The following is a 112,492-nucleotide window of genomic DNA, read 5'->3' on the forward strand; positions in this document are numbered from 1 at the left end:
CTTCGGCCAAACGAACCGCGATCCGCATCGCCGCCCGTGCGCTACGCTGTACGCGGACGCCGTCCAGAATATGCACGTGTCCATTCTCGATCACGAACTCGACCTGCATTTCCTCGCGCAGCTTGGCGCGCATAAAGGCTGCGTGGGCCTTGAGTTCGGCAAATGCCTTTGGGGCGACCTCTTCCAGTGATTTCCCGCGCGGGTCCTTTTCCAGATACAGCGCTGCCACATCCGCACCCAGCGCATCGCGGCCTTGGCTTTGACTGAGATAACGACCGGTGATTTGCGGCAACCCAGTTGCAGGATCAATCAGTTGCAACACACCCGAGCCGCACTCACCCTGCCCCACGCCGGGGATCATTTCCTGAATGACCAAGCCCAACCCCGCATCCGCCGGCGCCCCCTTGGCCTGTCGCAGCAACCGGGCCGAGGTTCCATCCCACGCCCGCGCCATCGATCGTAGGACGGCAATCAGCTGCTCGCCCCGGTCTTGGGGGAATGCCTCGTCCGTTTCATCCTCATAAGCGCGCAAGGATTGGCTCAGCCCTTCGCTGCCATCCGCGCTGATATCGTCGAAAACATCCGCGTCCAAACGGGCCACATGAATTGCGTAGCTTTGAACAAAGCGCAGGTACAGCGCGGCGGCGGCCTCGGCGCCCATCGAATCCGACAGGTCAACGTAGCGCGCGTCGTTCATACCGATATTCAAAATCGCACCGGGGCCACCCCAATCGGGGTCTTCAGAGCTGGGCCGGACGCACAGCAACGCCGTCTGTTCAAACTGCTCCAGAACTGCGGCGATATCCGGTACCTGCCCTTCGGCAATCCGATGTACCGCGTCAAAGGACAGCGCCACCGTTCGCGGCACCGGAAGGTCCAAACGGACTAGACGTTGCAGACATTTCGCTCGCCCGCCGTGTGTATTGGCGGCCACGGGCGCTTCGGTCGTTATCAGAGTGGTATGCGGATTATTCTGCACTGCAGCACCTTTTGGTTTCACCGCAGCATAAGCCCTTGCACCAATGGCGCAAGGGCGTTCTGGATTAACCTTCGATCTTGCTGAGGTCCGCCACGCTGGAACAAACCTGACGGATTTGGCTCAACAGGTTCAGACGGTTGCGGCGCAAAATGTCGTTGTCCGTATTCACCTGAACCTCGTCAAAAAACGCATCGACCGGACCGCGCAGCGCCGCCATAGTGGTCATCGCCTTGGGGAAATCCTCTGACTTCAGCGCCGTCTCGATCTTGCCCTGCGCCTGATCCAAGGCGGCGAACAAGGCCCTTTCGCTGTCCGTCTCAGCGAATTTCACGTCCGCGCCATAGGAGTATTCGACGCCATCCTTCTCCTCGGCCTGCGTCAGAATGTTGTTGGCGCGCTTGAAGCCCTGCACAAGGTTCTCGCCATCTTCGGTCGCAATCACCGCATTCAGCGCACGGGCGCGTTTGACCAGCAGGTTCAGGTCATCATTGCCGTCCATTGCGATACAGGCGTCGATGATGTCGTGACGGATACCCTCGTCGCGCAGGAAGACTTTGAGGCGGTCGTGGAAGAAGGAGAGGATGGACGACGACGCGTTGCTAATCTTCTTCGAGATTCCTTGAAGGATGGAACCATCACTCACATCCGGTTCAAATGGATTATCGGCGCTTTCAGGAATTTGCCCAATCACTGATTTGAACGCCGCCTGAAATACCCCGTACTTAGCGATCTCCTGAAGCGTACTTTCAAGTGTGAATAGGTCTTGTTCATCGCCGGATACCCGAAGACCCTCAAGTTCATATGACAGCAATTGGCGGTCTACGACACCGTGAATCGGCAAACGCAGATCATTCTCCAAGACCAACCGAATAACCCCCAACGCCGCACGGCGCAGGGCAAACGGATCTTTCGACCCGGTCGGCTTCTCATCAATCGCCCAGAACCCGGTCAGCGTGTCCAGCTTGTCGGCCAGTGCCACGGCCACCGACAGCGGCGCGGTCGGCACGTCATCTGACGGACCAAGCGGTGAGTAATGCTCCTGCGCAACTGCGGCCACGGTGGCGTCTTCGCCTGCGGCTTCAATATAATACCGCCCCATAAGCCCCTGGAGTTCGGGGAATTCATAAACCATTTCCGAGTTCAGATCAGCCTTGGCCAGACGCGCGGCTTTCTCGGCCTGATCCGCATCCGCGCCCGTCACCGGGGACAGTTCGCGAGCCAATGCCGCGATGCGGTCGATCCGCTCGGCCTGTGTGCCCAGCTTGTTGTGGAAGGTCACATTCTCCAGCGCGCGGGTCCATTGGGCAATGTCCGATTTGGCGACGCGCAGGTCGTTTTCCCAGAAGAACTTGGCATCCGCCAGACGGGCCGACAGCACCTTTTGGTTCCCCGCCAGAATGGTCGCGCCATTGTCGGCGGTTTCGCGGTTGGCGACGGTAATGAACCGCTCGATCCGACCGGTCTTTGGATTGCGGACCGAGAAGAATTTCTGATGCTCTTTCATCGAGGTCTGTAGCACCTCAGGAGGCAGTTCCAAAAACTCTTCGTCAATCTGCCCCATCAGCACTACGGGCCATTCGACCAGACCGGCAACCTCAGCCAGCAGGCCCTTGTCATCGACCACTTCCAGACCGGCAGCAAAGGCCATGTTCTGGGCGTCGTTCCAGATATGTTCAGCGCGGTCAGAGGGGTTCAGCACCACAAAGGCGCGTTTCAGTTTGGCAGCATAGTCATCGAACGACGTGACCGCGAAGCGATCTGGCGCCATAAAGCGGTGACCCGCAGTGGTGTCGCCCGCTTTGATCCCTTCGACCTCAAGCGGCACGACTTGCGCGCCAGCCTCATCGGACAGAATGCACAAGATTGAGTGCAACGGGCGCACCCAGCGCAGCGAACCGCCGCCCCAGCGCATAGACTTGGGCCAGGGAAAGTTTCGAATGGTGGTTTCAAGCACCTCGGCCACAATCTCGGCCGCGGGGCGTCCGGCTTTTTCGATAGTCGCGAAATAGACCGCGCCTTTGGGTGTATCGCGTTCTTCCAACTGATCGCGGGTCAGGCCCGCACCACGCAGGAAGCCTTCGATGGCTTTGTCCGGTGCGCCGACTTTCGGCCCTTTGCGCTCTTCGCGGATCGTTGGGCTCTCAGTCAGAAGACCTTCGATCGCCAGCGTCAGGCGACGCGGCGTGGTCAGGGCGGCAGCCCCGGCATAGGTCAGACCGGCCTCAACCAAACCGTCGGTCATCCGTTTTTTCAGGTCCTCACCGGCGCGGGTCTGCATGCGGGCGGGGATTTCCTCGGAAAACAGTTCGATCAGCAGGTCGGGCATTTTCGGTCCTTAGAAATTAACGATCGTCTGAATGACGATGGCATTGGCGATATCCACAAAGAAGGCGGATACAAGGGGCAGCACGATAAAGGCAATAGGCGACGGGCCATATCGCTTGGTAACTGCGGTCATATTGGCGATAGCGGTCGGGGTCGCGCCCAGTGCAAAACCGCCAAACCCCGCAGACAGTACGGCGGCGCGGTAGTTGCCGCCCATCACCGGAAACAGAACCCAGATCACGAACGCCACGGCAAACAGGGTCTGCGCACCCATGATAACGACGATGGCCAACCCCAGTTCGGCAATGGTCCAAAGCTGCAGGCTCATCAGCGACATGGCCAGAAACGCGCCCAGCGAAAACTCGGATATCAGCGCCAGCGAGGGGGTCCGGGACACCGGCGGCGCGTTGGGGGCCAGAGCTGCGCGAACATTGGCAATGACGATCCCCATGATCAGGCAGGGCACGAACAAGGGCAGTTTCAACCCGGTAGCCGCGATTGCCTCGCTCAAAAAATAGCCGAAGATGATCGCCAGATTCAGATAAAGCAACACGCGCATGATGGTCAGGTGGTCGATCATGGTCTCGGCCTCAGTGGCATCATCCGGCAGCCCAACTGTGTGTTCTTCGTCCGGGCGTTCCGGGGTCAACTTCTTGCCTTCGACCAAAAGACGGGCAATCGGCCCGCCCACCAGCGCAGCCAACACAAGGCCAAGCGTCGCCACGGCCACGCCGAGTTCAGTCGCGCCCTCAAGCCCGGTGACTGCACCAACCTCGGGGGCCCACGCGATGGCGGTACCATGCCCGCCAATCAGAGACGCAGAGCCAAAGAGAACCCCAGCTTGGGCCGGGTAACCAAAGGCAACCGCTCCGGCGGCACCGACGGCATTCTGGGCAACGATTGTCACCAACGTCAGAATGAGCAGCAGGAACAAAGGCTTGCCGCCGGAAATCAAATCGGCAAGCCGCGCATTCAACCCAATTCCGGCAAAGAACACGATCAGCAGAAAATCCCGCGAGGCAAGGTCGAACGTCAGCTCAAGCCCTGCCACGACATACAGAATCAGCAATACAAGAGACGCCAGCAACCCGCCGGTGACAGGCTCAGGGATATTGAATTGACGCAGCGGAGCGACCCGAGAGTTGATCTCGGCCCCTATCAGATAGACCGCAATGCCAAGCGTGGCGGTCAGAAAATTGGGAATGTGAAGCATTTCCTCGACTTCGGGCATCTCAGTCCCCCGGCCGTGGCGGGCATTCCTCGCCCACAACCGTTCCATCATAGGCTTTTTCACCGCAATTGTTCAGCGCGTGCCAGACATAGCCTTTGCCATCTGCCGTCACGGCCACAATGCGGTCCACGCCATAGTGTATGTTCTTGGCCCCCATAAAAGCTTGCGCCTGTCCAGACTTCAGAGCCTCGGCAATGGCAACCGCGTCGTAGCAGTCAAACCAGCCCGGCGCGGTCAGCGGTTCGGGGTTTTCGACCGGCTGAAAAGCCGCAAGTTCATCGCTCGTCATCTCGGTCTCAAAACACGCCCGGTATCGGATCGGAGAGCTGTCCGCATCAATCGCGTGAAACGCCGTGTACGGGATCGGCTGGGGTTCCTCTGCCCCCTCGACAAGCAATTCCACGTCCTTCCCTGGCTGGGGCGCGACGTCATAGTAGAACCCGTACACCTGAAGGTAATACATGCCCACCCCGGCCAAAGCCGCAGAAACAATAAGGATGATTGCAAGCAGTTTTCCGGTCATCTTCTCAACATCCCGATCACGCGGCCTCTTTCAACTTGGCGGAAAATAGGCCAGTTTCCAAACTGATACAGGTCGGAACGAGGCTATTCGAATGGACATGACCCTTGCCGTTGGGTTCTTCGGCGCGCTGTTTGCGATTATGAACCCGATCACCAACCTGCCCGTTTTCCTGAGCGTCACCGACGGCCTGACGCCCGCTGATCAGCGCAAAGTCGCGGCGAAAACAGCCACGTATTGCCTGATCCTGGGCGGAGCCTTCGCAGCTATCGGCAACCAGACGCTTGGCCTGTTTGGGATCAGTGTCGACGATCTGCGTGTCGCGGGTGGTCTGGTCGTTCTTATGATTGGCCTGAACATGCTGAACGGCAACGAAAGCACCTCGCACCACGGAACCAAGGGGGAAAAGCAAGCCTACCCCGAACCCGCGACGGTGGCGTTTTACCCGCTGGCCTTCCCCATTCTGGTCGGGCCCGGCACGATCACAACGTTGATCCTGTACGCTCACCATATTTCCAAGCCCATGGACGCCATCATCTATGCGGGCGTGTTTCTGGTGGTTCTGTTTTTGTTGTTCATCACCTTCTGGAACGCTTCGGCCCTGGCCAAACGCCTGTCCGACAACGCGCGCGTAATCATGAGCCGTTTCATGGGCATGATCCTGTCGGCCATCGCGATCAGCATGATCGCGGATGGCCTGAAAGTGCTGTTGCCGGGATTGGCCTGAGCGCGCCATCAGGCCTCGAACCCGGCTGCCCCGGTCTGTACAAACGCATCGGCACATTGCTTGGCCAGCGCCCGCACGCGACCAATATAGGCCTGCCGTTCCGTGACCGAGATCACCCCCCGTGCGTCCAATAAGTTGAACATGTGGCTGGCCTTGATGCACTGATCATAGGCCGGGTGCGCCATGATAATACGCTTGCCGGTTTTTGGGTCGTCATGCTCCTGCGCCAGAATGGCGGCGCATTCGGCCTCGGCCTCTTCAAAATGACGCAGCAGAACTTCGGTGTTGGCCACGTCAAAGTTCCAGCGGGCGTATTCCTCTTCGGTCTGTTTGAAGATGTCGCCATAGGTCAGCGGGCTGGGTGATTGCGGATCGTTAAAGGGCATGTCCATCACGTGATCAATGCCCAGCACATACATTGCCAGACGTTCCAGACCATAGGTCAGTTCACCCGAAACGGGTGTGCAGTCATGGCCGCCGACTTGCTGAAAATAGGTGAACTGGCTGACTTCCATGCCGTCACACCAGACCTCCCAACCCAGACCCCAGGCGCCCAGTGTGGGGCTTTCCCAGTCATCTTCAACAAAGCGAATGTCATGCAGGTCCATGTCGATACCGATGGCCTGAAGGCTACCCAGATACAGCTCTTGCAGATCCGGCGGACTGGGTTTGATCAGCACCTGATACTGGTAATAGTGCTGCAACCGGTTGGGGTTTTCACCGTATCGCCCATCGGTTGGACGGCGCGAGGGTTGCACATAGGCCGCCGCCCACGGTTTTGACCCCAAAGCGCGCAGCGTGGTGGCCGGGTGGAACGTACCTGCGCCAACCTCCATGTCATAGGGCTGCAGGATCGCGCAGCCTTTCGAGGCCCAATAGGTCTGAAGTCGCAGGATAATTTCCTGAAAAGAACGTGGTGCGCTGGACGGTTCGGTCATGACATTCCCTTTGGGCACGTCTGCGCCCGGTTCCGGTCGGTTTTGTCCTTCCTATGCAAGGGGCCAAGGGGCGTCAACGGGCCAATCGGGTTGGGCTGTCACTGCACCGCCACACTGGAAATTCCCCGTATTCCAGGCATGGCTTTCTGCGGTTCAATTCGCGTAGTCTGCCGCAAAGCTAAAACACTGCGAACACGGGCAGACAATGACACGCATATTCACTGTAATTTTGTTTCTATTTTCTATCGGCGCAGGCGCCGTATCAGCGCAACAGGACGCTGGCGTCTGGGTTCAGGTCGAGGCGCGCCCTTCGCTGCGCGAGGCACAAGAGCGCGCGCAGGCTTATTCAAGCCTCTTGCCGGACGTAAACGGGTTTCGCCTGAACTCTGGCTGGTATGCCATTGTTATCGGGCCTTATTTGCGCAGTGACGCTGAACAGGTACTGGACGTTTACCGGGCCGAAAGGCAGATACCGGCTGACAGTTACATAGCCTTCACCAGCTCTCTGGGTCAGCAGTTCTGGCCAGTCGGTGCGAATATCCTGAACCGGGGCGTGGTGACACCGCCCGTCGAAAACACTCCACAACCGGAAGCGACCGTTTCGGGGTTGTCGGCTGAGCCCGCAGATGAAACCCGCTCGCAAGCCCTACAGTCCGAACGCCTGCTCACTGCGCAAGAGCGTCGGGATTTGCAGACAGCCTTGCAGGCCGCAGGGTTTTACAACGCCACTATCGACGGCGCGTTTGGTCAAGGCACGCGCCGATCGATGGGTGACTGGCAACGATTCAACGGTTTTGAAGCCACCGGCGTTCTGACCACAGCGCAGCGCAAGTCGCTGATGGATGACTATAACGCGCCGCTGATCAGCGTCGGCATGGCGCGATATTCGGACCCGCAGGCCGGTATTGATCTCGACCTGCCGTTGGATGTTCTTGCCTTTGACCGCTATGAGGCCCCGTTCGCGCATTTCAAAGGCACCACCGACCTGGATGCCAAAGCGCTGCTGATCAGTCAGAAAGGCGACAAGGCGACCCTACGCGCGCTCTACGAGGTCATGCAATCGCTAGAGATCGTCCCACTGGACGGCCCCCGACAATTGCGCGGTGATCGCTTTACACTGGAAGGTAGCGGGAACGGGGTTGTCTCGTACACCCAAGCCGCGCTGAAGGACGGCCAGATCAAAGGCTTCACGCTGGTCTGGCCCGAAGGGGATGAAGCCCGCCGGGCACGGGTTCTGGCCGCGCTCAAGGCCAGCTTCACCACAAACAGCGCCGTTCTAGACGCAGGGGCCGGTGCAAATGCCGAGCAACGGATCGATCTTGTTTCCGGCCTGCAAATCCGCAAGCCGCGCCTGTCCCGGTCCGGCTTTTTCACCGATGCTAGCGGTACAATCCTGACGGTATCCGAGGCCACCGACAGCTGCACACGGATCACCCTGAACGACGATCAGGAAGTTCAGGTCGCCTGGGCCGATGCTGATTTGGGCGTGGCCGTTCTGCGGCCCCGGAACAACCTTGCGCCGATCAGCGTCGCGGAATTCGGCACCGATCAACCGCGCATCCAATCCGAGGTCGCAGTGTCGGGCTTTTCGTATCAGGGCGCACTGGGAGCGCCGACGCTGACCTATGGCCAGATCACTGACGTGCGCGGCCTGAACGGAGAAGACGGAGTGAAACGTCTGGCGATGGCCGCCCAGCCGGGCGATGCTGGCGGACCTGTTTTCGATGACGCCGGTCAGGTTGTCGGCATGTTGCTACCCACTCCGTCCGATGGGCGCACCCTACCCGCCTCGGTCAGTCTGGCAGCCACGGCTGAGCGGTTGAACGCGGCGCTTGAACAGGCAGGCGTCTCGGGCCAACCGGGTCAATCGACTGCCGAGATCTCACCCAACGAACTTAGCCGCAGAGCCAATGGAATGACTGTTCTGGTGCATTGTTGGGATTAATTTGATCCCCAAAAGTGGAACGCCGCCCCTTTGGGCGGCGTTTTTTTTTGTTTACACGATATCAGGCGTTACGCGGATCAGGGTTGGAACCGGCGCGTCAAAGGCCGCGCGCACTGCAGTCTGCATCTCTGCCAAACTGGTAGGCGCGGCAGACAGGGCCCCGAAAGCCTCAGCCAGTTTGCAGAAATCCGGGTTGTGGGCGATCACCGCGTTCGGAGCGATCTGACCTCGGACCATACTGTCCTCGATCTCTTTCAGCTTGCCGTTGTCCCATAGGATAATGGGCAGTGAAAGACCCAGCTCGACCGCTACACCAAGTTCCATCATCGTATAGTGGAACCCGTAATCCCCGGCGATCACGGCTGTTGGTTTGCCCCGACGCGCAACCGCACCGCCAATACCAGCGGGCAAGCCATATCCCAGCGTGCCAAAGCCGGTCGGGTGATGCCAGTGATAGGGATAGGCCATATCCCAGACCTCTTTCCCGGCATAGGCGATTTGGGTCATGTCGGAATAGATCATCGTATCCGCTGGCATGGCATCGCGCAGAGCATCAAGCACCGGAACGATCCCCGGCCGCTCGGCATCGACCTCGGCGCGCCAGCGTCTGCGTGCGTCGGTGATTTCTTCCGGCGTCCAACCCGTTGCAGGTTTCACCTTGTCAATCGCACCCCATAAGGCATGCGCAAAACTTTCCCCATCAGCCTGCAGCTTGACGCCCGCACGATGGTGATCGGACAGAACTCTGGGATCAAGATCGACCCGCACCAGATGAGCGCTGTGCCCCAGGTTGTCGCGCCACAGATCGACCTCGCCCAGTTCGGTACCTACGGCGACCACAAGGTCAGCGGACCCAATCACCTCGGCGCTTCCGGGGCGCGTCAGCATGGCACCAAAGTCCAACGCATAGCCCTGCCCGGCCATCCCACGCCCAGCAAAAGTTGTGAAGCAGGCCGCTCCCAGTTCCGTCAATATCTGCCGCCACAGATTAGACCGCGCGCCACCGCCCAAAATGAACAACGGCCTGCGCGCGATATTCAACAAAGACATGACCGGAGCAATATCGGGTGGCAAAACCTTGGTTCGCAACGCCGGTTGATTGGGAAACGGCGCGGGGTCGGCATCGGCCTCAAGCTGGGCAATCGGCACCTGAATATGTTTGGGGCGCGGTCGGGACAGTTCGAACTCTTCAAAAGCACGCTCGACCAGACCATAGGCGGTCTGTGCGGAATTGGCCTGCCGCGACCAGTCAGTCACGGTTTCAGCCGCCCCAAGCTGATCCTTCATCTGATGCAATTGCCCATGCACCGCCTGCGTTTCATCAAGACAAGAAGACATCACCAGCAGGGGCACCGAATCCGTATAGGCCTGCCCCATCGGTGTCATGATATTGCACAGCCCCGGCCCGGTGATCACATAGGCGACGCCCGGCTTGCCGGTCGCGCGGGCATAGCCATCGGCCATGAACCCGGCCCCCTGTTCATGCCGGGCCAACACATGTGTGATGCCAGCTTCTTCGATGCCGCGATACATTTCCTGATTGTGAACACCCGGAATGCCAAAAATCACGTCAACGCCCCGATCTTTCAACATATGCGAAATCTGGGCCCCCAAGGGTCTTTTCATTAGTTTCTCCAGAATTGGACGGTGAACAACGCGTAGACGGCCAGCAGTTCCAGCCGTCCGACCAACATGCCGATGGACAACAACCATTTGGCGGTGTCATTCAGCCCGGCGAAATTTCCTGCCGGACCGATCTGGCTGCCCAGTCCCGGCCCCACATTGGCCAGTGCGGTCGCAGCCCCCGAAACCGAAGTGATGAAGTCCAACCCCGTCAGCGCCAACGCCCAGGCCAGCACACCCAGCGACAGCACGAAGAACATGAAAAAACTCATCACCGAAGTCAGGACATCCGTCCCGATCGTGCGCCCGCCATATCGCGGGGCAAAAACGCCATGCGGTGACCGGATACGGCGAATTTGCGTTTTGATCGACGCAAACAGCAGCTGATACCGGAAAATCTTGATCGAACAGGCGGTCGAGCCCGCGCATCCGCCGATCAGACCGATCAAAAAGAACAGCATGACCGGGAAACTGCCCCACGTCATGTAATCAACGCTGGCATAACCCGTACCCGAAATGATCGAGGTGATGTTGAACAGCGATTCCCGGAACGCCTGTTCCCAATGATGTGGAAAGACTACGGTTAGGAACACCGCCATGACCACGACCAGCACCAGGATTGTCGCCAGGAATGTCTGTATCTGGCTGTCCTGCCACAGTGAGTTCGTGTTGCCATTGGCGAATTGAACATAGCGCACGAAAGGCAGCGCCGCGAGGATCATAAAGACCGCAGCCGCATACTCGGTCGGCCCCGAGAAACTGCCGAAGGACGTGTCGTAGTTCGAGAACCCTCCGGTCGCGATGGTTGTCATCGCATGCACCACGGCATCGAAAAACCCCATCCCCAAGCCGGCGTAGACAAGCGCGCAGACAAAGGTCAAAAAGACATAGATCAGGGATATCTGCCCAGCGATCTCTTGCGCGCGCGGCAGGATTTTCCCCATGGTTTCAAACCCTTCCGAACGGAAGATCTGCATCCCCCCCACGCGAAGTTCGGGCAGGAACACCATGGCGACTACAATAATCCCAATGCCGCCCAGCCATTGCAGCAATCCGCGCCACAACAGCAAACCCTGTGGCAGATTATCAAGCCCGGAAATGACAGTCGAACCAGTAGTGGTCAGCCCCGACATTGCCTCAAAATAAGCATCGACAAAGCGCAGCTCGGTCTCGCCGAATAAAAACGGGATTGCGCCGAAAAAGGGCAGCGCCACCCAAACGCCGGTGGTCAGCAAAAAGGTCTGACGGATCGTCAGACCTTCGCCCACTCCGTTCGAACAACTGATGGACAGGATAACGCCCGTCAGCATGGTGATGACGCCGCTTCCCAGAAAAACAGGCCATTCGCCCCGGCCTTCGATGAAATCCGCAAGCATGGGAAGCATCATGGTCGCCCCAAGAATGGCGACCAACAGGCCAATCACATATCCAACCGGGCGCATATCCGTCATGAGGCGCAGCGTTGGCGCGCCTGCACGACTGTGTCAAGCGGATGTCCCGTTTACTCGTCGGTTTTGCTGACGGGTGTGGGCATTGCGGGCGGTTTTGAAGGCGCGCGCGTCCGGTTCTGAGGTGCCGCAGACTTGGCTGTATTCGCCAGGGGCGCCACAGGTTTCGCCTCGGCTTTGGGGGCCACAGGCTTGGCAGCAGGTGCAGCCGTTGGTTTTGCCGTGACCGATTTCGCCGCCTGCACTTTGGGCGCGGCTGGCTTGGCTGTGGCCTTGGGTGCCGCAGGTTTCGCTACTGCCTTTGGAGCCACGCGTTTTGCGGCAGGTTTGGGTGCGGCGGGCTTTGCCTCGGGCTTGACGGCCGCAGGTTTAGGCGCTGCAACCTTGGCCACTGCTGGCTGGGAGGCCGCATTTGCCACAACCGGTTCAGATGATTCGGCTTTTGGGTTCGCTGCCGTCTTGGCCCGAACGCGCGGCTTGGACTTTGGTGCGGCGGTCGTTTTGACCTTGGCTACAGGCTTGGCAGCTGCCACCTTGGATTTGAATTCCGGTTTCTTTTTGGCAGGTGCAGGAACCGACGAAGACGCGTGCAGAGCATGCACTGGAACGAAAGGCAACTCCATGGCCGAATTCGCCAAAATCTGCATGATCTTCAGTTGGTTGCTGACTGCATAACCGGCCAGTCGAATGGCCGCCGCCTGAAACTCAAGCGGTTGGGTAATCGGATTCATTAGTCATTTCTCCTGTAAAAACGAAGCAACCTTCCAAGAAAAGAACCGCTCTGCCCCACCCCGGTATTAGGGGCGAGTGACCAAGGCCTGAAATCCCCGGACATCGCACGTCGCGGCTTCCTTTTCAGAGTGGCCCGAAAGCTGACACGCCCTCACACCATGGCTGCGTTCACGGATAGTTTAACGCGAAACACACTGCGCGTGCAGAAATATTGCTGCAATGCGGCAATATTTCGCCCATTGGATCAAAATGAGACAACAGGATGCTCTTGTCGAGCTACCCGATGTGAAACAGGGTCGAGAACAAGCGTGGATCCAAGCTGGCGGAAACAAAGGTTGACCCTTCGGTCAGCACCGACACTGCATCGTGGCTGTGCAGGCTTTCCTGATGGCTGGCCACAACACGGAAATCACCGACATGATGATCGGCCAGAAGCTCGGCACAGAACAAGCGCGCGGCGTCTTCGACAAAGATTGGGTTGGCGGCATTCAGCTCGGCAAAGGCCTGTTCGTCCTCGCGTTTGACCATCACTTGCGTTTCGGTCGGTACGGCGCGGCGGCACAGGGCAATCAGATCTTCGAACCACAGGCAATCTGCTTTGCAATCAACAACAACGGAAATCCGCGCAACAGAACGCTGGGAATGCGGTGTCGCCAATTGCCCCCGTGTGGACCGCGCATGTTCGCTCAGCTCAAGCGAACATGGGCAGGTGGATGAATAGACATAGTCCAGATGGATGATCTTCTGACGTACGCCGTTTTGTTCGACCAGTTCCAACGCGATGTCGTAATACTGATACCCTTGCAACCCCGATCGCAGGCTTTCCACCCGGTCCGGGTAGGAAAACCGCATCTGGATACGTGCATCGAAACTGTCCAGATCGGTCATATAATCGTCCAGCGCAGCCTCCATGACCTCAAAACTGAACGTACGCTCGGCATGTTTGTAGAACGAGCGCATGATGCGGGACATGTTGATGCCCTTCTTTTCGGCATCAAGGCTGACCGTTCCGGTGACCGAGGTTTCAAGCGTGAGATCCTCACCATGTTTACGGTGGAACCGAATCGGCAAACGGAAATTAGAAATGCCCACATGCTGAATTTGTTGCATGGCCCCGCGGATCAGGCTGGACGGTCCGTTTTGAAGGTCCGGCAACGATGCCCGATAGGCCGCGTCAACTGTGAAGTCTTCGGCATATTCTCGCGACAGCGAAGGATAATTCACCGGAACCAGTCCAGGCACGAGGCGCGCAATTGCAGGATCAAGCTGGCTGATCTCAGCTTCACTCGCGGACTCGGCCCATTTGCGCAGCGTTCTAAGCGCGGCGGCGGCGTCTTCATTGTCAGGTGCGTCTTCAATGGTGCGGGGGTACACATTCATCGAACGGGGTTCCTCGGTTGGTCGCCGGACTATATACAGGTTCGACGCTTTTTCCAGTTTAACCGTATACGCATCAAAGTACGGCCCGGATGAAAATCCGCAAACATCGCGGGAGTTACGCCGCGTTTACGCAGTTTCACCCAAGGCATAACAGGATATAGAGCGTAGTTAGCGCTGAGAAACGTCCAAAGCGCGCTTAATATCGGCAAGCAGGTCGCCCGCATCCTCCAGACCGATGGACAGGCGGATCAGGCCGGGAGTAATGCCCAACTCGTCTTTCTGCTCATCGCTCAGCCGTTGGTGGGTCGTGGTCGCCGGATGGGTCGCAATCGACTTGGCGTCGCCCAGGTTGTTCGAAATCACCGGAATCTTCATCGCGTTGAGGAACGCAAACGCAGCCTCCTTTCCGCCCTTGATATCCAGCGACAGAACGGTGCCGCCCTTACCGCCCAACTGTGATTGAACCAGCGCATTCTGCGGATGCGTCTTTAGCCCCGGATACAATGTGCGTTCCAACGCGGCGTGACCCTCCAGTGCCTCAGCCACGATCTGGGCCGTCTCAGCCTGAGCATTGACACGCAGGGTCATCGTTTCCAGACCTTTCAGCATGATCCAGGCGTTAAACGGGCTCAGCGCCCCACCGGTGTGCTTCAGATAAGGCTCAACGGTGCCGCGGATGAAGTCCTTGGTGCCGATGATTACGCCGCCCAGCGCACGCCCCTGCCCGTCGATATGTTTGGTCGCCGAATAGATCACAACATCCGCGCCCTGCTCGATCGCACGCGAAAACACTGGGGTCGAGAACACATTGTCCACGACCACCATCGCACCAACCGCATGGGCCAGTTCGGCGACGGCCGAGATGTCGATCACCTCAAGCGTCGGGTTCGACATGGATTCAAAGAACACAGCCTTTGTGTCGAGCCGGATCGCCGCTTTCCATTCGTCCAGATTGGTGCCGTCTACGAAAGTTACATCTACACCAAACCGGGTCAGGATGTTCTCGACAATATACAAGCATGAGCCGAACAGCGCCTTAGCCGAAACGATGTGGTCGCCTGCCTTCAGCATCGAGGTCAGCGCGCCATTGACAGCCGCCATGCCCGAAGCTGTGGCGAAAGCATCCTCGCCCCCCTCAAGCGCCGCGATACGCTGCTCGAACATCGACACGGTGGGGTTGCCATAGCGGGCATAGATGAACTCATCCGGGCCACATTCCAGAAAACGGGCCTCGGCCTGTTCGGCATTCTCATAGACGAACCCCTGGGTCAGAAAGATCGCCTCGCTAACCTCATTGTATTGGCTGCGACGGATGCCGCCATGGACGGCTTGGGTGCGTTTGTTCCAGCTTTCGCTCATGTCATTCCTCTCGACCTTTGCCCGGCAAAGGCATCAAAAAAACCCCAGACGCGGTCAAGCGAAAGGGGCCTTTCATCCTGACCTTTTAGCGGCGTTGTTTAGCGTGGCCCGCAATCCGGTAACAAATCGCCACGTAGCTCTGCGAGAGGCAATACGCTTCGGGCGGTTTGCCGTCAAGCCCGGCGTTCCCCCGGTCACGGTTGCGTAATCGGCCCTTGCCGCCCCGTCAGAAACCCGCATGATCCTTTCAACAAAAGGAGGGCACATGGCGGACCCGATTGATCTGTATTTTTGGCCTACCCCCAACGGGTGGAAGGTATCCATCGCGTTAGAAGAGATGGAGTTGCCCTATTCCACGCATCTGATCAACATCGGCAAGGGCGATCAGTTCGACCCCGAGTTCCTGAAGATTTCGCCCAACAACCGTATGCCTGCAATCTTTGACCCTGACGGGCCCGACCGCGCGCCGGTTTCCGTGTTCGAAAGCGGGGCAATCCTGATGTATCTGGCTCGCAAGACCGGGCGGTTTTATGGCAATACCGAGCGTGACCGGATAGCAGTCGAAGAATGGCTGATGTGGCAGATGGGCGGCGTTGGCCCAATGGCCGGTCAGGCGCATCACTTCCTGAAATACGCACCCTACATGGACCCACCGCAGGACCTGCCCTATGCCAAAGACCGCTACCGAACCGAGGTCGGGCGTTTATACGGCGTGCTGGATCGACGGCTGGCCGACAACGAATATGTCGCGGGCGACTTCTATTCCATTGCCGACATGTCAATCTGGGGCTGGGCCAGCCTATGGGAAGGCCAGCAGCAGGTGTTAGAGGACAAGCCGCACTTTACCCGCTGGCTGGAGACGGTCAGTGCCCGTCCCGGCGTCCAAGCCGGTCGCGCACTGCATGCCGAATTGCGTACAGATAATCGTGACAAGCAGTCGCAAGAGACCTTGTTTAAGCGATAAATCAAATCGATCCAGTTTTAGCTGTGAGCCCAGTTCGACCGATGCTGCAATGCGCATAGATGTCTGGTCATAGATTTTGCAAGGATGATGTTGATTGAGCGTTTTGCATGGTTGGATCTTAGGCAGTCCTGGATTTGTTCATTTTCGGGTGTTGTCGACCTAATAAACAGGAATAGAAAGCATAGCGAATCCGGCGAAATTGGGGGTAACGCAATCCCACGCGGTACAAGCGAAAGGCTTCAATCATTGATTTCTCTAACAATAAAAAATGCCCCCAGACTTGGGGGCGAGAGTTATAGAGGAGCGATTACAAGGGATGCCTTATTGTGGATTCACAACCAAAGCACCGGAATTCATGGCGTCGATCAGTTTGTTAACTTCATCGACAACGTCCACCGGGATGTCTGGGTGGAACGACCCGATCCGCATGGCCAGTTCATTGCCCATATCCGCCCGGTAGAGCGCACCTTCCAGTTTGCCAGCAGCTGCCAGTTCCAGGTAGGACCGCATGTTGCCTCGGACATCTAGAATAGCGGACTGTAGTATTTCCGGCCATTCGTTGATCGCATCACGATAGATGCCGATGCCATAGACGCCTTTTTCCTGAACAGCCTGCATGGAGCCCAGCGTCGCGCTGTCCATTGTCGGCCAGACGACATCGGCGCCTTGGGAAATTTGGTTCAAAGCAGCTTCTTTGCCCTTGGCGATGTCATCCCAGTCGCCGGTCCAGGTAACCAAAACTCTGATGTCCGGATTGGCCGCTTTGGCCCCCGCTTCATATCCAGCAACCGTGTCGGTCGTGAATTTGAACTGTTGCGCCGCGATGATGCCGATGGTGCCTGTGTCTGACATGGAGCCCGCGACGTAGCCCATTAGATAAGCGATTTGGCTGAAATAGAAATCCGCGTTGGCAATGTTGTCTTTTGTGCCCAGTCCGTTGTTCACCATGAACATGGTTTCCGGGAAGCGTGCTGCGACACGTTCCACTGCGTCCTGGAACTCTCCGCCGTGACCGATCACAAGGTCATACCCTCGGCGTGCGTAGTCGCTCAGGACTTCGATTTGTTCCGGCTGATGCACGCTTTCGGAAAAAGCGGCTTCAAAGCCAAGCACTTCACCTGCCTTGGTGAGACCTTCGAATCCGGCTTGGTTCCAGCCATTATCAGAAATCGATCCGGGCATAACGATCGCGGCGCGTTCGATCCCGTCAGCGACCGCAGGCCCGGCCAACATCAGTGCCGCAAGCCCCGCCAATAGTTTGGACTTTAATTGCATTGTTGTTCTCCCATATTGGATATGTGTTGTCAGGGTGACGGGAGGATCGCGACGTGAAAAACGATGGTTTCTCACGTCACGGCTGAGATTTATCGATGCTCCCGGTCGTAGGGGAGTCCAACGCTTGCAGGTGCGCTGGCCTTGGCGCCGAGGACCACAAGTGCGATGAGCGATGCGAGGTAAGGCAAGATCAGAAAGAGCTGATAGGGAACCTCTGGCGAGGTGAATTGCAGTTTGAATTGCACCGCATCACAGAAGCCGAAGAAAAGTGCCGCGCAGATCGCGCCGATGGGCGACCAACGTCCTAAGATGATTGCCGCAAGCGCAATGAAGCCTTTGCCCGCGCTCATGCCTTCCGCAAACACATAGACTTGCGATAAGACCAGATGCACCCCAGCAAGTGCCGCGAGGGCACCGCTGACTGCAATTGCGAGATATTGCATGCGAAAGACAGGAACCCCAGCCAAGTCCGCGGCCTTCGGGTTTTCGCCAACGGCGCGAAGGTCCAGACCTTTGTGGGATTTCATCAGCCAGAACCAGGCGGCTATTGCCAATCCGATCAAAAGGTAGAACAGCGGATCCTGGGCAAACAGGGACGGGCCAACTACGGGAAGATCTGACAAGTAGGGAATATCGATCTGCGAGAACCCGTTTACCCGCGCCCCTCCGGCCTGAGCTCCAAATATCTGACGAGACAGAAAAGCTGTGAGTCCGGCCAGCAGCAGGTTGAGCGCGATACCGCCAACCAGCTGGTTGATGCGCAGCCGGATCGACATATACCCAAGCAGCAGGCCTGAGATCAGGCCGCAAATGATCCCGCATCCGAGCCCGATCATGGCGGAGCCCGTTGCGAAAGAACCAGCAGCGGCGCCAAGCGCACCGGCGAGGATCTGACCTTCGAGGCCGATGTTGTACAGCCCGCCACGTTCCGCAATCACCCCGCCAAGGGCAGCAAAGGCAATTGGCGTACCCAATCGGGCGGTTCCGGCAAGGACGTCGCCCAGCAAAACAAGATCAATCATAGCCTATGCCTCTTTCTTTTGGCGTTGTGGTTGGCGGCGCAGCCGCAGGTTTTTTGCCAGGGGTTTCAGAACGGATGTTGACTTGGTTCGCGGTGTCACGAGGGCGGCGGCGACCAAAACCACAACAAGCCCCTCGACCACTTCGATGACGGAACTGTCGACCCCGACGGCACGTTGCATCGTTCCCGCGCCGGCAGAAAGTCCGGCAAGGAACAGCGCGGTCAACGGCGCGACAATTGGGTTAAGAGCCGCAAGGAAGGCGACGACAATTCCGTCATAGCCGTAGCCATCGCTAAACAGGTGGAACAGGCGGTACTTCAACCCAATCACCTCGATTGCGCCGGCCATGCCTGCAAGGCTGCCGCCAATCAACATGGCGCGTATGATGGTCTTTTTCTGGTCCACACCGGCATAGGCCGCAGCGCGGGCATTACGCCCCACTAGGTCCAAGTGGAAGCCCGATGGCGTGAAGCGCAGCCAGAAATACAAGATAACCGTCATGGCCAGCCCAAATACAAAGCCCACATGGGTATCAGATCGCGGCATCAGAATAGGCAGGCGATAGGCTTCTGAGACTTCCTCCGAATAAGGATATGGCGCGCCTTCGGCCAATAGCGGCCCGGCCACGGCATAGCTGACGATGTGGATCGCAATGAAGTTCATCAGCAGTGTGACAATGACCTCATTCGTGCCCCGATAGGCTTTGAGATACGCAGGAATTGCCGCCCAAAACGCCCCACCGGCGGCGGCAGCGATAAATATCAGCGGCACGCCCAATAGACCGGGCAGATCGGGGATCGCCAAAGCAAAGACGGCGCCGAACAACCCACCAATATAGATCTGCCCCTCGCCACCGATGTTGAACACACCGGCGCGCATCGGAATAATCACGGCCAGCCCCGCCAGAAGCATAGGTGAGGCTTTGACCAGCGTATTGGAGAAGCCCCAGTAATTTAGGAAAGATTCCAGAAACAGAACCTTATAGGCCTCAAACGGGTTGTGCCCGTCGAGCAGGATCAGCACGCCGCCAACGCTGAGCGCTAACAGTAAGGCAATCGCAATCCGGCGTTGCATGGTAAATCTGTTCATTGTACTTCCTCCGGCGCCGCGGTCATCAAGAGCCCGATGTCTTGAAGAGTTGTGTTTTCTGGATCGACAACACCCGTGATCCGACCAAAGGCCATCACGGCGACGCGGTCAGAGATGTCGAGCACATGTTCAAGTTCAGTGGAGATATAGAGAACCCCCACGCCGCTTTGGGCGACGGCGCGGATCTGGTTCTGAACAAATTCCGTTGCGCCGACATCAAGCCCTTTAGTCGGCTGTACGACGACCAAAAGATTGCGTGCCCGGGCCACTTCACGGGCCAAAACGATTTTTTGTTGATTGCCACCGGATAAAGCCGAGGCGTTCAATTTTGGGTCAGGGGGCCTAATGTCAAAGGCCGCGACCACGTTGCTTGCGATCTCGTGCATCGCGCGCCGGGAAATCAGACCGCCAGACATGAACCTGTCTTCGCCAATGGATCGAAATGCCATATTTTCTTCGACACTGAGCGACAGGACCAAGCCTTCGGCATGGCGGTCCTCGGGCACGAAGCCTATGCCGTCTGCAATGCGCGAAGCGATGGAGGCGCTTGATATCTCCGTGCCATTAAGGTGGATGGCGCCGCTGGTTTGCCTTTTGAGGCCAGTGATCACCTCGCTCAACTCCGTCTGGCCATTGCCGTCAATCCCGGCGATTCCAAGAATTTCACCAGCCTTCACGGAGAGGGTCAGATCCTGCAGGATTTCGGCCCCGCCTGGATCGATCAGGCAGACATCAGAGACAACCAGAGCGTCCGGTGCTGAGCTGGTGTCATTGCGCGCCTTTTTGGCCTTGAGCGTCTCGACCGTTTCGCCGGTCGGCTTGTCTCCCATCATAAGCGCTGACATCTGGGCCATGGGCGTGGTCGCAACCGGAAGAACTCCCTCGACACGCCCATGGCGCATTATCATGACGCGATCGGCAATTTCGCGGATTTCATCGAGCTTGTGGCTGATGAAAAAGACAAGGCAGCCGTTGGCGACCAACTTGCGCACTCCTTTGAGAAATGGCGCGACTTCGGTCGGGGCAAGAACGCTGGTGGGTTCATCCAGGATCAGGATCGATACATCGCGAAACAGCGCCTTAAGGATTTCCACCCTTTGCTTCATGCCCACAGGCATTTCCGTGACACGGATGTCGAAATCGACGTTAAAGTCAAAGTCGCTGCAAAGCTGCCGAATGCGCGCCCGCGCTTCGGCACCCCGCTTTGTGCTGGGCAAGCCGATCAGAATGTTCTCTTCGGCGTTCATCGCGCCGACCAGGCTGAAATGCTGGTGGATCATGCCGATCCCATGCTCAATAGCTTTTGCTGGGCTGGTCACCGAAACAGGTGTTCCGCCCAGTTTGATTTCGCCGTTATCGGGCTGATACAGGCCGATCAAAACGCTTGCGAACGTGGTTTTACCTGCTCCGTTCTCGCCCAAAATCGCAATGCACTCGCCCTTCGAGGCCAGCAGATTGACATTGTGCAATGCACGAACGGCGCCAAACGACTTGTCGATGCCAGTGACTTTCAAAAATGGATCCAAGACAACCTCCCAACTTTCACGCAAATTCAAGAGAGAATGCCCTATCTTCTCAAATTAGATGTTTTCACCTCACAGCTGAGAATTTCGCCCACATGTGAGCCGGCAATCGGGTTAGAGTGGAGCGACGAATTAGCATCGCATCAGGAGAGCAAAGCCGCGCGTCATGGCGAAGATACCGTCGTTGAAAAGTATTCAGGCCTTCGAAGCGGCCTGCCGGCATCTGAGTTTCAAGGATGCCGCCGATGAACTATGCGTCACTCCGACTGCCATTTCTCATCAGATCAAATCGCTGGAGGATCAACTTGGGGTGCCCCTGTTTCACCGGCTTACCCGCGCCTTGAAACTGACGGAGGATGGGGCCAACTACGCGCCCCACATCATTGAAGCCTTCAAGAACATTGAAGCCGCCTCTCTCGCGCTGGAGGAAGACGACCTTGCGGGCACATTGACAATCTCAACAACCGGGTCTTTTGCCGCCAATTGGCTTAGCCCGCGGCTGCGAGGCTTTTACGAGAAATACCCGGATATCTCGGTAAGGGTTCTGTCTAGTGATCAACTGGTGGATTTCAAATCCAGCGATGTGGATGTGGCTATTCGGTATGGCTTTGGCGATTATCCTGACAGCAATGTGGCTTGGGTCTTGAATGACTGGGTGGCCCCTGTCTGTAGCGTGGAAAAGGCGAAGTCACTGGGTTCCCCCGAAGATCTTCTGAAGTCTCGTCTGATCGAATACCAATGGAGCGGGTTTTCTGATGCGGATCCGAGTTGGGAGCGATGGATGGACGCGGCTGGCTTGCAAACTAGTGACGTCGAGCCCTATGTCACCTATTCCGAGGAACACATCTGCTTGCTGACGGCAAGCGATGGTCATGGTGTGGCCTTGGTCAGCCTTTTGGCCGCCGCGCGTTTTCTGGAACGCAATATGCTGGTCGCCCCCTTTGACGCGGCATTGAAGAACAAGAGCTATTTTCTCGTCTGCCCGGAAACTTACGCCAATCGTGCACGCGTTCGTGTGTTCCGGGAATGGCTATTGGACCAAGCAGATGAGTTTCGCGACAGCGTCGTCGGTCAAAGGTTTTTTGAAGAATAGCGCGTCTGCAACGATCTAATCCGTCGCTTGAATTTTTGTCATTTCTAAATTGCCGAGAAGCATGCGTTTCTGAACCCCTAATCAGGAGTTCTTGCGCATGCATAGTTTTGACCCTTCCCAACCCGATGGTTTCAATCAAACTCTGGACAGCACGGTCTCTGCCGACGGCGTCCCGGTCATTGCAGAACGGTATACAGTGCCAGCACGTCGCGGCGTCGCGGTGCGTTTGACAGCCGAACAAACTTTGACCATCACCAATCCGACCGGCTGGCAAGTCTGCGATTTCTGGGCGTTCAATGCGGCAGAGCTGCATGAATATTTGTCCATGCCGCATGTGCATACGGATCTTCTGTCTGTTTTCCCAAAGATCGGTGACAGGTTGGTCAGCAATCTGCGCAATCCTCTTCTGACGCTGACCCAAGACACATCGCCGGGTGTTCATGACACAACGATCGCCGCTTGCGATGCCAACCGGTACAAGCAAATGGGCGTCACCGATTACCACGACAATTGCGCCGACAACTTGAGGCAGGCCTTGCTTGCTATCGGGAAAAAAGCACCGCATGTGCCAGCTCCGTTCAATCTGTGGATGAACGTACCAGTTCACCCAGATGGCAGCCTTGCCTGGGCTGCGCCAGTGTCAAAGCCGGGGGACAGCATGACCTTCAAAGCTGAGATGCCAGTCTACGCCGTTATGTCGGCCTGCCCGCAAGATATCACTCCAGTCAACGGGGACGAAGGCAAGCCGAGCGCACTGGAATTTGTTGTTCATGACGGCTGATGGCGGCGACATATTTTCTGCCCGCTGGATCATCGAAGATGCCTTTCACAGTCACGACGACTTCGCGCTTTATGTTCTAGACGGCAGAATAGGTGGATTGGCGCCTCTGGCCGTATTGAAGTCACGTTATCCCAGCGCAAGGGTGCACTTGGACACAAACACGGCGATCCTGCCCGGGTTTGTGAATGCGCATCACCATTGCTATGGGGTGAACCTGATAAACCAAGGGATACGGGATGACCTGTTAGAGCCTTGGATTTTCGCCTCCGCTGGCGCAGCCGACGTTGCGCCGCGCCTCGCCACCGAATACGCGGCAATGCGCTTGCTGAAGAATGGGGTAACGGCTGTTGTGGATGCCTGCACCGCGGGTCAGACAGCGGCCATTGCCGAAGCGAAGATATGGGACAAAATCGCCGTATATAACGGGCTTGGCCTGTCTTGCGCCATCGCGCCGGGCGAGAGATGGCACAACCAGCTTGTACATCCATATGGGCAAAGCCAGTCGTTTCTGACTACCTTGCCCGAGGTTCTGCGATGCAAACTGCAGCGCCAGCACGTTGCGCGCGCACGTATTGAACCGCAAAGTTTTGTGCGGCTTCTGTCCCGGATGCATGGCGAATACGCGGCTTCAGAATGCGCTGATGTGTGGTTTGGTCCCACGGCACCGCATTGGACGGGCCGAGAGACCCTGCGCAACATCGCCAGGAAGATTCGCGAAAGTGGCCAGCGCATTCACACCCATGCCGAGGAGTCTCGACTGCAACACCTGTCGGCTACAGCCTGGAGTTTTCAGGGTGCCATTGCAGAATTGGGCAAAGTTGGCCTGCTCACTGACGGCTTGTCTTTGGTGCATATGGTCTGGGCGGACGAAAAAGATCTGGCGCGAGTGGCCGAGGTGCGGGCGCATATCGTGTGTAATCCCAGCTCCAATTTGCGGCTGCGTTCCGGCATTGCACCCGCGCCATTGATGAAGCGGATGGGCATCAACCTCGCACTGGGGATGGATGGGACCAGCCTGGCAGGTGATGACGACATGTTCGCCGAAATGCGTCTGGCGCAAAGCCTTTATTGGTCAAGTGATCGGGCGAACCCTAGCCTGACCGCGAAGGATGTTTTCGACATGGCCACTATGGGTGGCGCGCGTTTGATGGGAATGGATCACAGCATCGGAAGCCTGTCCGTCGGCAAGCGCGCCGACTTTGTGATCCTGCGCCTGGACCGTCTTGAAGGTCCCTGGTTGGACCCCGGCATTGATCCGGTTGAGCTGTTGGTCAGCTCGGCAAAATCTACGGATATCCAGAGCGTCTTCACCGGCGGACAACTGGCCGTTTCGCACGGCGAGACCAAAAAGTGCGACGAAAAGATAATTCTTCAAAACATCACCGACGGCATGCAGCGCGCCGCGGATCAAAGGCTGAGCGCTAGTGAATATGCCGCCGTCAAATCCGCATTGCAGCGCTGGTATGACGATTGGCTGACGAACAACGCCCAGCAATTGTGACAGAGGAGCAAGACCATGCAGAAGAAAATAATCTGGCCAAACGGCGCGCGATGCGCCTGTGCGATCACCTTTGATATCGATGCGGACAGCCTGATCCATATCGCAAGGCCGGTCGATGGGCATGATCGCCTCTATCCGATCTCCATGGGGCGCTACGGGCCGACGGTTGCCATCCCTCGGATTCTAGAAACCTACAAACGTCTCGGGCTGAAACAGTCCTTCTTCGCCCCCGGATGGGTCGTGGAGCAATATCCAGATGCAATGCAAGCCATCCTGAAAGATGGTCATGAAATCGGCCATCATGGCTATTTGCACGAAGACCCGACAAACCACAGCGCGTCTGAACAAGCCTATTGGTTCGAACGCGCGCTGGAGTCGCATAAGCGGGTTCTGGGCAATGTTCCAAAAGGCTATCGCGCACCGGTTTACAATGTGACGCAAGCCGTCATCGACCTGCTGAACAAGCATGAATTCGACTATGACAGTTCGCTGATGGCGGATGATGTGCCATACCTCATGCGATCAGGCGGCCGGACTTTGGTCGAACTTCCATCGCATTGGGGGACCGACGACTGGCCGCAATTCGCCCACTATGAGGAAATTGGTTACATGATGCCCGTCGCCGGGCCACGCGCCGGGCTGACCCCATTTTGGGAGGAATTCGAAGCCCAATACGAAGAAGGTGGCTTCTGGATTGGCATCTGGCATCCCTTCCTGACCGGGCGTTTGGCGCGGTGGCGGCAGGTGGAAGACTGGATGGATTCTGTCTTGAACAGGGGTGACGTCTGGTTCGCTACTCTCGGAGAGATCGCACAGCACGTGCGCATGCAATATGAGGCAGACCGGCAAAGCGTACGGGTTGAAGAACTGCCTTATTATCAGACTCCGGTTCTGACGGCATGAATATCCTTCAACGGACGCGCGACTTTCTGGATTCGCTCGACGCGCATCGCGAGATATTCCTTAGCGTTGCGCCAGATAGACTGTTGCAGGATGCCCGATCCGCCGCCGCGCGGCAGGCCGAAGGAAGGCTGCTTGGCCCGTTGGACGGCCAGTTTCTTGCGGTCAAGGCCAATATCGACGTGCAAACGTTCCGAAGCCATGCGGGATCCTTGGCCATCGATCCTCAACCAGCAGACAATGACGCCCCGATCGTCGCCAGGCTCCGTTCTGCGGGCGCGATCGTCTTAGGCCATGTGAACATGTCAGAGTTCGCCTTCTCGGGGCTCGGAGTTAATCCGCATTTCGGCACCCCTCTGAATGTGTTGGACAGCACAATGGTGCCTGGAGGGTCCTCGAGCGGATCGGCGTCAGCCGTTGCCATGGGCTTGGCCGACATCGCATTGGGCACAGATACCTCCGGCTCCGTGCGCATTCCGGCCGCCTGTCAGGGCCTGGTGGGGTTTCGCCCAACTATGGACCGCTATGAAAGCGCCGGGATTTTACCTCTGGCGCCTTCTATGGATACGCCAGGCTCACTCGCTTTAAACGTCAGTCAGATTTGCGCTGTGGATCGCGCTTTGTCGGATTGCAAAGAAACCGGGCACGCCCGCCGTCAAATTCTGTGCCTGAGGGAAGATGCCCTGGTGGGATTCACCCCGGAAATCAAGGCTATGTACGAACAGGCTCAGCAGCATTTGTCCGAGCATGGCATCGAATTGGAAAGAGTTGATATCCGAAGTTTCACTCGTGTCACGGAGGTCTTCCAAACCTGCGGAACGCTGGTGAGTGCCGAAGCCTTTCGTCTTCTGCCAAGTTTGGTCGGAGACCAGCAGGCCAGACTGGACCCAAATGTGCAGGATCGGCTTGCTCAGGCGGCTTCAATACTTGGCAAAGATCTGCAGGCATTGCTCGAAATCCGGCGGGCCCTCATCCCGGACTTTGGCAGGGAACTGGCAGGGAAGATGCTGCTTTACCCGACATTGCCGTCGTACCCGCCGTCTGTTCAGGCCGTGACCCTCGATAAAGGGGTCTTTGCACGGGAAAACGCCCTTATCCTGTCGGTATCGATGAAAGCTGCTTTCCTCAATGCGCCAACAATTTCCATTCCATTTGGAGAACGGAGACCGGGGGTCAGCCTATCCTTGAGCGGCGGCGCAAACAGGGACGCGGATGTACTTGCGACGGCGTCTTATCTGGAGAAGATTTTTTCAGCGATTAGAGATGGCTGAGGTCATTTCACTCCATTCAGAATTCTCTTCATTTGTACCTGCGCGTCACTGGCTTCACCTTTGAATGGTCCATTGCAAACTGACTAGGTGACAAGATGACCACAATCCTGAGAATTGACGCCAGCGTGCGCCACACCGACAACCCTGTTGCGGCCTATAACTCCATTTCCCGCGCTTTGGCGGACAGTTTCGTGGAAGAGTGGAAAACGGTTGATCCCGACGTTGAAATTATTGTGCGTGACGTCGGAATGACCCCGCCAGATTTCATTTCCAACGATTGGATCGCGTCCGTCTTTACAGCAGAAGAGGAACGTACTCCTGAACAGAGCGCTTTGGTCAGTTTGTCTGACACGCTGATTGACGAGCTCGACCGCTCCGACATCCTGCTGATTTCGACGCCCATGTACAACTACGGCATGCCCGCAGCGCTGAAGGCTTGGTTTGATCAGATCATCCGGATCAACAAGACGTTTACGTTTGATTTGGCGCGCGGCGACTTCCCTCTGGAACCGATCATGTCCGGCAAAACCCTGGTGCTGCTGACATCGGCTGGCGAATTCGGCTTTGAGGACGGTGGGATTCGCAATGACTCGGGTCACCTTTCTGCGCATATCAGCACATTGCGCAAGTACCTGGGCGCAGAACGCATGTTCGAAGCTGCGGCCGAGTATCAGGAATTCGCTGATGAGCGTCACAAAGCTTCGGTCGCCTCAGCTCAGGCCCAAGCACGCCACATTGCGCGTGAGCTTGCCTGAACGTTAGCCAGTTTATGGAAAGGAGAACCTGTTGAAATGAACAGGTTCTACATTTCCAACTTGTCACAACTCAAGGTGTGTGAGGCAGGTGGTTGTGTCTTGCGCTTACTTGAGTGGCTCAAGTCGCTAAAGATACGAAACGACAGCGAATGTAGTAGTAAACCTTCATTTCGGATTGGCAGACAGTTTTAACCAATTTCTTGATTCAACATCCCCGCATTCGAACTCTTGGTTCTAAAGGGGACTTTGCTACGCTGCGTTCGAACGGCAGATTTGTCCGCATTGCAGACCTATCCCCCGCCCGCACCATCACATCCAGCTCCGCGAGATATCCTCAACATCTCTGCGTTCAAATTGGGCACCAAATGCGCACAGCATTTCGACATGCGCTGTGGCAACAAGGGAAAGCCAGCACAGAGCAATTTGTTCAAGCGATGAGAAATCCCTGCTATACTCTGGCTTTGAATAGGAAAAGGATTTTCAAAGCCTAGACTGGTCCACGCCTCGACACCTGCTTTGAGGCTGGTCAGGCGACCATCGGTCGGGCCGGAAAATGAACGAGTTGTTTTATGCGAGTTTTAACCCCTCTGTTTATTTTATGCGCAGGAATGGCGAGTGCCGCGCCAGATTGCGAGGAGCCTGCGCAGGCTCAACCGCATGAACTGGTGGCCTATGACCTGTCCGCTGAATTGGACGTCCTGTTGGAGGAAGACGCCGTCGCAGCCCCCGCCAAGCGCGAACTGACTGTATCACCCAGACCGCGACTGCGACCCTGCAAATTCCGTCAGATCGAGGTTGGCCGCGAACGGATGCGCGATCGCGGTGCGGTGTGTGGTGACTGGACCATTCTCGGCGAGAGCCGAAAACCCTTTAGAGGAAAGTACAGGGGATGCGGCATTGCCGATCCCGTGCGTATCCGCGTGGTGTCTGATGTCTTTCTCAGCCAATTGGCGCTGATGGATTGCGAAACCGCCATCACGCTCAAGACTTGGCTGGAGAACACGGCCAAACCGACCTTTGCGGATCAGGGTGGCGGTTTGAAAGGAATTCGTCTGGCCGGCCATTATGCGTGCAAGACACAGAACAATCAGCCGCGCGCGCGAATGTCGGAACACGCCCGCGGTCGCGCGATTGATATCTCATCTTTCGTACTCTTGGATGGCACTGTGATCACGGTACGCGACGGGTGGACAGCTGAAGATACAAGCGACGCCATGCGTGAGCTTCATGCAGGTGCTTGCGGTCTGTTCGGCACAGTTCTGGGTCCGGACGCCGACCGCTATCACAAAGGGCATTTCCATTTTGACACAGCGCGCCGCCGCAGCGGATCTGTTTGTCGCTAGAGGCCTAACCCTCCCCCCGTACCAATACATCCAGCATTGATGAGATATCCTCGATCTCTTCCGCGATCACATGGGTCACCGAATGCGCCCGCTGCATCCGGCCCGTGACCCGCAACAGGCGCCCGGAAATCACCGCGCGGCGGAATTGTTCGTAGATTTTCCGCCAGACGACCACGTTCACGATACCGGTCTCATCCTCAAGCGTGACAAAGATCACCCCCTTGGCTGTCCCCGGTCTCTGCCGCAGAATCACCAGCCCGGCGACAGCCACGCGCGCGCCTTCGGGCGGGTCGTCCAGCCGGTTGGCTGGCAAACAGGTCGGCGGGCGCGGCCAGTTCCGGTTTGAAACCGCAGGATGAACAGGGGCAACAAGCATGAGAACAAAAATAGAACAAACTGCAGGAAAGTCCAGACACGGCGTGTTGAGTCGCAAATGGTACTGGAAAGACCTAAACGCCTTCACTAAGGAAGAATTCGAAAACCGAAAAAGGAAGACGCACGCAATGGCAAAGATCACCTATGTCGAGCATGGCGGTACCGAACATACAGTCGAGGTCGCCAACGGGCTGACAGTCATGGAAGGGGCCCGCGACAACAACATCCCCGGCATCGAGGCCGACTGCGGCGGCGCGTGCGCCTGCTCGACCTGCCACGTCTACATCCACCCCGACTGGGTCGAGAAAGTCCCAGGCAAGGATGACATGGAAGAAGACATGCTGGATTTTGCCTATGAGCCCGACCCGACCCGTTCGCGCCTGACCTGCCAGATCAAGGTCACGGATGAGTTGGACGGTCTGGTGGTACAGATGCCCGAAAAGCAGATCTGATGCTTTCCAAAGCGCCGCGTCTGCCCGCCTGTCTGTGGCAACATCGGGCACGCGGCGCGGTGCTGGCGTTGAGTGTGTGGCTGGCGGAGATGGGACCAGCAGCTGCAGACACCATCACAAGCGCCCGCTTCACTGAGCCAACGACGCGCTATGCCCACGGCGTACTGGGCGACGACATCGAATATGGCGCGCTTGAACTCAAAGTTTCGAATACGTCAACTAAAACGCTCTTCATCCAGCCGGTATACAAACGCTCGGTTCTGACCATCAAGTTGCCGCTTGATCGCGTCTTTGAAGACCTCAGTCCCCGTCTAGTCGATATCAATCTAGATGGATCAAACGAAGTGATCGTCGTGGAGTCCAACGTCCATGCCGGTGCACAACTCGCAATCTATGATGCACGCGGAGAAAAGATCGCAGCCACGCCCCACATTGGGACCCGCTTTCGCTGGCTCGCTCCAATTGGCGCTGCAGATCTGGATGGTGACGGGCTAGTCGAGATTGCTTACATCGACCGCCCGCATCTAGCCAAAACCCTGCGCATTTGGCGATTTCAGAACAGCGCACTGACCGAGATCGCAACCCTACCCGGTCTGACCAATCACCAGATTGGAGAGGACTTCATCACCGGTGGCATTCGCAAATGCGGAGGAAACCGTGAAATTATTGTGGTCAACGCTGACTGGAGCAGCATTGTCAGCGTCAACTACGATGATGGCTGGAAAAAACGGGAACTGCTGCCCTTTACCCCATCCGCAATGAAAGGGGCACTGACCTGTCCAAAATAGAACCGACCGCAGCCCGCGCCAGCGGGCTGCCCGGCCCAAGGCCTTTGGCGGTGCATCTTTGATGCAGCGTCAGGACGCGGGAGCGTTTTGGATCAGAGCGCCCGCCAGCCAATGTCGCGGCGGAAAAACCCATCGGGCCAGTCAATCCCGTCGACCGCCGCATAGGCCCGGTCCCGTGCCTCTTGCAATGTGCCTCCACGGGCAGTGACATTCAGTACGCGACCGCCAGAGGCCACGATCTGACCCTCCGAAGCCTTTGTTCCGGCGTGGAACACCATATTCCCGCTATCCTCGGGAAGGCCCACCAGACCATTGATCACACTGCCCTTTTCGTACGCACCCGGATATCCATTCGCCGCCATCACCACGGTCAGGGCATGATCATCCGCCCAGTTTACCCGCGCCTCGGCCAACCGGCCCTCGGCAGCGGCATGCATCAGATCCATCGCCTGCGCACCGAGGCGCATCATAAGAACCTGACACTCGGGATCACCAAAGCGCACATTGTATTCTACCAACCGAGGCTGACCGTCCTTGATCATCAGACCGGCATAAAGGACGCCCTGAAACGGCATACCACGACGCTTCATTTCGGCCACGGTGGGCTTGATAATCTCTTCCATCGCGCGTTCTTCGATCTCAGCACTCAAAACCGGTGCCGGTGAATAGGCGCCCATACCGCCAGTATTCAGTCCGGTATCACCCTCGCCCACGCGCTTGTGGTCTTGTGCGGTGCCGACGGACAGGATGTTCTCGCCATCGCACAGCACGAACAGTGACGCCTCTTCTCCATCCATGAACTCTTCGATGACAACCTCGGCCCCTGCCCCGCCAAAAGCACCGCCGAACATGTCGTCGATGGCGTCCAGAGCGGTTTGGTCATCCATCGCCACGATCACGCCCTTGCCTGCGGCCAATCCGTCAGCCTTGACGACAATCGGAGCCCCTTGTTCGCGAATATAGGCTTTGGCTGGTTCAGCCTCGGTAAACCGCGCATAGGCTGCGGTCGGTGCGCCCGACGCATCGCAGATTTCCTTGGTAAAACTTTTCGACGCCTCCAACTGGGCTGCGGCCGCAGAAGGTCCAAAAACCAGCACGCCTGCTTCGCGCAGGCGATCCGCCACGCCGGCAGCCAAGGGTGCCTCGGGGCCTACAATCACGAAGTCAATCGCGTTTTCCTCAGCAAAACTAACGACGTCCCCACCGTTCTCAATATCCAGCGCGGCACAATCCGCGATCAGCGCGATCCCGGCATTTCCCGGCGCCACGATCAGACGGTCACATTTAGGGTTCTGCATCACCGCCCAAGCCAGGCTGTGTTCCCGCCCACCACTGCCGAGAATGAGGATATTCATGAATGCACTCCGATCTGCTTGGCCTCGCCTTGCGCGCGTTCTAAGCTGGCCGGGCATTTGACACAAGGCGCTGAAATGTCCGACCTGCTTGACGACCCCATTCCCGGCCAAAACACCCCTGAATACACTGTCTCGGACATCTCGGGCGAGGTGAAACGCACGCTAGAAGGCACGTTCGGTCGAATCCGTGTGCGCGGCGAGGTCGGGCGCGTGTTCAAGGCGCGCTCGGGTCATCTCTATTACGACATCAAGGATGACCGGAATGTGCTGGCCTGCACCACATGGAAAGGCCAGATCTCGGGCTTGTCCGTTGTCCCCGAAGAAGGGTTGGAGGTTGTGGTCACCGGTCGACTGACCGCATTTGGCGCGCAGTCGAAATACAACTTGAACGTCGATGAGGTCGCCGTTGCCGGACAAGGCGCGCTGATGGCGTTGCTGGAGAAACGCAAGAAACAGCTTGAGGCCGAAGGGCTGTTTGCCCCCGAGCGTAAAAAACCGCTGCCCTATCTGCCACAGGTCATCGGTGTTGTGACCTCTCCCTCAGGGGCGGTGATCCGGGACATACTGCACCGCCTGCGGGATCGGTTCCCGCGTAAGGTTCTGATCTGGCCAGTCGCCGTGCAGGGGTCGAACTGTGCCCCCGAAGTTGCAAATGCGATCAACGGGTTCAACAAACTAACACCCGGCGGGGCTCTACCGCGCCCCGACCTGATCATCGTCGCCCGAGGCGGCGGATCGATCGAAGATCTGTGGGGATTTAATGAGGAAATCGTGGCGCGCGCCGCTGCGGGATCAGATATCCCGCTGATCTCGGCCGTGGGGCACGAGACGGACACGACGCTGATTGACTACGTCTCAGACCGTCGCGCGCCCACCCCGACCGCCGCCGCCGAACTGGCCGTACCTGTACGGATAGAGCTGCTGGCCTGGACCGGCGAACAAGGCGCACGTCTGTCGCGTGCCGCAACCGATGCGGTCCAACGTCGGTCGCAGCGCCTGCGCGACCTATCGCGTGCGCTACCGCGACCGGACAGCCTGTTGAATACCCCGCGCCAACGGCTTGATTTGATTGCAGATCGCCTGACCCCGGCGCTTGAGCGCGGTGTGCAGAACCGCCGCCTACAAGTGGTTAAACTTTCCGCCCATTTGCGCCCTTCGACCTTGCGCAATCTTGTTTCAAGCCGACAAGAAGCCGTGCGAAGTCTGTCGTCACGCCTGTCCTTGCGTCCCATTCAGCGTGAAATCGAGATACAGCGCCAGTCCATCACCCGGTTGGCCGAGCGTATGAACGCCGCCCAAACAACGCGCCTGGACCGGATGCGACAAAAGCTGGACGCCACCGACCGCCTACGCGAAACGCTCAGCTACAAGGCAACATTGCAACGGGGTTATGCCGTGGTCCGCGCCGAGGATCAGGTTGTCACGACAAAAGCTCAGGCTGCAAAGCATGGCTCACTTGAGATAGAATTCGCCGATGGCGTGCTGACCACCGGTCAAACAGCTGCCCCACGATCAGCTACGAAAAAAACGCCCAAAAAAGACGCGCCAGATCAGGGTTCATTGTTCTGAACCGATCTCAGACACCAACATCCGGCCCATAGCAGATCATCTCTTCGTCGACATCCTCGGCCTCATAAAGCTCGGTTTCTTCCGGGTCGCCTTCGAATTGCGCGATCAGACCACCCCCTGATCGGGTGAACACCCAGCATTGTGGGTCCAGACGGTCTTCGTAGATGAAACAGATCTGGGCATCCTTTTCGTACCAGACGCCATGCTTGCAATCGCCATCCAGAAACGACCAGATGACGCGGCGATTGGGCAAGTACCGTTCGACGCCATATACCTGCCCCTGAAAACCGTAGAACAGGGTTTTCCCCCGCGTGTAGTCGTCAAAATCCGCACCCGACAGGGCTGATTGAGCCGTCGCTGAATACGCGGGCAGCAGAAGAAGAATCACAAGATATCTGAGCATAGCCACATTGTGTCAGAAGCAATTGTCCGGCGCCAATCACCATTTCCGCAGGATCCCTGCCTCAACGTCACGGTTGAGGTGAATCAACAACCCGTCACAAGCTACTGAAAACGGAGAGGTATCTATGACAACTGTACTGTTCTGGCTCGCGGCTGCTTGTGCTTTGGCCTACCTACCGCTGTCGCCGCGTCCGGCCAGCACATTGCGATCCGTGTTGAAAACTGCATCCGTCGCACTGCTGGCCGTGACTGCCTTGTTGGGTGCAGGTCCGCTTCTTCTGGTGGTCGCGCTCTTATTGTGCGCCATTGGCGACGCGCTGTTGTCGCGCGAAACTGACAGCACTTTCATGTCCGGGATTGGGGCCTTTGCCGCAGGTCACCTTGCATATATCGCCCTGTTTCTCACTCATCCTTCAAGCAATCTTGCCCTGATTTTCGACCAGCCTGGATATTTCTGGTCCCTTATCATTCTAGGCATTGTCGCCGCCACCCTGTTGGCCCCACGGGCCGGGAACCTCAAAGGCCCTGTTCTGGGCTATATTCCGATCATTCTGGGGATGGGCGTCGCCGTACTGACCCTGCCCGAAACCGGCGCCCTGAGATGGGCCTTGCCTGCAGCTCTGGCCTTCATTGCCTCGGATCTTATCTTGGCAACCGAGAAGTTCCTGCTGCCCAAGGGCCACCCCGCCCTGAAGATCACGCCTTATCTGGTCTGGCCACTTTATTGGGGTGCTCAGGCGGGTCTGCTGATTGCGTTCCTCTGACCCTTTGCAACTGCCGCAAATCCGCATTAGGTGAGGGGAACACCTGCGGAGACCAAAAATGGCGTTTTTCTCAAAGCTCATGGACAAGTTGTTCAAATCCTCGTCCCGCCTCGAACAGGGGCTTGAGGCCATTGTTGAAGATGGGGGCGAGGAAACAGTCGCACCCGACCCGATCATCCCGGACCCCGAGCCGCAGCCGGAACCCGTACCGGAAGTTCCCCAACCAGTCCCAGAGGTGCCCGAACCTACGCCAGCGCCGCAACCGGTTGAGGTACCCGAGCCCGCGCCTGTTGATCCGACACCTGCCCCCCCGCCCCCCGAGGCGACACCTTCCAAAGGCGTGTTGGGTCGATTGTTCGGTCGCAGCGAGGCCAAAACCGCCGTGCGCCGTACGCTGGACGACGACATGCTGGAACAGCTCGAAGAGCTGCTGATCGCCTCGGATATGGGCGTAGATACTGCCTTACGTGTCACCGCCAACATGGCCGAAGGGCGCTTTGGCCGCAAACTCTCGACCCAGGAAATCAAACAGCTTTTGGCGCAGGAAGTGGCCCGCGTAATGGAGCCAGTCGCCAAACCCCTGCCCATCTATGCCAAACGTCCGCAAGTGGTGCTGGTCGTCGGCGTGAACGGCTCAGGTAAAACCACAACGATCGGCAAACTGGCCAGCCAGTTCAAAGCTGCCGGCAAAAAGGTCGTGATCGCTGCGGGAGATACCTTCCGCGCTGCCGCTGTCGAACAGCTGCAAGTCTGGGGCGAACGCGCGGGCGTGCCCGTCCTGACCGCCCCTGAAGGGTCCGATCCGGCCAGCCTTGCCTTCGACGCGCTCACCAAGGCGCAAGAGGACGGAGCCGACCTGCTGATGATCGACACCGCCGGTCGGCTGCAAAACCGCGCCGACCTGATGGAAGAACTGGCCAAGATCGTCCGTGTTATCCGTAAGAAAGACGAAACCGCACCGCACAACACATTGCTGGTGCTGGACGCCACCACCGGTCAGAACGCGCTGAGCCAGGTGGAAACTTTCCGCAATCTAGCCGATGTCTCGGGCCTGGTGATGACCAAACTGGACGGCACGGCCAAGGGCGGCGTTCTGGTCGCACTGGCTGACAAGTTCGGCCTGCCCATTCACGCCATCGGCGTCGGAGAGCAGATTGATGACCTCGCTGCTTTCGACCCCGAAGAATTCGCCGCCGCGCTCACTGGTCTGGATCAGTCCTGAACCGCAGCTTTATCTGGCCTCAAATACCTTCCGGGGGTCTGGGGATGGAAAATCCCCGCCCCCTCCCAGCGAAATGATCTGACACTTGAGCGACTGGCTGATCTCTCTCGAAGGCACGGAAGCAGGCCATCAACTCGCCCTGGGGCTTGCTTTGATGGCCGCCTTTCTGCACGCAGTGTTCGGCGCCCTGCAAAAAGGCCGCCACGATCCATGGCTATCACGCGGTGCGATCGACGCTAGCTATTGCCTGATGGCCGCCCCGTTCGCTTTTTTTGTAGTACCGTGGCCAGAACCCTACATGTGGCCAATCTTTGCCACCGTCTGGCTGATCCATGTCGCCTACAAAGTTCTGCAGGCGATGGCCTATACCAAGGGCTCTTACACTGTCGTCTATCCGGTTGTCCGCGGCACAGGCCCCCTGTTCACCGTCATCGGTGCCTACCTGCTGTTCGGAGAAACCTTCACCGGTACCCAGTGGTTCGGCGTGGCTGTCCTGCTGGCTGGTATCTTTGGATTGGCCGCCTATAACTTTCGGTTTCTCGAAACCAACCGCGACACGCTGGGCATAGCGCTGGTATTGGCCGTTTCGACCGGCTTGTTCGTGGCGCTTTACACCACCTATGACGCCTATGGCATCCGCGCCACTGCCGATCCGTTCACCTTTCTGGCCTGGTTCTTCATGATCGACGGTGCGACCATGCCGATCTATGCCTTTCTGAGATGGCGCGCGATGATCAATCGGCCTACCATTGGGCCTTTGATGCTGCGCGGCCTTGCAGGCGGCATTATCGCCCCAATGTCTTTCGGAGCCATCATGCTGGCCACAAGGCTCGACAAGGTCGGCGAAGCGGCAGTCCTACGTGAAACCTCAACCGTCTTTGCGGCCCTGATCGGATGGCTGGTGTTGAAGGAAACCGTGGGGCCACGGCGGATTGCACTGATGGCATTGATTGCACTCGGCGCCGTAATAGTTGAAATGGGCGGGTAAGCAGCAGGAAACCACTATGTCAGGCAAAAAAGAGATCAACCCGTTTCTGAAACAAGTGCTGGAGCTTGGGCCTCCACTGGCTTTTTTCTTCATCTACCTACGCCTGCGCGACGACAGCTTCCTGATCGGCGGCATCGAGTATTCCGGTTTTATCATTGCCACCATCCTTTTCGTGCCGCTGATGCTGGGCGCGATGGGGGTTCTTTGGTTCCTGACCGGTAAGCTCAGCCGGATACAGATTTTCACCGCATTCATGGTCATCTTCTTTGGCGGCCTGACCGCCTGGTTCAATGACGAGCGGTTTTTCAAAATGAAAACCACGCTGGTCTACGGCTTCTTTTCAATCATGCTTGGCATCGGTCTGCTGCAAGGCAAATCCTACCTCGCCTATGTCCTGGACGAGATGCTGCCGATGCGCCACGAGGGTTGGATGATCCTGACCCGGCGACTCTGCGGTTGTTTCGCGGTTCTGGCGGTGGCCAACGAATTTGTCTGGCGGACGATGTCCACCGACCTTTGGGTCAAGATCGAAACATTCGGCTTTCCCATAGCGCTGATGGTGTTTCTGATGCTGCAATTCAATCTGCTGCAAAGCTATATGGATGACCCCGACCACCAGTAGATGAACCGGTTGGGAAGGCGTTCGCCTCATACGTTTGCGATGGTTTGTCGGCCGATGCCGACAAAAACCTTGGCTTAACGCCGAACCTGTGGAAAGTTGTGTCACCACCAAAACACTCACAGCCGGAGAATCTGGAACTCATGACGGCTTTCCCAGACAGCGGCTTCCTGTCCGAGGCATCCGACGGGTTGAAAGCCATGCTTTCCGCCCAGGCGACTGAAATCGCACTGGAACGTGGTGACGTCCTGTTTGAACAGGGTGACGAAGGTGACGCATTGTACGCCATTCTCGAAGGTACGCTTGAGGTGTCCTTTCTGGCCATGAGCGGCCGCAAGCTGTCGCTGACCCTTATGCGCCCTGGTGAGGTGTTCGGAGAGATTGCACTGTTCGACAGCGGCCCTCGCACAGCCACCATCGCCGCGGCAGAATCCTCGCGCATTCTGCGTGTCCGGCAGGGGGATGTGATGGAGCAAATTCGCCAGCACCCCGATCTGGCGGTTGACTTGATCCGATTGGCCGGTCTGCGCATGCGGTGGATGGGGTCGCAGCTGAATGAGCAGGTGTTCCTGCCGATGCCAATCCGGTTGGCCCGCAAGCTGTTACACCTGTCCGGACTTCAGGATGACCCATCGACCCGGATCACCCTGTCGCAAAGCGAACTTGCCGAATTCGTTGGCGCCACGCGCGAGGCGGTGTCCAAGACGATCTCGACCTGGAAACGCGACAACGTGGTCGAAGCTTCGCGTGGCGGGTTGATGATTCAGGATTTCCAAGCCCTGCGCGAACTGGCAGAATCCGACCTGATCTGATCCCTGTGACCTGCTTCACAGACCTTTTACAACATCAAGACTAATCTCTTAGTTGTTACCGTAGGAGGTCAGAGAATCATCCCCGATATCTGTCCACTGACCTCTCCCTGTATCAGAGCCATGCGCCTCCCCGGCGTGTGGCTCACCTTTTTTCCACCCCCCAAAAACGCAAAAAAGCCGGAGCGATAACCCCGGCCTTTTGGGTTATTTTGGTGTCAGTTACTCGCCCAGGCTCAGCGCCACAAAGCGCGGTTCACCGCCACGGCGCACCAGCAACAACAACGACTTGCGGCCTGCCTCACGCGCTTCTTCCATGCGGGCCTCGAGATCTTCAATAGAGCTGACCTTCTGCTGACCGGCTTCGGTAATCAGATCACCGGCGCGCAGCCCCTTGGAAAAAGCTTCGGACGCTTCGTCCACCGCAGTCACAACCAGCCCTTCTGCCTCCGCATCCAAATCAAGATCGGTGCGCAACGTATCCGTCAGGGGTGAAATCGTCAGGCCCAGAATATCGGCGTTTTCCTCAGGCGCGGCATCTGGTGTTTCCTCTTCCTCGCTATCCGCGCGTTCCGCTTCCTCTCGACGGCCCAGCGTGACCAGAACGGTCTGAGTGCCCCCGTCGCGATGCACCACAACACGAACCGACTTGCCAACCGTAGTCTCGCCCACCTGACGCACCAGACCGCGCGTATCTTCGACCTCGACCCCGTCAAAGCTGAGGATAACATCACCTGCAAGCAGGCCCGCATCTTTGGCCGGACCGTCCGGTACATCGCTGATCAGCGCGCCGCCGGGTTTGTCCAGCCCCATCGCCTCGGCCATGTCCTCGGTCACGTCTTGAATGCGCACGCCCAGCCAGCCACGGCGGGTTTCACCGAATTCGCGCAGTTGGTCGACGACCTTAACGACCACGTTGGACGCCATCGAGAACCCGATCCCGATGGAGCCGCCATTGGGCGACAGGATCGCGGTGTTCACGCCGATCACCTCGCCGTTCATATTAAACAGCGGCCCGCCCGAGTTCCCCCGGTTAATGGCTGCGTCCGTCTGAATATAGTCGTCATAAGAACCGCTCAGCGCCCGGTTGCGGGCCGAAACGATACCAGCCGAAACAGAAAAGCCCTGCCCCAGCGGGTTACCCATGGCAATCACCCAATCCCCCACACGCGCAATGTCGCTGTCACCGAATTGCACATATTGTAGCGGGCCCGAAGCTTCGACCTTGAGCAGCGCGATGTCTGTTTTTTCATCTGTGCCAATCACCTTGGCGGGCAGCTCTTTCTTGGGCTGGCCGTCGCCTGGAAAGAATTCCACAAGGATTTCATCAGCTTCCGCAATGACGTGGTTGTTGGTGACGATATAACCGTCCTCGGAAATCACAAAACCCGATCCCAGCGCATTGCTGCGGCGTGGGCGGTCGCCCTCTTCACCATCTCGGTCCTGAAACTCGCGAAAGAAATCCTCGAACGGAGAGCCTTCGGGCACGATCCCTTGCGGGCCAGTTTGCCCTTCGATCAGGGTCGATGTGGTGATGTTCACCACTGCCGGGCTGATCTTTTCGGCCAGCGGCGCCAGGCTTTCGCTCCGCGCCTGCGCGGCGACGGATTGGGCCAGAACAAGCAACATCCCCGCAAAGGCCAACCACATCAGCCGCATGAAACCAACACTGTCGTCCCTTTGGACGGAAATACTGCGCGCTTGTGCCTGCACTTGGGAACTCCTTGTCGAACAACGTCATAAGGGTGCCGCATAGCAACCCCTCTTGGAAACCAATGTAGTCAGTTTACCCAAGCCCGCAACTCGGGATCGCGGGGAATTCACCGGCAATTGAAATCAACGTGTCAAAACCCGAGCTGAAATGCACCCCACAACAACACCAGACCGCTGACAACACATAGCAGACCGGCCAGACGACGGGCCTGTTCAGGCAGTGACCGAAGCGCCTCAAGCATACGTTCAATAAGCGAAGGGGCCAGCGCATAGGCCAGCCCCTCGACAATCAGTACCAGCCCGAAGGCCAGAAGGATCAGGCCCATTACCGACCAGCCTGCCCGGTGGGTGACTTCAGGTAATTGAAGAACTCGGAGTCCGGGCTCAGAACCATCGAACTGTTGCTACCGCCCAACGCATTTTCATAGGCCGACAAAGAGCGGTAGAATTCAAAGAACTCAGGGTCCGCGCCGTAAGCTTCGGCAAAGATCGCGTTACGTTCGGCATCTGCTTCACCGCGGATGATCTCGGCCTCACGACGAGCATCCGACACCAGTTCAACCACAGTACGATCCGCCTGGGCGCGCACTCGCTGGGCCGCCTCGTTACCACGGGCGCGTTCATCGGTCGCCTCGCGTTCACGCTCGGCCTTCATCCGGTCAAAGGTGGCCTCAAGGTTGGCTTGCGGCAGGTCAGTTGCTTTCAAGCGCACGTCGATGACGTTAACGCCCAGCGCCTGCGCTTCGGCAATCGCGCTATTGCGGATGCGCAGCATCAAGGCGGCACGGTCGGAACTCAGGATATCGCGGGACGAAACCGAACCCAGCACTTCGCGGGTTTCGGCGCGCAAGATGCGATCCAGACGATCCTCGGCGACCGGGATACCGCCAACACCGACGGCCTGACGGAAGCGGTTCAGATCGGAAATCCGGTAACGTGCAAACGCATCAACAACCAAACGACGGTCATCCAGTGGCGTTACTTCAAGCGGCTGCACGTCGATCGATAGGATACGGTCGTCATAGCGTACAACTTCCTGAATCAGCGGAATCTTGAACGCCAAACCGGGCTCTTCCTTAACAGCAACGACGCGGCCAAATTGCAGAACCAGCGCACGTTCACGTTCGTCCACGATGAAAATCGAGGACAGGCCGATTACACCCAGGATCACAACCAAAATGAGGATTATAGGTGACTTACGCATCAGTTGCTCTCCTCAGTCTGATTGCGGCGCAGCTCATTGAGCGGAAGATAAGGCACCACGCCCTGCCCCGACCCTGTCGAGTTCTCGTCGAGGATGATTTTATCCACGTCGCCCAGAACCTGCTCCATGCGCTCCAGATACAGACGCTTGCGCGTCACGTCGGGTGCCTTGGAGTACTCTTCCAGAACCGCGCTAAAGCGGCTGGCCTCACCCTGCGCGCCATTGATCTGCTGGGCGCGATAGGCTTCGGCCTCTTCCAGAACCTGTGCGGCTTCACCTCGCGCCTCGGCCAAAACGCGGTTGGCATAGGCATCCGCAACGTTCTGCAGGCGGTCACGTTCTTGCGCCGCCGCCTGAACATCACGGAACGCTGCGATCACGTCCTGTGGAGGGTCAGCCTTGTCAAAGTTCACGCGGACAATGTTCACACCAGAATCGTAGCTGTCCATTGTCAGCTGAATCAATTCCTGCAACCGGTCTGCGATAATGCCCCGGTCCCTGTTCAGAATCGGTGCCAACTCGCTTTGTGCGATGATCTCGCGCATCGCCGATTCAGAAACGGCCCGAATCGTCTGACGCGGATCGCGCAGGTTAAACAGATATTTAGCCGGATCGTTGATGTTCCAGACAACCTGATAGTCGATGTCGACCACATTTTCGTCGCCAGTCAGCATCAGACCATCGTCACTGCCGCGCGCACCGCCCATGTCTTCATTCTGTTCACGGGTTACCGGGATCACCTCGGCGGTCACAAACGGCCAAGGCGCAAAGTTCAGACCCGGATTCCCAACGGCCGAAAATTCACCCAAGAACAACTCAACCGACTGTTCTTCCGGTTTGACCGTGTAGAAGCTTGCAGCTCCCCACAGACCCGCGGCAACCAGCAAACCAATCACCACCGTGCCTTTGGTGAAAACCGGACCACCGCCGCCCGCTCCCTGACCGCCGCCACGGCCACCGCCGCCGCGACCGCCCATCAGAACGCGCAGCTGCTCTTGGCCTTTTTTCATCAGCTCATCGATCTCGGGGATCTGCGGGCCGTCGCCTTCGGGAGGCTTGCGTCCGTCCCCATTATTACCCCGATTTCCTCCGCCTCCAGAAGAGCCTCCGCCCCCCCAGGGGCCACCGCTGTTGCCCGCCATATGTATCTGTTCCTTCGTGTTGGACCGTGTGATCACGGTGTCCCTTGTAACTTGTGTGCGCGCGCTTGCAAATCAAGCAGTGCGAACAGGTTGCCGCATTGTCACCAGTTCTTCGGCCATAACCGGGTGAACGGCAACCGTGCGGTCGAAATCTTCCTTGGTTGCACCCATTTTAACGGCGATTCCTGCCAGCTGGATCATCTCGCCCGCGCCCGGTGCCACGATATGGCAACCCAACACCTTGCGGGTCGCCTGACTGACGATCAGCTTCATCAGCACCCGCTGCGTTCCACCCGCAAACGCCTTTTGCATCGGCTTGAACGAGGTTGCATATACCTCGACCGGTTCTTGCGCGGCAGCGTCTTCCTCGCTCAATCCCACGGTACCGAACTCCGGTTGGGTGAAGATCGCGGTCGGGATCAGCTCGTGATCGACCGGCGTCGGGTTGCCTTTGAACACTGTTTCGACAAAAGCCATGCCCTCGCGGATCGCAACCGGTGTCAAATTCACCCGATCTGTCACATCCCCAATTGCAAAGATCGAAGGCACGCCCGTCTGGCTGTATTCGTCCACAACGATCTCGCCCTTACGACCCCGTTCAACGCCCACTGCCTCAAGCCCTAGGTTGTCGGCATTGGGCGCACGACCAGTGGCGTACATGACAACATCGAATTGATCCTCGGTGCCGTCGGTGGCTTTGACGCGAATTTGGTCACCTTCCTTGGTCATCTCCAACACATTGGTGCCCAGACGTACATCAATACCGTTCTGGCGCATTTCCTCGCAGATCAGGCCGCGTGCTTCCTCATCAAAGCCGCGCAGAATTTGCGCGCCGCGGTAGAACTGAGTGGTCTTCACACCCATCCCGTTCATGATCCCTGCGAACTCGCTGGCGATGTAGCCGCCACCGACGATCAAGATGGATTGAGGCAATTTCTCAAGATGGAAGATTTCGTTTGAGGTGATGGCCAGATCCGAGCCCGGAAACTCGGGCACGACCGGACGACCGCCGGTGGCGATCAGGATGTGCTTGGCCGTCTTACGCGTGCCATCGGCCAGCTCAACCGTATGCGCATCAACCACATGGGCACGCTGATCAAAGCTTTCGACACCGTTGTTTTTCAGGATATTGCGATAAACACCTTCAAGCCGATCCAGTTCCGCGACCAGCTTGTCGTGGAACGTGTTCCAATCAAGCCCGCCGGGTTTAACATCCCAACCATAGGCTTGCGCGTCCTGCATTGTCCCTGAGAACTCACTGGCAAAGACCATCAGCTTTTTCGGAACACAGCCTCGGATGACACAGGTCCCGCCATAACGATCCTCTTCGGCCAGCGCCACCTTGGCACCATTCTCACCAGCAGCCACACGCGCTGCGCGAACCCCGCCCGAGCCGCCTCCGATGACGAACAGATCATAATCAAAGCTCATTTACCGTGCCTCTTTCAGTTTTCAGCAAGCGCCATCAAAGCGACGCCACGGGTGTATCTTATTGCTCACCACAGTCCAGACCGTTCTGGTGAGACAGTTGATCTTGCCAGGACGCAAAAAAAATCGGCCAGTAATGCTCAACCGTCCTTACGAACCGCTCAGATATGGGTTTCGCCATAGATTGCAACTGGAGGGGCATGCTCTCGAATGTGCCGTCCGGTTTTTGGAAACTGACTTCGCCGAATTGTAATGCCGAAAGCTCTGACATTCGTCAGTCAGCCAAATCCGAGAACAGGTTCTCACCACTGTCCACCAATTCGTCCAGCTCGGTGGTACCCGCGTTGATGTCGCGCAGTTCGACCCGGCCGTCCCCGTGGCCAATCACGACCTTGTCACAGATGTCGATGAACAACCCGTTCTCGACCACACCTGGCACCTGATTAAGCACCAGCGCCAACTGGCGCGCGTTGCCGATGCGCTGCAGGTGCAAATCCAAAACGTGGTTGCCTTCATCTGTCACAAAAGGGGCTTCACCATCCATCCGAAGCATGGCCGAAGTGCCCAGAACATCCATCGTGTCCAGCACCTCTTGGATCAAAGTGCGGGTGGTTTGCCAACCAAAGGGGATCACCTCGACCGGCAAAGGGAAGGCGCCCAGGGTTTCGACCTCTTTGCCGGCATCGGCGATGACGACCATCTGGTCGCTGGCCGTGGCGACGATCTTCTCCTGCAGATGCGCGCCACCGCCACCTTTGATCAGGTTCAGTTCGCCATCGAATTCATCCGCGCCATCAATGGTCAGATCCAGCCACCCCGCCTGATCCAACGAGACCACTTCGATCCCGACTTCGCAGGCCAGTTGCGCGGTGCGGATCGACGTCGGAACACCCTTGATCCGCAGCCCTTCTTTTTTGACCCGCTCACCGATGCGACGCACCATCCAAGCGGCTGTTGACCCTGTCCCCAGACCAACACGCATTCCGTCTTGCACCATGTCAGCAGCGCGACGAGCGGCGACATATTTGGCGTTATCGATGGGTGACAGATCACGGGTCATGGCAGCGTTTCCCTTTATTACTGCCAGACTTATACGAAATGCGGCAACCAACCGCGAGTGCCAAATCGCCGCCATCACGCGTAAACATGCGTGGAAAATACGCGTTTCCGAAGGGAAACGTCGCAATCGAGGCTTCCGGCATTCGCCCCGCAAGTTACATAGGGGCCATGACCGCGCCCTATCGCCTTCATTATGCCCCCGACAACGCCTCGCTGGTGATCAGACTGGTGTTGGAAGAGATGGGCCTTCCTTTTGAGACCGTATTGGTGGACCGCCGCCGGAACGAACAGGACAGCGCGGCCTATCGGGCCTTGAACCCGAATGGATTGATCCCGGTGCTGGACACCCCGCAAGGACCGATCTTTGAAACGGCAGCCATTTTGTTGTGGCTGGCGGATACGCACAAGCAACTGGCCCCTGCCCCCAACAGCCCGGATCGGGTGGCGTTTCTGAAATGGTTGTTTTTTGCGTCCAACACGCTGCACGCCGATCTGCGCATTCTTTTCTATGCTGAAAAGTACATCGACCCCGCGCAGGCCGAGACCCTGCGTGAAGGCATCCGCCCGCGCCTGCGCCAACATTTGCGTGTACTGGATGCCGAAGCCCAGAAAGCGCCGGATTGGCTGCAGGCCGACACCCCATCGGTTTTAAGCTTTTATCTGGCGTGCCAAATGCGTTGGATGGCGCTGTACCCCGCCAGCGCGGATCGCAGCTGGTTTCAGCTTAGGGACACGCCCCATCTGCAGGACATCCTGACGCGGCTCGAATCCCGCCCTGCGACCCAGGCCGCCATCGCGGCCGAAGGGTTGGGGGTTACGCCGTTCACCTCACCACGTTACGCTACACCTGAAGAAGGCTCAGCTACCTGATATGTTTCTATCTGTCTTCGATATGTTCAAAGTGGGCATCGGCCCGTCTTCGTCTCATACCATGGGGCCGATGGTGGCCGCCGCGCGTTTTCTGGACATGATGCGCGCGTCCCCGTTCGAATTTGCGGGGCTGCGCGGATCGCTGCACGGCTCGCTGGCTTTTACTGGGGTCGGTCACGCCACCGACCGTGCCACCATTCTGGGACTGGCCGGGTTTGTGCCCGACACCTACGACAACGATAAGGCTGAGGCCGCGCTGGCCGAAATTTCCCAGACGAACTCGGTGACGCCCGAAGGGTTGCCGACGCTTCAGTTCAACCCAAAGACCGACCTGATCTTTGACTATGACAACAACCTGCCCGGCCACGCCAATGGCATGATCCTGATGGCCACCGACGCACAAGGCGATGTGATCCTGCGGCAGGTTTACTACTCGGTCGGCGGTGGCTTTGTCCTGACCGAAGAGGAACTGGCCGAAGGCAAGGCAACCGACGAGGGCGACCCAGTCCCGTTCCCGTTCAAATCCGCCGCCGAAATGCTTGAGATGGCAAAGACCAGCGGCAAAAGCATCGCTCAGATGAAGCGCGATAATGAAATCGCGCGCGGCTGTGCCGACAGCTTCGCCAAGGGCACTGCGCGTCTGTGGGAAGTTATGAACAATTGCATCGAGCGCGGCCTGAATACTGACGGCATTTTGCCCGGTGGCCTGAACGTGCGACGCCGCGCCAAGGGCATTCACGATGCCCTTCTGGCCGAACGAGGCATGAACCTGAATGCGCCGCACACCATCAATGACTGGATGAGCGTCTATGCGATGGCGGTGAACGAGGAAAACGCCGCCGGTGGGCAGGTCGTGACCGCCCCGACCAATGGCGCGGCAGGTACGATGCCTTCGGTCCTGCGCTATTACCTTGATCACGTGCCCGGCGCGTCGGAAAGCCATATCGAAGATTTCCTTCTGACCGCTGCCGCCATTGGCGGGCTGGTGAAATATAACGCCTCGATCTCTGGCGCCGAAGCAGGTTGTCAGGCCGAGGTTGGAAGTGCGTCAGCCATGGCTGCCGCAGGCCTGTGCGCCGTCATGGGCGGCACACCGGAGCAGGTTGAAAACGCAGCTGAAATCGCGCTGGAGCATCATCTGGGCATGACCTGTGACCCGGTTGCCGGGTTGGTGCAAGTTCCATGCATCGAACGCAATGGGCTGGCTGCAATCAAAGCCGTTTCAGCGGCCTCTCTGGCATTGCGCGGTGATGGAAAACACTTTGTTCCGCTCGATTCCGTGATCGAGACCATGCGCCAGACCGGCCATGATATGCACGAGAAATACAAGGAAACGTCACTGGGCGGCCTGGCGGTGAACGTACCCAACTGCTGATGCCGCAATAAGGGGGATATCATGCGGGGACATTGTCTGTGCGGCACCATCCGGTACGAGGTTACGCCTCCGGTCCTGTCCTGCGTTACCTGCCATTGCGACAGTTGCAGACGGCAATGCGCCGCGCCGATGACCACCTATTTCGGCGTGCGCGACGGCCAGTGGCGCTGGACCGGGGACGAGCCGAAAACCTTTGCCTCGTCGCCCGGTGTCACCCGCAGTTTCTGCCCCAATTGCGGCACTCCGATATCATTCCGATCACAAGCCATGTCGGACGTGCTGCATCTGTACGTGGCAACACTGGAAGACCCAAACCAGTTGGAGCCAACGTTGCACGTGGCGCATGAGGAAAAGCTGAACTGGCTGAAACTGGGTGACGGCCTGCCCACTTGCATCGGTCCAGATTATACCAAGGTTCAACCCCTGCCCTAGACGCTTCCCACCGGACCCCAAACCCCGTAGCGTCGCCCTTATGACACAGGATCGTCCGGTCTTTGGCATCATCCTGATGCTTGGCTTTTGCATCATCGCGCCGATGGGCGACGCGATGGCAAAGCTGTTGGCCGAAACCACACCTGTCGGCATGCTTGTCTTTGTCCGCTTCGCCGTTCAGGCGCTGGTGTTGGTCCCACTGGCCGTATTGACTGGGCGATCCCTGCGCATGCGTGGCCGTATCCTGTGGCTGACATTTATTCGCACGGTTCTGCATATCCTCGCCCTTTCAGCCATGTTCAGCTCATTGCTTTTCCTGCCGCTGGCCGACGCGATCGCCATCGTCTTTGTCATGCCGTTCATCATGTTGATCCTGGGCAAATACATACTGAAAGAAACCGTTGGCCCACGCCGCCTGATAGCCTGCGCCGTTGGCTTTGTTGGGACCTTGCTGGTCATTCAGCCCAGCTTTGTACAAGTGGGGGCCGCAGCCCTGCTACCGCTTGTGGTAGCTTTGCTCTTTTCCCTGTTCATGCTGGTGACGCGCCAGATCGCCAAAGAAACAGACCCAATCACCCTACAAGCGGCATCGGGCATGATGGCTATAATCCTAATGCTGCCAGTTCTGTTGGCCGGAACAATCGGCGGCAGTTGGGCCGTATCGCTGATCTTACCTCACCCGGACATTCACCTTTTGCTGATCGCAATCGGGCTGCTGGGAACCGTCGCGCATCTGTTGATGACATGGTCGCTGCGCTTTGCGCCGTCGGCTACGCTGGCCCCGATGCAATATCTGGAAATTCCAATGGCCACCCTATTCGGCTGGCTCGTCTTTCACGACCTGCCCAACGGGGTTGCGGCCATCGGCATAGCCATCACCATCGCCGCGGGCCTTTACGTTATTCTGCACGAGCGGGCCAACGCCCGGTCTGCTCCGACAGAAACGCCTGCATGATCTGATCCAAGGCGTTGCGCGGAACCATGACCAAAAGGCCGGGCCTGTCCACCTCCAGTTCTACATCAGCCAACGCGCGATTGGAGGTCCCGACGCGGCCGCTCGGCTCTAACACCAGATCATCAATCGGCCATTCCAATCCACGGCTGCGCCCCGTTACCCTCTGAAACGGAAACAGCGAAACCACATCGCCGGGTGAAAGGTCAAAAGCGATCCGCGGTGGGGCGTGGAACACGACTTCATGCTCCCCTAGCAAAATGCACGGACGATCCTGAAGTCGGATCAACGCGCTCAGCACCGCCAATTGGTGATCCAGCCGCCCGCCCAGAAACCCAACCCCTAGCACTAGCGGCGCCTCGACACTGCGCAGGGTCTTGTCGAAATCCGTGCTGTCCTGCTCGCGGATCGGAAACAATCGCTCTTCCGGAATCCGGTCGCGATAGCCGCTGCTCAGCGAATCAAAATCACCGATAACCGCATCCGGCATCCGCCCCGAATCCATCAGCGGGATCGCTCCGCCATCTGCGGCAACAACGGTATTGACGCGAATCAGCGCCAAATTTAGGTCATCTGGACCGATTTCTCCGCCTCCGACCACCGCGATTGGCTCCTCAGACCGTACAATCGACTGATTTTTTTTAAGATTGATCATTTTTCCCGGATTTGGACACATTGAGACCACAAAATGGTAGGTTCATGCAGAGAGTTTCGAGCCATAGGTGTGCCCTCTATTGGGTGGGTGGCTCTTGTAGTTTGTAGAGGACGTGCGTCTGATGGTACAGAATAACAAGGTTTTGACCGTTTCTTATGGAACCTTCTCGTGCACTTTGGAAGGCTTTGATGATTCCTTTGAAACGATGAAAGCGATTGCCGAATACTTCCGTGATCTCGCGGCTGATGATCGCTACTTTGGTTCTGAACCCCCACAGCCTGACACCGAAATGCTGACACGGATCGCGCAGCGTGACGCATCCCGCAGGGTCGAAGCCAGTCAGAACGACTCTGGCCTGCTGATCCGCGCAACCGAAGAAAACGCCCCATCCCCCCAATCCGCCGCCAGCGCTCAGGGTTTGAATGTTATCGACACGCCGCCCTCTTCTCAGCCCGTTTTTTCTGACGCGGAAACCGTAGAAGATGCCCCGGCGCCTGCCGCTGACAGTATTGCCGCCAAGTTGCAGCGCATCCGGGCCGTTGTCTCTCACTCCGAAGAAAACTCGGTCATCTACACGGAAGACGAAGACACGACCTTGATGAAAAGCGCCGCTCCGTCTGATGCAGTGGCTGCGGCCTTCGCAGCTGGTTCGCTTGACCCCGCTGATCTGGACGACACTGAAGAGGCCAGCGCGCACGTCGAAACGCAAGACGAAGCACCGGAAACAGAAGAAGCCGAGGCTGAGATGCCTCAGATCGAAGAATACGAAGCACCTGCACTGGAAGTCGAAGCCGAGGATCTGGATTCAGAGGTGTTGGACGCGACATCGGAAGACCAGACCGAAGCGGAAGAGGAGGACACATCCGACGTGCTGTTCTCGGACCTTGAAGACATTGCGAATAGCGGTTCTGAAGAGGAGGCCAACATTCTCGACGACGCCGGTGTAGAAGAAGACGTCGTCGAAGCCACCGATGAAGGTGTGTTGACGGAAGAGGATGAAGTCGACCTGCTGGAAGAGATTTCAAGCGTGGAAGCTGTACTGGCAAAACGCTCGGCCAATACAGACACTGAAACGTCAGATCTGGATCGGGACGTATCGCGCCTGATGGATAAGGCCGGCGAACAGTTGAACGACCCGGACACCAGCGATCAGCGCGAGGCCTACACGCATCTGCGGGCGGCCGTCGCCGCAACCGAAGCTGAACGTGGCGAAGGTAAGGCCACAGCACAGGACAGTGAGGAACAGGGCTATCGTGGAGATCTTTCCTCGGTCGTCAGCCCGCGCCGCCCGGAAATTCAGGTCACCAGCATGCGCCCCATCAGTGACGATGCAGCCCCTCTTAAGCTGGTCGCTGAACAGCGCATCGACAATCAAACCGTAGACGCCGGACCAGTTACCCCTCGCCGCGTCAAATCCGAAACTGAAGCCGAAGACGAAACACCTGAGGAAGGTGGCTTTGCTCTGTTCGCGCAGGAACAGGGCGCGCAGTCCCTCCCTGACTTGCTTGAGGCTGCCGCCGCGTACCTGTCGTTCATCGAAGGTCAGGAGCAGTTTTCGCGCCCGCAGTTGATGAACAAAATCCGTTCGCTCAAGCAAAATGACTTCAACCGCGAAGAAAGCCTGCGGTCCTTCGGTCAGTTGCTGCGCGATGGAAAGATTGAAAAAGCGGGCGGCGGGCGTTTCGCGGCCTCGACCCAGATCGGGTTCCGCCCGGATGACGAGCGCGCCGCGGGATAATTCCCCAAACCAGTACAATAGAAAAAGGGCCAGAGGTTACTCTGGCCCTTTTCTCATCATCACCTGAATTGCCGGTGATCAATCCGAGTTTTGCTCTGGGTCTTCTTTGCCAACACCTTTGAAGACAAATTTGAACGGCAGCGCCCACACGATGCCCAAACCAACATAGACCAGCAGTTCCAACCAGATGGGCGGACGGTCGAGCCAGTTCACCACCGTCACAACCGCCACGATATAAATGGGAAGCCCAATCAACAGCAGCACCAGCGACCAGCGCCGCCGGGCCTTGTAGCTCAGACCGGATTTGCCGTGATCGCTCATCAGTCGGCAAACGGGTCGGTCACCAGAATGGTGTCGTCCCGCTCCGGACTGGTAGACAGAAGGGCCACGGGACACTCGATCAGCTCTTCAACGCGACGTACGTATTTGATCGCGTTGGCAGGCAGATCGGCCCAGCTGCGTGCGCCTTCGGTGGATTCACTCCACCCCGGCATTTCTTCGTAGATGGGTTTGCAGCGCGCTTGTTGATCAGCTGCTGTGGGCAGATAGTCCAGACGCTCGCCATCCAGCTCGTATCCCACGCAGATTTTCAGCGTCTCAAACCCGTCCAGCACGTCCAGCTTGGTCAGCGAGATACCGTTTACACCACTTGTCGCGCAGGTTTGCCGCACCAAGCAGGCATCGAACCAGCCACAGCGACGTTTGCGGCCTGTGGTTGTGCCGAATTCGTGTCCACGTTCACCAAGGCGTTGACCGTCCGCGTCATCCAATTCGGTCGGGAACGGTCCTTCACCCACGCGGGTCGTATAGGCTTTGACGATACCGAGAACGAAATCAATCGACCCTGGACCGATACCCACACCAGTCGCCGCCTGCCCCGCGATCACATTGGACGAGGTCACAAACGGATAGGTGCCGAAATCAATATCCAGCAGCGCGCCTTGCGCCCCTTCAAAAAGGATACGCTTACCAGCCTTGCGCTTTTCGTTCAGCACCTTCCAGACCGGAGCGGCAAACGGAAGAATTTGCGGCGCGATCTCTTTCAATTGGGCGATCAGCGCGTCCCGGTCAACGGGCTCGATCCCAAGCCCCTTGCGCAGCGGGTCGTGGTGTTGCAGTGCACGATCCACGCGCGCCTCAAGCGTGGCTTCATCAGCAAGATCGGCAACACGAACAGAGCGACGGCCCACTTTGTCCTCATACGCCGGACCAATTCCGCGACCGGTCGTCCCGATCTTGGTGCCCTTGCTGGCAGCTTCTTCGCGCGCACGGTCCAGCTCGCCATGGATAGGCAGGATCAGCGGCGTATTCTCGGCAATCATCAGAGTCTCGGGCGAGATATCGACACCTTGCGCCCGAATGGTTCCGATTTCCTTGATCAGGTGCCACGGGTCCAACACAACACCATTGCCAATGACACTCAGCTTGCCGCCCCGCACGACGCCTGAAGGCAACGCATGCAGCTTGTAAACTTCACCATCAATGACCAGCGTATGACCGGCATTATGCCCGCCTTGAAAACGCGCGATCACGTCTGCCCGTTCGCTGAGCCAGTCGACGATCTTGCCTTTTCCTTCGTCGCCCCACTGGGCGCCGACAACAACCACATTGGCCATATCCGGTCCTTTTGCGCTGAATTATCAAACTCGGCTCATATAGCGGGGTCAAAGCGGCAGGGAAACCGGTAATTCGCCGCAGTTCAGAACCGCGCAATGTGCGGTGCCTCCGGCGGGGATAGTTTCGGCCAGATGAAGTATGGCTCCCCTGTTCATCCGGCCTCAAATATCTTGGAGGAGTCGCCCAGAACAGGCGGCGGGGGCAGCGCCCCTCCTATTCGCCTGCCGCCAAATGCACCGGTTGACCGTGTGGCGTCGTCAAATAAGCCTCTTCCCAAGCATTTCTCATGCGTTGAATGTCACCTGGTAACGTCGAACCTTGTTCGACCAACAATTGCTCCAAGTTCTCCAGCCACGCGTGAAAATAATCATTCCCGCCATCCAGTTCCTTGTCCAACCCGTGCAATTTCAAAGTATGCGAAAATCGATCGGCCCAATCTGACCACTCGAATTGTCCAGCTTCGTTCAATGCAACTGTCAGGGCGAAGACCTGCGCATGCCAGGGTTCGGCAAAAACCGGCTCTGGTGCGGAATGGGTGGTACAGGTGCTCATACGGGCTCCAGATAGCTTTGCCACAAGTCCAGAACGACCTCGTCTTTGGGATGCTCCGGGTCAGCCCACAACTCGGACGCGGCAAATGCCACCGCATAAAGGGGTTCTGGCGCCTCGCCCAAACCATGTGCATTTGAATCTGGCAACACATGCGTACCGTGCAGCCGCAAAATTCGGCCATTTGCACCCGATGCATAGATTGGCAGTCGCGTATGGCCGCCACTCACTAGACGATTGGCTGCCGGATCCACAGTTCGGACATTCTGCCCGACTTCAAACTGTATCGGCACGTCCGAAGCCCGGTCTGCTGGCCCGCCTTTGGCCAAGGCTCCCGAGACGGTCCCGGCTTTCAGAACACGGGCTGCCAACGGGTGTGGGTCGTCGGTGCCTGCGCCCGACAAATCATCCAAGGTCAGCACCCCCTTTTCGACCAGCAGGTCGGCCAGACCGGATATCCACTTTTCATAGTAAGAGAACCGTGCGTAGTCCTTGGGCGACAACCTTTCGCGCGCGTGGCGCGAGACGTCAATATTCCATTGCCCCAGAAACCCGACCGCCAGCGTCACGGCCAAGGCGCGACCATGCCAGTCCTCGGCAAAGACCGGGGCGCTTTCGGCCTCGGGCGTGACCGGACCGTCCCCAAACCGACCACCCATATCGTGAACACGGGTCATGACGGCACCTTAGGCAGGCCCGTGCCAATCATGCTGTCACGGGTAACAAGCGCAGCAAGGTCCTCTTCTCCCAGCCCTTCTGTGCCTTCCGGGCGCATGGGAAGCACGAGGTAGCGAATCTCTGCGGTCGAATCCCATACCCGCACGGATGATTCTGGCGTCAATTCGACACCGAATTCGGCCAAGACCTTGCGCGGCTCACGTACCGCTCGAGCGCGGTAGGCGTCGGACTTGTACCAACCCGGTGGAATACCCAGCAAAGGCCACGGGTAGCAGCTGCATAGGGTACAAACGACCATGTTGTGCTGTTCCGGCGTATTCTCGACCACTACGATATGTTCGCCCTGCCGCCCGTAAAACCCAAGATCAGCGACAACAGACGTCGCGTCTGCAAGCAGGGCTTGCTTGAACGCAGAATCGCCCCACGCCTTGGCGACAACGCGCGCGCCGTTCTGTGGACCGATCTTGTTTTGATACGTGTCGATAATCTCATCCAGCGCCGCCGGGTCGATCAGACCCTTACGGGTCAGAATCGTCTCAAGCGCTTTAACTCGAAGCGCGGGATCGGGCGGCAACAGGGCGTGCGGGTGGTCGTGATCGTCATGAGGCATGGCCGCAGCCTGCGTTACGTATCATCTGCCTGTCCAGTCCCTTTGCTGTGATCTGGAATATCACCGTTCGTGATGCCAACTCATCCCTTGCCCCCGAAGGCAAACTTGCATAAGTACCACGCGATACACGCCACGCTGTACAGGAACACCATGGAAAACGTCGTTCTCATCATCCACCTCCTCTTGGCCCTGGGCCTGATTGCCGTTGTTCTGATGCAGCGGTCCGAAGGCGGTGGCCTTGGTATGGGCGGTGGTGGCGGTGGCGCCATGACAGGTCGCGCGGCAGCGACCGCTTTGGGCAAGGTGACCTGGATTCTGGCATCCTGCTTTATCGTGACCTCGATCACGCTGACCATTTTGGCGGCTCAGAAGTCTTCGGGCAGCTCGGTTATCGACCGTTTGGGCGTTCCGGCACCTGCGGCAACCGAAGAAAGCACCCCGGCGGTTCCGTCGGCGGATGATCTGCTGCCACCGGCGCAGGGCGACAACGCACCTCTGATTCCTCAGGCCAACTGATCCACAAAACCTAGAAATCTGAAAGAGAGCTGCAACAGCATCTTGCGGTTCTCTTGCGCTATTGGCGCGAATCCTTTATACGTGAAGTCCCGTGATGCAGCGGTTTTTCGGAACCGTCGGGCAGCTGATTTTGACGTCTCACGGGAGCAGCCGAAAAACATGGCGCGTTTTATTTTCATCACTGGTGGTGTGGTTTCGTCCTTGGGCAAAGGGCTGGCTTCGGCGGCTCTGGGTGCCCTGTTGCAGGCCCGGGGATACTCGGTGCGTTTGCGCAAGTTGGACCCCTATCTGAACGTCGACCCCGGCACGATGTCGCCCTTCGAACATGGCGAAGTATTCGTCACTGATGACGGGGCTGAGACTGATCTGGACCTGGGCCACTATGAGCGTTTCACTGGCGTGGCGGCCCGCAAAACCGACTCGGTCAGCTCGGGCCGGATTTATTCCAACGTGCTGGAAAAAGAACGTCGCGGCGACTACCTTGGCAAGACCATTCAGGTGATCCCGCACGTCACTAACGAGATCAAGGATTTCATCGCTATCGGCGAGGATGAAGTTGATTTCATGCTGTGTGAAATCGGTGGCACCGTCGGCGATATCGAGGGCCTGCCCTTTTTTGAAGCCATCCGTCAGTTTAGCCAGGACAAGCCCCGTGGTCAGTGCCTGTTCATGCACCTGACCTTGCTGCCCTACATCAAGGCGTCTGGCGAGTTGAAAACCAAACCGACGCAACACTCGGTCAAAGAGCTGCGCTCGATCGGTTTGGCACCCGATATTCTGGTCTGCCGGTCCGAGGGCCCGATCCCGACCAAGGAACGCGAAAAGCTGGCGTTGTTCTGCAACGTGCGCCCCGACAGCGTAATTGCGGCGCAGGACCTTTCCACCATTTACGACGCCCCGCTGGCTTATCACCGCGAAGGTTTGGATCAGGCCGTACTGGACGCGTTCCAGATCAGCCCGGCCCCTAAACCCGATCTGACCAAGTGGGAAGACGTCAGCGACCGCATCCACAACGCCGAGGGCGAAGTTAAGGTGGCCATTGTGGGCAAATACACTCAGCTCGAAGACGCCTATAAGTCGATTGCCGAGGCGCTGACCCACGGCGGCATGGCCAACCGAGTCAAGGTCAAGGTCGAATGGGTGGATGCCGAAGTTTTCGATACAGAAGACGCCGCCCCCCATCTGGAAGGCTTCCACGCGATCCTCGTGCCGGGTGGGTTTGGTGAACGCGGTACCGAAGGCAAAATCAAAGCGGCGCAATATGCGCGCGAACACAAAGTGCCGTATCTGGGCATCTGTCTGGGCATGCAGATGGCCGTGATCGAGGCTGCGCGAAATGCGGCGGGGATCACCGAAGCCGGGTCCGAGGAATTCGACCACGAGGCCGGGAAAAAGCGTTTCGAGCCGGTAGTTTATCACCTGAAAGAATGGGTGCAGGGCAATCACAAAGTCGAACGTAAAGTCGGCGACGATAAAGGCGGCACCATGCGTTTGGGCGCCTATGACGCGGTACTAGCCGAGGGCTCGAAAGTGGCCGAGGTGTACGGTGGCACCAATATCGAAGAACGCCACCGCCATCGTTACGAAGTGGACATCAAATACCGCGAAAAGCTGGAAAAGGCGGGCCTGAACTTTTCGGGCATGTCACCGGACGGACGTTTGCCCGAGATCGTTGAATGGTCAGATCACCCTTGGTTCATCGGCGTGCAATATCACCCCGAACTGAAATCCAAACCGTTTGACCCCCACCCCTTGTTCCGCGACTTTGTGCGCGCAGCCAAGGACAGTTCGCGGCTGGTTTGACCTCGGACAAATCACTGTATTGTGTTGGTCGGCGCGAAACATCTTTACGCGCCGACTATTTGCACGGTTAACTGCCGCCATAGCAGCGACAGGAGACCGGCATGACCAACCAGATTACCCAAGCAGAAGAATTCGCCGCCCTACACAAAAAGGGCGAGCCGGTCATCCTGTACAATATCTGGGATCCGGGCAGCGCCGGGGCTGTCCGCGATGCAGGCGCCAAGGCAATTGCGACTGGCAGCGCGCCGGTTGCGATGGCGCAAGGGTTCGGGGACGGGCAGAAAATCTCACTGGATTCTGCCCTGGACAATGCACGCCGGATCGTTGCCGCGGTGGACCTTCCCGTGACGCTGGATTTCGAAGGCGCATATGCTGAGGATGTGCTAAGCGTCGCCGCCAATGTTCGACTTGCGCTGCAGACCGGTGTCATCGGCTTTAACTTTGAAGACCAAATCGTTGGCACCAGCGACCTCTACGACATCGAAACGCAGGAAGCACGCGTCCAGGCAATGCGCGAAGGCTGCGATGCTGCCGGCATCCCGGCCTTCATCAATGCCCGCACAGATATCTTCCTGAAAGCCAAGCCCGACACTCATGATAATTCGATGCTGGACGATGCGATCGCACGGGCCAAGGCCTATGCCGATGCCGGGGCCAGCGGGTTCTTTGCGCCGGGTCTCAAAGACGAAGGGCTGATCGCTCGGCTCTGCGAATCGACCGAGTTGCCCGTCAACATTATTGCCCTTCCCGGCACCCCCGATACGGCCACTCTGGCGTCACTGGGCGTGGCGCGGGTCAGCTATGGCCCTGTCCCCTATCGGCAGATGCTGGGCTGGCTGCAAGAGCAGGCAAAACAGGCGCTTCAGGCGGGTTGATCCATCCGCAGGTGGATCGCGCTCAGCGTGTTCCTGCCAAATCCGACAGTCTTGCGACCATTCTGCCTATGACGGGTGGTCTGTGCTTGGCGGCCCACAAAATATGGAATAACCTGAGCGCATGTTGAAGAAGTTCTTTCAGGCTTTTCGCCCACCGCAGCACGATAAACTGCCCGACCCGGATGCCGAGCTGGCTCTGGGTGCGCTTATGGTGCGTGTGGCGCAGGCGGATCGTGACTATAAGCTTGAGGAAATCAGCCTGATCGACCGCATCCTTGCGCGGCTCTATCAACACAATGCGATCGAAGCTGCCAAGGTTCGCGCGACCTGCGAAAAGCTGCACGCCGCCGCACCTGAGACGGACACCTTCGGCAAGCTAATCCGCGAAACCACCGACCTTCACGAACGCCTTGCCGCGTTGGACGCCCTGTGGGAGGTCGTTCTGGCCGATGGCGATACAGACGAAGGTGAGATTAAGATCGTGGAAGAGGCACGCATCGCCATGGGCCTTAGCTTCAATGACAGCCAGACCGCCCGCGAGCGTGTTCAAAGAAGCTTGGAAGAGCATTAAGCCCCATCTATATCTAACCCATGTTTAGTGATTTCCTGTCCCGGCTGACACAGCCCGCCCCCGACCCGCTTGCCGATGATGATGCCCGTCTGGCCTTGACGGCCCTGCTGGTGCGCATCGCCAGGTCCGACAACGACTATGCCGATACCGAGATGGCCCGAATCGACAAGATTTCAGCCGAACGTTATGGCCTGTCCCCGTTCGAGGCCGCCGCCCTGCGCGCCCGCGCCGAAGACCTAGAGTCTGAGGCCCCCGACACGGTCCGTTTTACCCGCGCGATCAAAGAGGCCGTGGCCTATGACGACCGTCTGGCCGTGGTGCAGGCGATGTGGTCCGTCGCTTTGGCCGACGGACAGCGCTCGGGCGAAGAGGATTCGCTGTTGCGGCTGGTGGTCAGCCTACTGGGCGTCAGTGACGTAGATTCCGCCCTGGCACGTCAAAAGGCCGCCAAGTCGTGATCGCGATGCTGGGCATGTATGACATGCCCGCATTACAGCCTGCGAATGATCGGTTATGGACGTCGATTCGCGATCACTTGGGCTTTGGCCCGGATCAGCTAACGCGAGACACCGATTTCTGGGATGTCTGGCAACACCCCGACCTGACCTTTGCGCAGACCTGCGGCATGCCTTACCGCACCCGCCTACATGGCAACGTACAGCTGGTCGGCACTCCGGACTATGGGCTTGAGGGGTGCCCGCCAGGTTATTATCGCTCCGTTTTTGTGGCCCGAAAAAATGACCCGCGCGATCTGCACGGACTTTCGAACGGCACGTTTGCCTATAACGAGGGCCTGTCACAATCGGGTTGGGCTGCGCCAATGGTTCATCTAGAGGCGCTCAACCTGTGCCCCAAAACCATACTTGAAACTGGTGGGCATGCGCGTTCTGCCAACGCTGTGTCCGATGGACAGGCTGATTACGCGGCGTTGGATGCATTGACCTGGGAATTGCTCAAGACGCATTCCGACCTTGACGCGTCCCTACGCGAGGTTGGAACGACGCCACCGACGCCCGCCCTGCCCTATATCACGGCCATCGGGCAGGATGCACCAGGTATCGCCCGCGCTGTTCGCGCAGCAATTGACGACCTGAACCCACAAGATCGCGACCTGCTGCATCTTCGCGGCCTGATAACCATCCCTGCCGAGAACTATTTGTCAGTCCCCAATCCGGTCCGGGATTAAGCCATCTGACCCAATCGGTGATCATTTTGGTCAGTACGTTTGGTCAATTTGACGGTTTCAGCACCCGATGATGTCAATTGCGCATTGCATTGCCCCGATTTTTGCGCCCTATTACCGCACCAACACCGACAACACATGGGCCACCCGTGACAGATTCCACTCCCGTTATCGAAATCAAAAACCTCCACAAAAGTTTCGGCCATCTCGAGGTGCTGAAAGGGGTCGATATTACGGCAAGACGCGGGGATGTGGTTTCGCTTATCGGATCGTCCGGGTCAGGCAAATCCACACTGTTACGCTGCTGTAACCTTTTGGAAGACAGCCAGCAGGGCGAGATTCTGTTCAAGGGTGAACCCGTACGCTGGGCCGGTGACCTTCACCATCGCCGCCCCGCCGACCCAAAACAGGTGATGCGCATCCGCACCAACCTGTCGATGGTGTTTCAACAGTTTAACCTGTGGGCCCATATGACCATCCTGCAAAACGTGATGGAGGCCCCGGTAACCGTTCTGGGCCGCAACCCGAAAGAGGTCGAGGATAGCGCCCGAAAATACCTGACGAAGGTTGGCATTGGCGATAAGTGCGATGTCTACCCAGCGCAGCTTTCGGGCGGTCAGCAACAACGCGCAGCCATCGCCCGCGGCCTGTGTATGGAGCCCGAGGCGCTGTTGTTCGACGAACCCACTTCGGCACTGGACCCGGAACTGGAACAGGAAGTGATCAAGGTGATCAAGGATTTGGCCGCCGAAGGGCGCACCATGATCATCGTGACCCACGACATGAAAATGGCGGCCGACATCTCAAGCCACGTCGTATTCCTGCATCAGGGCCTGATCGAAGAAGAGGGCCTGCCAGAAGATATCTTTACGTCCCCCGAATCCGAACGGCTTCGGGGCTTTCTATCCGCCACTCAGGCGGCTTAACTTCAGGACAGAAAACAAAACTGGGGAGTATCCAATGAAAAAACTGATTCTGACTACTGCAGCACTGGCGCTTGGCGCTGGTATGGCCATGGCAGACACCATCCGCCTGGGCACCGAGGGTGCCTATGCACCGTGGAATTTCGTCAATGACGCAGGCGAGATCGACGGGTTCGAGCGTGAGCTGGGCGATGAGCTGTGCAAGCGTGCCGACCTGGAATGCGAATGGGTCAAGAACGATTGGGATTCGATCATTCCGAACCTAGTGTCGGGCAACTACGATGCGATCATCGCGGGTATGTCGATCACTGATGAGCGTGACGAAGTCATCGACTTCACCCACAACTACACGCCGCCGGATCCGTCGGCCTATATCGCCATGTCCGATGGCGTTGATCTGGCAGGCGGCGTGATCGCGGCGCAGACCGGTACCATTCAGGCCGGTTACGTTGCTGATTCCGGCGCAACTCTGGTTGAGTTCGCAAGCCCGGAAGAAACCATTGCCGCCGTACGCGGTGGTGAAGCGGACGCAGTTCTGGCAGACAAATCCTTCCTGGTGCCTTTCACCGAAGATGGCTCGGGTCTAGTCTTTGTTGGCGACGAAGTTCCGCTGGGCGGTGGCGTCGGCATGGGTATCCGTGAATCCGACGGTGAGTTGAAAGAAAAGTTCAACACCGCCATCCAGTCCATGAAGGACGACGGCAGCCTGAACGAGCTGATCACCAAGTGGGAAGTGTCCTCGACCTTCTGATCTTACATTCAGCGGCGCGCCTGATCTTTGGGCGCGCCGCCCATGCGCCCTTGCCAGTCAAAGAGGCCCGCCATTTTCTCGTTCTGCACTGATCCCGAAACACTCGGCACGTTCCGCTGGTTCTCGTGTTATCTGACCAACGGTGTGCATTGGGTATTCTACCTGTCCTTCTTCAAGGTCTTGCTGTTGCTGGCCATTACGGCGCCGGTCGCGCTGGGTTTTGGGTTTTTGGGCGCTATGGCGGCTCGGTCGCATTTCTTGCCGCTCAGCCTGCTGGGCAAAGGTTATATCGCCGTCGTGCGCGGTGTGCCGGATATTGCCTTCTTCATGTTCTTCGTGATCGCACTGGATCAGGCGTTCGAATGGACTCGTCATCAAATATTGTGCCCGGAATGGACTGATCCGATCCGGCAGGGCAATGACTTTATCGTCTGTCAGGCCGCCAAGCTGCCGCTTGGCACTGCCCCCGAATGGGTACACGAAACTTACGGCTTCTTTCTGGCCGTCATCACATTCTCAATCGTTTTCGGCGCCTTTGCCGCCAACGTACTATTTGGCGGTATGCGCGCTGTCCCACGTGCTCAGCTGGAAACGGCCGAGGCCTATGGCATGACCCGCCGCCAGACTTTTTGGCGTATTCTCGTGCCACAAATGTGGGTATACGCCCTGCCCGGCCTGTCAAACCTGTGGATGGTACTGATCAAGGCTACACCGCTGCTGTTCCTGCTGGGCATCGAAGACATCGTTTATTGGGCGCGCGAGCTGGGTGGGTACAAGAACCCGAAATTCACCCAATACCCGCATGGCGACTGGCGCATGTGGTACTTCCTAGCCCTTCTGGTGTTCTACCTGGGCATGACCCGAGTCTCGGAAATCGGTCTTGAACGGCTGATGCGCCGCCTGTCCCACGGTCAGGCGACCTCGGGCGGAGAGCTGCTGCGCAAGGAGACCACCGCATGAGCTGCTTGCAAACGATCCAGGATTACGGCCTGCGCTCGATCGGGATTGGCGAACGTCTGTTGCCACGAAACGATTTTACCCTGTGCGAACAGTTTACCCTGATCGGCTCGGGCATGATCTGGAACATCTATTTCGGGATCATGGCGCTGGTGACCGGGTTCTTTCTGGCCACCGCGCTTGCCATGGGCAAGGCTTCCACGAATAAGTGGCTGCGCAAACCGGCAGAGTGGTTCATCTTCTTGTTCCGAGGCTCACCGCTGTTTATCCAGTTCTTCTTCGCCTATTTCTTCTTCCTGTCGCTGAAGCAGAGCTATCCGTTCCTCGACGCGCTCACCTCGGCCTGGCTTGGCGCGCTGATCGTGCTGTTCTTCAACACCGCCGCTTATTCCGGCGAGATCTTCTATGGCGCGCTGCGGTCGATCCCCAAGGGTGATATCGAGGCTGCTGATGCCTATGGCATGACGGGCTGGGCACGGTTCCGCCGCATCGTGTGGCCAACCATGCTGCGGCTGGCCTGGCCTGCCTATACGAACGAGGCGATCTTCCTGTTCCATGCCACTACGCTGGTGTTCTTCTCGGCCTTCCCGGTCTGGCAGCAACGTGGCGATGCGCTGTACTACGCGGGCTATTTTGCGGACAAAACATTCAACCCGTTCATCCCCTACCCGATTCTGGCCTTCTACTTTATCCTGCTGACCCTCGTGGTCATCTGGAGCTTTGGTCGCGTGAATAAGCACTTGAACCGACATTTGCCCGCAGAAAAGCGGAGCAAAATGAAGCTGAAACTGAACCTGGCGCGCTAATCACAGGCGCGCCAGCCGTCAAAACTGCCAACAACTACAGCAAAAACAGTCACTGCTCCAAGCAGCACATTTTGCACGTTTTTTTCAGACTATATTGAGGGAGATGGTACCGCCTCCCTGGCTTGAACAGGGGACCTCTGGATCCACAATCCAGCGCTCTAACCAACTGAGCTAAGGCGGCACTCGTGAGGGGCGATGTACCGAACGCGTCCAAGGAATGCAAGAGGATTAAAGCCGAATTTTCCAGCTTTGTTCGACAAGATCGACACCAAAGGAATGCACTGGCTTACTGTCCAGCAACTGCCATCCATTCGCACGATACAGCGTACAGGCCGCCCTGTGGCTTTCGTGGGTCCAAAGCCGCATTTCCGCGTACCCTGCATTACGCGCATAGCCCATGCATGTGTCCAGCATGCGCTTTCCCAACCCCCTCCCCCGTGCTTCGGGCAGCAACAGAAAGAGCCGTAGTTTTGCAGTTTGTTCGTCCAATGCGACGCAGAATATGCTGCCAAGTCTTTGGCCGTCGCTTTCCGCTATCCAGCCGCGTTCACACGTCGGATCATGGCTGGCCACAAAATCCTCCAGAATGCTCTGCACCAAAGCGCCGAACGAGGAATCAAACCCCTCGTCGCGCGCATAATACCGGCCGTGCTGCTCTACTAGCCAGGGTGCATCAGTGGCGCGAAAGGGTCTGATCTGAATATTCTCCATACCTCATCAGACCGCAAAGGCAGCTTGATTCTCAACCCTTTGCGCGTTAGCACGAACGCCTAGTCCCGGAGGCGAACATGGGCATCAATACCGAACGCGACATTCAGGCAAACCTGCAGATCGGGCCCACTGATCACGGCATGGTGCGGCTATTCATCGAGGCAGACAACATCGAAATCCCAATGGATTTCGATCCCGAAGAGGCCGAGGAAATCGCGGATGAAATTCGCGCTGCTGCTCAGGCCGCCCGCGCTGTCCAAAGCTAATCGCTTAAATCCTGGGATCACGTAGCGCTTGCAACCTGCGCGCCGCGTCCGTTGCGAATTTCTGGATCATCTTCTTGCGCCGCGCCGGTGCAACCTTGTCTTCCGGCGCCATGCGCACAATCTCGGCGTCATAAGCGTCGGCGATGATCAGACCGGTTTCCGCAGGAAGCAGATCGGTTGGAAAGTCGATATCGACGGCCCAGAAGAATCGATCACACCACTCCAGATAGCCCTGCCATTTGGAATCGGACTGATAATCAGCTCGGCTGGATTTGCATTCGATCACCCAAAGTTCACCCTTTGGGCCCAGCCCCATTACATCGACACGCAACCCGCGCATCGGCACGAATTCTTCAACTGAAACAAAACCATGCGCCGATAAATGGCGCGCCACGCCGCGGGCTAGCTTTTGTCCGGGTTGCAGATCGAGTGTCATTTTAGAAATGTGAACAATTCGTGAACAAAAATCAAGAACCACTTCAGGCTTGACACGATACCATTTGGTACTGCATTAAATATGATACCAAAAGGTATTACGAATGGTGAAGCACATGCAGCCTCAAACCCAAAACGCATTTCGTGCGCTGGCCGACCCTACCCGCAGGGACATCGTTCAGATGCTCGCCGCGCAGGACATGACCATCGCTCAATTGACCGAACGGTTCGACATGACCCGCGCCGCCGTCAAAAAGCATCTGACTGTCTTGTCGGATGGCGGTCTGATCTCGGTCGAGACACGCGGGCGGGAACGTATCAACCGACTGGAACCAATGGGGATGGCCCCTGTTCTCGACTGGTTCAGCTATTTCGACCAGTTCTGGGACGACCGCCTGAACAAACTGAAAGAAGCCATTGAAAGGAAAGACACATGACACATACCGTTCTGCAAAAAACGATCTTTCTACGGGCCGAGCCCACAACCGTCTGGGCCTATTTGACGGACCCGGACCGTCTGGCCGAATGGTTTCACAAACCCGAACGCCCGCTGGCCGCCGGACAAAAGCTTGAGATGTTCGGAACAACCAGTGGTGATCTGTTGATCTGGGGAGAAGTGCGCGTTGCGCGCCCACCGGAATACCTGGAATACACATTCACCGTCAAACCCATGGGGGACGCCGTCAGCGTGGTGAAATGGACGCTCGAACCCGTTTCGGGCGGTACACGGCTTGCGTTGCAACACGAAGGGCTGCCTCAGAGTGCCGAAGCCTTTGGTCTGATCCTGTCGCTCGATAGCGGCTGGGATGAGCATTTCGTCAAAATGCGCACCGCCCTGCACGAAACAGTCGATGCCTGACCCCTTGTGCAAACCCGCCGCAACCCCTACTTAGGCGCGTGGCGGGTTCTGCCCTTCTTGTGATAGGTAGCATTCTGGTGGCCTTAAGCAATTCCGAGGGGGCTGGCTCTGTTCAGGTCCTGGCCTGATTACCTGGCGCCCACCTGTACATACAGGTCCTCGGGAATCACACCGCACGGTTGACTGGCGGTCCCGCCACATTTTTCTGAACAAAATTACTTCGGCGCAGGCGCGTTCTGTTGAACTGCAACAGGTTCAAAGCTGTGTACGACGGGTGAGCCACGACGCGGACCACCCGGTTTCTCTGCCAAGCTCATGATGGAATAGGCAAATTGAACACCTGCGAAGACAATGCCGTTCATGAACCAGATCATGAACAGCGCTATCAGACCGATATCCGATCCGCTGATCAAACCGCGCAAATTGGCCACGTTAAGCGCCAACAGCACCCCGACAAAGATGGCCGAGATGACAAATCCCCAGATAACCTGAGTGATGTACAATCGGATCAGTTTGGGCATGGCGGACCTCATTGCGCTTGTACAGGTAGTTTAGCGCGTGTCGGACCATGGTAAAGGCGTCAGAACGCCTCGGGCTGGGCCTCGCGCGCCATGTGATCCAGTACGGCGTTGACGAATTTTGGCTCTTTGCCTTCCGGGAAAAAGGCACGGGCTACATCGACGAACTCGGTAATGACGACTTTGGGCGGAGTGTCGCCCTGAGTCAGCTCCGCCCCGGCGGCACGGAACGTGGCGCGCAAGGTCGGGTCGATGCGCGCAATGGGCCATTTGGCGACCAACGCGCGGTCGGTCATTTGGTCAATGGGTGCCTGATAGTTCACGGCGTCCTCGACCAGTTTGCGGAACACGCGGATATCGCCGTCCAACATCTCTTCGCCCTCATAGACAGCGCCGAACCGGTGATCCAGAAACTCATTCACAACCTGTTCGGTCGTCTGACCCGACTGCTCCATCTGGAACAGAGCCTGCACGGCATAAAGCCGGGCGGCGGATTTCATCAGGCGTTTCTGGTTGGCCGGTTTCGGCGCATCTGTCTGGGTCATGCTGTCGTGGGTCCGTTGCTGTCGCCCGCCACAAGGATGGACTCGGACGGGGGCTTGAAGCCAACGCCCTTTTGTGAGGCGCCCCACTTACGGCTGAGCGCGATCAGATGCAAGGCCGCAGCGGCAGCCCCGCCACCTTTATTCATCTTTTCTGGATTTGCGCGGACTTCGGCCTGATCGTCATTTTCCACCGTCAGAATACCATTGCCGATGAGCAGACCTTGCAAACCCATCAGTTGGATGGCGCGACTGGAGTCATTGCACACCGTTTCATAATGCGTGGTCTCGCCACGAATGACGCAGCCCAGCGCGACGTAACCGTCGAAATTGCACTGACGGTCCGCCATAGCAATGGCGGTCGGGATTTCCAACGCGCCGGGTACTTCGACCACGTCACAAGTACCACCAGCCGCTTCGATCTCGGCTTTTGCACCGGCTACCAGATTGTCGGCGATGGCGCGATAAAACGGGGCGACCACAATCAGCAGTTTCGCCGGTTTGTCGAAGGTCGGTGTCGGCAGAACGCCGTGTTTGTCTTGTTCAGCCACGATCAGTCATCCTTAAGGATTGAGCGGGTGCCGACGATGGACAGGCCAAAAGCGTCGAGCCCCAGATATACGGTTTCCGGCGAATCTGTCAGCAGTACCAGCTCTTGGATACCCATCTTGGACAGGATCTGCGCGCCCAGGCCGGTTTGCTTGATGGTGCGCGGGCCTTCGTCCTCGACCGCGTAAAGCGAGTTGCGCGGCTGACGGAACAGGCACACCACGCCGCGGCCCTCTTCGGCGATCTTTTCCATTGCCCGCGGCAGTTCGCGAGAGGATTTCGGGCCCAGACCCAGAATATCGGGTGCTTCGTGCAGGGCGTGTGTGCGGGTCAGCACCGGGTCGGGTGTGGTGATGTCACCTTTGATCATGACGACATGTTCGATGCCGTGGGTCTGATCGGTGAAAATACGCAGCTCCCACTCTCCGCCATATTCCGAGGTAACAGTCTCACGCGATGTTTCGACCACCAGATTGTCATTGCGAGACCGATACGCAATCAGGTCGCTGATCGTGCCGATCTTCATGTCATGTTCTTTGGCGAATTCGACCAGATCAGGCAGACGCGCCATGGTGCCGTCAGCCTTCATGATCTCACAGATCACGCCCGAAGGGTTCAGCCCAGCCAGACGCGAGATATCCACGGCGGCCTCGGTGTGGCCCGCACGGACCAGCACCCCGCCGCGCTTGGCGCGCAGGGGAAAGATGTGGCCGGGGGTGGCGATATGCGCCATCGTGTTCTGTTCGTTAATCGCAGTGGCGACCGTCAATGCCCTGTCAGCGGCGGAAATGCCGGTCGACACGCCCTCACGCGCTTCAATCGAAACGGTGAATGCAGTTTCGTGTCGGGATGAGTTGTTCACCGCCATCATCGGCAGTTCAAGGGCGTCCACCCGTTCGGCCGTCATCGGCAGGCAGATCAGCCCGCGCCCATGTGTGGCCATAAAGTTGATCGCGTCGGCATCGGCAAACTCGGCGGGGATCACCAGATCGCCTTCGTTTTCACGATCCTCGTGGTCGACCAGAATATACATCCGGCCCTTGCGCGCCTCGTCGATGATGTCTTCGATCGGGCTGATCGCGTCGCGCAGCTGGGCTTCGACGGGTCCTGGGGTTTCAAAGCTCATGAGGCAGCCTTTCACAGAGCATGTTTGACCCGGTGGATAGACTACCAGACGGTCAAAGGCCAGAGCACTTGCGGCACCAGGCAATCCCGGCGCGACGTAGTTTCAGGACATTTCGGCCAGGCGCGCGACGTAGCGGGCCAGTGTGTCGATCTCAAGGTTCACCTTGTCACCAACCCCTACATCACCCCAGGTTGTGACTTCCTTGGTGTGGGGGATGAAATTGATACCGAAATCACAATCATCCACATCGTTGACGGTCAGCGAGGTTCCATTCAATGCAACCGAACCTTTTGGCGCGATAAACCGGGCCAGTTCTTTGGGTGCGCGCAGGGTCACGCGCGTGCTGTCGCCTTCGTCCTGCACGGCGACCACCTCGGCCACACCGTCCACGTGACCTGAAACGATATGACCGCCCAGCTCATCCCCGACTTTCAGGGCGCGTTCCAGATTGACGCGCTTACCGACCTGCCAACTGTCCAGATTGGTTTTCGAAACTGTCTCAGCGCTGATCTGCACCTCATACCAATCATCGCCCAGCGCGATCACGGTCAGGCACACGCCATCACTGGCGATCGAGGCGCCGATATCAATTCCTGCCGTGTCGTAATCCGTTTTGATCCGGGCCCGCAGATCGCCTTGCTGATCCAGCTCGGTGACGGTGCCGATATCGGTGACGATCCCTGTAAACATTCTGCTAACCCTCAGCTCTTAACCTGATCCAGTGTTCCAAGCCGAGGTAAGCGCAAGCGGCGTGACGGGCAAGCCCCACCTTGCCGGGAAAGGTTGAAACAGGCATAATTTCCTGAACAAAAAGCAAGAGCAGTAGTGATGTCACCCGAAGCCAAAGGCCTGAACCGCCGTGTTTTCCTGTTTTTGCAGGGACCGCATGGCCCGTTTTTCAACGGGCTCGGGCGTATGCTGCGCTCTACGGGGGCCGAGGTTTGGCGCGTAGGGTTCAACGCCGGGGATCAGGCGTTCTGGTTTGACAAGGCCTCGTACATCCCATTCCTCGACACGCCCGAGCTTTGGCCAGACAGGTTGTCTGAGTTGATCGCAGATCGCGAAATCACGGATATTGTCCTGTACGGCGACACGCGCCCAATTCACGCCAGCGCCGTTAAGATTGCTCAAGCCAACGGCGTCACGGTTCACGTGTTTGAGGAAGGTTACCTACGCCCCTGGTGGGTAACGTATGAGCGGTTCGGCTCAAACGGAAACTCACGCCTGATGTCTTTGGGCGTCGATCAGATGCGACATGCACTGAATCAGTCGACAGCGCAGACACCACCGCCACCTTCGCATTGGGGGGATATGCGGCAGCACATCTTTTATGGGGCGCTCTATCATTGGTTTGTATTGTTTCGGAACCGACGTTATCGAAACTTCCGGCGGCATCGCGACCTACCTGTATCAAAGGAATTTAGCTTGTATTTCAAGCGGCTGGCACTGATGCCGTTTCACCGGCTTCAGCGCCGCTGGGCCACAGCGCGCGTTCTGGGGAGCAGTCACCCTTACCATCTGGCGCTGCTGCAACTGGGGCATGACAGCTCGGTTCAATCCCATTCGGACTATTCCTGCATGTCCGACTTTCTTGCGGATGTAATCCGTGGTTTTGCCAACGGCGCGCCCGCGCATCATCGGTTGGTGGTGAAAGAACATCCGCTGGAAAACCACCGCGAACCACTTCGCCACCGTGTGTATGCGCTGGCTCAAGCGCATGGAATTGCGGATCGCGTGCATTATGTGCCCGGCGGCAAGCTCGCCAAGCTTCTGGATGGTGCGAGTTCTGCCGTGACGATCAATTCTACTGCCGGGCAGCAGGTTTTGTGGCGTGGCATCCCGCTGCGCATCTTTGGCAAATCGGTCTATGACAAACCCGAATTCGTATCGCGCCAACCATTGGCGGCGTTCTTTGCCGGCCCGATGCCCCCGGATCAGGATGCCTATCAGACCTATCGCCGGTTTTTGTTGAAAACGAGTCAGGTGCCCGGAGGATTCTATTCCCGCCGGGGCCGCAGGCAGCTTTTGCGTGGCGTGGCGGATATGATGCTGAACGCCGCAGACCCCTATCAATCCGTCCTGTCCCACAAAGAGGCGCAGACGCCACAGTTAAAGCTTGTTGAGTAAAACTGGCCGGTTGGCGCTAGAAGTTATCGCGCGAACCGGGTAGCCTGCGCCCAACAAAAGACCATAACAAAAACGACCGAGGATTACCGGCAGTGCAGCGCTTTCCAATCCGATGGATACGGGGGATATCCCTTGTGACCGCAATTGGCCTGTTGGCCGGGTGTCAACTTCCGAAATCAGGGCCCAACAAGTCCGAAATTTTGGCGGGCTCCACGGAAAAAGGCGGCAATGCTTTTGTGGTCGAAGTTGATGACCGCGTCGCAAAGGCCACTTCGGCCATCCCTCAATACGGGTTTTCGTCCTCTTTTCGCAGTGCGCAACGCCTGGCGGCAGACACTGTTCGCCCCGGTGACGTCCTTGGCTTGACGGTTTGGGAAAACGTCGATGACGGCTTGCTGTCCGGTGAAATAAGCTCCTCCACTATCCTAGAACAGATACAGGTCGACAGCGACGGTTTCATCTTTGTGCCGTATGCCGGACGCATCCGGGCCTCGGGCAACACGCCCGAGCAACTGCGCCAACTGATCACCAGCGAATTGCAGGAACAAACACCTGATCCGCAAGTCGAAGTGCGCCGTGTCGCAGGGGATGGCGCAACCGTTTCGCTTAGCGGGGAAATCGGGGCAGCGGGCATTTATCCAATAGAGCGGCCAAGCCGTACCCTGTCCGGAATGCTGTCGCGGGCCGGCGGCGTTGCCGTGGGTTCGGACATCGCGCTGGTGACGCTGATCCGCGGAAATGACCGCGGGACGGTGTGGTATGACGATCTGGTGCGCAATCCCCAGTTGGACGTCGCGCTGCGCGGCGGAGACCGCATTCTGGTCGAAGCTGACAGCCGGTCCTACATCGCGCTTGGGGCCACTGGACAGTCGCGCGTGGCGTTCGACACACAAGACCTTTCGGCCCTTGAAGCTCTGGCGCAGGTGGGCGGCTTGCAATCCCTGTCCTCGGACCCGACCGGTATTTTCGTGCTACGTAAGGAACGGCAGGACATCGCGCGCAACGTCATGGGACGTCAGGATTTGCAGGGCGATCAGCGCATGATCTATCTGTTGAACTTGACCGCGCCCAATGGATTGTTCGTCGCTCGGGACTTCGTCATCCGTGACGACGACACGATCTATGTGACCGAAGCCCCATATGCGCAGTGGAGCAAATCGATCTCTTTGATCGCCGGTGGACTGACACCGGTTGCAAACGTCGCCACGCTGACGGGCGGCTGATGCAACTTGACCCAACAGCCGGGGCACAACGGACCCGGTTGCTTGTCTATAACGGTGGTTTCCTGACCCAACGCCGCATACGTCGCATCCTACACCTCAAGGGTTACGACATCCGGCTGGGTCTTCCCCGCGACGGAGACGTAGTGGGTGTTTGGGGCAACAGCCCAACTGCGCATCGCGGCTTTAGCATCGCGACCCGACACAACGCACCGATTCTGCGTGTCGAAGACGCCTTTTTGCGCTCGTTACATCCAGGGCGGACGGGTGAGCCGCCGCTGGGCCTGCTGCTTGATCGGTCGGGGGTTCATTTCGATCCTGCGCAGCCTTCGGATCTTGAAACCCTACTGGCCACGCATCCGCTGGACGATACCGCCCTGCTGAATCGGGCCCGGTATGGGACCGAAAGGATGCGCGAATTGCACCTCAGCAAGTATTCTGCCGTCGATCCCACCCTGCCCCCACCTGAACCAGGTTATGTTCTAGTGGTCGATCAGGCGCGAGATGATGCCTCGGTCACGGCCAGCGAGGGTGATGACGCACGCTTCCGCGAGATGCTGGTCATGGCACAAGAGGAAAACCCCGGTGCCCGTGTCCTGATCAAGACACATCCCGAAACCGCTGCCGGATATCGCAGCGGGTATTACTCGGATCAAGATATGACCGACCGGGTTTCGTTTGTAACCGAGCCCATCAGCCCATGGACTCTGCTAGAGGGTGCGGTCGGCGTCTACACCCTGTCATCGCAGTTGGGCTTTGAGGCTATAATGGCTGGCCACAAGCCGCGTGTCTTTGGCCAGCCCTTCTATGCCGGATGGGGGCTGACACAGGATGAGGTCTATTTCCCTCGCCGCCAGCGCAACCTGACCCGGGCACAGTTATTTGCCGCAGCAATGATCCTCTATCCTACATGGTACGACCCATACCGGGATCAGCTGTGCGAGTTGGAAACTGTGCTGGACACGCTCGAGGCGCAAACGAGGGCGTGGCGTCAGGATCATAAGGGGTGGACAGCCTCCGGCATGCGGCTGTGGAAGCGCAAACACCTGCAAGAGATGTTCGGTCGCGAAAAGAAGATTCGCTTCACTCCGACCCCGCCCGAAACACCCGACTGCCCGCATATGGTTTGGGCCAACCACGCCCGCGATGCGGAAGGCGCGATCAGGATCGAGGACGGTTTTCTGAGGTCCCGCGGGCTTGGCGCCAATCTGGTGCCGCCCCTGTCTTTGGCAACGGACGATCTGGGCATCTACTACGACCCGACACATCCAAGCCGGTTGGAGGAATTGATCACCGCACGTGAAACCCTGCGCCCGGATCAGGAATTGCGGGCCGAACGGTTGGTGGCGCAGATCGTTTCGGGCCAACTCAGCAAATACAATACCGGCGGAGCGCCCCCGGAACTGCCCGAAGGGCATCGCATTCTGGTTCCGGGTCAGGTCGAGGATGATGCCTCAATCCTGCTTGGCACTACGACTGTCCGCACAAACACCGACTTGCTGAGGGCCGCGCGTGAGGCAAACCCAAATGCGATCCTGATCTATAAGCCGCATCCTGATGTCGAGGCCGGACTGCGCGAAGGGTCGATTGGCGACGAAAGTCTCGCCGACGTGATCGCCACAGACACTGATCCAGCCGCGCTGCTGGCCCAAACACAAGAAGTCTGGACGATGACCTCTTTGCTTGGGTTCGAGGCCCTGTTGCGCGGGGTCCGTGTGACCACGCTTGGGGCCCCGTTTTATGCTGGGTGGGGGTTGACGAACGATCTGGGAACGGTACCGGCGCGACGTGGCGCAAGACCGTCCATCTTGGGTTTGGTTCATGCCGCGTTGATCGATTATCCACGATACCTCGATCCGCTTACCAGTTTGCCCTGCCCTGTCGAAGTCGCATTGCAACGCCTGACAGAGGGCAATGAACGAAAGAGCAGTATATCTCTGCGCTTGTTATCGAAACTGCAAGGCGCGCTTGCCACGCACACTCGCCTATGGCGTCGCCGCTAACGCAGCGCCCTCGCCCAGCGATGCAAAACATCCGGCCCGATGGCGCGGGTTTCGATCAGGTCAAACCGGGGGGCCGCGTCCAACTTATCCAGCCCCATTGATCCAATGGCGGGCAAGCCTTCGGCACCAATTGTCAGCCCCGCGCTAAAGCCCACCAGCTCATCCACCAGATCATCGGCCAGCAAGGACGCCGCAAGCGCCGACCCACCTTCGCAGAAAACGCGCGTCAACCCGGCCTGCCCAAGTTGTTGTAACAGGTCAGCGGCATCTATGTGATGTTCCTGCAGCGCACAGGGTATCAGACGTGCGCCCAGCCCCTCCCACGCGCGGGCCCGATCGGCATCAGGGGACGGACCATGGCATAGCCAAACCGGTATCTCAGCAGCCGTACGTGCCAATTGCCCCATCAGCGGAATATCCATGTGGCGTGACACTACCACTCGTACCGGCTGCGCCTCGATCCCCAGATCGCGAACAGTCAGAGACGGATCATCAGCCCTCGCTGTCCCTGCTCCGACTATCACCGCATCATGACGCGCGCGCATCGCGTGGACCGCCCGCCGCGCTTTCGGTCCCGTAATCCACTTGCTGTGACCGGTCGACGTCGCAATGCGCCCGTCAAAACTGCTGGCCAGTTTGAGCGTCACAAACGGGCGCCCCTGTTCCGTCTTCAGGAAAAACCCCGCGTGATCACGTGCAGCTTGTTCAGCCAAAACACCGGTGGTGACCTCAATCCCAGCCTCGCGCAACATGGCAAACCCCTGCCCTGCGACGCGCGGATCGCTATCCTCAATCGCGGAAACCACCCGCGACACACCTGCCTTGATCAGCGCCTCGGCGCATGGCGGTGTTTGACCGTGATGAGAACAAGGTTCCAGTGAGACATACGCAGTTGCGCCTCGCGCGGCCTCGCCCGCTTGGGCCAACGCCTGGGTTTCACCATGCGGTCGACCACCAGGTTGGGTCCAGCCACGCCCGACGATCCGACCGGCGCGCACGATAACACACCCTACCGCAGGGTTGGGCCAACACGTGCCCTGACCGCGCTGCCCCAATGACAAGGCCAGCGCCATATATCGCTTATCTGTTTCGCTCACTCGTCCGTCGAAGGCTGCGGCGGGCGCAGTTCGTGGACAAACTCCTCGAAGTCATCGGCCGCCTGGAAATTCTTGTATACACTCGCAAAGCGAACATAAGCCACGGTGTCGATCCGCGCCAGAGCTTCCATAACGATCTCTCCGATCTTGCTGGACGGGATATCGGTTTCACCCATGCTTTCCAGACGGCGGACAATGCCCGAAATCATCTGGTCGATCCGGTCAGGATCAATGGGGCGTTTCTGCATCGAAATGCGGATCGAACGTTCCAGCTTATCCCGGTCGAAATCCTCTCGTTTTCCGTTGGTTTTGATCACCACCAGATCGCGCAATTGTACACGTTCATATGTGGTAAAACGCCCCCCACAAGCGGGACAAAACCGACGTCTGCGGATCGCGACGTGATCCTCTGCCGGGCGTGAATCTTTGACCTGAGTGTCGATATTACCGCAAAACGGGCAGCGCATTCGCCCTCTCCTCGTCCCTTGTTCCGCTTCTTATTGTAAGCGCAGTGGCTTAGTTATCCACAACTATAGGGCAGCCGCTAGGATTTGGGTAGTCGGAAATTTTAACCGCTAGATCATGAATCTACGCGAAATGCGCCGCAACCTTTCGGTGATGCGGCGCAGTTCGATGTTCAAACAGATATATACCCTGCCAAGTGCCCAGAACGGGTTGTCCGGACACCACAGGAATCGACAGGGAAACCGGCAAAAGCGCGGCTTTGATATGGGCTGGCATATCATCGGGACCTTCATAGGTGTGCCGCAGATACGCCATCGACGGGTGATCCGACGGCGGCACCAGCCGATCGAAGAACGCACGCAAATCCGCCTGCACTTCGGGGTCCGCGTTTTCCTGAATGACCAGCGAACAAGAGGTGTGCCGCACGAACAGTGTCAGCAACCCATCCCCCCCGACTGAGTTCAGCCAGTCACGCACATCCGGAGTGAACTCATAAAGTCCGGGACCCCGCGCTGAAATTAAAAACTCGGTCTTCATTAGGTGGACAGGCCTGTATTAGTCAAAGATTGGCCGAGCAGTACACCGGCCATTGGCGGCCGAAACTGACATACTGAAACCCGGCTGAAACCCCGCCGAGAAAACACCACTGCTTTGCTGCTGAACGGTCTCCGGTGCCGTAAGCGAAAACTGCACGGCTGTTCTGCGCCCCGTGGCTTCACTTGGACCATAACCGCGTTTGACATAAATCCGCTGTTGCCAGCTGGCGCCCAGTGTTCTGCGTGCAAAATCTGAAGCGGCACACCAATACCCGTCTATATCGGTCCGTCCGCGCGGGATCACCTCAAAGACTGTGTTGCTAAGCGCTACGGTCTGATAGCCAAACCGAGCGAACGTCGCCGATGCCGGCGTGGTCAACACCAACGCCGCGAATACCGCGTAAGTCATAACCTTTTTCATAATCACACTCTTTCCTGTTTCGAGGTAGGTATTGACCTAGTGTACTCTAAATTCAAACAAAGCCGGTTCACGATGAATTCAATCCGGGTCCATCTGTACGTGAACAAGTTTCAACCAGCCGCTATACCGGATCAATACCCCAAGGCCCGGCACTTTGGCCGAGACATCAAAGCAAAAATCCCCTGTTTCGCTCTGCCATTCTACGGTTGATGAGCGTGGCAGCAAAAATGCCGGGCAACGAAGACCCAAAATGCTCAGGCCCCGGATGTGGATCAACAGGTGTTCAGCTTCGACCTCGGGTTCCAGCCACAGCGTCAGCCAGCCCAGCTTTTCACGAACGCAATCTGCGCCGTGATCAAATGTCAGGAGGGATCGAGTCGTGTGGCCATCAAAATCACGTACCCACTGCCATGTGTCATCGTCACGGTCTATCCGAACTTGCACCGGTATGTCGTTGGCGCTTCGAGGAAACCGTCCGAGGTGCAAAGCAAGCCTGATCAGCCACCCTCGTCCCTCGACAATATCGCACCGTCCCGCGTAGTGACCTGTATTGGAATGCAACTGCTGAAGGGCCAAGGGCACTTCTACCCCGGCAGGAAGGGATTGCAAAAACGGATCGGGTTCCACTCAAAATCCCTCGGGCAAAAAACGGGATCGCAGTGCGGCATCCGGGATCATACAGGTCGGATTGCGTCCGAATATCTTGTACCTGTTACGTGCAATGGCATGATACAGCGGCTCTTTGATCCAACTGGGCAGGAACCTACAAAAAGACAAGATCGGCCAAATCCCCGGCAGCGCGCCCATCGCCGCGGCGAAGGCATCCAGACGTTGATGTACATTGCCGTTCACGATCACCAGGTTGGTTTCAAAATCCTGCATGGGCAATCCAAGCTCTTGGTACAGCCTTTGCCCTAGCGGCGATTGCGCCGTTGCGAATTTAAAACGCTGCGCTTTATCCCTCATCGTCATGAATTGAAAAAAACCTGAACACAGAACACATTCCCCATCAAAAACAATGGCATCCTGAGCATCCACCAATTCTGAGACGGCAAAGTTTGGCATATCTGTTGCGCCCGTTAGCTTTCCTACCCGCACCCTTTCACCATGGTCCGGACCGGGCAATGCGACATGAGGCCGTCTGCTTCAAACGCGTGAATGTGCCGGGGAGCCACCGGTTTTGGTGGTTTTTTATCCAGGGCTCTGACCTCATCCCCACAAGGTGCTAACCCGACAACGGACGGGAAATACAAAATGTCTGACCTTGGGTCTTGTGTTTGCCGGCCAAAACCATTCGAATTCCAGACATTGAAGCAATACATGGGATCGACAAACGCCCAATACGCAACAACGGCATTAAACCCGATTGAAAACACGGTGGAACAGCCATGGAAGTTGATATCGCCCGCATTCAGTTATTGACCAAAGCGCTTGATCAACGAACAAACGGCGCCGAAGCATCTGACCGTATACTGGAAAAGTGTAAACTCTCACGGGATAGAATTGCAGCGCCGACCACAACGTGCAGCGCCCATCAAGAAGCCCTGTTTGCACGCTATGCCTGCGATACCGTCGGAGATATTACCTTTGCCGCGCAGACCGGGTTGCAGTTTTCTTCGTCCTCTAGCCTGACGGCGTATATCAGTAAGTATTCGCGCGACCTGCGGCAGGTGATCGAGAACACCTCGCGCTTTCATATGTTCATCGACCCGGCCATAGCCTTTGCACTGCGCCTTGCCGGAAACTTTGCCACTATTGAGGCCGAATGGAAGGATGCCAGTTTTGCTCGGTATCACCGCCGGACCGAATTCCTCATGTTCGCCGGATTGGCCCGCATGCGCACCCTGACGCAATCGAATTTCCGTCCCATTGAGATACGGTTTCAGCACGAGGTTGGGAGAAACAGCGATAAATTTCAAATACTTGCAGGGTTTCCCGTTGTTTTCGGTGCAGAGAGACTGGAAATCGTCTTTGCCGTATCCTCGTTGGATTTGCCGGTTCCGACCTACGATTCAAACCTGCGCTTGCATCTTCTGGAATATGGTGAACGTGTCCTGGCAGAGCGACGCTCGCCCAAGCAAAAACTGCGCGCACAGGTCGAAGGGCTGATTACCCGCTCGCTGCCCGGCACTGTCATTCACGCCGATGAGGCCGCCGCAAATCTTGGGATGAGTCCGCGTACCTTCACGCGGCGGCTCAAGGACGAAGGGGCAACCTATCGCGATATCGTTGACGATCTTAGATGCGATCTGGCGCAAACCTTTATCACCAACGGCATGGCGCTGTCCGAGATTGCCTATTCGTTGGGCTACGCCGATCAACCGGCCTTTTCGACCGCTTTCAAACGCTGGACCGGTCAGGCCCCCAGCACTTTCCGCAGTCGTCTGGATTAATCGGATGCGCTATATGGCAAGTGGCCGGGGGTCATCAGCCGCAAAGCCTCACCCCGGCCTGTCCCATGAGTGGACAATGCGGATATAAATAGGTGCAGGGGTCTTGCCTTGTGACTTCCCGCCAATTTGATCTTTCCAATGGACAATGTGAAAGCGCGTGGGGTGAAAGAAAAAAGGCGCCACTCTCGGGGCGCCTTGGTTTTATTGATCCAGGAAAGACCGCAGTTTTCGCGACCGGCTGGGATGTTTCAGCTTGCGCAATGCTTTCGCTTCGATCTGACGGATACGTTCGCGGGTCACACTGAACTGTTGACCGACCTCTTCCAGCGTATGGTCGGTGTTCATGCCGATGCCAAAACGCATCCGCAGCACCCGCTCTTCGCGCGGGGTGAGCGAGGCAAGAACCCGTGTCGTCGTTTCCTTGAGGTTTTCCTGAATGGCGCTGTCCAGCGGCAGCACGGCATTCTTGTCCTCGATGAAATCGCCCAGTTGGCTGTCTTCTTCGTCGCCAATCGGCGTCTCAAGGCTGATCGGCTCTTTGGCGATCTTCATCACCTTGCGAACCTTTTCCAGCGGCATTTGCAGCTTTTCAGCCAGTTCTTCTGGCGTCGGCTCGCGCCCGATCTCGTGCAGCATCTGACGGCCGGTCCGAACCAGCTTGTTGATCGTCTCGATCATGTGGACCGGAATACGGATTGTACGGGCCTGATCCGCAATTGAGCGCGTGATCGCCTGACGAATCCACCAGGTCGCATAGGTCGAGAACTTATAGCCGCGGCGGTATTCGAACTTGTCTACCGCCTTCATCAGGCCGATGTTACCTTCCTGAATAAGATCAAGGAATTGCAGGCCGCGGTTCGTGTACTTTTTGGCAATCGAAATCACCAGACGCAGGTTTGCCTCGACCATTTCCTTCTTGGCCTGCCGCGCCTCTTTTTCACCCTTCTGAACTTGCTGCACGATGCGGCGGAATTCGGGGATATCCAGACCGACATATTGCCCGACCTGAGCCATATCGTTGCGCAGTTCCTCGACTTTGGCAGTCGAGCGTTCGATGAACATCTGCCAACCCCGACCGGGTTTTTCAGCCATCTCGGCCAGCCAGTTCGGGTCCAGTTCACGGCCACGATAAGCGTCGATAAACTCGCGACGATTGATACGGGCTTGGTCCGCCAGCTTCACCATCGCGCTGTCCAGCGACATGATACGACGGTTGATACCGTAAAGCTGGTCGATCAGCGCTTCGATACGGTTGTTGTGCAGGTGAAGACCGTTCACCAGTTCAACAATCTCGGCCCGTAGCTTTTGATAGGTCTCTTCGTCCTTGGCGCTGAACGTGCCATCTTCGTTCAGCGTGGCCGAAATCCGGCTGTCCTGCATTTCCGAAAGCATCGCGAAATCGGTCGAGATTCGCTCCAGCGTGGTCAGCACCTGATCTTTCAGGGCCGCTTCCATCGCGGCCAGAGACATGTTGGCCTGATCATCTTCGTCATCATCGTCATCATTGGCGATCGGATTGCCATCCGCGTCCAGTTCCGGTCCGCTGTCCTTGGCTGGCTTTGCCGCCTGTACGGCTGACGTGTCGACGACCGGTTCTTCGACATCGCCGTCTTCGTCCAACTGGTTGCCAAATGTGGCCTCCAGGTCAATGACGTCACGCAGCAGAATGTCTTCGGACAACAATTCGTCGTGCCAGATGGTAATCGCCTGGAAGGTCAGCGGGCTTTCGCACAGACCGGCGATCATGGTGTTGCGACCGGCCTCGATCCGCTTGGCGATCGCAATCTCGCCCTCACGGCTTAGCAGTTCGACGCTGCCCATCTCGCGCAGATACATGCGCACGGGGTCGTCAGTGCGGTCCAGCTTTTCCGTTGCAGCACCGGACAACGCAACCTCACGGTTGCTTTCCGTGGTGGTCAGTTCGGTCGAGCCTTTGTTCTCTTCCTCTTCGGCCTCTTCATCTTCGATGATGTTGATGCCCATTTCGGACAGCATCGACATAACGTCTTCGATCTGTTCCGAGCTGACCTGGTCAGGCGGCAGCACCTGATTGAGCTGGTCGTAGGTGATGTAACCTTTCTCGCGGGCCTCGGCGATCATCTTCTTGACGTTGGCCTGGCTCATGTCCAACGAGATTTCCTGTTCCTGCTCGTCGGATTTGCGGTCTTCGTTCGTATCCTTGGCGGCCATTCAATGCTCCTGCAGGGATGGGTGATTCGTTTCAACCGAATCATTAGCGCGTAGAAGTGATTCGGCCACCCGTTTACCTGTTTTTCTTTTCCAGTGCCTTACGAAAACACCACTTCACCGGCGTTTCCGTTCAAAATTGATGCCCGACATGATTGCCTTGAACGCATCTTTCTCGTCGCGGTTGATCCGCGCGCCATTGTCGGCGATGTCGAAAACGGCCCTGTCCTCGTTCTGGCTGCGGCTTGTGCGGTTGCGTTCTTCGGCGGCTTGCGCCAATCGGTACGTCAACGCCTCATCGGCCAGATCGGACAGTTCCTCTGCAGCTTCGGCAATCTCAGCATCCAACCCCCGGAGCGCTTTGATCTTTGCGAGTTCCTCGGCCAGCGTCATCTCGGCCTTTTCAACGTCGCCTGGTTTGTACACACAAGGGATTACTGCGACATGGCGAAGGGCCAGCAGGTTTTCAAGGGCTTGGGGCCCCAAAGTTTCGGCAATGTGGTCTTTCAGGTTGTCAGGATCATCAATCGCGTGCCGCAGGATCGCATGGCGCAGGGCTGCATGGTCGGAATCGCGGCACTCCATATCCTCCAATTGATGCTCAAACTGCACAACGACTTCGGGGTTAAGCGCAGCAATTGCAAGAATAGCCGCTTCGCGCAGTTGAATCTCGGCACCTTCAGACGAAGCCAAAAACGATGCCCGCGCGTCAGGCGTTGCTGGCTGTTTCTGCGGTTGCCACTTGCCCCGAGGTTGCCATTGGCGGTTCCCAGATTGCCGCTGCGGGCGGAACAATTGCCACCGCAGATCCTTAATCTCTTGCCCGTAATGAGAGCGGATCGAAGGGTCACGGATCAGTTTGATCTTGTCCCTCAGCACCTTATCCAACGCTGCCTTACGTTCCGGGCTGTCAAAGACCTTGCCTTCGGTTTCGCGCTGCCACAGTAATTTGACCATCGGAATGGCCCCATCCAGCACGGCCTGCACCGCCCCTGCCCCTTCGGCACGCAACAGATCGTCGGGGTCCTTGCCTTCGGGCATCAGGGCAAAGCGCAGGGATTTCCCGGCCTCCAGCAACGGCAGAGCCAGATCAACCGCCCGCATGGCGGCCCGCAGACCCGCCGTATCGCCATCCAGTGCAATGATCGGCTCGTCCGAGATACGCCATAGCAATTGCAACTGATGCTCGGTAATCGCGGTACCTAGCGGCGCGACCGAGGCACCAAACCCAGCCTCTGCCAGAGCAATCACGTCCATGTACCCTTCGGCCACGACCAAGGGCAGCCCTTTGCCCGCAGACTGCCGAGCGGGCCCGTGGTTATAGAGGCTGCGTCCCTTGTCGAACAACTCAGTCTCGGGCGAGTTCAGATATTTGGCGTTGTCGGCCGGGTCCATCGCCCGCCCGCCAAAGGCGATGCAACGCCCGCGCGGGTCGCGGATCGGGAACATGATCCGATTGCGGAACGTATCATAAGGCTTTTTGCCCTTGTTCGACGGCTTAGCCAAACCCGCGCCAAGGATCAAATCCTCGGCCACGTTCTTGCCCCGCAGATGGTCCCACAGCGCCTGCCAACCATCCGGGGCAAAGCCAATTTCCCAGCGCTCCAACGCCTGCGCATCCAATCCGCGGCGTGACAAGTAATCGCGCGCCGCCCCCCCCGCCCCGGTCTTCAGTTGCAGGCGGAAGAATTGCACTGCCTGCTCCATCACCTCGGCCAGTTGCGACCGGCGGTCCTGCTTTTCCTGTGCTTTGGGATCGCGCGCAGGCATCGGCATCCCGACCTCGCGCGCCAGAATCTCAACTGCCTCGATGAACGACACATTTTCGGTCTCCTTCACGAAGCTTATCGCATCGCCTTTGGCGTGACAGCCAAAGCAATAATAGAACCCCTTTTGGTCATCGACATGGAAGGATGCGGTCTTTTCGTGATGGAATGGGCATGGCGCCCACATGTCGCCTTTGCCCTGATTGGACTTGCGGGCATCCCACATGACCTTGCGCCCAACGACCTGAGACAAGCTCAGGCGGGTGCGCAGTTCATCTAGAAATCCGGGGGGCAGCGACATCTTAGTTGGTGATGTTGTTTTTTAAGGCCTGTATCTCATCCCAATTGTCCACACATTGTTGGTAGAGGATTTCACCAAGGTCCTGCTTGCGTAATTCTCGCTTTTTTAGCTCGTAAACCCATGGGGCTAACCCGGGGATCGCGGAATTGTAGTTGGATGGCCATGGCGGATTGCTTGACACAATAGTCTCAGCAACGTCAGCTTCTTTCACCCGATCCAGCCGGGCCTGTTGAATTGCTCGAACGACGTCAGCTTGATACCCACAGCTTTCTTCCTTGGTTTCCTGAGCCATTGCAGGTGTCGACAAAAGGATAAAGGCGAGCAAGGGACGAAACATTGTACGGCTCCGGAATCAGTTGAGTTCCGTAGAGTCTAACCCTCAGAAGCGGCACCTGCTATCACCCTTTTCGACGAAGGAGCCATATTTGATCGGCGGGGCGTCAAAACACCCCACCGACGAAAGTGTTATAGCCCTTTGGCGCGGTAGCTTTTCGAGACGCGATCAATGGCCACGATATAAGCCGCCGTCCGCAGATCTTCGACATCATCACGGCTGTGCCAGACCTCGCGCATGGATTGGTAGGCAATGCGCATCGTGTCATCGAGGCCCGAACGAACCAATTCCAGCTCATCCGCACCTTTGAGGTATTTGGCCTTAAAGTCCGGGGACATCGACCACGCATCGCCCAGATACCGATCCAGCCGCTCCAACTCGCTGACGATCAGCTCGTGGCGGGCTTCTTCCTGACGACGCTGCATCCGGCCAAAGCGGATATGGCTGAGGTTTTTCACCCATTCAAAGTAAGACACCGTCACACCGCCGGCATTCGCGTACATGTCCGGAATGATCACGGTGCCTTTTTTGCGCAGGATTTCATCCGCACCCGCCGTCACAGGACCATTCGCCGCCTCGATGATCAAGGGTGCCTTGATCCGTTCGGCGTTGGATAGGTTGATGACACCTTCAAGGGCCGCCGGAATGAGGATGTCGCAGTCTGCTTCCAGAACCTCGGCACCTTCGGCAGAATGCGTTGCATCCGGATAGTCGCTAACACCGCCATGCTTGACGATCCACTGCCGGACCGATTCAACGTCAATCCCGTCGGGATTATAGAGCGCACCATCCCATTCAACGATACCGACAATACGAGAGCCGTCCTCTTCACTCAGGAACTTTGCGGCGTGATATCCCACGTTGCCCAACCCCTGCACGACAACGCGTTTGCCGTCCAGCTTGCCGGACAGGCCTGCCTTCTGCACGTCCTCAGAGTGGCGGAAGAACTCACGCAATGCGTATTGAATGCCCCGCCCTGTGGCTTCGACACGTCCGGCGATACCACCGGCATTCAGCGGCTTGCCGGTGACACAGGCACGCGCATTGATATCGGTTGTGTTCATTCGTGCGAACTGGTCAGCAATCCACGCCATCTCGCGCTCGCCCGTGCCCATATCGGGCGCAGGCACGTTCTGAGACGGGTTGATCAGATCGCGCTTGGCCAATTCATAAGCAAAACGCCGCGTGATCTGTTCCAACTCATGTTCTTCATACTGCCGGGGATCAATGCACAAGCCACCTTTCGAGCCGCCAAACGGTGTCTCAACCAATGCACACTTGTAAGTCATCAGTGCCGCCAGAGCTTCGACTTCGTCCTGATTCACGGCCAGAGCATAGCGAATACCGCCCTTGACCGGCTCCATATGCTCAGAGTGAACCGACCGATATCCGGTGAAAGTATGAATCTCACCCCGCAGGCGAACGCCGAAACGCACGGTGTAGGTCGCGTTGCAGACCCGGATTTTCTCCTCCAACCCCGGAGGCAGGTCCATCAGGGACGCTGCCCTGTTGAACATGAGGTCCACACTCTCGCGAAAGCTGGGTTCTTTAATGGCCGTCATTTAATCCTCCGTGCCAGCGAACGGTTTACGTTCTGACGTTTTGTCGCACCCATTGGGTAAACGATCAATAATTAAGCAGAAATAAAACTCGAAAAACGCATCAAAAATACTGTGACGGTCGCTGAGTCGCCCAATTCGACACCTAGTATCGATATTGTCGCCCAACCGAAGACAGAAGCGCTCATCGCCCGCGAATTATCCCGCTTTTGCTTGTAAATCAGTCAAGTCAGCAGCTTTTTCGCCTAAATCCCGCCACGATTCGGCGTTAATTTTTGAGAGTTAATATTTCCTTAGCAGTTTGGATGTCTGCTCAGCGAGGTCATCAAGATGAATAAGCGCGTATTTCAAAGCGGCTCAAAGAGATCTAAAAAAAAGGCTTCGGTCGCCCGCCGTTTCGCCAAAGACGAAGGTGGTGCGGTATTCACGCTTTTTGTGCTTATCGGCCTTCTGATGATGTTTGCGACAACCGGTCTGGGCGTCGACATCATGAAGTTCGAGCGCGAAAGAGCGACGATGCAAGCAACGTTGGATCGCGCTGTCCTTGCTGCTGCCAACTTGGATCAAGTTGATGTAGACCCCAAGCTGGTGGCTGAAGAGTACATCAAGAAATCTGGGTTGGGTGACGTCAACTACGACATCGAGGTCATTGAAGGCATCGGATCTCGGAAAGTGATCGCGTCGGCAGATAAAACCGTCACAACAAACTTCATGAGGTTTGTGTACATCGACACTTTGACCGCCTCAGCGACAAGTACCGCGGAAGAATCTGTTGGTTCTGTTGAAATTTCCCTAGTTCTGGACATGTCCGGTTCGATGACTCGGGCATCCGCCACGGAAGGCCGATCCAAAATTGCGGTTCTGCGCGATGCGGCTAAAAGTTTCGTGGACACAATGTATGAGAAAGAAAATCCGGATAAGATTTCAATCTCGATCATCCCCTACGCCACGCAAGTGAACGCGGGCGAGGATATTCTGGGCAAGTTCACAAACGTAACAAATGAACACAATTACTCGCATTGCCTGAACTTTAGCTCATCAGATTTCCGGCAGGCTGCTTTGGACCCAACCGCCTCGTTTGACCGCACCGCCCATTTTGATCGCTATCGGACAAGCAGAACGCAATGGGAAGAACCCAGGTATCTTACTTGCCCAACGCGGGACGGTAGTGAAATCACCGCTCATACAAACGATATCGATAAATTGCATGACCGGATCGACGATCTTACGGCGCAGGGCAACACTTCGATCGACATCGGCGTAAAGTGGGGCATGGCGTTGCTGGACCCCGATTTTCAGGACATCATAAATGACTTGTCGGCACAGAGAGTCAGCTCGTCTTCGACCGAGACCATTGTTCCTGCTACTTTCGGTGACCGTCCGAAAAACTATGAAGACGATGTAGAAAAAATTCTCATTGTGTTTACCGATGGCGAAAATACCTCACAATACAGGCTGGAAGAAGATCTGCGTGACGGGAATTCGGATGTCTGGTTCAACGCTGGTTACACGCATTGGGACGGCAAAGTAGGTGAATACAGCGTCAGAATTACGGAACCTGGCGTAGAACCGCCCGTTTATTATTGGTCCCGTCAGCAGGAATACCGTAACCACCGTCATGGCGATCAAGAGGATGGTGATGCCATTCGCCTGACTTATCCTGAATTGTTCAACCGTGCGTCTCTGCGCTGGAACGCCGAAAACAACTACCGCTTTGACAGCAATCGTATCAACAACTGGTATTACGGTGCATATAACTCTATCGGTTCGTCCACTAAAAATATTCGCACCTCGGATATTTGTGCGGCCGCTAAAAATAAGGGTGTGATCGTCTACGGCATTGCCTTCGAAGCACCTGCAGTCGGCGTGACCACCATCGAGGATTGCGCCAGCAGCCCCAGCACAGTTTATGCAGTCAACAGCGATGGGACGTTGGGCAGCGCCAATCTGACCCTTCAACAGGTGTTCGAATCCATCGCTGCTTCGATCAAACAATTGAAGTTGACGCAATGACCCGTGGGTTTCTGAAAAATATACTACGGTTCAGACGGTCCGAGAAAGGCGGGTTGGCGGTTGAGTTCGTCATCCTGTTCCCCTTGTACCTCGTCGTCATACTGTGCGCCGTGGAATATGCACTGGTTTCCGTAAAACAAGTTATGCTGGAACGTGCTGTCGATATGGTTGTCCGTGATATTCGCCTTGGGACCGGATCAGGGCCCACGCACGATCAAATCAAGGATGCAATTTGCGAAAGATCCCTCGTAATTGACGATTGCACGAGTAACTTGCAGCTGGAAATGATCCGTCAGAGCGCCTTCACTGGCGTCACGCTGCCTGTGTCACCGGACTGTACGGACCGTGCGGAACCGACAAAACCCGTTCGGGAATTCACGAATGGTCCGGCAAATGAGTTGATGATCTTGCGCGCTTGCGCACAGATTGATCCGGTTTTCCCCGGATCAGACATGGCAGTCGCCTTAGTCAGTGACGATGGTGTGATCTCTCTAACTTCAACGACCGCTTTTGTTCAGGAGCCTTGATACAATGCGTTTTCTTACTAGAATCCGACAGTATCTGAGAAGCTCCGCACGGCGTGAGAGCGGGAGCCTCACCCTGGAGTCCCTGCTGTTATTCCCGATCTTCGTTATGACGATCTCGCTGACCTACACGTTCTTTGACGGCTTTCGCCAAAGCACTTTGAACGTGAAAGCCGCGTATACGGTAAGCGATCTGCTCTCGCGGGAAAAAGACACTGTTACTGACACTTACATCGAGTCCATGCACACCCTGATGCAACGGATGGTAAACAGCACCGCCGAGATGAGATTGCGTGTGTCATTCATCCGGTATTTCGAAAACGGTGGCGACGACTACTACGATGTGGAATGGTCAACAACCTGCGGATTTCCCGGGATATGGGACAACGGCAATATCGACAGATTGCGCGACCGACTTCCACCCATGGCCGACCTAGAGCCGATGATTATCGTGGAATCGTCAAACGATTATGAATGGACAGTCAAGCCCGCCTGGCTGGATACCGACTATCAATTCGAGAACTACATCTTCACGCGTCCGCGCTTCGAAAATCAGATTATTGGGGTTGTTTCTCAACAGGGCTGCCAGTCGTAACCAGAGCCTGCAGTATTTCGCACAGAAACTTGGTTTCGGCGGCCGTTGTTACCCCGCCGACACCCACCCGGCGTCCCAATCGCCACCACAGGCCAGGCGCCCAGCTATTTTCGGCACTTTGCCGTGTCTTTAGAAGAAACCCGTTTGAGGGTTTGAACGCAAAGACACCCCGGTCAATGCTCTCGATATCTTCGACTTTGGCAATCAACCGCCCTGCCCCGGTTCTGAGTTCGGTTTGCGTCAACTCGATCGCATCATCGGTCGCGAACCACATTCGGTAGGCCAACCAGAAAGACGCACCACCCACCACAAGCAGGAAAACCAGCCATATCGGTTCGGATGGATGTGACAACGCGACATACAGAACAAGTACACCGACACAGCCCAACATTCCGGTGCCCAGCCAACGTCTGGCGATTGAGGGCCTGATGGTGGCCAAAACCTCTTGATGCATGTGACTCCCCGATATTTTCGTCACGGTTTAACGGTTTTGTTCCGGGAAGGACAGAGGGGTAGATTTCCGCACAGCACCCGTTCTTTTCTGCTGATTGACCCGACCCGCGCTTATCATACATGCAAGCCAAAGCTATGGAGGTCACAATGTCCCTACGACCGGTTTTGGAAACCCGTAAATCCACACCAACGCTTGAGGGCGCGGGCGTAAAACTGCACCGCGCGTTCGGGTTTCAGGACCCGACTGAACTGGATCCCTTCTTGCTGTTTGACGACTTTCGCAATGAGAACCCGCAGGATTATCAAGCGGGTTTCCCATGGCACCCTCATCGTGGAATCGAAACGATCACCTATGTTCTGGCTGGCACGGTTGACCACTCGGACTCATTGGGCAACAGCGGGACATTGGGCGCCGGAGATGTGCAGTGGATGACAGCCGGGTCTGGGATTTTGCATCAGGAAATGCCGACGGGTAACGCCGCTGGCCAAATGCATGGTTTCCAGTTGTGGGGCAACCTGCCCTCGGCACAGAAAATGACTGCGCCGCGCTATCAAGATGTGCAAAGCAAGGACATCCCGGAAATCACTGATGATGACGGAACAACTGTGCGTGTGATTGTAGGAGAGTTCTGGGGCAAGACCGGTCCGGTCGATGGGATCGCAGCCGACCCGCAATACCTGGACATTCAAATCCCCGCAGGGGTCAAGAAAACATTCCGGATAGATACCTATCGCCGTGCTTTCGCATATGTGTTTGAAGGTCAGGCTGCGTTTGCCGATGCCTCGCAACCAACCGGCGTTCTGCTGGAAAAAGAGATTGCCGGGCAAGAAGTTAACATTCGGGACATGTCCGGCGATCGCACGCTTGTCCGCTTTGGCAGCGGCGATGAGATCACGGTGCAGGCCGGCGCTGAAGGCGTGCGATTCCTTTTGATCTCTGGGGCACCGATTACCGAACCTGTAGCTTGGCATGGGCCAATTGTCATGAATACTCAGTCTGAATTGAAACAGGCCTTTCGCGAATTGCGTAATGGCACGTTCATTCGACCGGCTCACTAGGTGGAGACCGACCGACGCACCATGTCCCAATAGACCTGCTCGACTTCGTCCAGCGACAAGCGTCCACCTGCGCGATACCAAGTCATCACCCCGTTCAGCATGGCAATGACGGCGAGGGTGGCGATCTTGGTATCCGCGATATCGAACACCCCGCCCTGCTGCCCGCTGCGCAAGATGGTCTCTAGCGCGTTTTCATAGCTGCGGCGCAAGGCCTCGATTTCCGAGAAGTTTTCCGGTGTCAGGTTGCGCAATTCCATATAGGCAATGAACACCTCATCTGGGCGCTCCAGGTGAAAGCGGATATGAAACCCTACGAACTGGCGCAACGCCTCGGACGCATCGGCAGGATGGTCAAGGTCGTCATAAGCCAAAAGCAGCTCTTGCATGTGTTCGTGCATCAGACGGTATAGCAGGCTTTGTTTATCCGGCGTGTAGTTATACAGAGCCCCTGCCTGCACCCCGACCTCGGACGCGATCTGGCGCATCGAGACGGCCGCATAGCCGTGACGGGCGAACAAACCCAGCGCCGCCTTGCGGATGCGTGGGCCGGTAATATCGGAATGTGAACCTTGCGTACGTGCCATTCCCACACCGTATCTGAACGTTTGTTCAGATAGAACCCCGCTTGAACCAAACCACTAAAAGGTGCATCACAGTTTCAGTTGATGTTGAAAGAGTTCTGCATGAAACCCCTGCCTTTGCTGATACTGATGCTCGCATGTGCCGGATGCACCGATATTCCAGAATTGGAAGGGCGCGAGTTGCCGGAGCTGGAGTCGGCACGCTATCCTAAGCTTATCCCGCTGCAGGAAAAACTGGGCCCCGCCGTTGATCCGGTGAACGAGGCCGCAGTGGTCGAAGAAGACTTGATTGCGCGGCGTGAGGAACTTGAGAAAAAGTCAGAAGAACTCCAGAACGCGGAAATCAACTAAGCCCCTACGATTAAGCCCCATCCGGGACCGGTACGCATTGCACCCTAGCGCTGAACCCGCTAAGGCAGCGCTGAACGGGCAAAAGGCCCGAAACCACGGAAATTTCGAGCGGAAAGGAACCCACGGGATGACACAGGCGCTGCGGCTGGGAATTGCGGGCTTGGGAACGGTTGGCGTGGGTGTCGTAAAGATCATCCGCCGCCACGCAGACCTGCTGCAGGCACGCACGGGCCGATCTGTCGAGATCGTTGCCGTTTCGGCGCGCGATGCGAATAAGGATCGCGGTGTGAACCTGTCGGACTACGCCTGGGAAACCGATCCCGTGGCGTTGGCGAAGCGCAATGACATCGATGTGTTTGTCGAACTGATCGGCGGCGAAAACGGCCCGGCCAAAGCCTCGGTCGAGGCGGCGCTGGCCACTGGCAAGGACGTGGTGACCGCCAATAAGGCGCTGCTGGCGATCCACGGTCAGGACCTAGCCGAAAAGGCCGAAGCAGCTGGTCGTGTCATCCGGTTCGAGGCCGCCGTTGCAGGCGGTATCCCGGTGATCAAGTCGCTGACCGAAGGGCTGGCCGGAAATGAGATCACCCGCGTCATGGGCGTGATGAACGGAACCTGCAATTATATCCTGACCCGCATGCAATCGCAGGAGCTGGGCTATAACGCGCTGTTCGAAGAATGCGCGCAGCTTGGGTACCTTGAGGCCGATCCGAACCTGGACGTTGGCGGCATCGACGCGGCGCATAAGCTGGCGTTGTTGTCTTCGATCGCTTTTGGCACCAAGCCGAACTTCGATGGAATCCAGATCGAAGGCATTCAGCAGATCACCCTGGAAGACATTCATCAAGCCGCCGATATGGGCTATCGCATCAAACTGCTGGGCGTCGCGCAACGCTCGGCCCGTGGTTTGGAACAGCGTATGCAGCCGTGCCTTGTGCCCAGCAGCTCGCCCTTGGGGCAGTTGGAAGGCGGCACAAACATGGTGGTGATCGAGGGCGACGCGGTCGAGCAAGTCGTGCTGCGCGGCCCCGGAGCTGGCGAAGGCCCTACGGCAAGCGCAGTGATGGGCGATGTCTGCGATCTGGCACGCGGGCTGCAAATCCCGACCTTTGGTCGCCCCGCAACCTCGTTGCAAGATGCCAAGCCTGCGGTGACCGGACTGCCCGCCCCCTATTATCTGCGGCTTGCCCTCTTCGATAAACCTGGAGCGCTGGCCAAAGTGGCGGCTATTCTGGGCGATGCAGGTGTTTCAATCGACCGGATGCGCCAATACGGGCATACGGAAAGCACCGCTCCGGTTCTGATCGTCACCCACAAAACCACGCGCGCCACGCTGGACGTTGCCCTGAACGGGCTACGGGACACCGATGTGGTGGCGGATGAGCCAGTTGCATTGCGCATCGAAGAGGTTTGACCCTTGCGGCCTGCCCAAGACGCAGGCTATGCCGAAGAAAACGCCGATACTGACCTGAGGATAGTGAAAAATGAGTGCTGCCAAGATTGATTTCAACGACCGACTGTTGTCTCTGGGCCTTGCGCGGGTCGCAGAACAGGCCGCACTGGCGTCCGCCTCTCTGGTTGGGCGTGGCGACGAAAAAGCTGCCGATCAGGCAGCAGTAAACGCCATGCGCGAACAGCTGAACCTGCTGGATATCGCGGGTGTGGTTGTTATCGGCGAAGGTGAACGCGACGAAGCGCCGATGCTGTATATCGGCGAAGAAGTCGGCACCGGAAACGGACCTGGTGTGGATATCGCGCTGGACCCGCTGGAAGGCACCACCTTGACCGCCAAGGACATGCCAAATGCGCTGACCGTGATCGCCATGGGCCCGCGCGGCTCGATGTTGCATGCGCCGGACGTTTACATGGACAAGCTGGCCATTGGTCCGGGGTTCGCCGAAGGTGTGGTCAATCTGGACATGTCGCCCCGCGAACGGGTCGAAGCACTGGCCAAGGCCAAGGGTTGTGAGCCTGCCGATATCACCGTCTGCATTCTGGAGCGTCCCCGTCACGAAGCGATGATCGCTGAAGTCCGTGAAACCGGCGCCTCGATCCGCCTGATCACCGATGGTGACGTGGCCGGTGTCATGCACTGTGCCGAAAGCGAAGAGACCGGCATCGACATGTATATGGGTTCGGGTGGCGCGCCCGAAGGCGTTCTGGCTGCAGCTGCGCTTAAATGCATGGGCGGTCAGATCTTTGGCCGCCTGTTGTTCCGCAACGATGACGAACGCGGCCGCGCCGCCAAGGCAGGCATCACCGATCTGGATCGCGTTTATTCCCGCGACGAAATGGTCACCGCCGACGTAATTTTTGCTGCCACCGGTGTCACCGGCGGTTCGCTGTTGCCGCGCATCAAGCGCGAACCCGGCTGGGTCGAAACCACCACGCTGCTGATGCGGTCGAAAACCGGCTCGGTCCGCCGCATGTCGTATCGCACGCCGATGTGGCCCCACGACAAAGCGTGATGGCTTGCGCCATTGCCTTCGGCGAGAGTATTTGGAAAAAGATGAAGAGGCCGGATCCGAGAGGGTCCGGCCTTGGCGCATAAGAGGCACACCATGAGTTATCTTGGGGTTGAGCAGTCACTATCCGGGCGACGTTGGGTCGGCCCAGTGCCCGATGTTGAGCGGGCCGCGGAAATGCTGATCCAACAGGCCGGTCTGCCCCGCGCGGTGTGTCAGGTTCTGGCGCGACGCGGCGTCTCTGCTATGGAGGCGTCCGGGTTTCTGGAACCCAAACTGAAAGAACTGCTGCCTGACCCGCGCGACATGAAGGATATGGAAAAAGCCGCAACGCGATTCCTGTCAGCGGTCACGAACAATGAGCGGATCGCAGTGTTCGCGGACTATGACGTAGATGGCGCCAGTTCTGCGGCTTTGCTGCTGGTTTGGCTGCGGCAGATGGGCCTGCAGGCTACATTGTACGTGCCCGACCGAATTGACGAGGGCTATGGCCCCAACGTGCCCGCGATGCAGGAACTGGCCGCCACGCATGACCTGATCATCTGCGTCGATTGTGGCACGCTGAGTCACGAACCGATTGCAGCCGCCAAGGGCGCGGATGTGATCGTGTTGGATCACCACTTGGGCGGCGAAACTCTGCCCGATTGTGCCGCCGTGGTGAACCCTAACCGGCAGGATGAAAGCGGCGATCTGGGCTTTCTCTGCGCCGCCGGTGTCGTGTTTCTGATGCTGGTCGAAGCCGGACGTCAACTGCGTGAGGCAGGTGTAAACGGGCCTGACTTGATTGGTCTGCTGGATCTCGTGGCGCTGGCGACCGTGGCTGATGTGGCCCCGCTGATCGGGGCAAACCGGGCGCTTGTGCGACAAGGCCTGAAGGTTATGGCCCAACGGCAAAGGCCCGGTCTTGTGGCGCTGTCGGATGTGGCGCGCATGGACTCGGCGCCTAACAGCTATCACCTGGGGTTTCTGCTGGGTCCGCGCGTGAACGCGGGCGGGCGCATTGGTCAGGCGGACCTCGGCGCGCGGTTGCTTAGCACAGAATCGATGCATGAGGCGCAGGCGCTCTCGCAACGCTTGGATGAATTGAACACCGAGCGTCGTGACATCGAAAACGCCGTACGTGCCGCAGCGTTAGAGCAGGCCGAGGAACGTGGTCTGGATGCGCCGCTGGTTTGGGCTGCGGGTGAAGGCTGGCACCCCGGTGTGGTCGGCATCGTGGCCTCACGCCTGAAGGAGAACGCCAACCGCCCCGCGATTGTCATCGGTTTCGACGGGGATGAGGGCAAAGGCTCGGGCCGTTCGATCTCGGGCGTTGATCTGGGTGCGTCGATCCAGAGGCTTGCCGCCGAAGGGTTGCTGGTCAAAGGCGGCGGTCACAAGATGGCGGCGGGTCTGACCGTGATGCGCGACCAGTTGGAACCTGCCATGGCGCGGCTCAGCGAATTGCTGGCCAAGCAAGGCGCGGGTGACGGCGGTCCGGCCGATTTGAAACTGGATGGCACCCTGATGCCTGGTGCAGCCACTATTGATCTGATCGAACAGATCGAAAAGGCAGGTCCGTTCGGGGCCAGCGCCCCAGCCCCGCGATATGCGCTGCCCGACCTGCAGGTGCGTTTTGCCAAACGCGTTGGTGAATCCCATCTGAAACTGTCCCTGTCCGACGGTGTTGGCGGCGGTCTGGATGCAATTGCCTTTGGGGCCTTTGACGGTCCGATGGGCGAAAAGCTGTCAAATCACGGCGGCGCGCGCTTTCATTTCGCCGGGCGGCTAGAGGTGAACTCATGGGGTGGACGCCAAAGTGTGCAACTTCGGCTGGAAGACGCAGCAGAGGCGATTTAAGCCCGATTTCGGGTCTGGGAAAAAACTTTCCCATCCTTGCATTTTTCGGCTTGCGGGGGTCCGGGTGAAACCGTAAAAGGCCCTCCACAAGCCAGCGTGGCCCGTTCGTCTATCGGTTAGGACGCCAGGTTTTCAACCTGGAAAGAGGGGTTCGATTCCCCTACGGGCTACCACTTGTGCTTGCGCCATACCAAATGGCCCGTTCGTCTATCGGTTAGGACGCCAGGTTTTCAACCTGGAAAGAGGGGTTCGATTCCCCTACGGGCTACCACTTCCCTATTTAGACACCAAACTTCTCGCGGCACAGATTTTGTATCTGCCCCCAGGTCGACTTGAATTCCGGTGTGTTTTCCGCCGCATAGTGAAAGTTCTTCATCAATCCTGTGACCTGCGTAAACACCTGCCGAACCTCGGCCTTGTCAGCGAACTCCGCAGTTGATTGGGTCACGTCGTAGACCAGCTTGAAGGTCATTTTCTGACGTTCCAGCGGCACCGTCGCGTCCACTTTGTCAAACGCATCCTGCTGCAGATAAACCATATCCACAAACAGCGCTTTTTGCTGGGTTACGAAATCTTGGATCGTGACGCCCTCTTCCCCCGTCACCTGCATCATCTGATCGACCTGTTCGCCTTTTTCGATCAAGGCCAGCAAATCGCGGACCTTGCCGGTCCAACCCGGTTCGGCGTTTTTGTCGTACCAGTCGGACAATTGATCCGTATAGCGCGACCAACTGAGCATCGGATCGACCGCAGGATAAAACCGCTTGTAGGCGCGTTCCGAAGACAGGCCGAGGAAACATTTCACTGTGGACAGGGTCGATTGCGTGACCGGCTCGTCAAAGTTGCCGCCGGCGGGGGAGACGGTTCCGATCAAGGTAAGGCTGCCCAAATCGCCGTCATTGGTTTTCATTGCTCCGGCACGCTCATACAGTCCCTTGATCGAGCTTTCCAGATAGGCAGGAAAACCCTCTTCGCCCGGGATTTCTTCAAGTTTTCCGGATGTTTCGCGCATCGCTTGCGCCCAGCGGCTGGTACTGTCGGCAATCAGCAACACGTCATAGCCCATCTGTCGATAGTATTCGCCCAGCGTAATACCGGTGAAGATCGAGGCCTCGCGCGCGGCAACCGGCATGGACGACGTGTTGCAGATGATGATCGTACGATCCATCAGACTGCCACCCGTGGTTGGGTCGGTCATCTTGGGAAACTCATGGATCGTCTCAACCACTTCACCCGCACGTTCGCCACAGGCTACGACAAGGACGATATCCACCTTGGCATTGCGCGCGATCAGGTTTTGCAGAACGGTTTTGCCCGCCCCAAACGGCCCAGGAATACAGGCCGTCCCCCCGCGTGCGATGGGAAAGAACGTGTCGATCAGGCGCTGAGAGGTCAGGACCGGTTCGGTCGGATACAACCGCTCGGACAGCGCGCGTTTCAGAATGCTTTCCGATAAAGGCCGCCGCACTGGCCATTTCTGGCATAAGGTCAGCGTGTGTTCGCCGCCTTGCTCATCTTCCAGACGGGCCACTATGTCGTGGATCGTGGCCGCGCCTTTTTGTACCCAGATGACCTTGTAATCACCCATCCAGTTAAACGGCAGCATGATCTTGTGGGTGAAATGTCCCTCGGGGACCGTTCCGATGCTGTCACCGGCCGTCACCGTATCCCCGACCTTGATCGAAGGGCTGAACGACCATTTTGCCTGATCGTCCAGCGGTGCCACATCCGCCCCGCGGGGCAGGAAGGTGCCAAAATCAGCCGCTACTTTGGGCAAAGGCGATTGCAACCCGTCGAACACCTGCCCCAACAAACCCGGCCCCAGCTCGACCGACAGCAATTGGCCAGATTGTTCGACCAGGTCGCCCACGGCAACCCCGTCGGTGCTTTCATAGACCTGCACATCCGCCGTATCACCACGCACCCGCAGCACCTCGGCCTTCAGGCGTTCCTGCCGCCCACCTGGCCCGGGGCGTGTTGGCAGAATAAAGACCACTTCGTTCTTGACCAACTGCCCAGGTTGCCCCGAGGCGTCATGGTTGGCCCGTATCTGCACCAACCCCTCTTGCACCGAGACGACACGGGCGGTGGCGGTCTGTTTGGCAGAGGTTGGGGCGGTCATGCGTTTGCTCCGTCAAAATCGATATCGGCGACATTAGCCATGGCCTGCTGGGCCAGATGCTCAAATCTTTTGGCCGCCTCCTGCGCATTGCTTTGCGCCCAGCGGTCGAAAATGTTCCAGATCAGCACGTAGATCACCACTGCTTCGAAATCGAAATAATGGCGGGCAGCGTGGCGTTTCAGCTGCTTGTGGCTGACCGACAAGAGCAGCCGCTCCAAGCCCAAAGGATCTGCAGCGTCCAATAGTTGCTGGGCCTCCTTGATCCAAGGCATCGGACCTTCCAATCGAAAGCTCGGATCATTCCAATTGGCAGGGATATGTCGGACCCAACGCCCCATACCGAACGATCCGGCAGGTGGGCTGACCCCCTGTTTGCGCAGGCGCAGCGCGGCCACTACAGTACGCAAGTCCATCCGCTCAATAAGCATCTTGCGCAAGGTGGGCTGCGAGATATCGTGCAACGCCTCGTTGCAGCGCCCAATGGCCTGCGCGTCGGTTACCCCGATGTCGTAGTCGCCCCAGTTCAAAGCATGCTCCAACACCTTCAAAACGCGCGCATCCTCGGGTGTCAGCGCCGTTAAACGTCGATCCAGCCGCAACCGCGACAAGGGCGGCTGTTTGGCGACAAACAACCGCTCCGACCCCGGTAAGCTGCTGATCAGCGCGATATAGGCGTCAGGGTTTGGCATCCTAACGGATCACCCCCTCCAGAACGGCCCGGAAACGCGGCTGTAGATGCTCCATCAGCAACGAGGCCACCGCTTTATCCGTCAGATCCAAAGCCACGCCTTGATCGTCCGCCCGCACCCGTATGCCACCCTCGGCATCATCCGAGGCGTGCAGTTCGACCTGCTCGCGCAGCATTTCAGCGGTCAGGCCCAATACGTATTTGGTGAGCTTGCCAGATTGGATATCGTCGGCATTCTGTTTGATATCCTCTTGCGTAGCGATCTTGGCGGGCAAAATGACTTCTACCTTTCCGTCCAGATTGGCGCCTTCTGCCGCACGGCCCACAACTTCGAGTATCATCTGCTTCAGCAGGTCTGGATCAGCCATTTCCTTGGTGACCAGACGTTCGACATCTTCGCGAAAGCGGTCCGTCAGCCCGGCTTTCATGGTCAGCACCGCATCCCGCATGGCAGTGTTCAGCGCCTCTTCGCCCGCTGCGCGGTAGTTGTCAGAATCCGTGCGGGCTTTCTTTTGATACGCGTCCGCCTCGCTTTTGGCGTCGGCCAGTATCTTCACCGCTTCGGCCTTGGCATCGGCGCGCAGTTTCTCTGCATCCGCCTGGCCAGCGGCCACCCCATCATTGCGCAGCTTGTCGATCAGCGCGTCAACACCGTGAGAAATCATGCCATCCTGCGCCATCAGCTTATCCCCGCGCTAATGACCAAGGCAAAGACGAAGGCAAAGACGCCAAAGCCTTCGATAATTGCAGCAGGTGCCAGCGACAGCCCGAAGATTTCCGGCTTTTCCTTAGTTGCATTGATCGCTGCGGCACAGGCCCGGCCCTGCCAGATACCGCAATACATCAAGGCGATGCCCGACAAGATGCCGATCCCAAACAACCCACCCGCATTTTCAGGCGTCACCTCACGGTTCAGGGTGAACATGATGACGATGCCATAGATAACCATGGTCGAAGGAAAGGCCGAAACGCCGACGAACCGGCCATAGCCCCCCTCGGTCTCGGTCATGGCGCCGATGCTGGCCATACCAGCAATGGAGCAGCCAATGGCGCTTGCCGCCGCCCCCAGTGCCATCGGTGCGTAAATCCCCAGCCAACCCAATGTAAGAACAAGCTCATTCATTCCTGAACCTCCTTGCGGGCAAACGGGCGAAAGACGATGCCTTCATCCGGCAAACCCCATTTAAAGAATTCGATGTAATTGAGACGCAGCCCGTGGACGACGCCGCTCATCATCGCGAGGGCGAAGTTCAGGGCGTGACCGACGATCAGGATCAGCAGAGCGAACAGGATCCCGGGTCCCTTCAGCGCGTGCATCACTGACACCGCCAGATCGTTGAATGTGATCGCCAGCGAGGCCGAGGCCAAGCCCAGCGCGAACAGGCGCATATAACTGAGTACGTCACCAAACGCCCCCATCGCTCCGGCCAGGGCTTGGATGCCGCCAATCAGACGCCATAACCAATCGATTGGCTTGTTGATCTGGCGATCGCTGGAAAACCAAAGGATCGCCAGAACGCCCGCGCTAAGGATCACCGCACCGGGTGTTGCAGAGTTTCCCTTCACATAGCTGAGCCACAAAACAAATCCGCCAATCAGTGCAGCGATCCACCCCAGATTGGCAATCGCATTGCGCTGTCCCCAGGCAGCGTGGGCGGCCAGTGCATTGGCCAGCACCAGATGCAGAACTCCCACAACAATCGAGACCATCATCATGGCACCAAAATTGTTCAGATCGAGCAGTTTCACCTTGGCGAGGATCGACCCTTCCGGCGGTGACACACCGAAATAACTGCCCACCAGAACGCCATATACAATCGTCGCGCCCGAAATGATCAATCCGTACCGACGCCATGATTTCTGCCCGGCAGTTCCGTCCATTCGTTTCCAAAACAGCAGCAAGCCCAGCAGTATGGTCGCGCCGTACCCTGCATCAGCTACAATCATGGCAAAGAAGAACGCGAAGGACACGGCGACGATGACGCTTGGGTCCCAATCTTTGTAACCTGGAACTTGATAAAACAGCGCCAAATCTACGGCAGCGTTACGTTTTTCCGGCTGCTCCAACAGAGTGGGTGGCGAGTCTTCGGGGCCTGGGTCCTCGATCAGAATCGCGGCGTCCTTACCCTTCGCCATGTCCAACACGGCATCAACGCGATCTTCTGGCACCCAGCCCTGAAGGGCAAACATCGCCTCTTCGTCGCGCACTTTCTGCGTCGCATGGGCAAGCTCTGCCGCGCTCTCAGCCACCGAGAGGTTACGCCGCATCAGCGTCAAGTAGCGGGTCTGGGCGACCCGTTCGGCCTCAAGCGCTTCGATGGCAATTTCCGCCTCTTCCAACTGGGCCTCAAGCTCATGAATGGGCAGTGACCCCGTATGGGTGCGCGGTACTGGCAGAATGTCGTCGGCGGGCTCATCCGACGAGATCAGGACCGCATAGATAAACCGATGATCATGCTCCAGAATCGCCCAGGGCAGCGTCAGGTCATTCAAAGCATCTCGACGCTTTAACGGCAGTTGGTAGAACCATAGCCGGTTGCCCGCCAGAACGTCATCGGGCGGAAAATCCAGATCGCCCCACGGCCGCACCTTCGCAATGCGATCGGCCAGAAAATCCCGCCTGTCTGTCATGTCGCGGCTGCGTTGCATCAGGTCGCGCACATCCTTGACGAACTGATCCATATTAAAGTCCGTGTCGCGCTGAATTTGGCGGCGTGGCTCAGGTACATCTGTCAGGAATCGCAACGCCTTATAGGCATCTCTTGCACCGCGCGCGCTGATCTTTTCCGGCTCAGATGGTGGCGGGGCCAGTGGCAATACATGCATGCACCCCAGTTCCTGCAAAGCCTCAAGCGTTTCGGTTTTCTGCGCTGCTCGTCCTACCAACGAGAGCTTTTTGAGGCGGGCGATACTCATGACGCCGCCTCTTGCGCATGTTTACGCTTGGAGATTTTCGAGCGGACGACGGCCTGCATCTGCTCATCACTCAGGTAGATGCGGATCTTCTTGATATTGGCCTTGGCGCGCGGGATCAGAACCTTTTCGAACAGGTTCACCCGCTGCGTGATCGTGGCAACGGCCTTGTCGAAAATCCTGACCCGCTCTTCGGCCACTTTGACCCGCAGGCGCGCCTCGATCATATCATGCAGCAACTGCGCCGCGGCATCCACCCAATGGGGTTTTGCCAACAGCGAATAAGGGCGCACAGCAACCTCGATCCGGTCCAGATCAGGCATCTTGACGCCCACCACGTTGACCTCTTTGACCCTGTAGTCTTTCAGTTCCACCAGCCCGTCCAGATCGATGCTTTGCTGTGCCAGCATTGGCAGCTTTGCCCCCACCTGCTGGGCCAGCTCTTGCACCTCGTCCTCCAGCCGCCTCACCTCCTCACGGGCTTTCACACGTTCCGCCATCAATTGCTGGCGCTTGAGGTCCAGTGACGGCAGGAACCGCTCATAGCTTTTCAGCTGCGTCTGCTCGCGGGCGAGCGACGATTTATTCAGCTGCAACCGCGCCATCGGCATCCTTTGGGAAATATTTGTCGACCAGAGATTGCTTCATCAGCAATTGTTCTGGGGCAAAACACTCAGCCAGGGTTTTCCAGCCCAGATCAAGCGCATCCTCCAGCGGGATCGAGACGTTGATATCCATGAAACGCTTACGGAACAGCGCGCCAAACTTCAGCAGTTGGTGATCGTAATCCGACAGGTCAAAGGCCATCGCCTGCTTCTGCGCGGCGTCCCGGCTTTCCGAATAAAACCGGATCATCGTGTTCATAATCTGCCCGTGGTCTTCGCGGGTTGTCTTACCAACTACATTCTGCTTGAGGCGCGACAGGCTGCCGAACGGGTCGATCACACCCGAATGCAGGTAAATCTGGCCTTCGGTGATATAGCCCGTGTTGTCCGGCACCGGATGGGTCACGTCATTGCCTGGCATTGTCGTCACGGTCAACACGGTGACCGACCCGCCCTTGGCGAAATCACACGCCTTTTCGTACCGGCGCGCCAACTGCGAATAGAGGTCACCCATATATCCGCGCTGCGATGGAACGCGTTCCTGACTGATCCCCACTTCTTTCATCGCATCGGCGAAAGCGGTCATGTCAGTCATCAGAACCAGCACGCGCTTGCCCTCTTCCACCGCGAATTTCTCGGCCACGGCCAACGCCATATCCGGCACCAATAAGCGTTCGACCAGAGGGTCCATCGCCTGATTGACGAACATCACGGTGCGCGAGAACACGCCCGCATCCTCAAAGGAGGTGCGGAACGTGTAATAGTCATCAAAGATCAATCCCAGCCCGCCGAACACCACGATATCGGCATCCGCCTGAATACCGATTCGGCTGAGAAAGGCGTTGAACGGCTCACCTGAAACCGAGAAAATCGGGATTTTCTGGCTTTCGACAAGCGTGTTGAACACGTCGATCATCGGCACATCCGTGCGGATCATCTTGTTGGGAACCGCACGCTCGGCCGGGTTTACGGTCGGACCACCGATGTCGATGCGCGGCTCGGCAGTCAGGTCGGGTCCGCCGTCGATCGCCACCCCCGCCCCGTCGAACACGCGCCCCAAAATGTTGGCCGAATAGGGCGTCTGCATTGGGTGGCCAAGAAAGGTCGCCGTCGCCTCGGTGGATATGCCCTTGGTGCCCGAGAACACCTGCAACGTCACCACGTCCCGATCAATTAAGATCGCCTGAGCCAGAGTTTTGCGGCCATCCACCGTCTCGATCACCGCCAGATCGTTGAAGCGAACGGCTGGGTCGCGCGCGCCATCAATCGGCACCCGAACCTTGATCGTGTCACCGACAATTTCCAGAACACGCGTGTACTTCAACAGGCTTCGGGACATCACTTACCCCCATGCGTCAAAGAGATTTTCAGTAAATTCGCCACGGTGGTCAGTGGCATTTTTTGTAATTGTAAGGACAGCTTACAACGAATTCAGAAATTGGCAACCGAGGATAAATCAACCCTTCGAAACCGGCTGAATTATCATTTACTAAAAATTTAGTTTGACAGGTGCGCAGAAAATCGCTGATGCTGTCGGTCATCCGGTTAGCACCGGACAACCATAATTTTTTGGGAGGAGACAGATGCGGAGACATCTACTTTCCGCAGTGGCGGCGGCTGCCGTCATTGCGGGGCACGGTCCCGTTTGGGCCGACGAAGCCGCAGCACAACGTTGGATCGACGACGAATTCCAGCCATCGACCTTGTCGAAAGACGAACAGATGTCGGAAATGCAGTGGTTCATCGAAGCTGCACAGCCTTACGCTGGCATGGAAATCAACGTCCTGTCCGAAGGCATCCCGACACATTCTTACGAATCCGAGGTCCTGACCAAGGCGTTCGAGGAAATCACTGGCATCAAGGTCAACCACCAGATCCTCGGTGAAGGCGAAGTGGTTCAGGCGGTTCAAACCCAGCTGCAGACCGGCCGGAATCTGTATGACGGCTATGTCAACGACAGTGACCTGATCGGCACCCACTCGCGCCTGCAACTGGCCTATCCGCTGACCGACATGATGGCTGGCGATTGGGCGGCGACAACTTCGCCGACGCTGGATCTGGATGACTTCATGGGCATTCAGTTCACCACCGGTCCGGACGGCAAGCTGTACCAGCTGCCTGACCAGCAGTTCGCGAACCTTTACTGGTTCCGCAAGGACTGGTTCGACGACGAAGCCAACAAAGCCGCGTTCAAAGAAAAGTACGGCTATGACCTGGGTGTTCCGGTCAACTGGTCGGCTTACGAAGACATTGCCGAATTTTTCACCAATGACGTGAAGGAAGTCGACGGAGTGGCGATCTATGGCCACATGGACTACGGCAAGCGCGCACCTGACCTTGGTTGGCGTATGACCGATGCGTGGCTGTCAATGGCCGGTGCCGGCGACGTTGGCGAGCCGAACGGCATTCCGGTTGATGAGTGGGGCATCCGCATGGAAGCGGGCACCTGTAACCCTGTTGGTGCATCCGTGTCCCGCGGCGGCGCTGCAAACGGTCCCGCTGCGGTCTATGCGATCCGCAAATGGGATGAGTGGCTGCGGGCCTATGCGCCTCCGGGTGCGGCGTCCTATGACTTCTACCAGTCGCTACCAGCGCTTAGCCAAGGCAACGTCGCCCAGCAGATCTTCTGGTACACCGCCTTTACTGCCGACATGGTGAAGCCGAAATCCGAAGGTAACAACACCGTGGATGACGAGGGCACGCCGCTGTGGCGGATGGCACCCAGCCCGCACGGCCCCTACTGGGAAGAAGGCCAGAAGGTTGGTTATCAGGACGTGGGGTCTTGGACCTTCCTGAAATCGACCCCTGCGGATCGTGCTCAGGCGGCTTGGCTCTATGCTCAGTTCGTGACCTCCAAGACTGTCGATGTGAAGAAGTCCCACGTGGGTCTGACCTTCATCCGCGACAGCTCGGTCAATCATGAGTCCTTCACCGAGCGCGCACCCAAGCTGGGTGGTCTGGTCGAGTTCTATCGCTCGCCTGACCGTGTGGCATGGTCGCCCACCGGCATCAACGTGCCGGACTATCCGAAGCTGGCCCAGATCTGGTGGCAGCAGATCGGTGACGTGAACTCGGGTGCGTTTACCCCGCAAGAGGCGATGGACCGTCTGGCTGAAGAGATGGACATCACCATGGCCCGTATGCAGGCCGCGGACGAAAGCGCCGGTGTCTACGGTGGTTGTGGTCCACGCCTGAACGACCCGCAGGATCCTGCCTTCTGGCTGGAAAAAGAGGGTTCGCCAAAGGCCAAGCTTGAGAACGAAAAACCGCAAGGCCAGACCGTCAACTATGACGAACTGGTTCAGCGCTGGCAGGCTCAATAGACCATTGAAACCCCGGGGGTGCCGGTTCAGGCATCCCCACCCCAAAGACCAGTGCGATGCACTGAAGGACCGGAACTCACGGACATGATCGAATTACAAGATGCCACCAAACGGGTTGGCAACGTCATCCATATCAAACCCACCAACCTGACGCTGCAAACGGGCCATTTCAACGTGCTGTTGGGCGCGACGGGCTCGGGCAAGACCTCTCTGATCAAGATGATGGCCGGGCTGGACCCGATCGCCTCGGGCAAGGTTCTGATGGATGGGCAGGATGTGACACGGCTGAACACGCAAAAGCGTCAGATCAGCTTGGTACACCAGTTCTTCGTGAACTACCCGCATATGAGTGTTTTCGACAATATCGCCTCGCCCCTGCGCGTGGCTGGTATGGCGCAATCCGAGATCGAGGGCCGCGTGGAAGAGGCCGCCGATCTGCTGCAATTGCGCCCGATGCTTAACCGTCGCCCGCATGAGCTGTCGGGCGGGCAACAACAACGTACCGCGCTGGCCCGTGCCATCGCGAAAGAAAGCCGCGCCGTGTTCCTGGATGAACCGTTGGCGAACCTTGACTACAAATTGCGCGAAGAGCTGCGCGAACAATTACCAGACCTGTTTGCAGGTCGAGGTGCCGTCGTGGTTTATGCCACCTCGGAACCAGAAGAGGCCTTGCTGTTAGGTGGGTACACCGCTCTGATGGAAGACGGCCACGTTACTCAGTTCGGCCCAACCGCTGATATCTATCGCAATCCCGAAAACATCGCCGCTGCGCGGGTGTTCTCGGACCCGCCAATCAATGTGGCTCAAGTCTCGGTCACTGGCGCTCAGGCGCAACTGGCGGGCGGGGGCGGCTGGACCGTTACGGATATGGCTGATGGAGAATACATGGTTGCTGTGCGTCCGCACCGAGTAACCCCGGTCCGCACCTCGGACGCAGATGTGGAACTGACCGGTCGTGTGATCGTCACTGAACTGTCCGGCTCCGATTCCAGCGCGCATTTCCAACATGGGGATGAAGCGTGGGTCTCGCTGGCTGCCGGTGTGCATCCCTATCAGGTCGGTGAGGATCACAGCTTTTACATGAACCCGGCGCATTGCCGGTATTTCGGCCAAGACGGCAAAAGGGTGGCCTGACATGGCACAGATCAAACTTTCAAACCTACGACACAGCTATATGCCAACGCCAAAAGGCCAGGAAGATTACGCGCTGAAGGAAATCGATGTGACCTGGCGCGATGGTGGGGCCTACGCGCTGCTCGGCCCGTCGGGCTGCGGCAAGTCCACTCTGCTGAACATCATCTCGGGTCTGTTGACGCCGTCCGAGGGGCAGATTCTGTTCGATGACCGCGACGTCACCACCCTGCCCCCCGATCAACGCAACATTGCGCAGGTGTTCCAGTTCCCGGTGATCTACGACACGATGACGGTGGGTGAAAATCTTGCCTTCCCGCTGAAAAACCGCGGCGTGGACCCAGCGACAATCAAACGTCGCGTGGATGAGATTGCCGAAATGCTGGACGTCACGGATATGCTCAACACCCGCGCATCGGGCCTGAGCCCTGACAACAAACAGAAAATCTCGATGGGGCGCGGTCTTGTGCGCGATGATGTAAACGCGGTGATGTTTGACGAACCGCTGACGGTGATCGACCCGCATCTGAAATGGAAACTTCGGTCAAAGCTGAAAGAACTGCACCAGCGCGTGCAGGCCACGATGATCTATGTGACCCACGACCAGACCGAGGCGCTGACTTTCGCGGACGAAGTCGTCGTAATGCAGGAAGGCGAAGTGGTTCAGATCGGCACTCCAGTCGAACTGTTTGAACGCCCCCAGCACACATTTGTCGGACACTTTATAGGTTCACCCGGTATGAATGTCCTGCCCTGCGAGGCCAAAGGCGACCGCGCCGTGTTCGAAGGCCACGAGGTGATGCTGGAAGGTCCCACCCTTGGTGACGGAGGCCGTACACACCTGGGAATCCGCCCTGAGTATGTGGGCTTTGGGGACACCGGCATCCCGGCGCATGTGACCAAAGTGGCCGATATCGGCCGCCACTTTGTTGTCAGTGCGATGGTCGGGAACACGGCCCTTAAGGCTGTGACCGAACACAGTGTACCCGAGCCCGGATCACAAGTCTTTCTGCAATTCAAACCTGAACAATCCCGCGTCTATCGTGACGGCTGGATCGCAACCGAGGAGCGGGTGCAATGAGAACCGAAAACCAAAAGGCATGGTTCTTTGTCTTACCCGTTCTGGCGCTGGTCGCGTTCAACGCGCTGGTGCCGATGATGACCGTGGTCAACTACTCGGTGCAGGAAACATTCGGCAACAACCAGTTCTTCTGGGAAGGTCTTGGTTGGTTTGAACAAATCTTGCGATCTGACCGATTCCAGGCCGCACTGGGGCGGCAGTTTCTGTTCACCTTCCTGATCCTGATCATCGAGGTCCCGCTGGGTATCATCGTGGCCCTGTCGATGCCACGCAAAGGGTTCTGGGTGCCGGTTTGTCTGGTGCTTATGGCGCTACCGATGCTGATCCCGTGGAATGTGGTCGGCTCGATGTGGAATATCTTCACCCTGCCCCAGATCGGCCTGTTGGGTTACTTTCTGAATGACGTTTTGGGCATCAATTATGACATGACCCAACAGCCAATCTCGGCTTGGATCACTGTCGTCGTCATGGATGTCTGGCACTGGACCTCGCTGGTGGTCTTGCTGTGCTATGCGGGGCTCGTGTCGATCCCTGATGCGTACTACCAAGCGGCCAAGATCGACGGTGCCACCCCGTGGTCGGTGTTCCGCTATATCCAGTTGCCCAAGATGAAAACGGTTCTGACCATCGCAGTCTTGTTGCGGTTCATGGATAGTTTCAACATCTACACCGAGCCATTCGTTCTGACCGGCGGCGGCCCCGGCAACTCGACCACCTTGCTTTCGATCGACCTTGTGAAGATCGCGCTGGGGCAATTTGACCTTGGTCCTGCGGCCGCGATGAGCCTGATCTATTTCGCCATCACGCTGCTTGTGTCGTGGCTATTCTACACTCTGATGACAAAGGATGACGCAGAATGAAAAAGCGTTCCATCATCCCGATCCTCTATATCGCATTCCTGATGCTACCGATCTATTGGCTGGTGGCGATGTCCTTCAAGACCACGAATGAAATCCTGTCGGGCTTTTCCCTGTTTCCCCAGACCTTTACGTTGGAAAATTACATCACCATCTTCACTGACCCAACATGGTATTGGGGCTACATCAACTCGATCACCTATGTGACTCTGAACACGGTGCTTTCTGTCTGCGTGGCTTTGCCTGCCGCCTATGCGTTCTCGCGCTATCGGTTTCTGGGTGACAAACAGCTGTTCTTCTGGCTGCTGACCAACCGTATGGCCCCAGCGGCGGTCTTCGCCCTGCCGTTTTTCCAGCTTTATTCGTCGATCCACCTGTTCGACACGTATCTGGCCGTGGCGTTGGCGCATACGCTGTTCAACGTACCGCTTGCGGTGTGGATTTTGGAAGGCTTCATGCGTGGCATCCCGAAGGAACTGGATGAGACGGCTTATGTCGATGGTTATTCCTTCCCGCGTTTCTTCGTGACCATCTTCCTGCCCAACATCAAAGCGGGCGTGGGCGTCGCGGCGTTCTTTTGCTTCATGTTCTCATGGGTTGAGATGCTGCTGGCCAAAACCCTGACCGCGGTCGAGGCCAAACCTATCGCAGCCGTGATGACCCGCACCGCGTCCAGCGCGGGGTATGAGTTGGGCCTGCTGGCCGCCGCCGGAACGCTCACCATTATCCCCGGCGCCATCGTCATCTGGTTTGTCCGCAACTACATCGCGCGTGGTTTCGCGATGGGTCGTGTATGAGGTTCGAAATGCGAAAATTGCTACTCATCCTTCCCTTCCTGCCCTCGACGGCTTTTGCACAGGCTCAGGCCGGATGGGGCAATGTCGGCCAGCAAGAGGAAAAAGGCTTTTCCTGGACCGCACCCCTGTGGCCCGATTTCTGGATGGCCTGGACCCCGGCCACATTGGCCGTATTCGTAGGCATCTTTTCGGCCATTGCCCTGATCGGCGTTCTCGAAGGTTTCAAGTACCGCGACGGCATCGAACGACGAGGTGTTTTAGGCCTGACTACCACGCTGGGCGACCGGCTGTTCATCACCCTGCTGGGATCAGCCTATATCTTTCTGGCCTGGCTTGGTCTGGTGGGTCAGCCGGTCTGGACACCACTTTTTCTGTCCGTCGGCTGGGGCATCTTCGTCTTCTGGAAAGTTTAAGCTTTGCGAAACAGCGAAAGGATGCTTGTCTGTCAGGCATACTAAAAAATGCGACACGAAAGACCGATGCGAAAGAAAAAAACAACAAACCTGCTGACCGAAGTAGAACTTGAGTTCATGAACGAGCTCTGGGCGCTGGGTCAGGGCTCGGTTCGTGACGTGCTTGATCGCCTGCCAGCCGAACGCAATCTGGCTTATACATCTGGCGCCACCATCCTGCGTATTCTCGATGAAAAAGGATTTGTCGAAAGCCGCAAGGATGGAAAGACGCTGATCTATACGCCGCTGCTGGAGAAGGACAGATATCAGGCGCGGTCGCTGCAAAACCTGTCGCGGACCCTGTTCGACGACACGCCCGCCACACTGGTCGCGCGTTTGGTTGACGACGCAGGGCTCAGCGAAGCCGATCTGGAGGAAATTCGAGCACTGGTAGAGAGGAGACTGCAAAATGACAGCGGTTAAACCGGTTCTCGACGCGTATCTGGAATTGAATCTGGTCCTTGGGTTAGCCACGCTTGTGTGGCTGGCAGCCCGAGGCATTCTGTCCAGAACATCCTTCAGCCACGGATTTGTGGCGCAACTGCGCGCGCTCAAGGCGCTTTGCCTGTGCGTCGTCCTCAGCCCCGTTCTGGCACTGGGTGTGTCCGTGCTGGCCACTCACACCCCGGCAAAAGGCACTGTAGCCATCGGTGACATCGCCGTGGCGGCCTATCTGCGTGGTGACATTGCCATGCCAGCCACCCAGTTCGAAGCCTTGCTGAACACACGCCAGCGTTGGGTCGATGTGTTGTTCAGCGGGGATCACCCCGTTGTTTTGGTGATCCTTGCGCTGCTGGCGCTGGCAGCGTTGATTTATACCCTGCGCGTCATCCGCGACGGGCTGTCGATCCGCGAGACAGTGAACACCAGCTTTCTGTGGCGACGCTCTGCCAAGGTGGACATTCGCCTGTCCGACCGCATCGCCGTTCCCTTTGCTGTACGCGGCCTGCGTCGACGCCATGTAGTGCTGCCCAGCCATCTGCTGGATTCCCCGCACGAAATGCGCTTTGCCCTTGCGCATGAGCTGCAACACATCCGCGCCGGTGATGTAGAGTGGGAGCTGGGGTTCGAACTGCTGCGCCCCCTTCTGTTCTGGAACCCCGCCTATCTGGTCTTGAAATACCAGTTCGACCGCCTGCGTGAGTTGGCCTGTGATCAATCGGTCGTTGCCCGCAAAGGCATCGACACGCAGGACTACACCAGCTGTCTTTTGGACTATTGCGCCCGAACAGTTGTGCGCGGCAGCCCGCGTGTGCTGAATGTTGCTCTGGTTACGGGAGGCAAAGCTAAGCGGGTTCTGCGGCAACGCGTAATCGCCCTGGCCGATGCGCCTTCGGTTAACTCATCTATGCCGTTCATGTTCCTAGGCCTGACCATCTTGTTTGCACTGGTGCTGGGCCTCGGTGCCGCTTCGATCCAACAGACCGAGGATTGGAGCCACGACCGGCTGATGCTGTCGACTGTTGTCAACCTGGAACGGCTAGAGGCGCGCAATCAGGGCAACTGATTGATCTACCAACCTCGCCGCCCAAACAGCGCCTGCAATCGGGTCTGCCCGGCAAACGGGTCCATCGGTTGCGGCGTAGCCAGTTTTGATACGACCCGGCGGACCAGAACCCAGCAGACCCCCGCAAAGATCACGCCACCCAAAGCCTGCCCCAGCAGGACCCCCGGTGCCCCTGCGATATAGGCACCGGCCACAGCAAAGGGCCATGTGCCCAAAGTATGCCGCCCCCAATTCACCCAAGTCGAATACACAGGGTGACCCAGATTGTTGAAACTGGCATTCGCAACAAAGATCACACCGTTAAAGAACGACGCCAAGGCCAGCGGCCCGCAAAACAGGTAGATCAGTGTGCGCGTTTCCCCCTGCGCCTGAAACAGATCGGCAATCGGCGCGCGCAATAAGAATAGGGTGACGGCCATCAGGCAGACATAAACAGCGGTGAATTTGACCCCGGCCAGAAAACTCTGCTTTACGCGGTCAAACTGCCCCGCCCCGAAATTCTGCCCGACAATAGGTCCAATGGCCCCGGACAGGGCAAAAATGACCGAAAATGCCACGGGCAATAGCCGCCCGATCACGGCCATGCCAGCCACCGCATCCGTTCCGAACTGTGCAATCTCACGAATGACGATGGCATTGCCGATGGGGGTGGCGATATTGGTCAGAACGGCAGGTACGGCAATTGCGCTGACCGGACGAATATCCGCCCCAAGCTGCTGCAAAGAGGGCCGACCAAACCCGCGGTGTACCCGCACCGCCGGTCTGACCGTCGCGATCAACATGCAAATACGCGCAATCACCGATGCGATGGCCGCCCCATCCAGCCCCAGCCCGACAGCAAAAATTAGGATCGGGTCTAGCACGGCGTTTGCCACACCACCATAAATCGTGGCCAACATCGAACGCCGGGCATCTCCGTAAGCGCGCAGAACCGCCATACCGGTCATCGCCACAGCCATCACCCACATGGTTGGCAAAATGATCGAGGTATAGCGGGCAGCCAACCGCAGCACCTCGCCTTCTGCGCCCAGAAGCGACAGAAAGAACGTCAGATTGAACAGGACGATTACAGACACGATCAACCCGACGACGGCACCCAGAACAGCCACACTGGTGCCGAATTGGCGGGCTTGTTCGTGCCGCCCGGCGCCAAGTTCCCGAGCGACCAGGGCCCCTGCCGCAATCGAAAGGCCAACATTGACCGAGTTGGTGAAGAACAAAAGCGTCCCGGCATAGCCAACAGCTGCGGCCAGCGCATCGTTTCCCAACATCGAGATGAAAATCATGTCGACGAAATCAACGGCGAAAATTGCCATAAGACCAATACTGGTGGTCAAGGACATCCGGGTCACGTGCCCCATCAGGCTGCCCGTCAGAAAGACCGCCTTGCTGTCAGATTGTGTCGCCATGCCTTGTTAGCCTTTTTGAATGCGGGCACTTCTCTGGTTCTGTTGGGGGAACTGCCCGGTAAGCCCCCAGTTCCTCTTGCACTACCTGAGAGCCGTACAGGAACTGCAGGACAAATTCGGACCACTCTGACCGTACGGCATTTGCGTCCAAGGCGACAAACCGACCTTCAGGTGACAGTTTGACGATCCCATGAACCGCTCAAAATCCGTTTCGCGCAAGGGGTGAATACCTCCAGCCCTTTGAATTTCGCCGGTTTGCGGTACACCGGCAACCTGACTAATCTAGACCACAACAAATAGGGGCGTGAGTCATGAAAATTGTCTCAGGTGGACAGACTGGCGTAGATATGGCTGCTTTGGAGTTCGCACGCCAAAACGGTTTTGCATACGGTGGCTGGGTCCCCAAAGGGCGCATGAACGAGGATGGAAGGATTCCGGCCCAATTCGACGGTCTGACCGAAACGCACTCCGAAGACGTTGTGGAACGCACCCGCTGCAATGTCTTATCGAGCGATGCTACCTTGATCTTTGTGGATGGCTCAATCAGCCCCGGAACGCAGCAAACTATTGTTTTCGCTGAAGAAACTGGAAAGTTACATCTGACCGTCGATGTCAGAAAAGGAATAGCGACCAGTGCCGCGCATGTCAGTGAGTGGCTGCAGGCAAACCCGGTGTCGGTTCTGAACATCGCCGGCCCCCGTGCCTCGGAAGCACCACAAATCGGGGCGCAGGTACGGGCGGTGCTGGATCGGACTTTGCGACAACTCTCGCCGTGAAACCCAAGGTTCGATTTCGTCGCCCATTCTCATGGAAAATATCTGCCAATCTCGGGAAACCGCTGCGCGATGTCGGTTGCTGTTTTTACGCCGAACACGGGCGTTGGATCGCCGGCAAGAATCGCGTCGGTCCGGACGCGTGCAGTATCGATCAGACTGGGTGATCCTGCATCGGACCACGCCTGTGGTGTCGTCCGATCCGCAAGTGCGGGATAGTAATAGTCGCTTTGCATGCGGCCCAGGGTTTGACTCGCGCCCAGAAAATGCCCCGGACCGTTCAGGCACATGTCGCGGATCACATCGAAGGCGAGCGCATCCTCGGTGATCTCAAACCCGCGTGTCGCACGCATCACCGATCCAATCAGGTCGTTATCCAGGACAAAACTTTCCTTGCTCGCCGCCAGAAGCGAGCCGTACATGCCAGCGGCTTCGTAAATCAGATTGGCCCCCGCCAACGCGCTGAGCAATTCGGTGATGCCCTTTTCATACCCTGCCTGAAAGTCTGGCAGCTTGCTGTCCGTCATCCCCGCGCTCACCGCACAGGGAATGCCATAATATTGCGCCATCTGCGCACAGGCCGCCATCAGCACGCCCTGCTCGGCACTGCCACCGGACATCGCGCCGGTGCGTAGGTCGCTGACAAAGGGCAAGGCACCAAATAACGCCGGGTGCCCGGGATTCAGCAGGTTCAGATAGACCAACCCGGCCAGAACTTCGGCTGTTTGCTGAGCAACGGCGCCCGCCAAAGGCGCGGGGCTTGTCGCACCCGCCTGCCCTGCCGACACCAGTTTTAACGGTGTCCCGGTCTCGGCTGCGCATTCGATTATTCCCAGTGCTTCGGCAGCAAAAGTCAGGGGCGGCACGATAAAACACGTGGAAACACAGCAGAACGGCCTTGCCCGCCAAGCCGCTTCGCCGCCCGCAATCATATGGAACATCTCAATCGCCGCACGCATTGTTTCGGCAGAACTGAAGGACGTTCCGATTGGCTTGGCGGTACCCGCTGCGCAGGCGAAGGCCGTGCTCATCTCCATTGCATGCGTGTCAGGAATATCCCGGGCG

Annotated in this window: 114 protein-coding genes, 3 tRNA genes and 1 riboswitch (2 of these 118 cut by a window edge); of the genes, 59 read left to right on the forward strand and 58 right to left on the reverse strand. The window is 57.6% G+C overall.

Features of this window, described 5'->3' with window-relative positions; translation table 11 throughout:
* The 4 genes in view from ACR0LY_RS05340 to ACR0LY_RS05355 are tightly spaced (at most 43 nt apart) and all read right to left on the reverse strand, a layout consistent with a single transcriptional unit that may run on beyond the window.
* Window positions 1–1,000, reverse strand: the 5' end (the start) of a protein-coding gene (locus tag ACR0LY_RS05340; protein WP_170348332.1) for a putative PEP-binding protein. Its footprint begins 1,562 nt before the window's first position; the window shows 1,000 of its 2,562 coding nt (coding positions 1–1,000); its start codon is at window positions 998–1,000; its stop codon lies beyond the left edge, outside the window.
* A 43-nt stretch (window positions 1,001–1,043) separates the two neighbouring features.
* On the reverse strand, window positions 1,044–3,305 hold the full coding sequence (gene glyS / locus ACR0LY_RS05345; RefSeq protein ID WP_170348331.1) for a glycine--tRNA ligase subunit beta: 2,262 nt from the start codon (window positions 3,303–3,305) through the stop codon (window positions 1,044–1,046).
* 9 nt (window positions 3,306–3,314) lie between these two features.
* Window positions 3,315–4,535: a sodium/glutamate symporter gene (gene gltS / locus ACR0LY_RS05350; RefSeq protein WP_170348330.1), complete on the reverse strand. Its 1,221-nt coding sequence runs from the start codon at window positions 4,533–4,535 to the stop codon at window positions 3,315–3,317.
* 1 nt (window position 4,536) lies between these two features.
* The gene (locus tag ACR0LY_RS05355; protein WP_170348329.1) at window positions 4,537–5,058 is read right to left on the reverse strand and encodes a DUF6446 family protein; all 522 of its coding nucleotides are present in this window, start codon (window positions 5,056–5,058) and stop codon (window positions 4,537–4,539) included.
* Window positions 5,059–5,149: 91 nt separating this feature from the next.
* Between ACR0LY_RS05355 and ACR0LY_RS05360 the strand changes: the two genes are divergently transcribed.
* Window positions 5,150–5,782, forward strand: a complete 633-nt coding sequence (locus ACR0LY_RS05360) for a MarC family protein (RefSeq protein WP_170348328.1) — start codon at window positions 5,150–5,152, stop codon at window positions 5,780–5,782.
* 8 nt (window positions 5,783–5,790) lie between these two features.
* Here the strand turns inward: ACR0LY_RS05360 and ACR0LY_RS05365 are convergent, their stop codons facing one another.
* Complete coding sequence (locus ACR0LY_RS05365) at window positions 5,791–6,720, reverse strand: glycine--tRNA ligase subunit alpha (RefSeq protein ID WP_170348327.1); 930 nt, start codon at window positions 6,718–6,720, stop codon at window positions 5,791–5,793.
* Window positions 6,721–6,925: 205 nt separating this feature from the next.
* Between ACR0LY_RS05365 and ACR0LY_RS05370 the strand changes: the two genes are divergently transcribed.
* Window positions 6,926–8,665 (forward strand): serine protease, encoded by a 1,740-nt coding sequence (locus ACR0LY_RS05370; protein WP_170348326.1) that lies wholly within the window; start codon window positions 6,926–6,928, stop codon window positions 8,663–8,665.
* A 51-nt stretch (window positions 8,666–8,716) separates the two neighbouring features.
* Here ACR0LY_RS05370 and ACR0LY_RS05375 read toward each other — a convergent pair whose 3' ends face one another.
* The 5 genes from ACR0LY_RS05375 to metZ all read right to left on the reverse strand — a co-directional run bounded on the left by ACR0LY_RS05375 (window position 8,717) and on the right by metZ (window position 15,207).
* Window positions 8,717–10,291: a thiamine pyrophosphate-binding protein gene (locus ACR0LY_RS05375; RefSeq protein WP_170348325.1), complete on the reverse strand. Its 1,575-nt coding sequence runs from the start codon at window positions 10,289–10,291 to the stop codon at window positions 8,717–8,719.
* The gene (locus ACR0LY_RS05380; protein WP_170348324.1) at window positions 10,291–11,739 is read right to left on the reverse strand and encodes a TrkH family potassium uptake protein; all 1,449 of its coding nucleotides are present in this window, start codon (window positions 11,737–11,739) and stop codon (window positions 10,291–10,293) included. Before ACR0LY_RS05380 ends, ACR0LY_RS05375 begins: the two co-directional genes overlap by 1 nt.
* A gap of 50 nt (window positions 11,740–11,789) precedes the next feature.
* Window positions 11,790–12,467 carry a hypothetical protein gene (locus ACR0LY_RS05385; protein WP_170348323.1) on the reverse strand — a complete coding sequence of 226 codons (678 nt, stop codon included), beginning with the start codon at window positions 12,465–12,467 and terminating at the stop codon, window positions 11,790–11,792.
* 277 nt (window positions 12,468–12,744) lie between these two features.
* Window positions 12,745–13,848, reverse strand: a complete 1,104-nt coding sequence (gene folE2, locus ACR0LY_RS05390; protein WP_170348322.1) for a GTP cyclohydrolase FolE2 — start codon at window positions 13,846–13,848, stop codon at window positions 12,745–12,747.
* Window positions 13,849–14,016: 168 nt separating this feature from the next.
* Entirely contained in the window at window positions 14,017–15,207 is a 1,191-nt protein-coding gene (gene metZ, locus ACR0LY_RS05395; protein ID WP_170348321.1) for an O-succinylhomoserine sulfhydrylase, read from the reverse strand.
* 65 nt (window positions 15,208–15,272) lie between these two features.
* Window positions 15,273–15,350: riboswitch (SAM riboswitch) on the reverse strand.
* A 122-nt stretch (window positions 15,351–15,472) separates the two neighbouring features.
* On the opposite strand from metZ, the gene ACR0LY_RS05400 reads away from it, so the two are divergent.
* Window positions 15,473–16,171, forward strand: coding sequence for a glutathione S-transferase N-terminal domain-containing protein (locus tag ACR0LY_RS05400; protein WP_170348320.1), 699 nt, complete (start codon window positions 15,473–15,475; stop codon window positions 16,169–16,171).
* Between the two features lie 321 nt (window positions 16,172–16,492).
* Here ACR0LY_RS05400 and ACR0LY_RS05405 read toward each other — a convergent pair whose 3' ends face one another.
* The 4 genes from ACR0LY_RS05405 to ACR0LY_RS05420 all read right to left on the reverse strand — a co-directional run bounded on the left by ACR0LY_RS05405 (window position 16,493) and on the right by ACR0LY_RS05420 (window position 21,113).
* Window positions 16,493–17,446 (reverse strand): BMP family protein, encoded by a 954-nt coding sequence (locus ACR0LY_RS05405; protein ID WP_170348319.1) that lies wholly within the window; start codon window positions 17,444–17,446, stop codon window positions 16,493–16,495.
* Between the two features lie 89 nt (window positions 17,447–17,535).
* Complete coding sequence (locus tag ACR0LY_RS05410) at window positions 17,536–18,468, reverse strand: ABC transporter permease (RefSeq protein WP_170348318.1); 933 nt, start codon at window positions 18,466–18,468, stop codon at window positions 17,536–17,538.
* 3 nt (window positions 18,469–18,471) lie between these two features.
* Complete coding sequence (locus ACR0LY_RS05415) at window positions 18,472–19,557, reverse strand: ABC transporter permease (protein WP_170348317.1); 1,086 nt, start codon at window positions 19,555–19,557, stop codon at window positions 18,472–18,474.
* Window positions 19,554–21,113, reverse strand: coding sequence for an ABC transporter ATP-binding protein (locus ACR0LY_RS05420; RefSeq protein WP_480640611.1), 1,560 nt, complete (start codon window positions 21,111–21,113; stop codon window positions 19,554–19,556). Before ACR0LY_RS05420 ends, ACR0LY_RS05415 begins: the two co-directional genes overlap by 4 nt.
* Before the next feature lie 133 nt (window positions 21,114–21,246).
* On the opposite strand from ACR0LY_RS05420, the gene gcvA reads away from it, so the two are divergent.
* The 7 genes from gcvA (at window position 21,247) to ACR0LY_RS05455 (ending at window position 28,724) form a co-directional block, all read left to right on the forward strand.
* Complete coding sequence (gcvA, locus tag ACR0LY_RS05425) at window positions 21,247–22,173, forward strand: transcriptional regulator GcvA (RefSeq protein WP_170348315.1); 927 nt, start codon at window positions 21,247–21,249, stop codon at window positions 22,171–22,173.
* Between the two features lie 97 nt (window positions 22,174–22,270).
* Window positions 22,271–22,954, forward strand: a complete 684-nt coding sequence (locus ACR0LY_RS05430; RefSeq protein ID WP_170348314.1) for a DUF1989 domain-containing protein — start codon at window positions 22,271–22,273, stop codon at window positions 22,952–22,954.
* Window positions 22,944–24,455, forward strand: a complete 1,512-nt coding sequence (locus ACR0LY_RS05435) for an amidohydrolase family protein (RefSeq protein WP_170348313.1) — start codon at window positions 22,944–22,946, stop codon at window positions 24,453–24,455. Before ACR0LY_RS05430 ends, ACR0LY_RS05435 begins: the two co-directional genes overlap by 11 nt.
* Window positions 24,456–24,470: 15 nt before the next feature.
* On the forward strand, window positions 24,471–25,358 hold the full coding sequence (locus ACR0LY_RS05440) for a polysaccharide deacetylase family protein (RefSeq protein ID WP_170348312.1): 888 nt from the start codon (window positions 24,471–24,473) through the stop codon (window positions 25,356–25,358).
* Window positions 25,355–26,626: an amidase family protein gene (locus ACR0LY_RS05445; protein WP_170348311.1), complete on the forward strand. Its 1,272-nt coding sequence runs from the start codon at window positions 25,355–25,357 to the stop codon at window positions 26,624–26,626. The genes ACR0LY_RS05440 and ACR0LY_RS05445 overlap by 4 nt, the downstream gene beginning before the upstream one ends.
* 95 nt (window positions 26,627–26,721) lie before the next feature.
* Window positions 26,722–27,381, forward strand: a complete 660-nt coding sequence (locus ACR0LY_RS05450) for an FMN-dependent NADH-azoreductase (RefSeq protein WP_170348310.1) — start codon at window positions 26,722–26,724, stop codon at window positions 27,379–27,381.
* Window positions 27,382–27,989: 608 nt separating this feature from the next.
* Entirely contained in the window at window positions 27,990–28,724 is a 735-nt protein-coding gene (locus ACR0LY_RS05455) for an extensin-like domain-containing protein (protein ID WP_254440168.1), read from the forward strand.
* Between the two features lie 4 nt (window positions 28,725–28,728).
* Here the strand turns inward: ACR0LY_RS05455 and ACR0LY_RS05460 are convergent, their stop codons facing one another.
* Window positions 28,729–29,100, reverse strand: a complete 372-nt coding sequence (locus ACR0LY_RS05460; protein WP_170348308.1) for an OB-fold nucleic acid binding domain-containing protein — start codon at window positions 29,098–29,100, stop codon at window positions 28,729–28,731.
* Between the two features lie 127 nt (window positions 29,101–29,227).
* Between ACR0LY_RS05460 and ACR0LY_RS05465 the strand changes: the two genes are divergently transcribed.
* A complete protein-coding gene (locus ACR0LY_RS05465) occupies window positions 29,228–29,551 on the forward strand; it encodes a 2Fe-2S iron-sulfur cluster-binding protein (RefSeq protein ID WP_170348307.1) in 324 nt (107 codons plus the stop codon).
* Window positions 29,551–30,339, forward strand: a complete 789-nt coding sequence (locus ACR0LY_RS05470; protein ID WP_170348306.1) for an FG-GAP repeat domain-containing protein — start codon at window positions 29,551–29,553, stop codon at window positions 30,337–30,339. Before ACR0LY_RS05465 ends, ACR0LY_RS05470 begins: the two co-directional genes overlap by 1 nt.
* A gap of 92 nt (window positions 30,340–30,431) precedes the next feature.
* Here the strand turns inward: ACR0LY_RS05470 and purD are convergent, their stop codons facing one another.
* Entirely contained in the window at window positions 30,432–31,694 is a 1,263-nt protein-coding gene (purD, locus tag ACR0LY_RS05475; protein WP_170348305.1) for a phosphoribosylamine--glycine ligase, read from the reverse strand.
* Window positions 31,695–31,769: 75 nt separating this feature from the next.
* On the opposite strand from purD, the gene xseA reads away from it, so the two are divergent.
* Window positions 31,770–33,263 carry an exodeoxyribonuclease VII large subunit gene (gene xseA / locus ACR0LY_RS05480; protein WP_170348304.1) on the forward strand — a complete coding sequence of 498 codons (1,494 nt, stop codon included), beginning with the start codon at window positions 31,770–31,772 and terminating at the stop codon, window positions 33,261–33,263.
* Between the two features lie 7 nt (window positions 33,264–33,270).
* Here xseA and ACR0LY_RS05485 read toward each other — a convergent pair whose 3' ends face one another.
* Window positions 33,271–33,666 (reverse strand): hypothetical protein, encoded by a 396-nt coding sequence (locus tag ACR0LY_RS05485; protein WP_170348303.1) that lies wholly within the window; start codon window positions 33,664–33,666, stop codon window positions 33,271–33,273.
* A gap of 124 nt (window positions 33,667–33,790) precedes the next feature.
* On the opposite strand from ACR0LY_RS05485, the gene ACR0LY_RS05490 reads away from it, so the two are divergent.
* The 5 genes from ACR0LY_RS05490 to ACR0LY_RS05510 all read left to right on the forward strand — a co-directional run bounded on the left by ACR0LY_RS05490 (window position 33,791) and on the right by ACR0LY_RS05510 (window position 38,070).
* Window positions 33,791–34,429, forward strand: a complete 639-nt coding sequence (locus tag ACR0LY_RS05490) for a lysoplasmalogenase (protein ID WP_170348302.1) — start codon at window positions 33,791–33,793, stop codon at window positions 34,427–34,429.
* Window positions 34,430–34,487: 58 nt separating this feature from the next.
* Window positions 34,488–35,651: a signal recognition particle-docking protein FtsY gene (ftsY, locus tag ACR0LY_RS05495; RefSeq protein ID WP_480567085.1), complete on the forward strand. Its 1,164-nt coding sequence runs from the start codon at window positions 34,488–34,490 to the stop codon at window positions 35,649–35,651.
* A gap of 85 nt (window positions 35,652–35,736) precedes the next feature.
* Entirely contained in the window at window positions 35,737–36,639 is a 903-nt protein-coding gene (locus tag ACR0LY_RS05500; protein ID WP_170348300.1) for an EamA family transporter, read from the forward strand.
* A 16-nt stretch (window positions 36,640–36,655) separates the two neighbouring features.
* Entirely contained in the window at window positions 36,656–37,261 is a 606-nt protein-coding gene (locus ACR0LY_RS05505) for an inner membrane-spanning protein YciB (protein ID WP_170348299.1), read from the forward strand.
* 140 nt (window positions 37,262–37,401) lie between these two features.
* The gene (locus ACR0LY_RS05510; protein WP_170348298.1) at window positions 37,402–38,070 is read left to right on the forward strand and encodes a Crp/Fnr family transcriptional regulator; all 669 of its coding nucleotides are present in this window, start codon (window positions 37,402–37,404) and stop codon (window positions 38,068–38,070) included.
* A 219-nt stretch (window positions 38,071–38,289) separates the two neighbouring features.
* On the opposite strand, the gene ACR0LY_RS05515 is transcribed toward ACR0LY_RS05510, so the two are convergent.
* From ACR0LY_RS05515 to rpiA, 6 genes are all read right to left on the reverse strand, one after another.
* A complete protein-coding gene (locus ACR0LY_RS05515; protein WP_174820436.1) occupies window positions 38,290–39,726 on the reverse strand; it encodes a DegQ family serine endoprotease in 1,437 nt (478 codons plus the stop codon).
* Window positions 39,727–39,911: 185 nt separating this feature from the next.
* Window positions 39,912–40,106 carry a DUF2065 domain-containing protein gene (locus ACR0LY_RS05520; RefSeq protein WP_170348296.1) on the reverse strand — a complete coding sequence of 65 codons (195 nt, stop codon included), beginning with the start codon at window positions 40,104–40,106 and terminating at the stop codon, window positions 39,912–39,914.
* A complete protein-coding gene (hflC, locus tag ACR0LY_RS05525; RefSeq protein WP_170348295.1) occupies window positions 40,106–40,984 on the reverse strand; it encodes a protease modulator HflC in 879 nt (292 codons plus the stop codon). The genes ACR0LY_RS05520 and hflC overlap by 1 nt, the downstream gene beginning before the upstream one ends.
* Window positions 40,984–42,126, reverse strand: a complete 1,143-nt coding sequence (hflK, locus tag ACR0LY_RS05530; RefSeq protein WP_170348294.1) for an FtsH protease activity modulator HflK — start codon at window positions 42,124–42,126, stop codon at window positions 40,984–40,986. The genes hflC and hflK overlap by 1 nt, the downstream gene beginning before the upstream one ends.
* A gap of 72 nt (window positions 42,127–42,198) precedes the next feature.
* Window positions 42,199–43,557 (reverse strand): glutathione-disulfide reductase, encoded by a 1,359-nt coding sequence (gene gor / locus ACR0LY_RS05535; RefSeq protein ID WP_170348293.1) that lies wholly within the window; start codon window positions 43,555–43,557, stop codon window positions 42,199–42,201.
* A 271-nt stretch (window positions 43,558–43,828) separates the two neighbouring features.
* Complete coding sequence (gene rpiA, locus ACR0LY_RS05540) at window positions 43,829–44,614, reverse strand: ribose-5-phosphate isomerase RpiA (protein WP_170348292.1); 786 nt, start codon at window positions 44,612–44,614, stop codon at window positions 43,829–43,831.
* A 167-nt stretch (window positions 44,615–44,781) separates the two neighbouring features.
* Between rpiA and ACR0LY_RS05545 the strand changes: the two genes are divergently transcribed.
* From ACR0LY_RS05545 to ACR0LY_RS05560, 4 genes are read left to right on the forward strand one after another with little or no spacing between them, the layout of a single operon-like run.
* Window positions 44,782–45,483, forward strand: a complete 702-nt coding sequence (locus ACR0LY_RS05545; RefSeq protein WP_170348291.1) for a glutathione S-transferase family protein — start codon at window positions 44,782–44,784, stop codon at window positions 45,481–45,483.
* A gap of 1 nt (window position 45,484) precedes the next feature.
* Window positions 45,485–46,858, forward strand: a complete 1,374-nt coding sequence (locus ACR0LY_RS05550; RefSeq protein ID WP_170348290.1) for an L-serine ammonia-lyase — start codon at window positions 45,485–45,487, stop codon at window positions 46,856–46,858.
* A 21-nt stretch (window positions 46,859–46,879) separates the two neighbouring features.
* Window positions 46,880–47,290 (forward strand): GFA family protein, encoded by a 411-nt coding sequence (locus ACR0LY_RS05555; RefSeq protein ID WP_170348289.1) that lies wholly within the window; start codon window positions 46,880–46,882, stop codon window positions 47,288–47,290.
* Window positions 47,291–47,330: 40 nt separating this feature from the next.
* Window positions 47,331–48,245, forward strand: a complete 915-nt coding sequence (locus tag ACR0LY_RS05560) for a DMT family transporter (RefSeq protein ID WP_170348288.1) — start codon at window positions 47,331–47,333, stop codon at window positions 48,243–48,245.
* Here the strand turns inward: ACR0LY_RS05560 and ACR0LY_RS05565 are convergent.
* The gene (locus tag ACR0LY_RS05565; RefSeq protein WP_170348287.1) at window positions 48,190–48,897 is read right to left on the reverse strand and encodes a thiamine diphosphokinase; all 708 of its coding nucleotides are present in this window, start codon (window positions 48,895–48,897) and stop codon (window positions 48,190–48,192) included. The two genes, ACR0LY_RS05560 and ACR0LY_RS05565, sit on opposite strands and share 56 nt — an antisense overlap.
* Window positions 48,898–49,018: 121 nt before the next feature.
* On the opposite strand from ACR0LY_RS05565, the gene ACR0LY_RS05570 reads away from it, so the two are divergent.
* Window positions 49,019–50,635 (forward strand): hypothetical protein, encoded by a 1,617-nt coding sequence (locus tag ACR0LY_RS05570; protein WP_170348286.1) that lies wholly within the window; start codon window positions 49,019–49,021, stop codon window positions 50,633–50,635.
* Window positions 50,636–50,713: 78 nt separating this feature from the next.
* On the opposite strand, the gene ACR0LY_RS05575 is transcribed toward ACR0LY_RS05570, so the two are convergent.
* From ACR0LY_RS05575 to nthA, 5 genes are all read right to left on the reverse strand, one after another.
* Window positions 50,714–50,956 carry a DUF2842 domain-containing protein gene (locus tag ACR0LY_RS05575; protein ID WP_170348285.1) on the reverse strand — a complete coding sequence of 81 codons (243 nt, stop codon included), beginning with the start codon at window positions 50,954–50,956 and terminating at the stop codon, window positions 50,714–50,716.
* The gene (locus ACR0LY_RS05580; protein ID WP_170348284.1) at window positions 50,956–52,251 is read right to left on the reverse strand and encodes an adenylosuccinate synthase; all 1,296 of its coding nucleotides are present in this window, start codon (window positions 52,249–52,251) and stop codon (window positions 50,956–50,958) included. Before ACR0LY_RS05580 ends, ACR0LY_RS05575 begins: the two co-directional genes overlap by 1 nt.
* A gap of 214 nt (window positions 52,252–52,465) precedes the next feature.
* Complete coding sequence (locus tag ACR0LY_RS05585; protein WP_170348283.1) at window positions 52,466–52,804, reverse strand: nitrile hydratase accessory protein; 339 nt, start codon at window positions 52,802–52,804, stop codon at window positions 52,466–52,468.
* Window positions 52,801–53,478: a nitrile hydratase subunit beta gene (gene nthB, locus ACR0LY_RS05590; protein WP_170348282.1), complete on the reverse strand. Its 678-nt coding sequence runs from the start codon at window positions 53,476–53,478 to the stop codon at window positions 52,801–52,803. Before nthB ends, ACR0LY_RS05585 begins: the two co-directional genes overlap by 4 nt.
* A complete protein-coding gene (gene nthA, locus ACR0LY_RS05595) occupies window positions 53,475–54,089 on the reverse strand; it encodes a nitrile hydratase subunit alpha (RefSeq protein WP_170348281.1) in 615 nt (204 codons plus the stop codon). The genes nthB and nthA overlap by 4 nt, the downstream gene beginning before the upstream one ends.
* 150 nt (window positions 54,090–54,239) lie before the next feature.
* Here nthA and secG point away from each other — a divergent pair, with 150 nt between their 5' ends.
* From secG to ACR0LY_RS05645, 10 genes are all read left to right on the forward strand, one after another.
* Window positions 54,240–54,605 carry a preprotein translocase subunit SecG gene (secG, locus tag ACR0LY_RS05600; RefSeq protein ID WP_170348280.1) on the forward strand — a complete coding sequence of 122 codons (366 nt, stop codon included), beginning with the start codon at window positions 54,240–54,242 and terminating at the stop codon, window positions 54,603–54,605.
* Window positions 54,606–54,764: 159 nt separating this feature from the next.
* Window positions 54,765–56,408, forward strand: a complete 1,644-nt coding sequence (locus ACR0LY_RS05605; RefSeq protein ID WP_170348279.1) for a CTP synthase — start codon at window positions 54,765–54,767, stop codon at window positions 56,406–56,408.
* 101 nt (window positions 56,409–56,509) lie between these two features.
* Window positions 56,510–57,283, forward strand: a complete 774-nt coding sequence (locus tag ACR0LY_RS05610) for an isocitrate lyase/PEP mutase family protein (RefSeq protein WP_170348278.1) — start codon at window positions 56,510–56,512, stop codon at window positions 57,281–57,283.
* Window positions 57,284–57,404: 121 nt separating this feature from the next.
* On the forward strand, window positions 57,405–57,854 hold the full coding sequence (locus ACR0LY_RS05615) for a tellurite resistance TerB family protein (RefSeq protein WP_170348277.1): 450 nt from the start codon (window positions 57,405–57,407) through the stop codon (window positions 57,852–57,854).
* 20 nt (window positions 57,855–57,874) lie between these two features.
* Complete coding sequence (locus tag ACR0LY_RS05620) at window positions 57,875–58,312, forward strand: tellurite resistance TerB family protein (RefSeq protein WP_170348276.1); 438 nt, start codon at window positions 57,875–57,877, stop codon at window positions 58,310–58,312.
* A gap of 5 nt (window positions 58,313–58,317) precedes the next feature.
* The gene (locus ACR0LY_RS05625) at window positions 58,318–59,040 is read left to right on the forward strand and encodes a phosphate/phosphite/phosphonate ABC transporter substrate-binding protein (RefSeq protein ID WP_174820435.1); all 723 of its coding nucleotides are present in this window, start codon (window positions 58,318–58,320) and stop codon (window positions 59,038–59,040) included.
* Window positions 59,041–59,186: 146 nt separating this feature from the next.
* On the forward strand, window positions 59,187–59,963 hold the full coding sequence (locus ACR0LY_RS05630) for an ABC transporter ATP-binding protein (protein WP_170348274.1): 777 nt from the start codon (window positions 59,187–59,189) through the stop codon (window positions 59,961–59,963).
* Window positions 59,964–59,997: 34 nt separating this feature from the next.
* Entirely contained in the window at window positions 59,998–60,711 is a 714-nt protein-coding gene (locus ACR0LY_RS05635) for a transporter substrate-binding domain-containing protein (RefSeq protein WP_170348273.1), read from the forward strand.
* 72 nt (window positions 60,712–60,783) lie between these two features.
* Window positions 60,784–61,671 (forward strand): ABC transporter permease, encoded by an 888-nt coding sequence (locus ACR0LY_RS05640; protein ID WP_170349373.1) that lies wholly within the window; start codon window positions 60,784–60,786, stop codon window positions 61,669–61,671.
* Window positions 61,668–62,474, forward strand: a complete 807-nt coding sequence (locus tag ACR0LY_RS05645; protein WP_170348272.1) for an ABC transporter permease — start codon at window positions 61,668–61,670, stop codon at window positions 62,472–62,474. The genes ACR0LY_RS05640 and ACR0LY_RS05645 overlap by 4 nt, the downstream gene beginning before the upstream one ends.
* 104 nt (window positions 62,475–62,578) lie before the next feature.
* Here ACR0LY_RS05645 and ACR0LY_RS05650 read toward each other — a convergent pair.
* Both ACR0LY_RS05650 and ACR0LY_RS05655 read right to left on the reverse strand, forming a co-directional pair.
* Window positions 62,579–62,655 (reverse strand) — tRNA-His (locus tag ACR0LY_RS05650).
* A gap of 47 nt (window positions 62,656–62,702) precedes the next feature.
* Window positions 62,703–63,185, reverse strand: a complete 483-nt coding sequence (locus ACR0LY_RS05655) for a GNAT family N-acetyltransferase (RefSeq protein ID WP_170348271.1) — start codon at window positions 63,183–63,185, stop codon at window positions 62,703–62,705.
* A gap of 77 nt (window positions 63,186–63,262) precedes the next feature.
* On the opposite strand from ACR0LY_RS05655, the gene ACR0LY_RS05660 reads away from it, so the two are divergent.
* A complete protein-coding gene (locus ACR0LY_RS05660) occupies window positions 63,263–63,451 on the forward strand; it encodes a DUF6324 family protein (protein ID WP_170348270.1) in 189 nt (62 codons plus the stop codon).
* Window positions 63,452–63,455: 4 nt separating this feature from the next.
* Here ACR0LY_RS05660 and ACR0LY_RS05665 read toward each other — a convergent pair whose 3' ends face one another.
* Window positions 63,456–63,887: an MmcB family DNA repair protein gene (locus tag ACR0LY_RS05665; protein ID WP_170348269.1), complete on the reverse strand. Its 432-nt coding sequence runs from the start codon at window positions 63,885–63,887 to the stop codon at window positions 63,456–63,458.
* 115 nt (window positions 63,888–64,002) lie between these two features.
* Between ACR0LY_RS05665 and ACR0LY_RS05670 the strand changes: the two genes are divergently transcribed.
* Both ACR0LY_RS05670 and ACR0LY_RS05675 read left to right on the forward strand, forming a co-directional pair.
* Entirely contained in the window at window positions 64,003–64,323 is a 321-nt protein-coding gene (locus ACR0LY_RS05670) for an ArsR/SmtB family transcription factor (RefSeq protein ID WP_170348268.1), read from the forward strand.
* A complete protein-coding gene (locus ACR0LY_RS05675) occupies window positions 64,320–64,745 on the forward strand; it encodes an SRPBCC family protein (protein WP_170348267.1) in 426 nt (141 codons plus the stop codon). Before ACR0LY_RS05670 ends, ACR0LY_RS05675 begins: the two co-directional genes overlap by 4 nt.
* 215 nt (window positions 64,746–64,960) lie before the next feature.
* Here ACR0LY_RS05675 and ACR0LY_RS05680 read toward each other — a convergent pair whose 3' ends face one another.
* The 5 genes from ACR0LY_RS05680 to ACR0LY_RS05700 all read right to left on the reverse strand — a co-directional run bounded on the left by ACR0LY_RS05680 (window position 64,961) and on the right by ACR0LY_RS05700 (window position 68,170).
* The gene (locus ACR0LY_RS05680) at window positions 64,961–65,266 is read right to left on the reverse strand and encodes a hypothetical protein (protein WP_170348266.1); all 306 of its coding nucleotides are present in this window, start codon (window positions 65,264–65,266) and stop codon (window positions 64,961–64,963) included.
* Window positions 65,267–65,325: 59 nt separating this feature from the next.
* Window positions 65,326–65,808, reverse strand: coding sequence for a transcription antitermination factor NusB (gene nusB, locus ACR0LY_RS05685; protein ID WP_170348265.1), 483 nt, complete (start codon window positions 65,806–65,808; stop codon window positions 65,326–65,328).
* Window positions 65,805–66,356, reverse strand: coding sequence for a 6,7-dimethyl-8-ribityllumazine synthase (locus tag ACR0LY_RS05690; RefSeq protein ID WP_170348264.1), 552 nt, complete (start codon window positions 66,354–66,356; stop codon window positions 65,805–65,807). Before ACR0LY_RS05690 ends, nusB begins: the two co-directional genes overlap by 4 nt.
* Window positions 66,357–66,358: 2 nt before the next feature.
* Entirely contained in the window at window positions 66,359–67,480 is a 1,122-nt protein-coding gene (ribB, locus tag ACR0LY_RS05695; RefSeq protein WP_170348263.1) for a 3,4-dihydroxy-2-butanone-4-phosphate synthase, read from the reverse strand.
* Between the two features lie 102 nt (window positions 67,481–67,582).
* Entirely contained in the window at window positions 67,583–68,170 is a 588-nt protein-coding gene (locus tag ACR0LY_RS05700) for a riboflavin synthase (protein ID WP_170348262.1), read from the reverse strand.
* 138 nt (window positions 68,171–68,308) lie between these two features.
* Here ACR0LY_RS05700 and ACR0LY_RS05705 point away from each other — a divergent pair, with 138 nt between their 5' ends.
* The 3 genes from ACR0LY_RS05705 to ACR0LY_RS05715 all read left to right on the forward strand — a co-directional run bounded on the left by ACR0LY_RS05705 (window position 68,309) and on the right by ACR0LY_RS05715 (window position 72,830).
* Window positions 68,309–69,607, forward strand: coding sequence for a capsule biosynthesis protein (locus ACR0LY_RS05705; protein WP_170348261.1), 1,299 nt, complete (start codon window positions 68,309–68,311; stop codon window positions 69,605–69,607).
* A 92-nt stretch (window positions 69,608–69,699) separates the two neighbouring features.
* The gene (locus ACR0LY_RS05710) at window positions 69,700–70,830 is read left to right on the forward strand and encodes a polysaccharide biosynthesis/export family protein (RefSeq protein WP_170348260.1); all 1,131 of its coding nucleotides are present in this window, start codon (window positions 69,700–69,702) and stop codon (window positions 70,828–70,830) included.
* Complete coding sequence (locus ACR0LY_RS05715) at window positions 70,830–72,830, forward strand: capsular polysaccharide biosynthesis protein (protein WP_170348259.1); 2,001 nt, start codon at window positions 70,830–70,832, stop codon at window positions 72,828–72,830. Before ACR0LY_RS05710 ends, ACR0LY_RS05715 begins: the two co-directional genes overlap by 1 nt.
* Here the strand turns inward: ACR0LY_RS05715 and ribD are convergent.
* From ribD to ACR0LY_RS05745, 6 genes are all read right to left on the reverse strand, one after another.
* Window positions 72,827–73,927, reverse strand: a complete 1,101-nt coding sequence (gene ribD / locus ACR0LY_RS05720) for a bifunctional diaminohydroxyphosphoribosylaminopyrimidine deaminase/5-amino-6-(5-phosphoribosylamino)uracil reductase RibD (RefSeq protein ID WP_170348258.1) — start codon at window positions 73,925–73,927, stop codon at window positions 72,827–72,829. The genes ACR0LY_RS05715 and ribD overlap by 4 nt on opposite strands.
* A complete protein-coding gene (gene nrdR / locus ACR0LY_RS05725) occupies window positions 73,924–74,394 on the reverse strand; it encodes a transcriptional regulator NrdR (RefSeq protein WP_005983889.1) in 471 nt (156 codons plus the stop codon). Before nrdR ends, ribD begins: the two co-directional genes overlap by 4 nt.
* Before the next feature lie 121 nt (window positions 74,395–74,515).
* A complete protein-coding gene (locus tag ACR0LY_RS05730) occupies window positions 74,516–74,929 on the reverse strand; it encodes a secondary thiamine-phosphate synthase enzyme YjbQ (RefSeq protein WP_170348257.1) in 414 nt (137 codons plus the stop codon).
* A gap of 18 nt (window positions 74,930–74,947) precedes the next feature.
* Window positions 74,948–75,349 (reverse strand): hypothetical protein, encoded by a 402-nt coding sequence (locus tag ACR0LY_RS05735; RefSeq protein ID WP_170348256.1) that lies wholly within the window; start codon window positions 75,347–75,349, stop codon window positions 74,948–74,950.
* Window positions 75,350–75,427: 78 nt separating this feature from the next.
* Window positions 75,428–75,931: a DUF4166 domain-containing protein gene (locus tag ACR0LY_RS05740; RefSeq protein ID WP_480640621.1), complete on the reverse strand. Its 504-nt coding sequence runs from the start codon at window positions 75,929–75,931 to the stop codon at window positions 75,428–75,430.
* A 45-nt stretch (window positions 75,932–75,976) separates the two neighbouring features.
* On the reverse strand, window positions 75,977–76,414 hold the full coding sequence (locus ACR0LY_RS05745; protein ID WP_170348254.1) for a thiol-disulfide oxidoreductase DCC family protein: 438 nt from the start codon (window positions 76,412–76,414) through the stop codon (window positions 75,977–75,979).
* Window positions 76,415–76,737: 323 nt separating this feature from the next.
* On the opposite strand from ACR0LY_RS05745, the gene ACR0LY_RS05750 reads away from it, so the two are divergent.
* On the forward strand, window positions 76,738–77,742 hold the full coding sequence (locus ACR0LY_RS05750) for a helix-turn-helix domain-containing protein (RefSeq protein WP_170348253.1): 1,005 nt from the start codon (window positions 76,738–76,740) through the stop codon (window positions 77,740–77,742).
* A gap of 201 nt (window positions 77,743–77,943) precedes the next feature.
* Here the strand turns inward: ACR0LY_RS05750 and rpoD are convergent, their stop codons facing one another.
* From rpoD to ACR0LY_RS05770, 4 genes are all read right to left on the reverse strand, one after another.
* Complete coding sequence (gene rpoD / locus ACR0LY_RS05755) at window positions 77,944–79,932, reverse strand: RNA polymerase sigma factor RpoD (RefSeq protein WP_170348252.1); 1,989 nt, start codon at window positions 79,930–79,932, stop codon at window positions 77,944–77,946.
* A 114-nt stretch (window positions 79,933–80,046) separates the two neighbouring features.
* A complete protein-coding gene (gene dnaG / locus ACR0LY_RS05760; protein ID WP_170348251.1) occupies window positions 80,047–81,996 on the reverse strand; it encodes a DNA primase in 1,950 nt (649 codons plus the stop codon).
* Between the two features lies 1 nt (window position 81,997).
* Entirely contained in the window at window positions 81,998–82,333 is a 336-nt protein-coding gene (locus ACR0LY_RS05765; RefSeq protein ID WP_170348250.1) for a hypothetical protein, read from the reverse strand.
* Between the two features lie 128 nt (window positions 82,334–82,461).
* A complete protein-coding gene (locus ACR0LY_RS05770) occupies window positions 82,462–83,892 on the reverse strand; it encodes a Glu/Leu/Phe/Val family dehydrogenase (protein ID WP_170348249.1) in 1,431 nt (476 codons plus the stop codon).
* 327 nt (window positions 83,893–84,219) lie between these two features.
* On the opposite strand from ACR0LY_RS05770, the gene ACR0LY_RS05775 reads away from it, so the two are divergent.
* From ACR0LY_RS05775 to ACR0LY_RS05785, 3 genes are all read left to right on the forward strand, one after another.
* Window positions 84,220–85,902 (forward strand): TadE/TadG family type IV pilus assembly protein, encoded by a 1,683-nt coding sequence (locus ACR0LY_RS05775; RefSeq protein WP_170348248.1) that lies wholly within the window; start codon window positions 84,220–84,222, stop codon window positions 85,900–85,902.
* Window positions 85,903–85,955: 53 nt separating this feature from the next.
* Window positions 85,956–86,429: a TadE/TadG family type IV pilus assembly protein gene (locus tag ACR0LY_RS05780; protein ID WP_480640624.1), complete on the forward strand. Its 474-nt coding sequence runs from the start codon at window positions 85,956–85,958 to the stop codon at window positions 86,427–86,429.
* Between the two features lie 106 nt (window positions 86,430–86,535).
* Window positions 86,536–87,021, forward strand: coding sequence for a pilus assembly protein (locus tag ACR0LY_RS05785; protein ID WP_170357785.1), 486 nt, complete (start codon window positions 86,536–86,538; stop codon window positions 87,019–87,021).
* Here ACR0LY_RS05785 and ACR0LY_RS05790 read toward each other — a convergent pair.
* Complete coding sequence (locus ACR0LY_RS05790) at window positions 86,984–87,475, reverse strand: hypothetical protein (RefSeq protein WP_170348245.1); 492 nt, start codon at window positions 87,473–87,475, stop codon at window positions 86,984–86,986. The two genes, ACR0LY_RS05785 and ACR0LY_RS05790, sit on opposite strands and share 38 nt — an antisense overlap.
* Window positions 87,476–87,621: 146 nt before the next feature.
* Between ACR0LY_RS05790 and ACR0LY_RS05795 the strand changes: the two genes are divergently transcribed.
* Window positions 87,622–88,533, forward strand: coding sequence for a pirin family protein (locus ACR0LY_RS05795; protein WP_170348244.1), 912 nt, complete (start codon window positions 87,622–87,624; stop codon window positions 88,531–88,533).
* Here ACR0LY_RS05795 and ACR0LY_RS05800 read toward each other — a convergent pair.
* Window positions 88,530–89,117 carry a TetR/AcrR family transcriptional regulator gene (locus ACR0LY_RS05800; protein ID WP_170348243.1) on the reverse strand — a complete coding sequence of 196 codons (588 nt, stop codon included), beginning with the start codon at window positions 89,115–89,117 and terminating at the stop codon, window positions 88,530–88,532. The two genes, ACR0LY_RS05795 and ACR0LY_RS05800, sit on opposite strands and share 4 nt — an antisense overlap.
* 99 nt (window positions 89,118–89,216) lie before the next feature.
* Here ACR0LY_RS05800 and ACR0LY_RS05805 point away from each other — a divergent pair, with 99 nt between their 5' ends.
* From ACR0LY_RS05805 to ACR0LY_RS05830, 6 genes are all read left to right on the forward strand, one after another.
* The gene (locus ACR0LY_RS05805; protein WP_170348242.1) at window positions 89,217–89,465 is read left to right on the forward strand and encodes a hypothetical protein; all 249 of its coding nucleotides are present in this window, start codon (window positions 89,217–89,219) and stop codon (window positions 89,463–89,465) included.
* Between the two features lie 127 nt (window positions 89,466–89,592).
* Window positions 89,593–90,879, forward strand: a complete 1,287-nt coding sequence (locus ACR0LY_RS05810; RefSeq protein ID WP_170348241.1) for a homoserine dehydrogenase — start codon at window positions 89,593–89,595, stop codon at window positions 90,877–90,879.
* A gap of 70 nt (window positions 90,880–90,949) precedes the next feature.
* The gene (gene glpX, locus ACR0LY_RS05815; RefSeq protein ID WP_170348240.1) at window positions 90,950–91,933 is read left to right on the forward strand and encodes a class II fructose-bisphosphatase; all 984 of its coding nucleotides are present in this window, start codon (window positions 90,950–90,952) and stop codon (window positions 91,931–91,933) included.
* 93 nt (window positions 91,934–92,026) lie between these two features.
* Entirely contained in the window at window positions 92,027–93,769 is a 1,743-nt protein-coding gene (gene recJ / locus ACR0LY_RS05820) for a single-stranded-DNA-specific exonuclease RecJ (protein ID WP_170348239.1), read from the forward strand.
* Between the two features lie 98 nt (window positions 93,770–93,867).
* A tRNA-Glu gene (locus ACR0LY_RS05825) sits at window positions 93,868–93,942 on the forward strand.
* Between the two features lie 23 nt (window positions 93,943–93,965).
* Window positions 93,966–94,040, forward strand: a tRNA-Glu gene (locus ACR0LY_RS05830).
* Between the two features lie 9 nt (window positions 94,041–94,049).
* On the opposite strand, the gene ACR0LY_RS05835 is transcribed toward ACR0LY_RS05830, so the two are convergent.
* From ACR0LY_RS05835 to ACR0LY_RS05865, 7 genes are read right to left on the reverse strand one after another with little or no spacing between them, the layout of a single operon-like run.
* Window positions 94,050–95,891, reverse strand: a complete 1,842-nt coding sequence (locus ACR0LY_RS05835) for a V-type ATP synthase subunit A (protein WP_170348238.1) — start codon at window positions 95,889–95,891, stop codon at window positions 94,050–94,052.
* A complete protein-coding gene (locus tag ACR0LY_RS05840; RefSeq protein ID WP_170348237.1) occupies window positions 95,888–96,580 on the reverse strand; it encodes a hypothetical protein in 693 nt (230 codons plus the stop codon). The genes ACR0LY_RS05835 and ACR0LY_RS05840 overlap by 4 nt, the downstream gene beginning before the upstream one ends.
* 1 nt (window position 96,581) lies before the next feature.
* Complete coding sequence (locus ACR0LY_RS05845; protein ID WP_170348236.1) at window positions 96,582–97,259, reverse strand: hypothetical protein; 678 nt, start codon at window positions 97,257–97,259, stop codon at window positions 96,582–96,584.
* Entirely contained in the window at window positions 97,259–97,702 is a 444-nt protein-coding gene (locus ACR0LY_RS05850; RefSeq protein ID WP_170348235.1) for an ATP synthase subunit C, read from the reverse strand. Before ACR0LY_RS05850 ends, ACR0LY_RS05845 begins: the two co-directional genes overlap by 1 nt.
* Window positions 97,699–99,495, reverse strand: coding sequence for a V-type ATP synthase subunit I (locus ACR0LY_RS05855; protein WP_170348234.1), 1,797 nt, complete (start codon window positions 99,493–99,495; stop codon window positions 97,699–97,701). Before ACR0LY_RS05855 ends, ACR0LY_RS05850 begins: the two co-directional genes overlap by 4 nt.
* A complete protein-coding gene (locus tag ACR0LY_RS05860; protein WP_170348233.1) occupies window positions 99,492–100,097 on the reverse strand; it encodes a V-type ATP synthase subunit D in 606 nt (201 codons plus the stop codon). The genes ACR0LY_RS05855 and ACR0LY_RS05860 overlap by 4 nt, the downstream gene beginning before the upstream one ends.
* Window positions 100,075–101,436, reverse strand: coding sequence for a V-type ATP synthase subunit B (locus ACR0LY_RS05865; RefSeq protein ID WP_170348232.1), 1,362 nt, complete (start codon window positions 101,434–101,436; stop codon window positions 100,075–100,077). The genes ACR0LY_RS05860 and ACR0LY_RS05865 overlap by 23 nt, the downstream gene beginning before the upstream one ends.
* Before the next feature lie 244 nt (window positions 101,437–101,680).
* Between ACR0LY_RS05865 and ACR0LY_RS05870 the strand changes: the two genes are divergently transcribed.
* The 8 genes from ACR0LY_RS05870 to ACR0LY_RS05905 all read left to right on the forward strand — a co-directional run bounded on the left by ACR0LY_RS05870 (window position 101,681) and on the right by ACR0LY_RS05905 (window position 109,245).
* The gene (locus tag ACR0LY_RS05870; RefSeq protein WP_170348231.1) at window positions 101,681–103,420 is read left to right on the forward strand and encodes an ABC transporter substrate-binding protein; all 1,740 of its coding nucleotides are present in this window, start codon (window positions 101,681–101,683) and stop codon (window positions 103,418–103,420) included.
* Between the two features lie 84 nt (window positions 103,421–103,504).
* Complete coding sequence (locus ACR0LY_RS05875; RefSeq protein ID WP_170348230.1) at window positions 103,505–104,554, forward strand: ABC transporter ATP-binding protein; 1,050 nt, start codon at window positions 103,505–103,507, stop codon at window positions 104,552–104,554.
* Window position 104,555: 1 nt separating this feature from the next.
* The gene (locus tag ACR0LY_RS05880) at window positions 104,556–105,632 is read left to right on the forward strand and encodes an ABC transporter ATP-binding protein (protein ID WP_170348229.1); all 1,077 of its coding nucleotides are present in this window, start codon (window positions 104,556–104,558) and stop codon (window positions 105,630–105,632) included.
* Entirely contained in the window at window positions 105,629–106,492 is an 864-nt protein-coding gene (locus ACR0LY_RS05885) for a carbohydrate ABC transporter permease (protein WP_170348228.1), read from the forward strand. The genes ACR0LY_RS05880 and ACR0LY_RS05885 overlap by 4 nt, the downstream gene beginning before the upstream one ends.
* A complete protein-coding gene (locus ACR0LY_RS05890) occupies window positions 106,489–107,286 on the forward strand; it encodes a carbohydrate ABC transporter permease (RefSeq protein WP_155139158.1) in 798 nt (265 codons plus the stop codon). Before ACR0LY_RS05885 ends, ACR0LY_RS05890 begins: the two co-directional genes overlap by 4 nt.
* Window positions 107,287–107,294: 8 nt before the next feature.
* The gene (locus ACR0LY_RS05895; RefSeq protein ID WP_170348227.1) at window positions 107,295–107,699 is read left to right on the forward strand and encodes a DUF2160 domain-containing protein; all 405 of its coding nucleotides are present in this window, start codon (window positions 107,295–107,297) and stop codon (window positions 107,697–107,699) included.
* A gap of 66 nt (window positions 107,700–107,765) precedes the next feature.
* A complete protein-coding gene (locus ACR0LY_RS05900) occupies window positions 107,766–108,161 on the forward strand; it encodes a BlaI/MecI/CopY family transcriptional regulator (protein ID WP_170348226.1) in 396 nt (131 codons plus the stop codon).
* Window positions 108,148–109,245, forward strand: a complete 1,098-nt coding sequence (locus ACR0LY_RS05905) for a M56 family metallopeptidase (RefSeq protein WP_170348225.1) — start codon at window positions 108,148–108,150, stop codon at window positions 109,243–109,245. Before ACR0LY_RS05900 ends, ACR0LY_RS05905 begins: the two co-directional genes overlap by 14 nt.
* A gap of 5 nt (window positions 109,246–109,250) precedes the next feature.
* Here the strand turns inward: ACR0LY_RS05905 and ACR0LY_RS05910 are convergent, their stop codons facing one another.
* A complete protein-coding gene (locus ACR0LY_RS05910; protein ID WP_254437314.1) occupies window positions 109,251–110,654 on the reverse strand; it encodes an MATE family efflux transporter in 1,404 nt (467 codons plus the stop codon).
* Between the two features lie 311 nt (window positions 110,655–110,965).
* On the opposite strand from ACR0LY_RS05910, the gene ACR0LY_RS05915 reads away from it, so the two are divergent.
* Entirely contained in the window at window positions 110,966–111,430 is a 465-nt protein-coding gene (locus ACR0LY_RS05915; protein WP_170348224.1) for a putative molybdenum carrier protein, read from the forward strand.
* A gap of 29 nt (window positions 111,431–111,459) precedes the next feature.
* Here ACR0LY_RS05915 and ACR0LY_RS05920 read toward each other — a convergent pair whose 3' ends face one another.
* On the reverse strand, window positions 111,460–112,492 hold the 3' portion of the coding sequence (locus ACR0LY_RS05920; RefSeq protein ID WP_170348223.1) for a trimethylamine methyltransferase family protein. Its footprint extends 503 nt past the window's final position; 1,033 of the gene's 1,536 nt are visible here — the last part of the coding sequence; its start codon lies beyond the right edge, outside the window; it ends in the stop codon at window positions 111,460–111,462.

The sequence above is a fragment of the Ruegeria sp. BC5 genome, assembly GCF_056539205.1.

Bases quoted from the DNA above. Each gene is read 5' to 3' on its own strand.
- secG (WP_170348280.1), top strand. From the start codon at position 54,240: ATGGAAAACGTCGTTCTCATCATCCACCTCCTCTTGGCCCTGGGCCTG.
- ACR0LY_RS05770 (WP_170348249.1), bottom strand. From the start codon at position 83,892: ATGACGGCCATTAAAGAACCCAGCTTTCGCGAGAGTGTGGACCTCATG.
- ACR0LY_RS05365 (WP_170348327.1), bottom strand. From the start codon at position 6,720: ATGACCGAACCGTCCAGCGCACCACGTTCTTTTCAGGAAATTATCCTG.
- nrdR (WP_005983889.1), bottom strand. From the start codon at position 74,394: ATGCGCTGCCCGTTTTGCGGTAATATCGACACTCAGGTCAAAGATTCA.
- metZ (WP_170348321.1), bottom strand. From the start codon at position 15,207: ATGAGCGAAAGCTGGAACAAACGCACCCAAGCCGTCCATGGCGGCATC.
- ACR0LY_RS05400 (WP_170348320.1), top strand. From the start codon at position 15,473: ATGGCGGACCCGATTGATCTGTATTTTTGGCCTACCCCCAACGGGTGG.
- ACR0LY_RS05900 (WP_170348226.1), top strand. From the start codon at position 107,766: ATGCGAAAGAAAAAAACAACAAACCTGCTGACCGAAGTAGAACTTGAG.
- ACR0LY_RS05415 (WP_170348317.1), bottom strand. From the start codon at position 19,557: ATGAACAGATTTACCATGCAACGCCGGATTGCGATTGCCTTACTGTTA.
- ACR0LY_RS05845 (WP_170348236.1), bottom strand. From the start codon at position 97,259: ATGGCGCAGGATGGCATGATTTCTCACGGTGTTGACGCGCTGATCGAC.
- ACR0LY_RS05605 (WP_170348279.1), top strand. From the start codon at position 54,765: ATGGCGCGTTTTATTTTCATCACTGGTGGTGTGGTTTCGTCCTTGGGC.
- folE2 (WP_170348322.1), bottom strand. From the start codon at position 13,848: ATGAATGTGTACCCCCGCACCATTGAAGACGCACCTGACAATGAAGAC.
- ACR0LY_RS05785 (WP_170357785.1), top strand. From the start codon at position 86,536: ATGACGATCTCGCTGACCTACACGTTCTTTGACGGCTTTCGCCAAAGC.
- ACR0LY_RS05470 (WP_170348306.1), top strand. From the start codon at position 29,551: ATGCTTTCCAAAGCGCCGCGTCTGCCCGCCTGTCTGTGGCAACATCGG.
- xseA (WP_170348304.1), top strand. From the start codon at position 31,770: ATGTCCGACCTGCTTGACGACCCCATTCCCGGCCAAAACACCCCTGAA.
- hflC (WP_170348295.1), bottom strand. From the start codon at position 40,984: ATGCGTAAGTCACCTATAATCCTCATTTTGGTTGTGATCCTGGGTGTA.
- ACR0LY_RS05750 (WP_170348253.1), top strand. From the start codon at position 76,738: ATGGAAGTTGATATCGCCCGCATTCAGTTATTGACCAAAGCGCTTGAT.
- ACR0LY_RS05765 (WP_170348250.1), bottom strand. From the start codon at position 82,333: ATGTTTCGTCCCTTGCTCGCCTTTATCCTTTTGTCGACACCTGCAATG.
- ACR0LY_RS05370 (WP_170348326.1), top strand. From the start codon at position 6,926: ATGACACGCATATTCACTGTAATTTTGTTTCTATTTTCTATCGGCGCA.
- ACR0LY_RS05360 (WP_170348328.1), top strand. From the start codon at position 5,150: ATGGACATGACCCTTGCCGTTGGGTTCTTCGGCGCGCTGTTTGCGATT.
- ACR0LY_RS05835 (WP_170348238.1), bottom strand. From the start codon at position 95,891: ATGACCGCCCCAACCTCTGCCAAACAGACCGCCACCGCCCGTGTCGTC.
- ACR0LY_RS05885 (WP_170348228.1), top strand. From the start codon at position 105,629: ATGAGAACCGAAAACCAAAAGGCATGGTTCTTTGTCTTACCCGTTCTG.
- ACR0LY_RS05805 (WP_170348242.1), top strand. From the start codon at position 89,217: ATGAAACCCCTGCCTTTGCTGATACTGATGCTCGCATGTGCCGGATGC.
- nthA (WP_170348281.1), bottom strand. From the start codon at position 54,089: ATGCCTCATGACGATCACGACCACCCGCACGCCCTGTTGCCGCCCGAT.
- gor (WP_170348293.1), bottom strand. From the start codon at position 43,557: ATGAGCTTTGATTATGATCTGTTCGTCATCGGAGGCGGCTCGGGCGGG.
- gltS (WP_170348330.1), bottom strand. From the start codon at position 4,535: ATGCCCGAAGTCGAGGAAATGCTTCACATTCCCAATTTTCTGACCGCC.
- ACR0LY_RS05790 (WP_170348245.1), bottom strand. From the start codon at position 87,475: ATGCATCAAGAGGTTTTGGCCACCATCAGGCCCTCAATCGCCAGACGT.
- ACR0LY_RS05465 (WP_170348307.1), top strand. From the start codon at position 29,228: ATGGCAAAGATCACCTATGTCGAGCATGGCGGTACCGAACATACAGTC.
- ACR0LY_RS05450 (WP_170348310.1), top strand. From the start codon at position 26,722: ATGACCACAATCCTGAGAATTGACGCCAGCGTGCGCCACACCGACAAC.
- rpoD (WP_170348252.1), bottom strand. From the start codon at position 79,932: ATGGCCGCCAAGGATACGAACGAAGACCGCAAATCCGACGAGCAGGAA.
- ACR0LY_RS05870 (WP_170348231.1), top strand. From the start codon at position 101,681: ATGCGGAGACATCTACTTTCCGCAGTGGCGGCGGCTGCCGTCATTGCG.
- ACR0LY_RS05385 (WP_170348323.1), bottom strand. From the start codon at position 12,467: ATGAATCCGATTACCCAACCGCTTGAGTTTCAGGCGGCGGCCATTCGA.
- ACR0LY_RS05850 (WP_170348235.1), bottom strand. From the start codon at position 97,702: ATGAATGAGCTTGTTCTTACATTGGGTTGGCTGGGGATTTACGCACCG.
- ACR0LY_RS05380 (WP_170348324.1), bottom strand. From the start codon at position 11,739: ATGACGGATATGCGCCCGGTTGGATATGTGATTGGCCTGTTGGTCGCC.
- ACR0LY_RS05625 (WP_174820435.1), top strand. From the start codon at position 58,318: ATGCTGGGCATGTATGACATGCCCGCATTACAGCCTGCGAATGATCGG.
- purD (WP_170348305.1), bottom strand. From the start codon at position 31,694: ATGAATATCCTCATTCTCGGCAGTGGTGGGCGGGAACACAGCCTGGCT.
- ACR0LY_RS05745 (WP_170348254.1), bottom strand. From the start codon at position 76,414: ATGCCAAACTTTGCCGTCTCAGAATTGGTGGATGCTCAGGATGCCATT.
- ACR0LY_RS05675 (WP_170348267.1), top strand. From the start codon at position 64,320: ATGACACATACCGTTCTGCAAAAAACGATCTTTCTACGGGCCGAGCCC.
- ACR0LY_RS05890 (WP_155139158.1), top strand. From the start codon at position 106,489: ATGAAAAAGCGTTCCATCATCCCGATCCTCTATATCGCATTCCTGATG.
- ACR0LY_RS05570 (WP_170348286.1), top strand. From the start codon at position 49,019: ATGGTACAGAATAACAAGGTTTTGACCGTTTCTTATGGAACCTTCTCG.
- ACR0LY_RS05445 (WP_170348311.1), top strand. From the start codon at position 25,355: ATGAATATCCTTCAACGGACGCGCGACTTTCTGGATTCGCTCGACGCG.
- hflK (WP_170348294.1), bottom strand. From the start codon at position 42,126: ATGGCGGGCAACAGCGGTGGCCCCTGGGGGGGCGGAGGCTCTTCTGGA.
- gcvA (WP_170348315.1), top strand. From the start codon at position 21,247: ATGGCGAAGATACCGTCGTTGAAAAGTATTCAGGCCTTCGAAGCGGCC.
- ACR0LY_RS05875 (WP_170348230.1), top strand. From the start codon at position 103,505: ATGATCGAATTACAAGATGCCACCAAACGGGTTGGCAACGTCATCCAT.
- ACR0LY_RS05580 (WP_170348284.1), bottom strand. From the start codon at position 52,251: ATGGCCAATGTGGTTGTTGTCGGCGCCCAGTGGGGCGACGAAGGAAAA.
- ACR0LY_RS05410 (WP_170348318.1), bottom strand. From the start codon at position 18,468: ATGATTGATCTTGTTTTGCTGGGCGACGTCCTTGCCGGAACCGCCCGA.
- nusB (WP_170348265.1), bottom strand. From the start codon at position 65,808: ATGACCCAGACAGATGCGCCGAAACCGGCCAACCAGAAACGCCTGATG.
- nthB (WP_170348282.1), bottom strand. From the start codon at position 53,478: ATGACCCGTGTTCACGATATGGGTGGTCGGTTTGGGGACGGTCCGGTC.
- ACR0LY_RS05840 (WP_170348237.1), bottom strand. From the start codon at position 96,580: ATGCCAAACCCTGACGCCTATATCGCGCTGATCAGCAGCTTACCGGGG.
- ACR0LY_RS05775 (WP_170348248.1), top strand. From the start codon at position 84,220: ATGAATAAGCGCGTATTTCAAAGCGGCTCAAAGAGATCTAAAAAAAAG.
- ACR0LY_RS05575 (WP_170348285.1), bottom strand. From the start codon at position 50,956: ATGAGCGATCACGGCAAATCCGGTCTGAGCTACAAGGCCCGGCGGCGC.
- ribB (WP_170348263.1), bottom strand. From the start codon at position 67,480: ATGAGCTTTGAAACCCCAGGACCCGTCGAAGCCCAGCTGCGCGACGCG.
- ACR0LY_RS05610 (WP_170348278.1), top strand. From the start codon at position 56,510: ATGACCAACCAGATTACCCAAGCAGAAGAATTCGCCGCCCTACACAAA.
- ACR0LY_RS05405 (WP_170348319.1), bottom strand. From the start codon at position 17,446: ATGCAATTAAAGTCCAAACTATTGGCGGGGCTTGCGGCACTGATGTTG.
- ACR0LY_RS05460 (WP_170348308.1), bottom strand. From the start codon at position 29,100: ATGCTTGTTGCCCCTGTTCATCCTGCGGTTTCAAACCGGAACTGGCCG.
- ACR0LY_RS05895 (WP_170348227.1), top strand. From the start codon at position 107,295: ATGCGAAAATTGCTACTCATCCTTCCCTTCCTGCCCTCGACGGCTTTT.
- recJ (WP_170348239.1), top strand. From the start codon at position 92,027: ATGAGTTATCTTGGGGTTGAGCAGTCACTATCCGGGCGACGTTGGGTC.
- ACR0LY_RS05660 (WP_170348270.1), top strand. From the start codon at position 63,263: ATGGGCATCAATACCGAACGCGACATTCAGGCAAACCTGCAGATCGGG.
- ACR0LY_RS05550 (WP_170348290.1), top strand. From the start codon at position 45,485: ATGTTTCTATCTGTCTTCGATATGTTCAAAGTGGGCATCGGCCCGTCT.
- ACR0LY_RS05735 (WP_170348256.1), bottom strand. From the start codon at position 75,349: ATGAAAAAGGTTATGACTTACGCGGTATTCGCGGCGTTGGTGTTGACC.
- ACR0LY_RS05455 (WP_254440168.1), top strand. From the start codon at position 27,990: ATGGCGAGTGCCGCGCCAGATTGCGAGGAGCCTGCGCAGGCTCAACCG.
- ACR0LY_RS05665 (WP_170348269.1), bottom strand. From the start codon at position 63,887: ATGACACTCGATCTGCAACCCGGACAAAAGCTAGCCCGCGGCGTGGCG.
- ACR0LY_RS05375 (WP_170348325.1), bottom strand. From the start codon at position 10,291: ATGAAAAGACCCTTGGGGGCCCAGATTTCGCATATGTTGAAAGATCGG.
- ACR0LY_RS05645 (WP_170348272.1), top strand. From the start codon at position 61,668: ATGAGCTGCTTGCAAACGATCCAGGATTACGGCCTGCGCTCGATCGGG.
- ACR0LY_RS05655 (WP_170348271.1), bottom strand. From the start codon at position 63,185: ATGGAGAATATTCAGATCAGACCCTTTCGCGCCACTGATGCACCCTGG.
- ACR0LY_RS05855 (WP_170348234.1), bottom strand. From the start codon at position 99,495: ATGAGTATCGCCCGCCTCAAAAAGCTCTCGTTGGTAGGACGAGCAGCG.
- ACR0LY_RS05880 (WP_170348229.1), top strand. From the start codon at position 104,556: ATGGCACAGATCAAACTTTCAAACCTACGACACAGCTATATGCCAACG.
- ACR0LY_RS05860 (WP_170348233.1), bottom strand. From the start codon at position 100,097: ATGGCGCGGTTGCAGCTGAATAAATCGTCGCTCGCCCGCGAGCAGACG.
- ACR0LY_RS05430 (WP_170348314.1), top strand. From the start codon at position 22,271: ATGCATAGTTTTGACCCTTCCCAACCCGATGGTTTCAATCAAACTCTG.
- ACR0LY_RS05800 (WP_170348243.1), bottom strand. From the start codon at position 89,117: ATGGCACGTACGCAAGGTTCACATTCCGATATTACCGGCCCACGCATC.
- ACR0LY_RS05865 (WP_170348232.1), bottom strand. From the start codon at position 101,436: ATGTCCCGAAGCCTGTTGAAGTACACGCGTGTTCTGGAAATTGTCGGT.
- ACR0LY_RS05910 (WP_254437314.1), bottom strand. From the start codon at position 110,654: ATGGCGACACAATCTGACAGCAAGGCGGTCTTTCTGACGGGCAGCCTG.
- ACR0LY_RS05555 (WP_170348289.1), top strand. From the start codon at position 46,880: ATGCGGGGACATTGTCTGTGCGGCACCATCCGGTACGAGGTTACGCCT.
- ACR0LY_RS05490 (WP_170348302.1), top strand. From the start codon at position 33,791: ATGACAACTGTACTGTTCTGGCTCGCGGCTGCTTGTGCTTTGGCCTAC.
- dnaG (WP_170348251.1), bottom strand. From the start codon at position 81,996: ATGTCGCTGCCCCCCGGATTTCTAGATGAACTGCGCACCCGCCTGAGC.
- ACR0LY_RS05520 (WP_170348296.1), bottom strand. From the start codon at position 40,106: ATGGGCCTGATCCTTCTGGCCTTCGGGCTGGTACTGATTGTCGAGGGG.
- ACR0LY_RS05560 (WP_170348288.1), top strand. From the start codon at position 47,331: ATGACACAGGATCGTCCGGTCTTTGGCATCATCCTGATGCTTGGCTTT.
- ACR0LY_RS05565 (WP_170348287.1), bottom strand. From the start codon at position 48,897: ATGATCAATCTTAAAAAAAATCAGTCGATTGTACGGTCTGAGGAGCCA.
- ACR0LY_RS05585 (WP_170348283.1), bottom strand. From the start codon at position 52,804: ATGAGCACCTGTACCACCCATTCCGCACCAGAGCCGGTTTTTGCCGAA.
- ACR0LY_RS05485 (WP_170348303.1), bottom strand. From the start codon at position 33,666: ATGCTCAGATATCTTGTGATTCTTCTTCTGCTGCCCGCGTATTCAGCG.
- ACR0LY_RS05810 (WP_170348241.1), top strand. From the start codon at position 89,593: ATGACACAGGCGCTGCGGCTGGGAATTGCGGGCTTGGGAACGGTTGGC.
- ACR0LY_RS05615 (WP_170348277.1), top strand. From the start codon at position 57,405: ATGTTGAAGAAGTTCTTTCAGGCTTTTCGCCCACCGCAGCACGATAAA.
- ACR0LY_RS05905 (WP_170348225.1), top strand. From the start codon at position 108,148: ATGACAGCGGTTAAACCGGTTCTCGACGCGTATCTGGAATTGAATCTG.
- ACR0LY_RS05715 (WP_170348259.1), top strand. From the start codon at position 70,830: ATGCAACTTGACCCAACAGCCGGGGCACAACGGACCCGGTTGCTTGTC.
- ACR0LY_RS05915 (WP_170348224.1), top strand. From the start codon at position 110,966: ATGAAAATTGTCTCAGGTGGACAGACTGGCGTAGATATGGCTGCTTTG.
- ACR0LY_RS05795 (WP_170348244.1), top strand. From the start codon at position 87,622: ATGTCCCTACGACCGGTTTTGGAAACCCGTAAATCCACACCAACGCTT.
- ACR0LY_RS05680 (WP_170348266.1), bottom strand. From the start codon at position 65,266: ATGCCCAAACTGATCCGATTGTACATCACTCAGGTTATCTGGGGATTT.
- ACR0LY_RS05510 (WP_170348298.1), top strand. From the start codon at position 37,402: ATGACGGCTTTCCCAGACAGCGGCTTCCTGTCCGAGGCATCCGACGGG.
- ACR0LY_RS05635 (WP_170348273.1), top strand. From the start codon at position 59,998: ATGAAAAAACTGATTCTGACTACTGCAGCACTGGCGCTTGGCGCTGGT.
- rpiA (WP_170348292.1), bottom strand. From the start codon at position 44,614: ATGACCCGTGATCTGTCACCCATCGATAACGCCAAATATGTCGCCGCT.
- glpX (WP_170348240.1), top strand. From the start codon at position 90,950: ATGAGTGCTGCCAAGATTGATTTCAACGACCGACTGTTGTCTCTGGGC.
- ACR0LY_RS05670 (WP_170348268.1), top strand. From the start codon at position 64,003: ATGCAGCCTCAAACCCAAAACGCATTTCGTGCGCTGGCCGACCCTACC.
- glyS (WP_170348331.1), bottom strand. From the start codon at position 3,305: ATGCCCGACCTGCTGATCGAACTGTTTTCCGAGGAAATCCCCGCCCGC.
- ACR0LY_RS05435 (WP_170348313.1), top strand. From the start codon at position 22,944: ATGACGGCTGATGGCGGCGACATATTTTCTGCCCGCTGGATCATCGAA.
- ACR0LY_RS05505 (WP_170348299.1), top strand. From the start codon at position 36,656: ATGTCAGGCAAAAAAGAGATCAACCCGTTTCTGAAACAAGTGCTGGAG.
- ACR0LY_RS05440 (WP_170348312.1), top strand. From the start codon at position 24,471: ATGCAGAAGAAAATAATCTGGCCAAACGGCGCGCGATGCGCCTGTGCG.
- ACR0LY_RS05700 (WP_170348262.1), bottom strand. From the start codon at position 68,170: ATGTTTACAGGGATCGTCACCGATATCGGCACCGTCACCGAGCTGGAT.
- ACR0LY_RS05545 (WP_170348291.1), top strand. From the start codon at position 44,782: ATGACCGCGCCCTATCGCCTTCATTATGCCCCCGACAACGCCTCGCTG.
- ACR0LY_RS05620 (WP_170348276.1), top strand. From the start codon at position 57,875: ATGTTTAGTGATTTCCTGTCCCGGCTGACACAGCCCGCCCCCGACCCG.
- ftsY (WP_480567085.1), top strand. From the start codon at position 34,488: ATGGCGTTTTTCTCAAAGCTCATGGACAAGTTGTTCAAATCCTCGTCC.
- ACR0LY_RS05515 (WP_174820436.1), bottom strand. From the start codon at position 39,726: ATGCGGCTGATGTGGTTGGCCTTTGCGGGGATGTTGCTTGTTCTGGCC.
- ACR0LY_RS05730 (WP_170348257.1), bottom strand. From the start codon at position 74,929: ATGAAGACCGAGTTTTTAATTTCAGCGCGGGGTCCCGGACTTTATGAG.
- ACR0LY_RS05705 (WP_170348261.1), top strand. From the start codon at position 68,309: ATGTCACCCGAAGCCAAAGGCCTGAACCGCCGTGTTTTCCTGTTTTTG.
- ACR0LY_RS05355 (WP_170348329.1), bottom strand. From the start codon at position 5,058: ATGACCGGAAAACTGCTTGCAATCATCCTTATTGTTTCTGCGGCTTTG.